The following is a 95,776-nucleotide window of genomic DNA, read 5'->3' as shown; positions in this document are numbered from 1 at the left end:
TCCTGGATAAAAGGAATGTCCTGATGGGTTCTATGGTTGCTTGTTGGCAAATGTTGGCCATGAACTGCTGTCAAGCCCATAAGCAATCCTATAACAACAAGAAGCTTTGACTGTATGTATTTCATTGTAAAATAATATGGTTGATAAAATAAACGGATGAATCATAATTGCCATTCTGGCGGACTCATAATGGTTGTTTTAGCTTTAACCCGAAGTAGCAAAAGACCTCCTATTACGAACTTTCTTGTATACCACAGATTAAGAATGCCAATAAATAAATTTGTCCGCCCCGTTGTAAAAACATGAGCGGACAAAACTTACCTAACCTAACTACTAAAGCCGAATTCATCTTACTCATGACAAGTAAGTGACTCAGTTAATTGTAATACAAATTTTTATTTAAGATGGGCTACTTCAATCAGAAATTTTTTGGATTGATTTTTACATATTTAATTGATTTGCCTCCTTTATCGAGATGATAGGAATAAGTAATGTGAACCATTCCATTCGTATCCTGAATAAGTGAAGGATAGGAAAAGCCCCCAAAATCCTTTTTCTCATCCTCTAAATAAATTTTGCTACTCCAGGTTTTGCCCTCATCTGAAGACAAGTACAAGGAAAGGCGATAGCGGCCATCATCAATGTCATTACCTAGAAAAAGCCATAGCCCATTGTCTAAAACCAAAAGCTCCACACTAGCAGTATTGGGAATACTTGACTTTTCACTTGAAGTCCAGGTCATCCCTTCATCTGTGGAATAGCTTTTATGCAGCCTTGTGGGTGCATCACCACTGTCCCTCATTATTGCCATTATTTCGCCATTTTTTCTTTGGGCCAATGCTGGTTGAATAGGGCCTCGACCCACAATGGGCTTACTGGGAGTCCATGTTTCACCATCATCATCAGAAATGGCTGTCAAAGAAAAGTTAAAGCCATCTGAGTAAAGGGGCAATAATATTCTCCCTGAACTAAGTACAAGTGGCTTAATCCTTGTCATCCACCCGATACTTGATTTTTTACTGTCTTTACTAGCATCTATGATCATATCATCATAAAGTGGGGCATACTCAGACCATCCGGCCTTATTGGATGGCAACTCCTCAAAGCGCTTCACCACTTCTTGGTGAAATTCCTCACCAGGTTTAAGAAGGATATTATCTTGCCAACTCCATATCGGAGCCCCTGCATTGTCATAACTTGTGCTAGTTCTCAAACGTAATATAGACTGCTCCCATCTATTGGCTTGAACGGCTATCCAAACCAGAAAAAGCTTTCCTTCCTGGTTTAAAAAAAGGACAGGGTTACAGTCTGGCAGATTGGGTGTATCCGCTAACAAAAAGGGCTCTCCCCACTGACTGTCATTTTTCCTCAACCTGGCTCCCATTATTCGAACATCATCTGCTTTTCTTTCACCGGAGCCTTCAAACCACGCGGTTAATAAATCGCCATTGGGCAGGGATACAATGCTACTGCCATGAACATGGTTGTTTTGAAGAGGGAAAATAAGGGTTTCAGACTCCACTACTTTATCTTTGGCTATGTATTGACCAAAAGCTGGAAGATTCAGCAAGAACAATCCAATAAATATTATTTTTTTCATTTGATTTTTTTTCTTCTTTCCATGACTTCAGCCCATGTAGTTAATACAATCCCTTCCTTTTCTATGAACTTTTGTAGTTCTGGAGATGTCATGGCCAGCATGTCTGCATACCTTGATTTTCCAGACCCACTAATTCTGTCAAATGTTTTCCTATCACCATTGCTGTGAACAATCACCATGGCCAATCCTGGTTCCATTGCAGTCAAAAGTTCTTTGCATTTCTCCACCTTATAAGCACCCAATCCTTCATCATCAACTTCATGATCCGGGGACCAATTGCCACTTATCGTGTGCAGGTCATCCAATACTGGCAAACCTGCAGCCCATATTTGTTTGCCTATCATCGGGGCCTTATCCATAAGTACATTGCTAGGCAATTCCATTCCTTCTTTGTATTTGCCTTCCTTTTTCAAACGCTTGATCATGTTATTATTCATAGAAAGACCAAGCAACTTATTGTTTCCACCAGGAAACATAACTGGAATACCATATTCCATCCCCACCTTTATATAGCGTTCTAGAAAAGTTCCATGATAGAATAAGGTTCCCATATGGCTATCCATATGGGTTGGATTTAGACCTAATGATAATGCGCGATCAATTTGAGCACGAATTTCTATTTCTACTTCATCGGGTGTAGCATTGGCAATTACCTCTTCCACTGAGGCCCAAAGGGCCCCTTCCTCATCGACAAGACCAGGTACAGCAGCCTTTCCTGCTACAGGAGGCCATCTGTAATGTTTCCATTCCGAGGTTAAGGTCAGGTGCAATCCAGCATCCATGGGTTCATCCAATGCTTTTTTTACAAAACTAGCAGCCCAGGGACAAGGCATCATGATACTACAGGATGTTGCAACACCTTCCTTGATGGACTTAATTGCCCCCTCATTAGACTCAAAAGACATCCCTGCGTCATCTACATGAAAGATGACCACTTTTTTTCCTGCCGGAAAACCTAATCTCTCAGCGTATGTCATTTCCTGTTGGCTAAATAACGGTTGGTAGGATAATGCTAATAGTAACAATACCCAGATAGTAGTTCTCATAATTTGCAAAGAATTAAATCCCTTCAAGTTTACCTTTCCAAAAAGCAACAGTTTGTCGGTTCCAAGTGTAACAGGCGACCAAATGTCCATCTTCATAGAACATGGCTGGATAAGAAAGTTCATCATCTCCAGATCCTTTCTCAATTTCAAATTTCAAAGGCCAGGTCTTACCATTGTCTTCAGAAACGGCAATTGAAATCGGGAATCGGTCTCCCCAGTTTTCAGCCACAGGATTATAAATTAAAGCGATTTTTTCACCTTCAATATGAGCAACATCAATCCCACTGTTGTTATTTGGCAATTCAATCTCTTTAACTTCAGACCAGGTTTTTCCATAATCTTCCGAATCAGAACGACAGATATTTCCCGAACTACTTCGCATCAACATGTGAACATGTCCAGGCTTGGATTCCCACATTGCGGGTTGAATGACACCTTCTTCAGTAATCACTGTTCGATCCATGGCTAATTTCTCGGTAGCATTCCAAGTTTTACCACCATCTTCTGATCTGTCTACAAATACTGTCCAAACTTTATTTTTCTCATCGGAAGCAGGAGCTAACCATGTACCATCAGATAAAACCAACATATGATTTCTAACCGGTCCACGTCCGCCTTTGTCTCCAGGAACCAATTCCTTAGCCTCAGACCATGTCTCTCCACCATCTTCAGTATACTGAACCCAAGTTTCCCAAAAATCTATTTCTTTACCTACCTTAAAATAGAGGTATACTTTACCGTCAGGAGCATTGAATAAAACAGGGTTCCAGTGGGGTTCATTCCTTACCTTTACAAGAAGCTCAGGTTCAGACCAATTTCCAGGTTTTCCTTTTGAAATCCAGATCCCAACATCATTGTGTTTTTCATAAGACCCGGCAAACCAAGCAGAAAGATAAGTACCATCTCCTAGTCCCGTAATCGTAGACGCGTGGCATTGGGCAAATGGTCTATCTTCTCCAAAGATATGCTCATAATCAACTGTGGTAAGTTTAACTTCCTGATTACTATCTGCTTTTTCTGCAACCACTTCTGATTTTCCTCCTCCACAGGAAAAATTGAGTATTATAAGGAACGAGAATAAAGTACTATTAATTAATTTTTGAGAATTTTTCATGGTTTTATCAATGGATTATTTGGATAACTGTCGATGATCTTTCCATCCTCATCTACTGTAATAATGTTATAAGTTGAGCCTTGAAGTGTGACTAAGGTGAATGCCCTCACAGATTGAGAAGTCTCCAAGTACCAGGTACTAGCAGCGTCATGGACCGTTCTAGGCCTTGTTCCCCAAGATCCGTCGCCTATATAAACGATTCCATCTTCATCAACATTGTTATTTTTAATTGGATAAGTACGTTTATAGGCATGGTCATGATTTTCAAACGCCAACTTCATGCTTGACTTTTCAAACAATGGTACCCAATGTTCTCTAATCTTAGTCTGGGTAGTTCCAGTAAACGACCTCGCTGAAGGATAGGCAGGTACATGGTAAACGGCCATTACATGGGCCGTTTCTTTTTCCTTTTGAACCGCAAGTTCTCTTCTTAACCATTCCTTTTGAGGACCGTCAATGGCATTGGTATGGTCTGAATCTAAAAAGAGAAAACTCAAGTATTCACCAAATTCAAGCACTCCATAACCTGGCTGTCCTGGAAAGGCAAAAAGATTAAAGTAAAAAGGTGCACTTTCTTTTCTCTTCTCAACTTTCAAGTGCTCCGGAATTTCTTTCTCATTAAAACCACTTTTCACTTCATGATTACCTATTCCCAACATCATTGGAATTAATCTACCATCTTCTTGAATCAACGTTTTCTTAACGGCATCAAACCATGAATACCATCGATCTACATTTTTCCCATCACCGTTGGCATAAGCTAGATCTCCACCTATAATAATGAAATCTGGATTATAAGGTAAAACCTGTCGGTTGGTTTTTTCCATAACTTCCTGATCATGCATGGTATCTCCTCCTATAGCAAACCGAATAGAGTTTCTGGAAATATCTTTAGGCATGGTCTTAAAATAGTAGACCTTTTCATTACCTCCGAATTTAACTTCATAGGCTTGGTCTGCGCTGAGTCCTGATAAATGCACCCTATGAATTTTTCGATCTGAAAATGGAAAATCCAATACCGTACTAGGGGATTTTTCCCAGTTTTCGCTACCTTTCTTGCGGTAGTGTAATGATTGACTCGCACTATTTTTAAGGTGCCAATCAACTGTAATGGTGCTGGTAGGGTCTTTTTCCCAAGTTAGGTAAATTCCACTAGGCTCTTCTTGGGCCCTTAGTGTTCCTGCTTGTAATCCAAGCAGGAAAAATAAACCAAAAACTACAAGGATTTTTCTTCTTCGTTCTTTCATTATTTAGGATATTATTAATCTTATTATCAGGTTTCTAAAATAAGTATCTTCTTGCTTAAATAGAATAATTGTGTGTTTTATATAAGTTTTATTTACAGGAATCAATTCCTATTTTAATATATCAGGTTAGTTAATTTGAACTATTTTAAAAAAGTACTTTTACCACAAATTGACTGTAATAATATTATTTGGCACTTACTTCTTTCTTTAGAAATCTTCTTTCTATTTAAAATCATTAACTACATTACAAGGATTTCCTATTTTGGACTATTGAAAAAAAACAATAGGGCTCAAATAGCCCTAACGTGGTTTTTCAAGTATAACTCCTGAATCACAGCACAGATACCAACTTATTAAATACTGTATTTCAGTTAGTTAATAAAACCAATGTTAACCTCAAACTTACAGGTAAAGTTGTTAAAAGGTTAAAATTAAAATATCTTTGTCGTTGATTTTTTTTTTAAATACCCGACTTAGTTAAAATGAACATAGGAATAGATTTAGGAGGAACGAAAATCCAGGTAGGTATAGAGCAGGAAGGTAAAATCATTCATAAGACAAAAGCGCTTTTGAAAGAAAAAACCAACCTTCAATCAACACTTGATCAGGTCATTCAATTTATAAAGCCATTAGCCGCTCACAATGTGGATGGAATAGGTATTGGCGTACCTTCCGTTGTAGATGTGGAAAGAGGTATAGTTTATAATGTCACTAATATCCCTTCATGGAAGAAGGTAGCATTGAAAGATATTCTCGAAGAAGAGTTTAATCTCCCCGTTTTTGTAAATAATGATGTCAATTGTTTTGCAATTGGTGAGCATAAATTTGGAATGGGCAAAAAATACCGTAATATGGTAGGTATGTCCATTGGAACTGGACTGGGCTCTGGGATCATCATCGGAAACAAGCTTTATGCTGGCATAAACTGCGGAGCTGGAGAAATAGGGTTACTACCCTACCTCAAACATAATATAGAGTATTATGCAAGTGGGAATTTCTTTAGTGCAGAGTACGGAACGACGGCCTTAGACGCCTTTACTGCAGCCAAAAATGGAGACAAAGAGGCCTTAGTCCAATGGAATGATTTTGGCCGTCACTTTGGTGCTGCTGTCCAAGTGGTCATGTATACTTATGACCCGGAAGCCATAGTAATAGGAGGCTCCGTAGCCAATGCATTTCCCTATTTTGAAAATGCAATGCGAGAAAGTTTTAGCAATTTTATTTATCCTGAATCTTTCAAAAAATTAAAAATTCACTTAACTCAAAATGAGGACATTGCCATTTTAGGGGCAGCAGCTCTTGTAGATGAATCGGTCAAATTCACCAATAAAGTGCTTTAAAGCAAATGGAAGTGCTCATGGTGTAGCCAAAGCTTCCTCTCTAAAATAACCCATCGATTAAAACTGTTACTTTCAATAATTAAATGACATGAAAAAAAACACACTGATTGTTGCCTTGATTTTATTGATTTTTTTCGTCATTTCTTTCCTTACCAATATTCTTGGACCGATCATTCCTGATATCATTGATAGTTTCACGCTAAGCATTGGACTAGCAGGTTTTTTACCATTTGCCTTTTTTGTGGCTTATGCCGTAATGTCCATCCCGTCTGGTATTTTAGTAGAGAAATACAAAGAAAAGAAAATGCTAATATTCGCCTTTACCATGGCATTTATTGGCGCTTTACTTTTTGCCTTTATCCCAGGTTTTTCTGTTGCTTTGATCTCCCTTTTTATTATTGGAATCGGTATGGCCGTACTTCAAGTGGTCATCAACCCCTTATTGAGAACCGCTGGTGGAGAAGAACATTTCGCTTTCAATTCAGTGATGGGGCAATTGGCATTTGGGGCGGCCTCCTTTCTTAGCCCAATGCTTTACAGCTATTTGGTTACAAACATCCATACCACAGACGATTCATTGATTTTTTCTTTCTTGAATCCTATGGTTCCGGAAGACCTTAAATGGGTGTCTTTATACTGGGTTTTTGCTGCCATTGCATTTCTTATGGTTATCATTGTCTATTTTGCTAAATTCCCGAAAGTTGAACTCAAATCCGATGAGAAAATCGATGTTGGGGTAGCTTTTAAGGAATTGTTAGCTAATAAATACGTATTGCTATATTTCCTAGGGATATTTTGTTATGTAGGTACTGAGCAGGGCATTGCCAATTGGATATCAAAATTCCTTCAATCCTATCATGGTATAGATCCCTCGACCACAGGCGCCATAGTTATTTCCTATTTCTGGGGTTTGCTCACAGTTGGTTGCCTGTTGGGTTTATTACTATTGAAGTTTCTAGATAGCCGAACAGTTTTGATAACCTTCACATTGGGAGCTATAATTTCCTTGCTGGCAGGTCTTTTTGGCACTGCAGAAATAGCCTTAATTGCCTTTCCTTTGACTGGTTTTTTTGCTTCTGTTATGTGGTCCATTATTTTCTCTTTGGCACTCAACTCCGTACCTCAACATCACGGTACTTTTTCTGGGATTTTGTGTACAGGAATAGCTGGAGGTGCTATTGTACCTCTGGTAATCGGTGGATTAGCAGAACTTGTAGGACTTAAATTGTCGATGTTATTTCTTTTGCTTACTTTAGGATACATCTTAAGCATTGGTATTTGGGCCAAACCTTTGGTCACCAATGCTACCAAAAGTTTGAAGGATATCTTTAAATAAAAAATGTATAAGATAATTTTGCTCCTGGACTTTGCCGAGGAGTACAGTAAAAGTTTATTAAAAGGAATTTCTAAGTATTCAACAGAACATGGCCCCTGGACCTATTGTCGCATGCCACTGTACTACAGAGAAACCATTGGGATAAAAGGAATTCTCGAATGGGCTAAAGATTGGGGAGCCGATGGAATTATCGGACAATTATACAACGATATAGACCTGGAATTGCTCATCGATGCCAAAATACCTGTGGTCGCTCAGGATTTTAAAGAGCGGTTTACTGAGATCCCAAACATTACAGGTTCCTACCATGAAGCTGGTGAAATCGGTGCTTCCTATTTTCTTAAAAAAGGTTTTAAAAATTTCGCTTTTTACGGTTTCAAAGACATTGTTTGGTCCAGAGAACGTGCCGAAGGTTTTGAGAAAAAAGTCAATGAAATGGGGTACAAAGTAAATTACTTTGAACATAGAAAATCCCGATCTACTGATTTATGGTACTACAAAAGTAACTCCTTAAGTAAATGGTTACTGTCTCTGCCAAAGCCTATCGCATTAATGACATGTGATGACAATCAGGGTTTGCACATTACGGAAGCATGTAAGCAAAATAAAATCCGAATCCCTGAAGAAGTTGCTGTATTAGGTGTTGACAATGATGAAATGCTTTGTGAATTGTCCGACCCTCCCTTGTCAAGTATTGGTTTGGATATAGAAAAAGGTGGTTATGACACAGCTAAGCTAATGGAGCAGATGATCAGAACCAGCGCTACTAATTTTTATGACATTCTTGTAAAACCCACCCAGGTCATCACCAGACAGTCTACCGATATATATGCTACGAATGATGACCATATTGCTTCTTCCTTAAAATTTATACATAAAAATATAGAAAAAAACCTCCAAGTAGATGAAGTGGTAAAGCAAGTGCCCCTTTCCAGAAGAAGCTTGGAAAAACGGTTTCTCCAAATTACCGGATATCCAATTTATAAATATATTTTTAACCTTCGCATTGAAAAATTCACTCAAAAGCTACTGGAAACCGACCAGACTGTTTTCGAAATTGCGATGGATTTAGGATTAAATGACAGCAAGAATATAGCGCGTCAGTTCAAACAGGTGAAAGGATGCAATCCAATCGAATATCGAAAAAGGTACATGGCAGGAAAATAACTTTTCTCAAGCCTTCTACAGTGATATATTTCTATTATATCAGGGCTTACAAAATAATAATTGCAACCATTCATATAAACCTATTCTTAATGAATGGTACTTTTTATAACCTTAGGGTAATACAAATTAATTACTTCTGTAACAATTATCAACCTTTACCCTAATACCTCTTATGAAACATCTAGATAAAAATTCAATCATTTCCATCATTATCGCCGGCATGTCTTTGGCTACAGCCTGGGCTATCCGTGGGCAATTTGGCCATGAACAGGGAGCCGCGTGGGCCGGAGGTATAGGTTGTTTAAGCATCCTACTATTGGCCAAAAAAGAAAATTGGTACAATAAAGCCATTAAAGCAGCCTTTGCAGGAGCCGTAGGCTGGGGATTTGGAGGTATGATGAGTTATGGCATTCTTGTTGGGTACGGTAGAGGGGTAGATTTCATAAACGTATACTATGGGTTAGCTAGTTTGTTAGTCGTAGGAGGTCTTTATGGATTAATCGGTGGTGGATTATTCGGCCTGGTATTGGCAGACCATCCTGAGAAAAAAATCAAATGGCATCAGGTCGTTACGGAAATGACTGTAGGTGGCATAGTCTTTTATTACTTAATTGTTGAGCAACTGGGATTTGAAATGACTCCTCCACGTTCTGAAGCTTGGGGGATATGCGCTGGCTCAGGGATTGCGATGTTGTATTATATGGCGAGAACCAAACAATACAGCGCCATGAGAGTGGCCATTTATGCAGGCTTAGGAGGCGGCTTCGGTTTCGCCTTTGGTAATTTTTTACAAGTGCTCGGAAATGTTGCCGAAATCCCCTTCAATATGTGGAATGTAATGGAATATTCACTTGGGTTCTTTGGAGGAGCAGGAATGGCCTATGGCACTTTCACCTCCAAATGGCCAGAGGAAAAGCCAACAACTCAATTCACTACCAGCAACCTCAGCATACCTATTATCGGGCTGTTGATACTTATTCCTTTCTTCGTATGGCAGCAATCTTTTATTATGAAAGATTTCTCAGATACCTTAGGGGCATTTGTTAGTCAGCCTCAAACCTGGATGATGGTAGTACAAATAATTACACTTCTTGTATTTTTATCCTTGGGTATCTATTGGACAAAGTTATTCTCAAAGAAAAAAGGATTAGGCAATCAACAATTCAGTTACAAGGAAATCTCAATGGTTTTCATAAGTTTATTTGAAACCTACATCTTGTTCACCATTCTGTTAACAGGTTCATTTTTGAGTTTTTACAGAATAGAACAGTTTCTTTATATTGTCAATTTCATTATTATTCTTGTATTAATTCCGAAGTATAAACCTACATTTTCGGAACGACCTGCACTTTCAAAGACTTGGAGAAAAGCCTTTTTACTCATTTTTATCATCTTGGCCATTCTGGCACTTATATTGATAAATAGTCATGGAGAAATGTCCCACATGCAAAAACGATTTGATTGGGTTTAACCCGAAATTGAAAAACTAAGAAACCCCATTGATTGACGGGATATTAAAAAGTCAGGATCGCATGATCCTGACTTTTTTGTTTTACCACTATTCAAATAACATAGGTTTTTTCTGTCCATATTCTGGCGAGTTTGGAATACGAATAATAAGCTTACTACTGTCTGATTTATATTTATGCAAGAAGAAAGCATCATAAAGCTCGCCGGCTACCGTATAATCCTTAAACCCGAAATTTGTTATAGACATTCTATTACGTGCTTCGAATAAAACCTTCTTCAAATTAGCTAAAAAAAAGGTTCTCTGCCGATACGACAGAGAACCTTTAGTTATAAATAATATCTAGTCAATACCTTAAAAAGGTATATTGGTTCCTTGATACAACCAAGGTTTTGACCACTGGCTATCTTGTCCGAAGTTACCTGAATAATCAGTTACTTCAAGATTATTTAGAGCAGCATCAATATTATCTGGATTATTATTGTACTCATCATTACCATACTGGAACCTTAATGCAACTTGGGGCTGAGGAGATAAAGGTCCTGCTGATAAATCAGGGAAACCTGTTCTTCTATAGTCAGCAAAGGCTTCAGTTCCATTAGACCAGTTGGCCACCCATTTCTGGGTAATAACCTGCTCAATGCTATTGTTGAAAGCTACTTCTGGCTGCATGATAAATGCATCATACATGTCACTTTTACCCCAAACTTCAAGAGATTGTTCTATTCCCATATTATAATGCATCTCGGCATCACCAACATTCCAACCTTTCAAAGCAGCCTCCGCGAAGATAAAGCTCACTTCTGCAGCAGAGATAATTCTCGCCTTTAGGATGTCCCCTGCAGATCCAGCTGTACTGTAAACAGGGTCTAGCTGAGAAACATGTAGGTTTTGAGTTCCCTGACCAGGAATAGGGTTTCCATTATATGATTCTGGTGTCAAGATAGATGGTGGCAAGCCTACATATAAATCTGAATTGTAATCTGCCATATTAGGATTAAAATGCCGGGTAAATTTTACATCGGCATACTCTTCCTCGAATTGATCGAAAGTATAAATAGATTCGATTGGTTCTCCATTAGCTCTAATAAAACTTTCAGCGGCAACAGACAGGGTTTCATCCTCTACCCACTGAACCCTTACCGAATCAAACCAAACAGGAAGTCTAGGATCTTCTGTCATTGTCAATTGATCTATGAAAGTCTGACAAGCCTGGTATCTTTGGAAATCATCAGGATTTAACCTTACGTGTCTGGTAATCCAAATGTCATTTGATCCACCTGTATAATCCAAATTGGCATCCTGAGAAGGATCCTGAATATAAATCCCACTGCTATAGATGGCTTCAATCCCAGCTTTGGCTACATCAGGTTTCTTTTCAGACAAACGCATATAGTACCTCAATAATAGGGAGTTGGTAAACCTTCTCCAGCTATCAACATTGGCACCATAGATAAGGTCATTGTTACCAACTACTCCTTCCGACGAAGCAGAAGCAAGCAAAGAAGAAGCTTCTTTCAAATCAGCAATGATTCCATCATAGATCATTTCCTGACTGTCAAATTTAGGGAACTGAAATTGATCACTTCCCTGATCACCTTTTAGGGCATCAGTATAAGGAGCATCTCCCCATAGATCCGCAATATTTCCGTAAACAAAAGACTTCATGGTAAGGCCCATTCCCTGAAAAAAGGCATTGTCCAAATCTTCTCCCCTAGTAATCATCAAATCGTTTGTTCTAAGGATATCATACCATCCTGTCCAGTTTCTGGATACCCATTCATAATTGTTATGACTGCTATACCATCCATTCTTTTGCGTGTATTGCATGGCACCAGCCAAGTCATTGAAGCCTAAACCTAAATAGCTCTGGGCTGAAGAAGTCAGGACCGTTGGCATTAAAAGATTAGGGTTGGCATTTGCCGGGTCAATACCATATGGATTGGTATTGATCTCACTGAGTTGGTCATCACAACCGGTGACCAAGATAAGTCCCAGGAGAAATACGGCTATCTTTCTAAATTCAAATAAATTTTTCATGATATGTAAATTAAGGACCTTTAAAGATTGAAATTAAGCTTGAAACCAATTGGAACACTCCAAGGCATCACATTTTGACGCTCGATACCCTGCTTGAAAGAAGAACCTGAAGCTTGAAATGCTCTTTCCGGATCAATTCCTATATCAGCTTTTGTCCACAACATAATATTTCTAGTATAGATAGAGAATGTAGCATTCGTAAATACGCTAAAATTTGGAATTTTATATCCTAAGGACAATTCTCTTAATTTGATAAAAGAAGCATCAAAAGTAACTTGCTCATTGAAACTCCATGGGTAAGTATTGGTGATAGGATAAATATTGGTTCCAGAACCACCCAAATGCTCTTCGTAAACATCATCTGCATAGTTGTCTGGAGTATCTGCACCAGCAGTTTGAATTACACCAGGAACGAAAGCACCATCGCTACCATTCTCATCGATTGGGAATCCACCAGTTTCAGCAGTATGACCACCTACACGAGGGAAGTTTCCTGGACTTGGGATAATGTATTTTTCAGGATCTGACTTCAACAAAGCAACCAATTCGTCCTCAGATAATAATCCGCCCTGAATTAAATCATCAAGTTGTCTTTGTGATTTCCAATCAGATTCTCCATATCTATAAGTGAATGACATAAACTCTCCACCTTGTCTCCAGTCAAAACTAGCATTCAAAACAAATCTTTTGTAGCTAATTCCAGTCTGCATACCAAGAATGAAATCAGGGTTGAAGTTACCCACTTTTCTTAGCGCTTCATCAGAAGACAGATCTTGCCATTCTCCAGCACTACTCAATACAGGCCATTTGTAATAAGGAGAATTTGGATCTTCTACCTCTACATAACCTCTACTGTACAAGTCACCAACTTGATCACCTAGGAATGTAATGGCTCCACCACCGTTTTCAGACCATAAGGTGATCCTATCAAAGTTCTCAACCAACTCAATAACACTTGTTCTGTTTCTACTCCAGTTAACATCAACGTCTAATTTCCATCCGTTTTTATCAAGCGGTGTACCACCTAGGCTCATTTCCAAACCTTTGCTTCGGATCAAACCGGCATTAATTAACCTGCTGCTGTATCCTGAAGATCTTGGAAGATTTACAGAGAATATTTGGTTCGTGTTTTCAATCATGTAATAGGTTCCGGAAAACCTCAACTTATTGGCGAACATATTTAAATCTAAACCAGCTTCAATAGAAGTGGCCTCTTCAGGTAAGAAATTAGGATTCAATATGCCAGAACTTACTGAAGCAGTATTAATAGAATTGTAAGTACCTGTAGATAGGTTCTGAACCAAACGGTAAGGACCTGTATCATTTCCTACTTTGGCCCAACCTACTCTGGCTTTTAACATGTCAATGCTTTCTGGAAGATTGAGCGTGTAGTTTGCCAACCAGCTTAAAGATGCTGAAGGATAGAAATAAGAATTATTGTCTAGTGGTAATGTAGATGACCAGTCATTTCTAGCTGTCAAATCCAAATACAATTGATCGGCATACCCAAAAGAAGCCAAGCCATAAACACTGTAAATTCTCTTTTCAGAATATCCACTAGAAACAGACCTGTTATCTGCTGGTATATTCTGCGCATTGTAAATACCAGGTACAACAAGCCCATTGTTCCTGTCACCACCAACACCTACATAAGACGAAGTACCAAATCGGCTCATGATATTACCACCAGCTGATGCATTGAAATCCATTTTTCCAAAATCATTATTATAACTTAATAAGATATCAGTATTAGATTCCTGATTCAACATGTCGGTATTGTAATAACCACCTTTGGCCATTCTACTGTAGCTATAAGGAATTTTTGTTTCTCTGTTCTCATCAGATCGATCCAATGAATACTTTACAGCTAAATTTAAATTATCTGAGAATTTGTAATCCAAAGAGACATTTCCATAAACTCTGTCTCTACGGAAAGCATTCTCAATACCATAAGCTATGAAATACGGGTTATCTCCATTTGGAGTTCTGATTTGCTGAATGTCTTCCTGACCAGGAACCCAAATATCACGCATTTGTTCAAAGTCGATGTAGGAAGAAGCATAGATAGCTTCCAGCGCATTTCCTCTTCTATCCCCAGTACTCGGCCTGTCGTTAGAGCTACTATTGGTATAATTAAAGTTTGTATTAAGCGTCAACTTATCCAAAATATCATAAGAAACAGAGGTAGAAATACTATTTCTGTTCAAATCAGAATTAGGGATCATACCTTGGTGAATCATATTTCCATAGGACACCCTATAAGTAGCCTTATCATCTCCTCCACTGATGGCAATGTTATTGTTTGAAGTGATACCGGTTTGAAGGAAGTCCTTCATTGCATTCGGATAGGATTTTAACTCAGTAGGAATTACATTTCCGTTTTCATCAACCGGACTGTTCCATTGTTGCGCTAAGTTACCTGCATCCAACTGTGGGCCACCCCAATAGGCAGATCCATCATTGAATACTCCTTCTCTGTTACCATTGGCATATTTGTAATGAAAATCGAGTAATCTAGAAGCTTGCTCAAATACATTACTTGTAGAGAAAGAAACGCCCATTCCTTTTCCTTTACTACCGGATTTCGTAGTTATAATAACCACACCATTACCAGCACGAGTACCATAAAGTGCTGCTGCACTTGGGCCTTTAAGCACACTGATATTGGCGATATCATCAGGATTAATATCGGAAATCGAATTACCATAATCGACCTGATTACCATCCCCATTTTGAGAATTGTTATTCAGAGAGTTTGACATCGGCACCCCATCTACCACAAATAATGGCTGGTTGTCAGATGTCAATGAACTCGCGCCTCTAATCACCATGCTAATAGATGAACCTGCTCCACTAGTTTGGTTTATCGTTACACCGGGCATTCTACCTGCAAGAGAACTTAATATATTTTCTTGAGATACTTGGGTAACATCTTCAGAAGATACAGTGGACACATCATAACCTAATGATCGTTGATCTCTTTTGATACCAAGAGCAGTTACTACTACTTCGTTCATCGCAGTAGCTGCTTCTTCCAAGCTCACATTGACACTGCTTCGATTTCCCACTGTAATCTCTTGACTTTCAAAGCCTACATAAGAGAACACCAATACAGAATTAGGTCCTGCCACCTCAATACTATAAGTCCCGTCAATATCGGTAACTGCTCCGTTGCTTGTACCTTTTTCCAAAATGGTTACTCCAGGCAAGCCTGAATCATCATTTGTAGCGGTAACTTTTCCTTTGATAGTGATTGCGACCATCTCCTCGACAGTAAACGCAGGTACAAAAGAATTCCCCATTGCAGGATTTCCATTGGCTTCCGCCAGTACTGAACCAGTAGATATAATACCTACCGAGAGAAGTGGCACCATCCACTTCATCATTTTTTTAGTACGATGTTTTTTCATAATTAATTGATTTGCATTTTCAGTTTTGCTTTCGATTTATAAATTGGAATGAACTTCCAAACCCCGTCCTTAAAAGAACACCTATTCCGTAATTGAATTTATTGTTATTTTGAGTGTTTATTTTCCACTTGGCCATTTGATTTTAAACTCTTATTATATTCATTTAAGACTATCTCAAAATGAATCCGCATACTCTCTTCCATCCCATTCACCATTTCGGGGTCTTCAAGACCTCCCAAAAGCTCCTCAAATTCCGGCCGCGAAATCTTATTTTGTACAAGCCTCTGCATTAGAGCCTCTGCTTTTTTCTTTTTCATATAAATGCCCTCCACCGTAAATACCATAGGTTATAAAAAAGAGACTATTTAAATCAATTCTTTTTTGATATGAAAAAATTGTTAACAAACTTAACCTTAGCATAAAATGGCCTGATTCCCTTTTAACCCGTAATATTATTTGATACCAAAATCGGCCTTTGGAGATGATCGGCCACTAATTTTAATTTATTTATGAAAAGTACACCACTATTATTGGTTTGCATTGCATTGATTTTCAGTTCGTGCGGACCTCAGGAAAAACATGACAAAGTTTTGCCTTCCGTTAAAGAAACCATGGACGAGGTGGTTTCCCGTCTTTATAAGGAATTGGATAAAAAGTCGCTAGACACAATCTCTCACAGCTTTGCAGAGCAATACCTTACAGATCAAGAAAAAGAAGCGCTTGCTACTCAATATTGGAAAGTCAAGGTAAATGTCCCAACTACTGTTTCTCTAATGAGAAATAAAGGACAAGAAGTAGTTCCTTTCTGGTTGAAGCCTTCAGGGTTCAGTCTTACAGACCTGGAAGTGAAAAATGAACACGACACTTACGAAGTCTGGCAAAAAGATTTTGATGCAGGTGAAATCCAGTTGGGTATTAATGGCTTTGGCAAACACAGACCGGTTTATTTTATTGGCCTTGCCCCACAAAATCCTGAGGAGAAATTAGAAATCACACCAGTATTCCCAGCAAATCAACACATAGAAAAATTTGATGTGGGTGCTTTCACTTACCACGATTGGAGTGGACTCACACTCACAGACGTTCCTGAGGTCCTCAAAGGACAACAGTTGTTAACAACCATTAGAGGCAGAGCAAGGGAAGCACATATGGTCGATGCTTTTAGAACTACAGCATTCCCTACTAGTGAAAAACCTGATCAGGTACTCCTTACCTGGAGTGAATCGCCTCAAAACTCAATGGACATCCAATGGAGAACAACAGAGACAGTGCCCTCAGGAATAGTTAAGTATTGGAAAGACGGTACTAAAGATACCTTGAAAACTCAGGCAGAAAAATTCCTAATGGAAGACCGTCTCCTTCAAAATGACCGATACATGAATAGGTTTACAGCCAAGCTCCGTTCATTAGAGCCTGATACTAAATATGGCTATATTGTAGGAAATGAAGAAGCCGGATGGTCATCACCTGAAACCTTCAATACCGCACCAGATAAAGACAAACCTTTTTCATTTGTTTGGTCTGGCGATGTTCACCTTGATAAAGTATGGGGTAATAACATTCAAAAAGCGGAAAAAAGATTTCCTGACATTGCCTTCTATTATATAGCAGGAGACCTTGTAAATACCGGATTGTATAGGGATGATTGGGATAAGTTATTTCAATATGCAGGAAGTACAATAGCAAGAAAACCACTTATGGCAGTTCCAGGCAATCACGATAGTCAAGATGGCTTGGGTGCATGGATGTTTGAAGAAATGTTGAGTTACCCCTCAGATAGTCCTTCACTCGAGATGGCTGGGCGGTCTTATGCTTTCAATTATGGAAATGCCCTGTTCTTAATGATTGACTCTACTTTTCCCAACGAAGACCAAACCGAATGGATTGAGAAAAAATTAAAAGAGACTGATGCTACTTGGAAAATCGCAGTCTTTCACTTTCCTCCTTTCAATGAAGTAGAACCCTATGAGGACATACAGGAGGAATGGGGACCACTTTTTGACAAATACCATGTTGACATGGTAATGGGTGGGCATTTTCATTACTATATGCGGTCAAAACCTATGAACAATGGGAAAATTGTAAAAAGCCCTAATGATGGGACCATTTACTGGATTTCTGTGGGTACTACCGGAAAAAACAAAGGTATAGGCAAAGGTTCCTATGCGGAAGTTCAATTTCCAGCGGACCATTTGTACCAATATATTACAATCGATGGGAAAACTATGAAAGCTCAAACCATCAATGTTGATGGAGAAAAGGTCGATCAGTTTTCAATCAACAAATAAAAAATTACGATTTTCAAGCTTTAAAGCCTGTCAACAGTTTATCTGGAGACAGGCTTTTTTTTGCCTTATTTATTTTTCAAGTTTAATTGGCAGAAACCTTTTATAACCTGTATTTTTATCTCGAATTAAACAATAGGATTCGCAATAACCTGCCCCTATCTTTCCCGAAAAACACTGCAATCACAAGATTATTAAAGCTTCGGGATATAAAGACGACGTTTAGTTATGGTAAAGTCAAGGTTGACTGATTTTCTATGACGTTTAGCTGGTTTAAAAATGCCTATTGCCTAATTAGAGTTTAACTTCTATTTTGGATAAACCACATGATCAATCAACGGTAAAAAAAGCTGTGTATTGAATCCTATAGCCAAACATTGATCCTCAAAAGATATATATGTACCTAATATTTGATACTGAGACTACTGGACTTCCGCGCAATTACAATGCGCCCATGTCTGACCTTGACAATTGGCCACGTTTGGTTCAACTGGCCTGGCAACTTCATGACGAAAAAGGCCGACTTGTTTCGAACAATAACTTTATAGTAAAACCTGAAGGATTTACCATTCCCTATAACTCGGAAAAAATACATGGTATTTCCACTCAAAGAGCCATCGATGAAGGACATGAACTAAGTAAGGTTCTAGAAATTTTTGAAGAAGACCTCCGCAAAACAACCTATCTCGTTGGTCATAATATTGGCTTTGATATCTCCATTGTAGGGGCTGAATTATTGAGAACCAACAAGTCTATTAAAGACTTGGAAAAAGAGCCACTTGATACGAAGGATATTTCTACTGAATTCTGTGCCATTCCTGGAGGGAAAGGTGGGAAATTCAAATGGCCTACCCTGCTTGAACTTCACAATAAACTATTTGGAGAAGGTTTTGGCGACGCCCATGATGCTGCTTATGATGTAGATGCTACTGCTAAAAGTTTTTTCGGGCTTATCAAGGAAGGAGTTCAGCCTCCTGTTGAAGGCGTAGAACTGGATGAGATAATTTATGAGGCTCCAAATCTGGAGGCCGCTAATTTTGCTGCCGCAAAAGACGATGTCAAAGCCACAGCCCAAAAGGTCCTTAAGGCCGCCAATCGTGCGGACATTTCAGATCTTAAAGACACGCTTTTTACTCACCTGCATGTCCATACCCAATTTTCTATTCTCCAATCTACCTCAGAAATACCTGCCGCTATCAAAAGAGCAAAAGAATTAGGGATGCCAGCATTGGCCATGACAGATCATGGCAATATGATGGGTGCCTTCAACTTTGTTCGTGAGGCATTTAATAATGACATCAAACCAATAATCGGCTGCGAATTCAACCTTTGTCGAGATCGGAAGAATAAGTCCAATAAAGACGATGGGTACCAAACTGTTTTACTGGCAAAAAACAAAGCAGGTTACCATAACTTGGCTAAACTTTCTTCCTATGCCAATATAGAGGGTTTTTATTATGTGCCTCGGATAGATAGAGAGGTGCTGGTTCAATATAAGGGTGACATCATTGCTACCACGGGTGGACTTTGGGGTGAAATCCCTTACCTCATCCTCAATGTGGGTGAAACCCAGGCTGAAGAGGCTTTTGTATGGTGGTTGGATCAATTTGGAGAAGATTTTTATATAGAGCTTAACCGTCATGGTATTCCCGAGGAGGAAAAAGTGAATGAAGTGCTCCTCCAATGGGCAGAAAAATACAAGGTGAAGTACTTCGCTGCCAATAATACCTATTACAATGCTCAGGAAGATGCTAAATCACATGATATTTTATTGTGTGTGAAGGATGGGGAACTGGTAGAAAAACCTAAGAAATACATAGGAAAGAGAGGCCGGGAATATCGATATGGTTTCCCGAATGATGAGTTTTATCTCAAATCCCCTGAGGAGATGAAGAAGCTTTTTGCTGATTTACCGGAAGCCATCTTATGTACAGAAGAAATTGTAGAAAAGATTGAGCCTTTCAAACTGGCTAGGGAAGTTTTGCTGCCAAAATTTGATATTCCAGAACAATTCATAGACTCTAAAGATGATGAAGATGGGGGAAAAAGGGGAGAAAATGCCTTTTTGCGTCACCTCACTTATGAAGGAGCTAAAAAAAGATATGGAGAAATAACAGATGAGATAAGGGAAAGGTTGGATTTCGAATTGGAGACTATCGAAAGAACCGGCTATCCGGGTTATTTCCTTATTGTACAAGATTTCACCAGTGCTGCTAGAGAAATGGGGGTCTCAGTAGGGCCTGGAAGGGGTTCTGCCGCCGGTTCTGCAGTAGCCTATTGTGTTGGCATTACCAATGTGGATCCAATTGCCTACGACCTACTTTTTGAGAGATTCCTAAACCCTGATAGGGTGTCACTACCCGATATTGATATTGACTTTGATGACGAAGGGAGACAAAGGGTAATCGATTATGTTATAGAGAAATACGGAGCCAATCAGGTAGCCCAAATCATTACTTATGGAACAATGGCAGCCAAATCTGCCATTCGTGATACTGCAAGGGTACTCAACCTTCCCCTTCCTGAAGCAGATAGGCTTGCCAAACTTGTGACGGATATTAAACTTAAGGCCCTTTTTGAATTGGCCAATGACCGTACCAAGCTATCAGCCAAACTTAAAAACAACAATGATAATTTAGAGAAAGCATTGGAGCTTATCCGAATTTCAAAAGGAAATGACGAAAGTTCGAGAACGATTAATCAGGCCAAGGTCCTGGAAGGCTCTGTAAGAAACACAGGTATACACGCCTGTGGGGTTATCATTACACCGGATGACATTACCAATTTTGTCCCTGTAGCACTTGCTAAGGATTCTGAAATGGTATGTACCCAATTTGATAACTCCGTTGTTGAAAGTGCCGGCTTACTTAAAATGGACTTTTTGGGTCTGAAAACCCTAACCCTAATCAAGGACGCGGTAAGGATCATTAAGGAGCGACATGGTATACTATTGGATCCTGAGAACTTCCCTATTGATGATGTAAAGACGTATGAACTTTTCCAAAGAGGTGAAACGGTAGGTATATTCCAGTATGAATCTGCAGGTATGCAAAAATACATGAGGGAGTTAAAACCTACTGTATTTGCTGACCTTATCGCCATGAATGCCTTGTACAGACCAGGTCCATTGGAATACATTCCTAGTTTCATTAAAAGAAAACATGGATTAGAGACCATTACTTATGATCTCGAGGACATGAAAGAATACCTGGAAGAAACTTATGGGATCACAGTCTACCAGGAACAAGTGATGCTTCTGTCGCAGAAGCTGGCTGATTTTACCAAAGGTGAGGCAGATGTACTGCGTAAAGCCATGGGTAAGAAACAGAAGAACGTTCTGGATCAGATGAAGCCAAAGTTCGTCAATCAGGCAGCAGCCAAAGGCCACGACAGTAAAAAATTAGAAAAAATATGGAAAGACTGGGAGGCTTTTGCTTCTTATGCCTTTAACAAGTCCCACTCCACTTGCTACGCTTGGATTGCCTATCAAACGGCCTACCTAAAAGCACATTACCCTGCTGAATACATGGCCTCAGTATTGAGCAATAACATGAATGACATTACGCAGGTCACCTTCTTTATGGAAGAATGTAAGCGTATGGGCATTCAAGTTCTTGGTCCTGATGTTAATGAGTCCAAAAGTGATTTTACAGTAAATATGGAAGGACAGGTAAGGTTTGGTCTGGCAGCAATCAAAGGTGCTGGAAATGCCGCTGTACATGCCATAATTGAAGAAAGGGAAAAAGCAGGCCTTTACAAAGACATCTTTTCCTTTACCAAAAGGGTAAACCTCAAAGCAGTCAATAAAAAAACCATGGAAGTATTGGCCATGGCTGGTGGTTTTGATTGTTTTGTAGACTTTCACCGCAGACAATACCTAGAAGCACCCGAAGGAGAGGCTTCTCTTTTAGAGAAAGCCGTAAAATATGCGCAGAAGGTAATTCAAGAAGAAGAAAGTTCACAGGTCTCAATGTTTGGCGGCGGTGGTGGATTGGACATTCCTGTTCCAACTATTCCTCCTATGGAACCCTTTAGTCAATTGCAACAGTTGAATATTGAAAAGGAAGTCGTAGGGCTTTATATTTCTGGTCATCCTCTGGATCAGTACAAGGTGGAGATTGAAGCATTTACCAATACAGGATTACCAGAACTGGCAGATGTCAATAAGCTGAAATCGAAAGGAGATATTAAAATTGCAGGTGCCGTAACCTCCTTTGCCCACCGAACAACTAAAAATGGAAAACCGTTTGGCACCCTTACCATGGAAGATTATCATGGTGGCCATACCTTTTTCATCTTTGGGGAGGATTATGTGAGATTCAAGGAGTATTTCATGCACAACTGGTTTTTATATATTACAGGTGCTATCCATCCAAAAAAATACAACCCTGAAGAATTTGAATTTAAAATCAGCCAAATCACTTTACTAAATGAAATAAGAGGTAAAATGATTAAAGGTTTAAGGGTGCATATAGACCTGGATGATCTTGGATTGGAATTAATGGAAAAATTAGAGGCCATTACCCAAAAATACCAAGGTGATGCTAAATTATATATAAATATTATAGACAATAAAGAGAATTTGACATTGGATCTTATATCCTCCAAGTACAGGGTAGACCCATCAAATGAACTAATCGAAGCATTGAATCAAATCCCCGAAGTTGCCTACAAAATCATTTGACGTAAAAATTAATTTGATCAGTCTGGAACTTATTGATGGTGAAACTGATTAAGTTATATATTTTAATAAAAACCATAATTACATTAAAATGGCAAAAGCAATAGAAATTACAGATAGCAGTTTTGATGAAGTAATCAAATCTGAACAGCCAGTATTGGTAGATTTTTGGGCAGAATGGTGCGGACCTTGTAAAATGATTGGCCCAATAGTAGAAGAACTTGCGGGAGATTATGATGGTAAGGTCACCATCGGTAAAATAGATGTAGATGCCAACCAAGATATTCCAGGCAGATTCGGAATCAGAAGTATTCCAACTCTCTTGATCTTCAAAGGTGGAGAGGTAGTAGATAAAGTAGTAGGTGCAGTTCCTAAATCTGTACTTGTTGATAAATTGGAAGCTCAGTTATAATATTTTCAAATAGTACTAAAGCAAAAAAAGTCCTTCATAATGAAGGACTTTTTTATTTTATCTCAATTAGGCCTAGTCTAAAGGGCCTTCTATTATTATTTAATGGAACGTCCATTTAAATCATAAACCACTTTACCATCTTTAAGGGTTACTTCACACTCTAATTTATTTTCAGAAGGGACTTTTTGTCCAGTTCTATCCCAAAGTGTAAAATCACCTTTTCTAATATTTAAAATGCTAAGGTCAGCTATGGCTCCTTCAGAAAGGTGTCCCAATTCTGTCCTTTGAATGACTTGAGCAGGTTTCCATGTACTTGCTTCTATAACATCAGGAAGTTCCATTCCCATTGCCAAAAAGGTAGTCATTACATTAAGCATGTCTTTCATAGCAGCATTCATACTTCCTGTATGAAGATCAGTACTGATGGTGTTTGGATAAAATCCAGCAGCCAAAGCAGGAATTGCTTGCTTAAACTCAAAGCTAGCACCACCATATCCTACGTCAAAAATGATTCCTCTTTTCTGTGCATCCAAAATAAATGGCTCCAACTCTCTGCTTTCGCGGTTTATTACTGTTTCCCTTGAACCATTAAGTTCAGCATAAGTATGGGTATAAATATCCCCTGGTCTTAATCGCTCAAAAAACAATTCACGAATAGAAAGAGGTTCGAAAGCGGTAGATCCACCGAAATCAACAATTACAGGCATATTAGCAATTCTACCTGCTTCCACCGCTTTGTCAATTGGAATCCAGTCACGGTTACCATAATGCGCTACCTTAAAGCCTACAATGTATTTACGGTTTTGATTAGCTACCATGCCACTCAATTTGGCATCCATATCGCCCGTATTTTGTTCCCAAGCTCCACCGCGCATGCCTTCACCAACGATATTCATAAAACTCAATACCCTAGTTTTGCTTGCGTCTATTACATTTTTTTTGAAGGTATCAAAGTTCTTCCATCCAACGCCACCACAATCAACAATAGTGGTAACACCTACTCGGAAAGTGAAACCATCAGGTGGTAAAGCCGTAAGGCCGTCACTTAAGTAATGGTTTGGTTTTGTACCGTGAAATACATGGCCATGAATATCAATCAACCCGGGAGTTACAACAAGACCATCAGCTTCAATAACTTTGGCCGCATCTTTACCTGCGATTGACTTAGCCACTTTTGCTACCTTACCATCTTTAATGGCGATGTCCATAGTAGCATCAATATTGTTTTTCGGATCAATTAACCTACCACCTTTGATGAGCATGTCATAGGTCTGGGCACTTACCAAGCTACAGGTAAACACCATCGCAACAAGTAATAATCTATATTTTAATTTCATAAGTTAAACTTTAGCTTTTTGCAATTCTTCAGCAATTCTCTTTGCAACAATTTTTTCTTCTTTTGGTCTCAACATAAATACAGTAAGTTTAACTGCATTATCTCCACCACTTATCACTTCTATAGAAGGACTTCCTTCACGCAATCTTTTGCGTAATTCTCCTTGATCAAGTTTAATTATATTAGGATCCCAACCAATTTGTAAATAAGGTGTATGGTTTGCTACCTCAGGAACGGACACATCTGTACTTACACTTTCAATTCCTGAAACAGCATCGGAAATATGAGCAATTTTATCTTCCCATTCTTTCCATTCTTTGTCATGATCTTTCTTGATATAAGTATCAAGTGCCACATACATGCCAAGGATTTCCTCTTTATTAACTTTCATTCCACGACCAATGGTACCCCCTCTTGGTGGCGCACTTAATCTAGCCGCTTCTATAAGATCTCTTCGTCCCATCAGAATTCCGGCACTTTGTGGTCCTCTAATGGCTTTTCCTCCTGAAACACAAACCAAGTCGAAACCTAAATCATTGTATTTCCATAAATTCTCAACAGGAGGAACATCTGCAGCCATATCAATCATGGTAGGGAGGCCATGCTTTTTAGCCAAAGCAACCCACTCCTCATGCTTAATCTTTCCTGCCGGGCCTTGATAATTTAAGAACCACATCATTGCGGTTTTGTCATTTACTGCTCGATCTACATCAGCGGCAGTTTCTACCTCAACAATCTCAACGCCCGTGTTGGTTAGGGCATGAACATAACCTGTGTTATGCGATTTTTGAACAATTACCTGAGATTTCATTCCTGTTAAATCAGGAAGTTGACTAATTTTTTTTCTGTCTTTTCCAGTAAGCACACCAGCGGTACCCAAAACCATAGCTGACCAGCATCCTGCTGTAACTGTAGCATATTCTGCATGACAAAGCTCAGCAATTTTTTCTCCTACCTTATCCTGAACCTCATCTAGCATTATATAATGATCTGAGGAAAAGTTAATGGTTTGCATCACTTCATCCGGCATCAGTGAAGCTGTCATCGCAGTATAAGTACCTGCAGCATTAACAAAACTTCTAAGCCCTAACTCTTTGATAACATTCCTTTTAGGAGCGGCCGCCAATGTTTCTCCCTGAGCTGAAGATAGTGGAATGCCTGCGCCAAGTGCTCCTCCTACAAGAGGAAGAGTACCCAATCTTTTTAATAATTTTCTTCTACTTAACATATTAATATTTTTTTGAAGACGATCCGTTTCATTTGTAAATAAAACGCAGAACTAGTCTTCGATTTCAACAATCATTTCAATTTCCAAAGCAATGCCCCCTGGCAATGAACCCATACCTACAGCCGACCTGGCATGCCTTCCTTTTTCTCCGAATACTTCGACCATAAAATCAGAAAAACCATTCATTACTTTAGGTTGATCCACAAAATCGGGACTAGCATTCACCATTCCAAGAACCTTTACAATTCTTGTAACTTTACTTAAATCTCCAATTTCAGCTTTAAGGGAGGTAAGTAAATCAATACCTACCAACTTGGCCGCTGCTCTACCTTCTGTAATCGTCAATTCTGTTCCTAGCTTCCCTGTTACCATTCCACCTTCTGGTTTAACTGGACCATGTCCAGAAAGGAATACCAAATTACCAGTCCTTACTGCCTTTACAATACTGCCTGTGAAAGGAGCCGGGGTTTTCAAAGTAATCCCCATTTCTTTTAACTTTTGCTCAGGACTTTGCTGTGCATTGGATATTGAAGGCAAAGCAACGAGACTTATAAGAAATATAAACACTACTGATTTAAGCATAGCAAATTTTATTTTTAGTAATAATTAGGTCAATAATAGATAATTAAAAGGATTTGTTATTCCCATATTTTGGCACCTATTCCATTCAGATCCCAAACAATTCTTCCTGCTCTAAGCGTCAATTCCGTTTCCAATTTCTTTGTGCCTTTATTGGCCGCTCCAGAAGAATCAATAAAACCAAACTGGCCTTCATGCATCCTGAAAATCGCTACATCAGCCTCGGCTCCTACAGAAAGGTTACCCAATTCTTCTCTTTGAATAACCTGTGCAGGTTTCCAAGTAGATGCGGTAATGGCCTCTTGAAGACTCATTCCTAAGTTCATCATTTTAGACACTACATTCAACATGTCTTTCATACCGGCATTCATACTTCCAATATGCAAGTCAGTACTTATGGTATTTGGATAAAAACCTTGTTGTGTTGCAGGTACAGCTACTCTAAATAAGAAAGAACCTCCACCATGACCAACATCAAATATTAATCCTCTCTTTTGAGCTTCAAACCAATGAGGCCATACTTTACCTTCCGCATTCAAGGTGCCTTCTTTAGGTCCATGTCCGGAGTGGTCTCCACCATACATATGGGTAAGAATATCACCAGGTCTCAATACATCAAATAGTAAAGTGGAAAGTGGTAAAGCAGGATCTGCACCACCTAAATCTACCATCACTGGAACTTTGGCCATTTCACCTGCTTGTACAGCTTTTTTGTAAGGTCCCCATTCATGTCCTCTATAATGCGCGATTTTCACCCCTATAATTTCAGGGTTTTGTCTCGCTATCATGGCTGTCATTTTAGGATTCATGTCTGTAGTGTCCTGCTCTCGAGAGCTAACACCACTCATTCCATCTCCGACAATATTGATAAATACCAAGACCCTGGTCTTAGATCGATTAATCACATGTTCTTTGTATTCCTGAAAATTTTTCCATCCAGGACTTCCTGCATCTGCAACAGTGGTAACTCCAGCTCTAAAGGTGAAACCATCAGGAGGCAAAGAAGAAAAGCTATTGCTATAATCTCTATGGGCAACAGTTCCGAAAAAGTGATGGCCATGAATATCAATTAAGCCGGGAGTAACGATTAATCCTTTGGCATCAATTATTTTTTTAGCAGATTTTTCGCTAATGTTTTTGGAAACTTTTGCAATTTTCTGATCCTTAATTGCAACATCCATGACCCCATCAATACTATTCTTAGGGTCGATTACATGACCATTTTTGATCAAAATATCAAAATCCTGGGCATTGACTTGCAAGACAATGGCCATAAAAAGGATAAAGGTAAGCCTTAATAATTTCATAGGTATAGCAGTTTATTGAAAGGTAATTTTTCCGAAATATTTAGGTAAGTGAAAGTCTGGGCGTGGATTAATTACCTCATTCCAGGTATAGTAGTGGGGATTACTGGTTTTGGCTGCAACTTTATAAAAATTGGCCTTCCAGGTCACACCAGGCGCTGGGTTGGTAATATTTCTATGCTTCTTTAACACTGCCAATGGCACCTTGAATTCAATGTACCAGGTAACTGGTTGAGTGATTTCAGGGTCTACCTTATCAGGCATGGTATGCGCAATTTCTATTTGCTTGATTTCTTCAGGTTTCAAAACCTTGAATTCTTTTCTAGGCACTGTAACGTAATGAAACAATGGTACTCCAGAGCAATTGATCTCAAGGTTAAAATATTTCAAAGGTTCATCAGAATCTGGCGCAAAGAAAAATTCCACACAAGAATCTTTAGAAACAGCCCCATTTACTTCCTGAACCAAACACCTCACATAATTGTCCTCCACCTTAAATATGCCATAAATATTGTCCTTATCATACCTTAATTTAACCTGCGTTTTAGGAATGAATTTTTCAGGTTCTGGTCCCATATGAAGTGCGATAGAAGCAGCCTCTACTTCTAGCCATTCAGGTTTATCCCAATTACCATCGATAGTAATTGGTTTATCCACTGATTTCACAATATACTCAGAAACAGGGGAGTTGCTTTCTTTCATGACTTTTGGGTTAGGTCCTTGTATCAGTCCAAATATTACAATTAAAAAGGAGACAATCAATTTCATATTTTAGCTATTTCGTGATAGAGGCGCATAATTGATTATTTTATTTCTTTTCGGGCATTACTTACTTCTACTGCTGAAATACTGGAAGAGTTATTACCAAAGCTTTTTCTTATGTAAGTAAGTACACCAGCTATTTCCGCATCACTTAAGAAGGAATGTGCTGGCATAATGCCATTATACTGAACTCCATCTACTTCGATTTGTCCTTCTAGACCTTGAAGCAAAACATTGATCAGTTCTTTTTTATTTCCTCTTACCCATTTAGTACCGGACAGGGTAGGAAATCTGGTACCATCTCCAAGTCCATTAGACTGATGACATGTAGCACAGTATACATTGTAAGTTTGAGCGCCTACTTCTAACAATCCTTTTTCTAAATTGTCCTTTTCTTCATCCGGCTTCCTAATATTTGTTCTTGATTCTTTTCTTTTAGCAAGCTCTTCTAAATCCCCATCAGAAAAATCTTCTTTATCTCCAGGATACATGATTCTCCAAATTTTCCCTTTTACACTTTCGGTCACATAAAGCGATCCATCAGGTCCCATAGAAAGTCCCATAGGACGAGCGGCTGCATCTCCGGTATTGACAATTGTATCTAATTGTGCAAAACCATCAGCAAATACTTCCCATGGACCAGAAGGTTTACCACCTTCAAAAGGAACGAAACCAACAAAATAACCGGCTTGTGGGTAAGGACCTCTAATGGTACTACCATGGAAAGCAACAAATGCTCCATCTTTATACCGTTCTGGAAATTGATCTCCTGTATAGAAAAAGAGGTCATTTGGTGCATAATGGCCTGGGAATCCCATGATAGGCATTGACACCGTATCAGCCCCTGTGGCTAACTCTTTATCTCCTCCATATTCTGGATTCAACAGTTTTTTACCACGGATTTGGTCATAGTAATAATAAGGCCAACCACCGTTGGTACCATCCTCTACTTTGAAAAACTCTTCTGAAGGAAATACCGCAGACTCCCATCTTGAATAAAGATCCGGCCAAGTTCGGTACAAATTATCACGTCCGTGTTGAACCACATACAGGCTGTTTTCTTTGTCATTCCAATCCATAGCCACCACACTTCTTATTCCAGTAGCATATCGGTAACCATCTTTTTGAGTTTGATTCAGCTTATTTGCATCAAATCTCCAAATACCACCGTGCCACTCAAGTTGAGGACAAGGAAACATGCCTGCCATCCCTGGACGTCTGTTAAATTCCTGGCAAACATCTCCTGGAGAACCAAAGGGAACATACATATTGCCTTCATTGTCAAATGCAAGTGGTTTGGCAATGTGCTCATAACCATGTTCTGCATTTTTGTAATCATCTCTCATGATTAATTCAGCCTCACCTTCAGGTACTAATTTTTCCGGATCTATTCTAATTCGGAAAACATCTCCGGCTGTACTGAAGTACAGGTACCCATTATAGATCTCCATACCTGTACCATAACTTCCAATTTCCGGGTAATCACCGAATACATTGACAATGTCGGCTTTACCATCGTCATCGGTGTCTCTCAAAGCTACTATGCCTTGTCCCTCGTCATTGGCAACTCTAAGCTTAACATAGATATCCCCATTCTCTCTTACAGTAAGATGTCTGGCTCTACCAATACTATCGGCCACTACAACAGCCTCAAATCCTCCAGGTAGCGTTAAACCACCATTATCAGAATCGCCTTTTGGCAACTTCGCCTCGGGTTGACAAGCAACCAGCAAGACAAGCCCAAACATCAACGAGAAATACGCGAAGCGATTTATTGCGCTAAAAGAAATATTTTTCATCATATATAAACTATTATCGATTAATCATTTTAATTAAATGTGGGTGATGCTATTATAAATTAGATAGGTAAGTTAACTTGAAATCGTAAAATTTCCTTAGAATACAATCGTAATAATAAAAAAAAATTACTTAAGTGGAGAAAGTAGCATGGAAATGGTTAACGGCTAGAAATGCGCTGTTAATTTTTTAACTTTTAAGACCATTTTCACAGGTATCGAGGTGATTCAATTTTAACCTGTAGTACTTTATTTGTGGTTTCATGTGCTCGTATGTCTTCTTGTTTAATCTGGCTCTAATGAAAGTCAAAGGCTAGAAATAATTAATTAAGGTTGAATTTATTGGCAAAAGTATAAAAAAAGACATCTTTATCAATCAAACATGTTAAATTTTTAACCAATATTTACAAATTTGTAAAACAAATAGAAATACCAAGTTCAAAATCAAACGGTTGTATTATCGCAAAAAAAGACCTCAATAGCGATTAGGTTGAGGTCGACGGTAGTAGAAGGATGTATTCTTTTATCTCCTTTAAATATTCCATCAATTGAATATTTGAAGGCAGGTTATATTTCTGTCCAAGAATTTGGTACCCCGAAGCGATAATCTTTGCTTTGGGAAATCTTTTCCCTAAAGATTGTAAGTAAGGTTCGACATTTTCGCCAGAAGGATTGGTAGTAATGGCCGTCACCAAAAAGTCAGGATTATGGGCTTTGTACACACTGTTTAGATCCTCGTCGGGCGTATTCTGTCCCAAATAAATCACCTTATGCCCGTATAATTTTAATAAATAAGAAGTGAAAAGTAATGAAATCTCATGCAATTCCTCTTCTGGCAAAAATAATAGAAATTTTTTACCCCCTCCGGTATACACCTGTCCATCAATGGCCACTATCAATTTTTGCCTAACCAGATTAGAAATGAAATGTTCTTGTCCGGGATGAATACTTCCGGTTTGCCAGAGAATACCAATTTTGGATAAAAAGGGATAAATTATATTGAGCATGGTCTGCTCAAAGCCAATTTTGAGGATATTAGTGGATATGATCTTTTCAAACCTTTCTTCATTGAGCTCCACCATGGCTATCACCATGGAATGGATCTGATCGTCATAAGCAAAAGACCGGTCAGTGAGATGAAGCACTTCTGTTTTCATTTCATCCAAGGTCATTTTCGCAATCTTACTAATTTTGAGCCCATTCTCATTGAGCAGCGCAACATTCAAAATTAATTTAAGGTCATCGTCATCATAATACCTGATGTTGGTTTCCGTTCTTTTTGGATTCAGCAATTTATATCGTTGCTCCCAAATTCTGACCGTATGGGCCTTGATACCAGAAAGCTGCTCCAGATCCTTTATGGAATACTTACTCATTTACCTTTTTTTTAAAGTACTTGTTAGGTACTATGAATAACCCGAAAGAAACGGCCTCGTCTCTTTTCTTGCTTGAATGATGCGCTTGATGTGCTTTAAAAATGCCCAGCAAGTAGCCAGTCTTTGGTTTAGTAAGAAGTTTCACCCTTCTATGAATCAATATATCGTGTAGAACAAAATAGCTTAAGCCGTAAATCGTAATTCCCAGCCCTATCCAAAATCTATAATCCAAGGTATCCACCCCCAAAAAAATTAAAACAATAGCAATACTTGCAAAAACAAGGGAGAAAAGGTCATTGAGTTCAAAAAACCCTTTAGAATGACTATGATGTGTTTTGTGAATATTCCACAAAACACCATGCATAATGTATTTATGAATAAACCAGCCGGAGAATTCCATGGTAATAAAACCAATAAAAATATAGAACAAAGCGTAAATCATTGTTATTAAAACCCAAGTTGGACGAATTTGTTTAAAGCGATTTTGTGTCTTTTATAAAATCAACGCTAGTGTTGAAAAAAAGAACAACAAATTGAAAAAGAGCACAAGAATAAGTGCATTCTCTTTCTCAAAAGATGACTTTCTGTATACAATTTGAATTATAAAGGCGACTAAAAACCAGGTAATATAATTTGACAAAGGTATACTTTCTTGATGCCATTCCCAGAAATCCAGGGCAATAGCTACTATTTCAAGACTTAAATCCAACAGAACCATTAAGAAAGCCCCTAAAGCGGATGCAATAAGGTCATTTTTAATCATTTTTTGAAAAATTCCTCCCGTCAGATAAACGAGTAAAAACCAATTTACCCCTATCATCAAAGGGACCCCAAACATTTTTATACCTAAAACATCTCCATAACTGTAATCCCCAAATAGCAAACCGGTATTGACACCAATAATTTCAGTAATCATCCCTACTAAGAATGCAAATAGGGAAAAGCCATAAAAAGCTTTGTTAAAATCACTATGAAAAAAGAGAAGTATACTGGTCACCAACAACAAATGAAAGGGGGTAATCAATTGAAACAATGGTCGACTTTTTTCCCAGTACAAGCCCATCAAACCCACAAGGTGAAGAACAGTAATAAATACTTTGGCTAACTGAGGTTTTTCAAGTTTAAAAAGAGTTGATTTTTCCATATGATTACGCATAGTAAAACAGAAAATTAAATATTGAGCTATAATTTTGTTTTCAATATACTATAAGTGTTTCTTTACATTTTTGTTCGAAAGAATCAAGACGAATTTAATAAAATTGCCTTAAACATGTCATAACTGGTAATCGAATGGTACTTTACAACATAACAATTAATATTGATAATGATAGAGAGGAAGAATTTATCGATTGGATGAAGCAGGAATATTTGTCCAGGATTATGCAAACTGGATTGTTCTACGAAAAACGTTTTTTCCGTCTATTGCACGATGATGGTAGTGGTGGGGTCAATTTTTCTGCTCAATTTTTAGCAGAAAGCATGGAGGATTTAGAGTTTTTCCAAGCAAAGTATGCCCCTCTGCTAAGTGAAATTATAAAAGAAAAGTTTGGAAGCCAATTTGTTTCCTTCCGGTCCGTTTTGGAATCAGTTGACTAATTCAGCATAACAAGGGATTAACTACCTGTTTTCATTAAAAGATCTCCTTTTCTTTTCACAATTAAAATCCCAAAATGCTCGTTCAAAATAGATTTACATCTATTTTCTGCAAACAATGCCCGGGAAGGAGTATCATACAGTAATGTCATTCTCAATAGGTTCTTTACATAGGCTGGATTTTGACCTAAAATTTGAACCCATTTTTGAAGTGTCTCTTTCCAATCATCCTGGTATTTCTCAAAGTGACTTTTTCCATCAAACCTAAGTTCCAATTGATTGGTACCAAATCTGTATCTAAAGATACCCGACAGTTGCTTGTAAATAATGGATAAATGATCTTCTGGAAAAGCCTTTTCAGAAAGAATTTTCAGGTAGGTATCATCCTGTAATTCAAGGGGGTTAAAAAGTAATGTAAAGGCTTTTTTCAATTCATCCACCATCATGCCCATCATCTCCTTTTCGATGGCATCCTGTGCCTGTCGAAGGATATAATTTTTATCTAATGGAAATAATTTTTTGTTCATGATTCACCTTTCAGCCTGCAAATTAAAGAAAAGTAATTGAAAAAATGTGGTCTTTTATCAATTTACAGCTTTTTATATCGATTTTCTACTCAGAAAAATGCATTGGCACAATGACAATAAGCATTTTTCTGAGTGGAAAATTACTTTATCTGGTCGATGCGCTGTTTATAGTTTGACCAAAGAATACAGCGTTTAAAAACAACTTATTCGTACCAAACCAGAAAGCCCTGAAGTTGGGGTTGTCGACAAAACCAATGGTTCTTCCTCTGCCCTTACCCGACACCTGAATTACACCTTTATTTTTTATCATTTCTAGATTGCTTGCATGTACATAACCACTCGCAAGAGGATTATCTGTATAGACCAGCGGATTGGCATAAGGATTTCCTGAAGGCTCAAGAAACTGATTTCCTTGTTTGAAAACATGTATATCAGTTGAATTATATCCATATCCAATCGGATGGGTAATGTCTAATTTGGCTTTAAAAATAGCCCCTCCTGTTACTTTGGCACCTTTGTCGTTTTGTAAGTCGGCATACTTCTTTTGGCCAGTACCCTCATTATATTCTGGACTTTGAAAATTAAACACAGCTATGTCATTATCAGCAAGCCAATTCATAGCAGAACCCCGGCTAATCAATGTCCCTCCATTTTGAACCCAGGATTTTAATTTCCCTGCTTCTTTTTCTCCCAAAACAGAATAATTCCCCGTTGGCAGAATAATAACATTGTACCTGTTAAGATCCGCGCTTGACATCCTATGCGAAGGCATAAGGGTTATAGGAATTTCCATACGTTGATCAAAAAGGTGCCAGATCTCTCCTGCATCAGCACTTCCTACTCCATCATCCACCAAAAGGGCAATAGACGGTTTTTTTAATACTGAAATGCTTGGTGAACCAAGATTTACTCCTGCAGTCAAGCCTGTAGTCAAAGCGTGAATATTCACTCCAGTAGCTGTCGCTACTGTTTTAAGGTCTTCGTAAAAAGCTTCTTCACTCTTTTCAGAATTACCTTTTTCGACTAAAATTGTTCCTCTACCAAACTTTTTATTGTCTTTGGTCTGAAACTCCTTGTGACTTACCCTTACCTGATAACCAAGATCCATCAACTTGTACAAAGCTTTAGGCGCATAATATTCCTCCCATTCGAAGGCATAACTGTATGCTCCTGCATCTCCAAGGATTTTACCCTCCTTAAAGGTGAGCCCCTTACTGACATTTACTACTTTAGCCAAGTTTAAAATCTTGCTGCTCAATGACATAAAATTCAAATTGAATGCCATAGGCATGTTCCAAGTGGAAACATCATAAAATAAACTGTCCTGGAAAGTGGTTCTTGTCTCAAACAAGGAATTGATAAGACGGTATTGGGCCTGATCCAAGGGTACAATAAAAGACTTTCCAGATTTGAAAGGCACCCCGTTCAAGGTTACGTCTTCCTCAAGGCTGTAAAGTTGAATGTCATGTTGAAGCAAGATGTCTGCAAAATGAAAAGTTCTGCCATAATCCTCTAAAGCTCCAAATATAAAAGCCTTATTATCGTCTTCTGTGTATTCTGCCTTAGCTTCTTTGTAAAAGTCAGACATATACGTATTTAACTCAACACGCATATCAGTAGCTGCATCGAAAGAGGAAAGAGCTGTAGTAAACTGATTTCTGATGGTAAAAGGAAAGGTTATTTCTCCAAATGCATTCTCCTGAAGATGCCCTCTCGAAGAGGCTTGCTCGAATAGAATTCCTACAGCGCCTTGAATATCCGGATAGGTAGAACCCTTACCAAAGTAATAATCATCAAAACTCTCTTTGCTATAATAAAGTGAGCCTATTTTATCCAGGTATTTTGCATGGTACTCAGCTATTTTCCCAGTTAATTCAAAGTTTTTGGCTGGAGTAAGTGGGTTGTTTCGACTTGGTATTCCCGGCTGGAAAAAGTAAGTATTGTCTGAACCCATTTCATGAAAATCCAATACGATATTAGGCAACCATTCCTGCAATTGGGCAATTCTCCCTTTAGACTCAGGATGTTGCACAGGTATCCAATCCCTATTTAGGTCAAACCAATAATGATTGGTTCTTCCTCTAGGCCAAGACTCGTTCAATTCTCTGTTGTTACGATCTCCATTGGGGTAGTAGCTTTTGTGACTATTGACCCAAGAAGCGAAACGATTAATCCCATCAGGGTTAATCGCAGGATCAATTAACAATATGATATTGTCCAGATCTTCTTCTATTTCTTTAGCAGCAGTAAAATGGTAAGCCGAAAGGAGTGAAGCATTGACACCAGATGGCTCGTTGCCATGAACCGAATGGCCCATGTACATTACCACTGGCATCCCTTCGAGATCCGATTTAAAATCAGGAAACCTTAGTCCTCCCCTTTGTTCTTTAAGCTTGTCTAATTGCTTGATGTTTTTAGGAGAGGAAACAACCAACATTAACAAAGGACGCTTTTCATAAGTACTTCCGTAATTAATCAAAGTTGCCCTTGAGGATTGTTCCGCTATAGTTTTATAATATTGAACCACCTGAGTGTGATTCGCATGCCACTCTCCTACCTCAAAACCCAGTACAGAAGATGGGGTAGCTATAGATTGGTCATAAGTATATTCGTCAGGCAGGTAATAATCCAGATTAAGATCCTGAGCACTAACCGCAAAATAAGCAAACAGTAATAAATTGCTCAATAGGACTTTTTTCATTTTTATGGAGGGGGTTAAATACGCGTAATTACTGAGGTGTGAATTCAGAGAATAAAATTATGATGTTTTTTAACATATAGAACTATCAATTATCAAAACTTAGGAGAAAATTTCTCCCAAAGCCAGGTTTAGATCTCCATATTCGAATTTAAACCCTGTACCTTCAATTTTCTCATTACTTACCCTGTTTCCACCCAAAACCATATTAGCCATTTCTCCAAGCCCAAGTTTCAAGGCAAAAGAAGGCACTCCAATATTAACAAAAGGTTTGCCTTTGTATTCAGCAGCCCTTTGAGTAAGAACTCTATTGCTTACGGGAACAGGGCCTACCGCATTGTATATTCCTGATAAACCATGGTTCTCAAGGGCATATTCTATCATTCTTGCCAAGTCATCTATAAAAATCCAGCTCAAATATTGCTCTCCTGATCCTAAAGGTGCTGCTACCGGCGGTTTCAACATTTCCTTAAGCGCTCCTCCTTCCTTGGCCAAAACTATTCCAATTCTAAAGGTAACTGTACGGATATTTAATTCCTGAAATTTATCGGTTGCTGCTTCCCATTTCCGTACCACATCCGCTAAAAAATCGTTCCCAGGAGGGTCACCTTCAAAAATTAACCTATCCCCTGTGTCAAAACCATAAAAGCCTATGGCACTTGAACAAACAATGGCCTGAGGTTTTTCCTTGGCTTTTTTTATGGTATTGAAGAGGAGCTCGCTACTATTTAAGCGACTATCCAAAATCACCTTTTTCCGATCTTCTGTCCATCTTTTCTCTGCTACTCCTGCTCCTGCCAGATGGATAATTGCATCTGCCCACTCTATGGCCTCTTCATCTATCCTCCCTTTTTTGGGGTCCCAATAGAAAGACTTTTGTGAATATTTCTTTGGATTCCTACTTAACCAGGCGACCTTTTTTCCTTTTGTTTCAAGATTTTTTGTAACAGAAGTACCAACAAGACCTGATCCGCCGGTAATTAGTATATGTTGCATAATTAATTTACCCCAATTTTCTGAAAATATTAGAAAGTGACTCACCACAAAAATTATTCCACCTGTATAAACATTTAAGAAAAAGTCACTTAGACCTTAATCTATTTACAATTTGTTCGGTAAATCACTTGTAACAAGCAAAATACAACTTGCTATTTTTCAAGACTTTACAAGCATTTTCTTGGTTTTATACAAAAGTTAAAGAAACAGTAGGAATAGGAGCAAAATTGGTTTAACAATACCTAAGCCCCAACTCCATTTATAGCATTATTTTTATCAAATAATATTTAAAATGTTTGCCTATATTTGCTTTGAATTGGTTATTGTATTTTACCAAGAAGTATATTGATAGCTCTTTTTGGGACGTAACCTTCTAACTTTATGGCTGGTATTTCAATAACGTGTATTTTAACCTTTTACAAAATAAACTTGGGTTGATGCTATTTCAAAATGTAAATTATTGGCTACATGTCAAATAGGAATCCTAACCTGCTATTGCTTTCCAAATTCATTTTCCAGGAATTGCTTCCCAATTTGACCTTTACAGCTAGGTGGTTGGTTTTAGCCCTGCTCATAGGCACATTAGTGGGATCTGCATCGGCTTTGTTTCTCCTTTCCTTAAATTGGGTTACAAATTATAGAGAGTCCAATAGGTGGATCATTCTATTTTTACCATTTGGAGGCTTTATTATCGGATGGATTTACCACAGGTATGGCACTTCTGTCGTCAAAGGAAATAACCAATTGTTAGAAGAATTTTATAACCCATTAAAGGTTATCCCTTTAAAAATGGCTCCATTGGTTCTTATAGGCACTTTGCTCACCCACCTTTTCGGTGGTTCTGCTGGCCGAGAAGGTACAGCTGTACAGATGGGAGGTGCAATTGCAGATCAATTCACGAAATGGTTTAAACTTACTGATGGAGATCGCAAGATGGTCATTACTGTAGGAGTTGCGGCAGGGTTTGCTTCTGTGTTTGGCACACCTCTAGCAGGCGCTGTCTTTGCCTTAGAATGGCTAGTAGTTGGCAGACTAAGGTACGAATCCATCCTTCCTGCTTTCATTGCAGCGGTGATCGCTAATTATGCATGCGAAGGCATTTGGCAGGTGCACCATACCGAATACACCGTACCAATCGTGCCTCCTTTGGACCTTATCAATATGCTATGGATCATACCAGCTGGTATTTGTTTTGGCCTGGCTGCCAGGTTATTTTCAAAATCCACACATTTCTGGTCAAAACTCTTTAGTCATAAAATTAAATACCCTCCTTTCAGACCTTTGGTAGGCGGAGTAATTATTGCTGCATCCGTTTTTATCATTGGCGACACCAAATACATAGGTCTAGGTATTCCCACCATAGTTGACTCTTTCTCTCAGGATTTGCCTTGGTATGATTTTTTGGTGAAAATCGCCAAAACTTCCCTAACTCTTGGCTCTGGCTTTAAAGGTGGAGAGGTTACACCTTTATTCTTTACAGGGGCGACACTTGGGAATGCATTGTCAGGCATTATCCCGTTGCCCGTAGCACTTTTAGCGGGAATGGGTTTTGTAGGTGTTTTTTCAGGAGCAACAAACACGCCACTTGCCTGTACTTTGATGGGAATTGAGCTATTCGGAGCAATTCCAGGAGTTTATATTGGCTTGGCCTGTGTCTTGGCCTACCTGTTTAGCGGACATTCTGGCATCTACCATTCACAGATTATCGGCTCTCCAAAGACCACCCGTTTGATCAATAAGAAAGGGAAAAAATTGGGTGACTTATAATTGTCAAATTCCAAACTAAAAGTAAATTTCTAGTAGTTTTAATGTTGCAATAACAAATTTTAATAAAAAGATTTGTTTAAATGCACAACAAACAAGAAGCTTTCACCGTATTGACTTTGGATTGAATTTGATACTATGAACAATATTGCAGCGTTGCGTAAGGCCATTGAAATTTTCCAGTCTTACGGCATTCCTTTGACCGGAAAGAAAAAAGCAGCCAACTTTTACTATGATTTGAGGATGGATAAAATATTTGTGTCCGGTTTAATCTTTGAATTGGAGTCCGAGTTGAAAAAAGAACTTGAAGATGAAAAAGTAGCACGTATTCAAACGCCATCTGAGCTGATTGATACTTTATTAAAGGCTTCTTAATTACTTCCTCCTTATAAAATTTCACCTTCCCAATAGAAGGGTTTTCAGGCACTTTTTTATAGTTAGGATTCTTATAAATTTATACTTTTCCAAGTTTCCTTACTTTGTCCTACACTTTTTCAAATTTAGGAAACTCTATTTGCTATAATCCCTTCCGATCAAATCCATTTTGTCTTTAGAAAACGGGCACAGTGAAATTTACCCACCATATAAAAAGTTGCGTAAAACTTGAAATAAACCGCTTTTTTCTTTTACTTATGCCTTTCATTTCGAAAGAATTATAAACCCAAAGTATGAAAGAAAGAAGAGAGTTTATCAAAAAATCTATATTTGGCGCCAGCGGATTGACCATCGGTGCTATGAGCTTCAGTGCAAAATCTTATGGTTCCATCATTGGTGCCAACGACCGCTTTAGAATGGCTGTATGTGGCGTAAATGGCCGTGGAAAATCACATATCTCAAATTTTTCAGGATTGGACAATGTCGAAATCGCCTATTTAGTAGATCCTGACAAGAATGTTCTCAATCAACGTGTTCAATCTCTCCGCGATGGAGACACCAAAAGCAACCGTGTACAAGGTGAAGCAGATGTGCGCAGGGTACTTGAGAGAAAAGACATTGACGCCATAAGTGTAGCTACACCCAATAGCTGGCATTCCCTAATGGTGGTATGGGCAGCGCAAAATGGCAAACATTGTTACGTAGAGAAGCCGGCAAGTCATGACGTCCATGAAGGAAGAATAGCCTTGGCTGCTGCAGAGAAATATGGAATAGTAGTACAACATGGCGCTCAAAGGCGTAGTAGTGATGAATGGCGTGATCAGGTAAGTGATATCAAGTCAGGAAAATATGGTAAAATGTTGGTTTCACATGGCTTTGCCTGCAAGCCAAGGGAAGGTATAGGCTACAAACCCAATACTGCACCTCCTAGTAATCTAGACTGGAATTTATGGAAAGGCCCGGCAGTAATTGACCAGTACAATGAAAACCTGGTGCATTATAACTGGCATTGGAACTGGCAGGTAGGAAATGGGGAATTGAACAATCAAGGTACCCACCAACTGGATGTGGCTTACTGGGCATTGGATGATGAGGTGGCCAATACACACCCAGTAAGGGTAATGGCCATGGGCGGTAGGTTCAATTGGGATGACCAAGGGGAGACGCCAAATACCATGTTTGCTATAGCAGAATTTGCCAATGGCCAACAAGTCTTTTTCAATGTTAGAAATGCTAACCATGAAGGTTATGTAAAAGAAGTAACGAACCGTTTCTATTTTGAAGATGGCGGCAAATTAATAGATGGTGAATACAAATCACACAATGGAAGTCAGCCACGCAATGTAAATGTGAAGAAAGTGCCTATGACTCCAGGAGGTGCATTTGGAAGTTTTATTAATGCCTGTCGTGCCAATGATCCTAAAATGGCCAACGGAAACATGTTTGATGCCCATTACAGCTGTACTTTAGGTCACTTAATGAACATCTCTTATAGAATGGGAGAAAAAGTCCCTTTCAATGCAAAAGCAGGAAGATTTGGTGACAACAAATTGGCTTTTGAAGAATTTATGAAAATCCACGAAATCGCGAGAGATGGAATGGGTGTTCCGGTAGATCAGGCAGACTATATCGTAGGCCCTTGGTTAGAATTTGATGGAGACACGGAATTTTTCACTGGAGACAGATCTGTAGAAGCAAACCGATTGCTCTTTGATCCTAGAAGGTCTGAGTTTGACCTTCCCTCACCGGATAAAGTTTAAAACAATTGCAAAGGCTGTTTCTGAAAAGAAGCAGCCTTTTTTTATCCAGGTTTCAGCCTATCAATAAATCGGGTCCTCGGGAACCGAAAGGTAACAGTGCTCATGTTTTTTCATCCCTATTTTAGGGTAATAAGCAACCGCTTTTGGAGCTGATAGCAATATTAAATTGGCCAAGGGAAAAGCAGCTTTTGTCAGCTTTACCAACATTTTCCCAATGCCCAGCTTTTGATAATCACTGTGTACCGCTAAATCTGAAAGGTAAGTGCTATAGCAATGGTCAGAGATGGACCTTGCAATGCCTATCAATTCACCATCCTTCCTTGCAGTAAGGATCAAATCGGCATTCACAAGCATCTTTTCCAACCTTTCGAGGTCTTCAACGGGCCTTCGTTCGCCTAAAGTAGAAGCAATAAGTAGCTTTTGAAAATCTTTTGGATCTAATTCAGGCTCGGCCTGATAAGTAAGGGAAGATGACATATACGCTCTTTTTAGGATTACTATTTGGGTAAAGGTAAAAAATATTTTATTTTCCATTTCCAGATAAAAAACAATATCTTGTAATTAAAGAATTTGACCCGAATTAGGCAATGGTACTGGTGATATTAGCACAAAATAGATTTGCCCTTGCTTATTTGAGGTATAACTAAACCTAATCAAACCATGACAAGCAGAAGAAACTTTTTGCAAAAACTGACTCTTTCCGCAGTTTCCCTTCCCCTGATCCCAAATTTCACTCAAAAAGCACAAGCAAATATGAATAGCAATCCGAAAAAAGCAAGCACCTTAAGAGTTGCCATAATGGGATTGGGTAGCTATGGTACGCGTGTGGCCAAAGCAATGCTGGATTCCAAAAATGCCAAATTGGTGGGTTTAATCAGTGGTACTCCCTCCAAGGTCAAGGACTGGCAAGCGACCTACAACATCCCGGATAAAAATTGCTACAACTATGAAAACTTTGATGCCATCAAGGACAATCCGGATATCGATGCCGTTTACATCATCACACCAAATGCCCTCCACCACGATCAAACACTTAGGGTAGCAGCCGCTGGAAAACACGTGATTTGTGAAAAACCAATGGCCCTGAATGCCAAAGAAGGCAGAGAAATGGTGGCCGCTTGTGACAAAGCGGGTGTTAAATTATTGGTAGGATACCGCATGCACTTCGAGCCCAACACCCTTGAAATTATCCGTTTACGCGACAGTGGTGAGTTTGGGGAGATCAAATTCTTTCAGGGATTAAGCGGATTTAGAATCGGTGACCCTACCCAATGGCGACTCAACAAAGAATTGGCAGGTGGCGGCGCCATGATGGACATAGGGATATATTCTATCAATGGCGCCCGGTACATGGTAGGCGAAGAACCAATTTGGGTAACCGCCCAAGAGACCAAAACCGATCCCGTGAAATTTAAAGAAGGTGTAGATGAAACCATTACCTTCCAATTTGGATTTCCTAGCGGAGTTATCTCTTCCTGCTTATCTACCTATAGCACAAGCAACCTTGATAAGTTTTTCTTAAATGGCACCAAAGGCTTTGCAGAGATGCAACCTTCTACAGGCTATGGTCCAATTAAAGCTTGGACCAATAAAGGCCCATTAAGTTTCCCACATGTAACGCACCAAACCGTCCAAATGGATAGAATGGCAGGGATCATATTGGACGGTGAGACTGCCAAAGTTCCTGTGGATGGAAAAGAAGGTTTAAAGGACTTAATCATTATTGACGCCATTTACAAAGCCGTAAAAACGGGTAAAAAAGTAAAGATTGATTTGACCTAAAAGAACATCTAAATATAAAGCCAATAGTCATTTAGCTGTAATTCGAGTGATGTCCCAAAGGAGAAATTCTTTGGGATTTTTTTTTATTGAGGGAAATTTATCGCAAACGACAATAATTCCCTGAAACCATTTTAAGAACTAAGCCTAATCCCAAAGGGATAGCAGCCTAATAAATCAATATGTCACTCCTACGGAGTTTAAATCCTATTCTGGCCCTATTTTCTATAATCTTTACACCCCTTTGGGGTTTAAAATTATCAAACTAGACAAATTGGGAAATAGGATATGTACTTCAAAACAAATCCTGAAGGGATGACAGGATTATAGAATCACAATTCTCCTTAAATCTAAAACCCTAAAGGGGATGAAAGTCATTTTCCAGACCTGGCTATGTCCGAAAAAATAGTTAAATTAAGGTCTCTCTATTCCCTTTTGGAGGATTTTTGTTTAACTAACTAAATAACCCTATCAATCAAATTTCAATTTTTCAAAATCCCATATGGTAACAAAAATAAACATCCTAGGTATATGTGGTAGTGCTAGCCCAGACTCCGCCAACCTTAGCTTATTAAAATACCTCGGGGATTTGGGGAAAGCTGAACTTATCATGGAAATCCTTGATAATTTGACGGAACTACCCCACTTCCAAACTACATTAACGGAAAACAATGTGCCGGAAAAAATCATCTCCTTAAGAAAGAAAATTGACAAAGCAGATGGGGTGATAATTTGTAGCCCGGAATATGTTTTTAGTATACCCAGCGGTTTAAAAAATGTATTGGAATGGTGTGTTTCTACGACCGTTTTTTCAGAAAAGCCTGTTGGTCTGATAACGGCTTCAGCAAGCGGGATAAAAGGACATGAAGAATTGAAACTAATCATGGAAACCATTCAGGCAACTTGCAAAGAGGAAACATCCCTTTTGGTTCAAGGCATCAAGGGAAAGGTAAATTCTGCAGGGGAAATAACAGATCAACCTACGAAAAACCAATTGGCCTTATTCCTTGGAGCTTTTATCCATTCAATTGAAGGAAAAAGAAACATTGAAAATAAAAACTTTTAATTCGATTGCAAGGTCAGTAAAAACGAATCCGTATTTGGTAAATTCAATGGCTCCAGTCCTACCCAATCGCGCAAAGCATTTCTGGTAATTATTGCTTGGGAACAGCCGTCCGTTGTGCCAAATTCATCCTTTAATGAATTCGAAAAGCCTCCATCATTACGTGAGAATCGCAGGACATTTTCTATGGAAATTTTTATAATATCCTTCTTCTCTTTTTCACTAATCATTACATAGGGTTTGACAACAACAAGTAAGTTAAGCGGATTCCTTACCCAGGTTGAATTGCGACATTCCTCTTCACGAATGCATTTTAAGGTGCTTTTTAGAATCTGGTTTGCATTTGGCATTTCTCGCTCATAAAACCTATAAAGGCTACTGACTTTAAAGGCACCTGAAAGTTGAACATACAATGAACTTCCTCCCCAAAAACCATTTTCGTTTTGATTAGTTGCCAGAAAATCAAACATGGCCTCCACTATTTCTTCTTGTAAGGGGCCTTCAAGAGAGCCGATTACGTTGCCCTGCGCAGACAAAGTTCCCCCTGCCTTCCATGGATTTTCTTCCCAACCCAAAGTATGCAACAAATCATTAAAATTATCGACTGATTTCAAATGAATTAGGCCATCCTCTTCAGCGTCCTTGTTGCCTTTGATTGAGGGGTAAGGATATTTGGAACTGGCATCTAATCGCCTAAAGGCACCTTTCACATAACTTAGCGCCCTGCCCCTTCTCTTGTCTATATTGCGGTGTTCGTTAGGATCATCAAAAAACCCTGTCTCCGCATCTTGAAATGCTTGCAGGAAATTTACCCATCGCTGCTTAAGTGAATCGGGGATAGTATTGGTTAAGCCATTGTCATCAATTCTACTTATTACCCTGCAAGTAGACTCAATCTTTGGAGGGGTCTTTTTTTCGGGGTTATTTTAAAATCCGCCCGAAGTTGGATCATACAAATTGGCATAAAAAACGAACAGGTTTTCAAACGATTTGTCCAACTGCTTAACTTCTAATAGTAATTCCTTGCCTTGCTGACTTTTACAACTCAATGAAAGGCCACTTAATGTTAAAACCGCTATAAGTAAATAAATTCTTTGCATTAATTTGAAATGATTTGTGGAGTTGATGATGGTAAATGCATGTTCCTGATGGTTATATTTTCTTAGTCAAATATTCTATGCTTACCTAACATATCATTAATATTTTCAATGTGCTTTTCTTGATTACGTAAATTTTCACCTTTAATAACTGCTTTTTTTAACACTCCAATAACTTCCTTTTTATTAGTATAAGGAGCGACTTCATTGTTTTGCTTAATGAGTCTAAGCACTTCGAATACCCTTGAGGATTTCACAAGAAACGTTCCCTCAGGAACGAAATTGATTTCTTTTAATTCACAATCCCCAAAGAAAACTATTATTGAGAAAAATGGAATATTTTCAAACTGTCTTAATTGCTTACGCAGGATTTCAATATGACGATTATTTTATTTATTGGGTTATAAAATCTATATTTCTTCTTCCCATAAGCTAGAACTTTAGTCCAATGTGAATGATTGGCATTACCAAAAATCCAACCTGTGTAATCCTTCACTTCAAGCACAATAATTCCTTCAGATGTTGCAACCACTACATCAACTTGAGAAAACTCACCATTTTTCTTTTCAATGCATAAGTCATGGAAAATTGTTGGTGCAGGAACACCCCATTTCAGCATTTGCAAAACCAGTTTTCTTTCTGATTTGGTACCACGATTAAGTGAAGTAACGGTCTTTAGAAGATTTCTATCCCTAAATTTTCTAATCACCGAAAAAATCACCTTGAGAAGCACCAGACCAATTACTATCCAAAAATGATATCGTAATTTTTTAATATTAGTTTCCAAACTTCCATTGCTAGCTTTTCAATAACCTTTATACTGTGCATCTTAACTTAAACTCACTACATACTGAATTGGTAATCTTCATGAAACCCATTTTTATGGCATTCCACTGATTTAGCATATGATTTTACACAATAATTCTGATACTCAAATTGTATCAGGAAAGGACAAACACATGGCTTGTGCTAAATTTTAACCATTAATTCACTTTCAATAACTTATCAATTCCTTTTTCTTTACTATGCATTCCGTCATAAAAATACGTTTCATCAAAACCTACTGCATTGGGATCATATGAGCCATAAACTCTAATTCCATTAACTTTTGCAAAATTCACAATACGGTTTTCAGTATTCACTACATTAGGGTAGTCCTTTGAAATTTTCTCATAAACTAAGGGTGGGTATGGACATAAAAAGAAGTCAACTGTAATATTATTTTTTTCCAAGTGAAAAATAAGTGCTTGAAATTCATTCCAAATATCATCTGAAATAGTCACGAAATTTTCAATACTATAAATACTTCCTTGAATGTAATTTTTCATTTTAGAATTGATATCAACCTGCGAGGCATTTCTATAAACCTCTCCATAAACCAAGGAACCATCCGTTAGTTTAGTATTCGTCTTATTGTACTTCTTTTTCGTTTCTATAGGTTTAGAGGGCTGTATTAAACTTTTAATGATCGCTTTAAAGGACGCTTGAAAATAAGACAATGATAATAATTGACTGTATTTATAAGTGTTAATTTTTACGGATTTCTCTTCAGTAATATTGTAGTAATTATTGTAGTAAAATTCAAGTGACTTCCATTTTGATTGCTTATTATTTTCGTTAAATAACCATGGGTCTATTCCAATAATTATCCTATCAGGAAGTAAGTCACATTCAGTATAAATTTGAATCAGGGCGATAAAATCTTTCAAAGATGCTCCACTAACGGAATTGTTAAAAACCACATGTTCTTCAGGGTAATGTGTTGAATTAATTAACATTGTACGACTCGAACCCAACACCACAACTTTTGGCGTCTTGACCATTTTTTCAATACATTCTTTTTGAAATAGTCTATCATCATAATTACTAATATTGGTTACGTAATTGCCATTTAATACAATTTCAGACATTTGCTTTTCATATTCAGTATCAAATATTCTTGCAGCATCTCCAAAGTAATTAATAGTTACAAGTAAAAAAAGTAAAGGAATAGATAGCAGTAGCGTTTTATAAATGAATTTTCCCATCTAACCTAAAATTGAAAATATATAAATTGATTGTCGCTGAAATTACCAAAGAGAAATATTGAAAAAGCAATCCCATAATAGTAGGAGTAACGATAAAAAGGTTTCCAACTAGAGCCTTTATTTTGAATTGCATACTGGCCATCTCTTCCTGACCATTCAATCATGAGAAAAATAACTATTAGAAATATGGTTTTTAAGCCATTCATATCTAAACCGATTTCCGGAAATTTAAATAAAGATGTAGATAGAATTTCTGATAGAATAGATACTGCATGCGCAATATTTTCTGCCCTAAAAAATATCCATGCAAAAACTGTTAACCCAAACGTTAATAGCATAAATGAAAGTTCTTTTAAATTTGGCAGCAATTTACCATGAGCTACAATTTCAAAATTTTTTCTGTTTCTTTTGGTTAATATTAACGGTAAAAAATAAACTGCATTTAGCGCTCCCCATATAATAAAAGTCCAGTTTGCACCGTGCCAAAAACCACTGACTATGAAAATAATAAATGTATTCCTTACTTTCATCCAAATGCCACCACGGCTTCCACCAAGTGGAATATATAAATAATCTCTAAACCATGTTGAAAGTGAAATATGCCACCTTCTCCAAAACTCCGCAATATCTCTTGAAAAATAGGGAAAGTTAAAGTTTTGCTTCAGATCAAATCCAAAAAGCCTAGAAGTGCCAATCGCAATATCAGAATAACCTGAAAAATCTCCATAAATCTGAAAGGTGAAGAATAATGCCCCCAAAACTAAGGTGCTACCAGAATAATCTGACGAATTATTAAATATATGATTTGCGTATTTTGCACAGTTGTCCGCAATTACAATTTTTTTAAACAATCCCCAGAGTATCTGTCGCATCCCATCAACTGCAAGCGGATAGTCAAAAATTCGTTTATTATAAAACTGCGGTAATAATTGGCTTGCTCTTTCAATAGGACCTGCAACCAATTGGGGGAAAAAGCTTACAAATGCAGAGAAAGCAAGGAAATCTTTGCTAGGTTCTAATTTCTTTTTATAAACATCGATTGTGTAGCTCAAAGTTTGAAACGTATAAAAACTAATACCCACAGGTAGAATGATATTAAGGGAGCTTGCTTTAATCTCTGACCCAAAAAATGAAAATGCGGCTATAAAGTTGTCAAGAAAGAAGTTGTAGTATTTAAAGAAACCAAGAAAACCTAAATTCACAAAAATACTTAACCATAAAAGGGCTTTCCTTTTTGTTTGGTTTTCTTCATCCTTCAACCTAAATCCAACTGAAAAGTCAATAAGCGTGCTAAATAAAATCAAAGATAAAAATCTCCAATCCCACCAACCATAAAATACATAACTTGCTGCAACTATTAAGATATTTTGCGTTTTTAAGTTGCTGTTTGTAACAAACCAATAAAGCACAAAAACGATCGGTAAAAAAATAGCAAAATCTATTGAGTTAAAAAGCATTGATATTTATAGGATTTTTTTGCAATAATAGGATTTTCTAGAATCACGAACAACACAAGCCCCCGTCTATATTATCCTTAATCGTACCATAAACATACTATTCTCAAGACTTTATTCTCTTTAGGATGAGAAATCCAGCATTGAGTAAAAACCTAGATTTAAAATCCCTGCTACATGGTTACACACCAAAATAGTAGTAAAACTGATAGAGAAAAATATTGAACCTATTGAATTGAACCCTGTTTGAATTGTTCAACCTAAAATTGCACCCTTCGACAGGCTCAGGGACCGTGCTCAGAGTTAGAGACACTAGCCTTAACTCGGGTCCCATTCCAGCGTATTCAATATAACCTGCAGGAAATTCGGGTTTTGATAATCTAATTCCTCATGGCCTGCCTGATAATAAAACACCATCCCTTTGCCTTTTGGACAATACCAGCCTGAAGTGGGTTGAGCTCTTGCTCCATCCTCTGTCCTAAAACCAAATAAAACGGTCTTTTGGTCGTCGGTAAAACGCTGGTTTAAAAACAACTCAGTATTGAAAAGTTGGAAAGCATCAAACTCCCCATCGTAATATGTTTCGTACTCGGATTTAAATGGGACGACTTTTTCATAGTTGATCCCATTGCAGGTGATAAAATGTCCGGGATTTAGATTTACCATGGAATAGGTCAAATTAGCCAAGACCTTCCATGGATATTCCTGATGATCCCTTGGGAACAATTGGATGCCCAAAAAATCAAGCCACTGGGGATTTTTCATTTTTGAAGAGGAAATACCGTGATGCAACACGATTAATGAACCTCCGTTTATGGTATAATCAATCAATGCCTGTGTCGTTCTGGGTGCATGGGTTACATGGACATACATAAAAACAAAGTCAAAATCGGATAAATCCGATTCAAGTTCTTCTTCGCTCGTCTTACTTACCAAGTAACTCTGTTTCACCAAGCCATCTGCCAAGACATCCATTTCAGGCCAAGTGTCAGCAACAATTAAAACCTTGTTTTGCTGGGCAAAAGCTGAAATTGAAATAGGTATCAGTACGATTAGTACCAACAAAAATTTAAACGATGGTGATTTTAGGTTCATGGTTTTATTTTTTTTTTCTTTTTGTACATTTTTTAAGGCAGATTCTCTTTCCATTTGTACACAAATACAGCATGTTCACGTTACGTGAACAAGAAATAAACGTGAGCATATTGTTTTCTTTGCTCTATTTACTAAGAATAAGTTACTCTAAATAAAGTAGTAAGCAGCACGCTTCTCTTCCTAGTCTGTACTACAACAACTTGGTGGCATTTCAAATTTAACCGAAATGCAAAACTACCACCAATAATCAGGCTCCCATGTAAATAATTGGGCAATGTATTTCTTATTCCTAACCCCCTACTCCTCCCTAGGCATTCTTTCATCCCTTTCTGAAATCTGATAGACAAGGGCAGCAATCACTGTGGCATTGATCATCACATCTCTTTCCGGTACATATTCCATGGCATCCAGGTTGGTATGGTGGGTTACGGTGAAATAGTTGAGCATGTCCTGAATGATCTGAAATCCGGGGATCTTGTAATAATCGAAAACATCGTGATCGGTGTAGTTGGTGTTTTGGATGCTTAGGTTATCTACATCGAGATGATCGTAAGGCGCCAGCATTTCCTCAAAAACAGGTCTAACGCCTTCATTTCCCTGTAGGTAGATGCCTCGCATTTTACCTGCACCGTTGTCCATGTTTAAATAGGCGGAAATTTTTTCAACTTCCCTTTTCCTGCTTGTTTCGCCTACTTTGCCAAAGTGGTCCTCAGCATAAGCCAATGAACCTAAAAAGCCTTGTTCCTCGCCTCCCCAAAGGGCAATTCTTATGGTTCGCTTGGGTTTCAACCCTGTGGCTTTGAGGATACGCATCACTTCCATCATCACACCGGTGCCTGCTCCATTGTCTGTGGCTCCGGAAGCCGGATGCCAGGTGTCAAAATGGGCACCTATCATCACCACCTCATCCTTTAATACGGGATCTGAACCTGTAATCTCTCCGATGATGTTCACATTGTTTTCCGGCTTCAAATAAAGCTCTGAATCCAAATGAAATTTGATTTTTGGTTGGATTTCTCTGTCAACAAGGCGTTTTAATTTCCCGAAACTTTCCGGAGAAATTGCAAAATAAGGCACTGATTTGATGTGACTTTCTCTAAAACTGTAGGTGCCACTTGGGTGAACAATTCCTGGCGATAAAGGGGTAGTTCCTAAAATGCTAAGCGCTCCTTCTTCTTTCAAAAAGGCATAAAAAGCATCGTTCTTCCGCATTCCTTTTTCGAAAACAACATCCTTATTGGCCACCAAGTCCACATTTCCGGAAGTTGGCCCAAGGGGGCTTGGGGAAGCAGGTAGGATATCTTTTTTCGCACCTTCTATTTCTTCTTTGGTAAATCGAGTTGAGAGCGGATCAAATAACATGTTTTGCTTGGGAACGGAACCTATCAAAACAGTCTTGCCTTCCAGTTTGCCTGCCCATTGTTTTTTCACGGCTTCTATGTCGCCATAATTTTCTATCCAAACCATGTCCCCTATTTGCACCCCATTTGAACTTTCGGTCCAGGCATATGGATAGGCATGTATTTTCATATAGGCTGGTTCAATCATTTCCACATTAAATGACTTCACTTCCCAACCCATGCAGTCATCGCAGTAATTCTCAAAGTACACCTTGTCCACGCCCCAGTTTTCCAGGGTTTTCTTCGCCCATTGGGCTGCAGTAAGGTATTGATCTGTTCCGGTCAACCTAGGCCCATAAACATCAGACAAATCTCCAATGAGTTGCATGACCTGCGATCGCTGAAAGCCTTCTGTGTTGATTTTGGAAATCGCTTGGGATGTTGTTTGTCCAAAGGAACTGAATCCAACAAAAAGAAATAGGGCAATAAAAAGTGTTGAAAAGACTTTCATAAGGTGATCGAAAATATACTTGGTTAAAATCGAATGAAATTAAGAAAGAATTATGAAAGCACAAGGCTACAATTATTGATAATGAGAAATATAACTAAGTTGGATAATTTTAAGTATAAAAATTGAATTTGTTAGAGCAAGCCCCCTATTATTAGAAGAAAAAACCCCATTTCAAAGGATTGGGAATTCTTATGGAACCTCTCCAACTAATTGAAAACTTGAACTCAATTTTACATTCGTTCTGAGGAGTTTCCGGGATATATTCCGCCCCTACTGGGCTAGAATTAAGTTAAGGATATAGTTAATTCTATAATGTGGAAGCCTGAAAGACTGATATCTCAAAGCGATGCGTGGAGCCCATCGGTACTTGAATTAATTATTCCATAAATCCTGACATGGCGAAATATTTTCTTTCTCGATTCCGGGTTTAACCAAATTTAACCTAGTAAGGCACACTCTTTGATAATCTGAAAAAATACAGTCCCTTTCTCCGTATAAACAATTGTAAGCTTCCCTTCCCATGAAAAACTTAAAAACCAATATTTACTTTAAAGTAACTACAATCACCATCATCGGATTGTTATTACTCATCCCAACTTTTATGATTGAAAATTTAATTAGTGAAAGGGAGTGGACCCAAGATGAAGCAATCAGGGAAGTCAGTGCCAAATGGGGTGAGGAACAGACAATTTCCGGTCCTTTTATTTCCATTCCTTACCATCGCTATGTAAAGCAATTTTCACCCAAAGATTCCATTGAAAAAATAGTTCAGATAAAGGAGCATCTCCATATATTACCAACAAAGCTTAATATTTCCGGCAATATAAACCCCGAGAAACGCCATAGAGGCATCTACGAAATCGTCGTCTACAATGCTAAACTGGATATTTCTGGAACATTTAACCAATTTGACCTGAAAGCACTTGATATCCAAACTAAAGATATTTTATTTGATCAGGCAGAATTTGTGGTGGGGATAAATGACCTCAGAGGGATCGAAGAACAAGTGAATTTGAATTGGAATAAGGAAAAGGTCTCCTTCAATCCCGGTGTACCTACCAATGATATCGCAGGTAGTGGCATCAATGCTTCTTTAGCGATCGACCCAAATGTTGATAAAATTTACGATTTTGATTTGAGTCTAGACTTAAAAGGAAGCCAAAAACTGTATTTTACCCCGGTTGGCAAAATAACGGATATTGATTTATCTTCAAAATGGCCCAACCCAAGTTTTAATGGAGCATTTCTGCCCGACCATAGAGAAGTAAATGATAAAGGGTTCAATGCGAATTGGAACATCTTGCATTTAAATAGAAACTACCCTCAAATATGGGCCGGAAGCCGACATTCCATTGATCCCTCTTCTTTTGGAATAGACCTACTCCTGCCAGTCGACAATTACCAAAAAACCTACAGATCCATCCGATATGCAATCTTATTTATTGGCTTTACCTTCCTTGTATTTTTCTTTATTGAGGTACTAAATAAAATTTTTATTCACCCAATCCAATACATCCTGGTTGGGGTTTCATTGATTGTTTTTTATACGCTTTTACTTTCCATATCCGAACACCTTAAATTTAATCTCGCCTTTATTGTTTCCGCTATAGCAACTTTGTCCCTTATCGCAGGATACGTGAGGGCCATCTTAAAATCGGGGAAATTAACCATGCTGATCACCGGAATTTTAACGGTGCTTTACAGCTTCATCTTTGTAATAATTCAACTTCAGGACTATGCGCTCCTTATTGGAAGTATCGGTTTATTCATTATTCTGGGGCTGGTTATGTACTTCTCACGTAAGATTGATTGGTACAATATTAACTTGGAAGGAGAAAAATAGTAATCCTACCACATTCAGAGGTAGCCCAAAGGTTTCGCATTTTCTTTCCCGAAAAATGTGAAACCTTTGCCTGAAAGGCTGATATCTCAATGGGATGGGTGGAGCCCATCAGTCCATGGATTAGGAATTACATAAGCCCTTACCAAGCAAAATATATTACCTCTTTAAATTTAATGAATCATTCACTTTAAAGAACCATATCCTATTTTGATGATTTAATTATTTATCGTAATATTGCAATTAAATAGCAAGGAAAAATGGGACTAGCAAAAACAGAGAAATTTACCGACAAACAAAACCAAATCGCTTTGTTTGCAAAGGCTTTCGGGCATCCCGCTAGAGTTTCCATATTACAATATTTGTTCAAAATAGATTCTTGTGTTTGTGGAGATATTGTGAATGAAATCGGACTGGCTCAACCTACCATATCACAACACCTCAAGGAACTAAAACACCTGGGTTTAATTAAAGGTAATGTAGAAGGCACTAGCGTTTGCTATTGTATCAATACGGAGAAATGGGCCGCCATGAAATCGCTTATGTCTGAATTTCTAGACCAGGACATTTCAAATAAACCAAATTGCTGCTAAAAAAATTTTATTTGATTAATCGTATTATAGCAATAAATAGATGAAAACTCCTAATCCAACCAAACTACCAATGCAAGCAACTCAGTCTACATTGTTTCCGGAATTAATAAATACCATCCAAAACTTAAATCCTGAAGAAATCACGGATGAACGCAAATCCGTTTTAAAACCCTTAATTGATTTCATTCAGGTCAAAGTTGACAATCAAAAGGAAATTAGACTTAATTTCATATGTACCCACAATTCGAGGAGAAGCCACTTGTCCCAGATCTGGGCACAAACGATGGCTTATTATTTCGGGGTAAAGAATGTTTTTTGCTGCTCCGCAGGAACAGAAGCCACAGCGCTTTTTCCAATGGTGGCCAAAACCCTAAAAAACTCAGGGTTTCACATTAAAGCTATCTCAGAAGATAATAACCCAATTTACAGCATAAAATATTCTCAAAATCAGCATCCTATCATAGGGTTTTCCAAAAGCTTAGACGATGAATTCAATCCCAAATCTGATTTTGCTGCCATCATGACCTGCTCACAGGCAGATGAAGCTTGCCCCAATATCTCAGGGGCAGAGAAACGGATACCGATAACTTTTGACGATCCTAAAGCATTTGACAACACTCCTAAGCAAGCGGAAAAATACCAGGAAAGAAGCCTACAGATTGCAACTGAATGCTACTACATTTTCTCTCAAATCAAATTATAAAATGGCAGCAAAAAAAATAGGGTTTTTAGACAGAAACTTAACCCTTTGGATTTTTGTGGCCATGGCATTTGGGGTTGCACTTGGCAATTTTTTTCCAAACTTTCCTCAAATCATCAATGCCTTCAATAGTGGAACAACCAATATTCCCATTGCCATAGGGTTAATTTTAATGATGTATCCCCCCTTGGCAAAGGTCAATTATTCTCTTTTACCCAAGGTTTTCAGAAACACAAAAATCCTATCCATATCCCTTGTCTTGAATTGGATTATTGGCCCGGTCTTGATGTTTTTATTGGCCATCACTTTTTTAAGGGATTACCCTGAATACATGGTTGGACTAATCCTTATTGGATTGGCCAGGTGCATTGCCATGGTACTGGTTTGGAATGACCTTGCAGAAGGAAGTGCTGAATATGGGGCCGGTTTGGTGGCCTTAAACAGTATTTTTCAGGTTTTTGCTTACAGCTTTTACGCCTGGATTTTTATAACCGTACTTCCTCCCTATTTTGGTTTTGAAGGTGCCATAGTGGATATTTCGATTGCAACCATAGCTGAAAGCGTTGCCATATATTTGGGCATCCCATTTCTGATGGGGATTTTAAGCAGATTCATTTTAGTTAAACTTAAAGGTGAGGAATGGTACAATAATGTATTTATTCCAAAGATCTCTCCCATGACTTTGATCGCCTTATTGTTTACAATCGTGGTAATGTTTTCCTTAAAGGGCGAATTGATTGTAGAAATTCCGATGGACGTTTTGCTCATTTCAATCCCTTTGCTACTGTATTTCACCTTGATGTTTATCATTGGCTTTTTCTTTACAAAAGCAATGGGCGCAAAGTATGACCAAACGGCAGCTGTTGCATTTACGGCGGCTGGCAATAATTTTGAATTGGCGATAGCTGTTTCCATCGCTGTATTTGGGTTGAATTCCGGACAAGCCTTTGCAGGTGTAATCGGGCCATTGGTAGAAGTACCAGCATTAATTCTATTGGTTAGGGTCTCCTTTTGGCTTAAGAAAAAGTATTTCAGAAATCCTTCAAAAATCTAAATCCCATTCCAAGCTGGTCTGGATTTTATAACACTGCTGAGGATAAACCTAAATCTTCCTAAGCTAAACCAATAAGGAACAATAGGTTTGTCCTTTTTCACTTCATCTAAATTATAATCTATCACATTGCTTGAACAATACCCGACGATTGTCAAAGAATTGCGTTATTTTTGTGGCTGAGAAAAATCCAACGTCGTGTACAAACAAATTATAAAGCCCCTTCTTTTTCTGAAAAATCCGGAATCTGCGCATCATTTCACCTTTTCCTGGATCAAGACCCTGTTCAACTTGCCTCTGCTTAAACAAGCAATAAAGGCGAATTTCGGATTTGAACACAAAGAGCTGGAAAGAGAAGTGTTTGGCTTAAAATTTAAAAACCCAATTGGATTGGCCGCTGGATTTGACAAAGATGCCAAGCTTATTGATGAAATGTCACTACTGGGATTTGGTTTCATTGAAATAGGAACCTTAACCCCAAAACCTCAGGATGGAAATCCAAAACCAAGAATGTTCCGCCTTCCAAAGGACGAAGCATTGATCAACAGAATGGGCTTCAACAATGGTGGCGTGGCCGCTGCTGTGGAAAGACTAAAAAATAAAAATTCTGATGTTTTAGTTGGAGGAAATATTGGTAAAAATAAAGTTACGCCCAATGAAGATGCCATATCGGACTACCTTTTCTGTTTGCATGCCATGCATCCTCATGTAGATTATTTTGTGGTAAATGTTAGTTCCCCCAATACTCCCAATTTGAGGGAATTACAAGAGAAGGAGCCATTAAAGAAATTATTGGCCGTAGTAAATGAGGCCAACCTTACCTATGACAAGCCCAAACCTATATTATTGAAAATAGCTCCGGATCTAACAGATGGGCAGCTTGACGATATCATTTCAATAGTGCAAGAAACAAAGATCGCTGGAGTAATTGCTACCAATACGACCATAGACAGAGACCTATTGTCTACGCCTGCAGATCAAGTAAAAGCGATAGGTGCCGGAGGAATCAGTGGCAAGGTCTTGAACGACAGAAGTAATGAAGTTATCCGTTACCTTACCCAAAACTCTGGCAATGCTTTTCCGGTCATAGGTGTTGGAGGAATTTTTACCGTAGCAGATGCGAAAGCAAAATTAGCAGCTGGGGCTAGTCTGGTTCAGGTCTATACTGGTATGATTTATGAGGGGCCCAGCTTAATTAAGCGCTTGAAAAAAGGCCTGATAAATAATTCAGTGAACTAACAGAACTTTTTTATTACCAAAGCAAGCATTAAATTACATCCCTACAGCGGAGAAAGGAAGCACCATGGCTGCAAATACGTACAAAAAAAACACATTTAAGAAGAAGGAAACACCTGGAAAACCAGCCCCTAAAAGTAAAAGAAAATTTAACTTTGCTTTATTTAACGATAAGCGCTGGAGTTTATCTTTTGGTATCATCTTTATGATGCTTTCCATTTTTATGTTTTTGGCTTTCCTAAGCTACTTATTTGTTGGTCAAGCTGATCAAAGCCTGGTAAACGCTTCAGGAATGCCGCTTCGCACCAAAGCGGGTGAAACCCAAAACCTACTCGGCTATACCGGGTCAGTCATGAGTTATTTCATGATTTACCGTTGGTTTGGGATCGCAGCATTGTTCTTTCCACCATTTTTATTCTTTCTGGGATACAAATTATCCTTCAAGGACTCCTTGGTTTCCCTTACCCGTTACGCAGGTTTCTCGCTTTTCTTTTTGGTTTGGCTTGGTTTGTTGATGGGCTATTTGGTGCACCTGATTGATGGCTTTAACTACCTGGCTTTCCTTAGCGGAGGCTTTGGCTATGAACTTGCCAAGCTATCCGATGCCTTTCTGGGTTGGGGGACATTTATCCTGATCTTTGGCAGCCTATTGATATTTGTGATCGTGTTTTTTAATGTTGATCAAATCAATTGGTTTACCTCAGAGAAAGAAACTTCCCAATCAACCGATGAGGCCCCCATTGAAAATGAATTTAATTCGGAAAGCATAGAAGAAGATTCCTTTGATAGTCAGCCATTGGAGGATGAACCTGAGGAATTGCATGAAGAGGAAGAAGAACCGGACACCAACAGTTGGAAAGTGTCCGATACTGACAAAACAGCCCAAACCAACAAAAAGGACAAGGCTATAGCTCCCGCATTTAAGGTAGAAGATACAACAAAAAAGGATATCCCCAGCTCTGAAGATCCATTGTCGGGAAAAAACTTTGTGGTCAATAACAAAGAAAATGAGGAAAAAACCGCAGACATGGTGGAAAACCTCGACCCATACGACCCTACGCTAGATCTTCCTAGTTATCAGTTCCCCACCTTGAATTTGCTCAACGAATATGACCAACAAAAGGTCACTGTGACAAGACAGGAATTAGAGGAGAATAAAAACAAGATTGTTGAAACGCTTATAAACTTTAAAATAGGTATCCAGGAAATTAAAGCTACCATTGGCCCCACAGTAACACTTTATGAAATAATCCCTGAGCCCGGGGTGAAAATAAGCAAGATTAAAAACTTGGAAGATGATATCGCCCTTAGCCTGGCTGCATTAGGAATTCGTATTATTGCTCCGATCCCAGGAAAAGGAACGATAGGAATAGAAGTACCGAACAAGAACAGGGAATTGGTAGCTGCCCGCTCCGTTTTGGGCACTGAAAAATTCATGAAGAGTGACAAAGAGCTTCCTGTGGCTTTGGGTAAAACCATTTCCAATGAGGTTTTCGTTGTAGACTTGGCCAAAATGCCTCACCTACTTATGGCGGGAGCCACGGGTCAGGGTAAATCGGTAGGGTTAAACATGATCCTTGCCTCTCTTATTTACAAAAAGCATCCTTCTCAGCTTAAACTTATTTTAGTAGATCCTAAAAAAGTAGAGCTAACATTATTTAATAAAATCGAAAGGCATTTCCTCGCAAAACTCCCCAATGCTGAGGAAGCCATAATTACAGATACGAAAAAAGTAATTTATACTTTAAATTCTCTTTGTATTGAAATGGACAACCGCTATGATCTTTTGAAAGATGCTGGTTGTAGGAATTTGAAGGAATACAATACGAAATTCGTTGCCAGAAAGCTTAACCCTGACAAAGGGCATAAATTTATGCCTTATATCGTATTGGTCATCGATGAGTTGGCAGACCTGATGATGACTGCCGGTAAAGAGATCGAAGGACCGATTGCCAGGCTTGCACAACTGGCCAGGGCCATAGGAATACACCTTGTTTTAGCTACCCAAAGACCTTCAGTAAATGTCATCACAGGTATAATTAAAGCCAATTTCCCTGCAAGACTGTCCTTTAGAGTTACCAGTAAAATCGATAGCCGTACCATTCTGGACGCAGGTGGCGCAGAACAATTGATAGGCATGGGTGACATGTTACTTTCCATGGGTTCTGACGTGATCCGCTTGCAGTGTGCCTTTTTAGACACTCCTGAAGTAGAGGCTGTATGCGATTGGATAGGTGATCAGAGAGGCTATACAGACGCTTATTTATTGCCTGAATTTGTGGGAGAAGACGGTGAATCTGGTGTGGGAGAAGTTGACTTATCTGAGCGAGATGCTTTATTCGATGATGCCGCCAGATTGATCGTGATGCATCAGCAGGGAAGCACCTCATTAATCCAAAGGAAATTAAAGCTTGGTTACAATCGTGCTGGAAGGATAATTGACCAATTGGAGGCTGCAGGAATAGTTGGTTCTTTTGAAGGTAGTAAGGCCAGAGAGGTATTGATACAGGACGAAAATACTTTGGAACAATTATTGAACAGTCTCTAATATATATTGATTTATAAAATGTTAAGTAAAAAAATTATCACCATAATTCTTCTTTTCACCAGCTTTTCAAATGTTTTACTTGCTCAAAGTGATGCCTCTGCGGTGAAAATACTATCTAAGGTAAGTGAAAACTATAAAAAATTAAATGGTTTCACAGGTCTTTTTGAATACAGTTACTCCACAGAAGATGAAGGACTTATTCAGACCAATACTGGAAATGTAACAGTAAAGGGTGAGAAGTACAGACTCACATTAAATGACCAGGAAATATTTAACGATGGCAAAACCGTTTGGACACTGATCAAGTCAAGCAAATACAAGGAGGTCACAATTAACAATGTAGAAGATGATGCTGATGAACTTACCCCGTCCAATGTTTATAACATTTACAAAAAAGGGTACATTTCCAAACTCATAGGTAGTAGCGAAATTAATGGAGTACCAGCTCATGAGATTCTATTAACTGCTGAAAAGGAAAATGCGCGGTTCAAAAAAATCAAACTATACATCGATAAAGCAAAAAATGAAATATTGGCCTGGGAAATCAAAGATGATGTAGGCGGTACTTTCAAATATACCTTCAAGGAATTGAATCCAAATGTGAAAATCGTTGACGATTATTTTGTATTTAAAGCAAGTGAAAATCAGGATGTAGAGGTTATTGATTTGAGGTAATGTTAAAGTTTTCAAATAAACCTTTCATTTTTTTATAATTTTACCACATGACTTCCCAAGAAATATTTGCCCAAATAGAGAAAAAATCCTCTTTTTTATGTGTAGGTCTTGATCCTGATCTACAGCGTATACCCAAACATTTATTGAAAGAAGAGGATCCCGTCTTTACTTTCAACAAGGCCATTATTGATAACACCATTGATCAGGCTGTAGCATACAAACCAAATCTGGCCTTTTATGAAGCCATGGGGCCTTCAGGCTTGGAGACATTAGCCAAAACACTGGAATACCTTCCTAAAGAAGTGTTTACCATTGCAGATGCGAAAAGGGGAGACATAGGAAATACCTCAAGATTATACGCCAAAGCTTTCTTTGAGCAAATGAATTTTGACGCCATCACCGTGGCCCCTTATATGGGTGAAGACAGTGTAGGCCCCTTTTTAGAATTTGATGGGAAATGGGTGATTCTACTTGCATTGACCTCTAATCAAGGGAGCCAGGATTTTCAATTGATAGAAAACAATGCGCATCAACCACTATTTGCTTCAGTGCTGGAAAAGAGCCTAAAATGGGGAACAAGCGAGAACATGATGTATGTAGTAGGAGCCACCAGAGGGGAGTCTTTCGCCGAAGTAAGAAAACTTGTACCTGATCATTTTTTGCTGGTTCCAGGAGTTGGTGCTCAAGGTGGAAGTCTGGAAGAAGTGGCCAAATATGGTATGAATAAGCAATGTGGTCTTTTGGTCAATTCCTCTCGAGGTATTATTTATGCTTCTTCTGAAAAGGACTTTGGTGAAGCAGCAAAAAGAGAAGCGTTGGCATTACAGGAATCAATGTCCAAACTACTAGACACTTACTGTAATTAGAATATCCAACCTATTTATTTCGTATTCTTTTTAATTTTAGGTAATTTCATGAGGCAATCATGAAATTGGCTTATGTTTCGTTTTCAGGAGGATTTTCTTCAACTTATATGGAAGTACCAGTATTTCGATAAAAAGGCACTGGAAACAGAAGATGGACTGCCCCTACTTATTCATAAAATCGGCTTCCACAACCATCATGAAGGACCTGATTTTAAAGAGGCAGAAATATCCCTAGCTGGTATTAAACATTTTGGCCATATTGAAATTCACCTTCGTACATCGGATTGGAAAAACCACCAACACCAGACTGATGCTGCCTACAATGCCGTAGTACTGCATGTGGTATGGCAGCATGATGAAGAAGCGAAAAGAAAAGACGGAACCACTATTCCAACCTTAGTTTTAGATGGAAAGGTACCTCTGGACGTAATTAGAAATTACCAAAAACTTCAAAGCTCTCCTAATAAACTTCTCTGTACCGACAGCCTTTCCACAATTCCCTCCATACTGAAATTTTCCATGCTGGAAAAAGCACTTGTGGAACGACTTCAACAAAAAAGTGATATGGTTTTGTTTCTGTTGAAAGAAAATGGAAACGACTGGGAAGAAACAGCCTATCAATGGTTATTTTTTTCTTTTGGCTTTAAGACCAACAGCAAGCCAATGCTAAAATTAGCACAGAGCCTTCCTTACAAGATCATTAAAAAAAATGCAGGGAATTTAATGCAGATTGAAGCGATGATTTTTGGACAAGCGGGAATGTTCACCAATACCTTGGATTTAAATCCTGGATATGAAAAAAACCTTAAATACGAATTTAATTATCTTGAAAAAAAGTACAGCCTAAAAAACAAACTCTTTCCTTCAGAGTGGAAGTTTATGAAAGTCCGACCAAGCAATTTCCCCTCTTTCAGACTTGCCCAACTATCGGCTTTGCTCAATCGTAGTCCCCATCTTTTTGATTCCGTACTCCATGAATTGGATAGTAACCAATCCTTTGGACGAATGTTTGACCTTTCTGTAAGTGAATACTGGAAAAAGCATTACCATTTTGGCAAGCCAAACCTGCGGGCAACAAAAGGTAAACTAACTGAAGGAATAATGAATCTACTGGCAATAAACTTTATAGTACCCCTTTGGTACTCATATGGAAGGTATACCGATCTTTCTATATGGCAAGAAAAGTGCTTTAACCTACTACAAGAAATTTCCGCAGAAAAAAACAGCCTGATAAGTATATTCCAAGAAGTGGATTGGTCAGCAGCCAATGCTTACGATAGTCAGGGTATGCTGGGACTGTACCACCAATATTGTAAAAAGCGGATGTGTTTGCAATGTAAAATTGGCCAGAATCTACTCAGACCTAATTTAAAATGATCTTTTGCATAGATTGGTAATTTCCGTTAATTTTGTGCTTAGAAAAACAAAATTATGGAAAAACCGATTATTATCTTTGGAGCAAAGGGAATTGCCCATCCTGCATTAGAAATATTCAATAGTCACGAAGTTGTAGTCTATGGCTTTTTGGATGATGATGCTACCTTGCACCAAAAAGAAATTAACAATATTTCCATTTTGGGAAAACTTGAGGACGATGGTTTTTTAAAACTAATTGGACAAAAATGCGATGCTTTTGTAGCTGTAGACGATCCCAAGTATAGAGAAACCTTAGTCAAACTACTAAATACCAGGCGAAAGGTACAACCAGTAAATGCAATACATAGGTTGTCTTACATCTCTACCGATGCGGGTATTGGTCATGGCAACTTTATCAATGCCAAGGTGACAATTGGAGCAGGTGCTGAGATTGGAAACCATTGCATATTGCATACCAATGCCACAATAGAACATCAGGCTAAACTTGAAGATTTTGTGCAGGTAGGTGCTGGAGCGGTTATTAATTCCAATGTCACCATAGAAAAAGGAGCATTTATAGGCTCAGGAGTAACCATAGTTGCTGGGGTCACAATTGGAAAAAATGCAAGAGTGGGTGCTGGATCAGTAGTTATTGCTGATGTTGCTTCAAAACAAACTGTTTTTGGTAATCCGGCCCAAGCAATCGAGAAATAGTTTCATATATTTATTTACAAATAACACCCTGCAGGAAACAGGGCTATAGTTATGGATTATAACATATTATTGTATTACTGCTATGCTCAAATCGAGGATTTGGAAGCATACCGAGAAGAACACCACCTGTTCTGTGTTGAGAACAATATCAGAGGACGTATAATAATTTCCTCAGAAGGCTTAAATGGTACTGTTTCAGGATTAAAAGAAGACTGTGAAAAGTACATGGCTTATGTGAAAGCTGATCCGAGATTTGCAGACACAGAATTTAAGATTGATCAACACCACGGACATGCCTTTGCTAAGATCAATGTTAGGGCAAAGGAAGAGATCGTACATTCTGGACTCAGACACCTCAATCCACGTGAAAATACAGGTAAGCATTTGGAACCTAAGGAATTTAAGGCCTTAAAGGATCAAGAGGACGTGGTGGTTCTTGACGTTCGTTCTAATTACGAACATGAATTGGGTCATTTCAAAAATGCCATTCGTCTGGACATCGATAACTTTAGGGATTTCCCAGAAAAAGTAAAAGAGCTAGAACATCTCAAAAACAAAAAGATTCTCACCTATTGTACAGGAGGAATAAAATGCGAAAAGGCATCTGCATTTCTTCTAGAACAAGGTTTCGAAGACGTATACCAGCTTCATGGTGGGATCATCAAATATGGAATGGAAGCTGGAGGAGAAGACTTCGAAGGCAAATGCTATGTTTTTGATAACCGACTGGCTGTAGAAGTAAATAAGGTCAACCCCAAGACGGTTTCTAAGTGCTTTGTTTGCGACACATTGTCCGACCGAATGGTCAACTGTTCTAATCCCGAATGCAATGTTCATGTGCCTATATGTGAATCATGTGGTTGGGAAATGGAAGGTGCCTGCTCCGAAAGCTGTAAAGATGCACCAAACAGAAGACCTTATAATGGTACCGGGTACTACCAGAAAAACACCAATGGTTACAATCCTTATAAAGGCCTGTTTCAAAAGCCCAATGCGGACAAAATAAAAGCTACCCTACATGCCAAATCCGATACCTGAATCGGAACTTATCATCAACCCTGATGGCAGCATTTACCACCTTAGGCTCAAACCTGAGCAGGTGGCAGAAACTGTCATTACTGTAGGTGACCCCAATCGGGTAAGCAAAGTTTCTTCTCGCTTTGACAGGCTGGAATTGCAAACAGCACATAGAGAGTTTGTAAGCCATACAGGCTGGTACAAAGGCAAAAGAATCAGTGTTATCAGTACCGGAATGGGTACTGATAACATTGAGATTTTTATGACAGAGTTGGACGCTTTGTTTAATGTGGACTTTAATACGCGACAACCAAAACCCAGCCATAAGCGAATCAATATCGTTCGGATTGGTACTTCTGGAAGCATGCAAAGCGATCTTCCGGAAGGTAGCTTACTCGCTTCAACTATGGCCGTGGGGCTGGACACATTAATGGCTTTTTATGATATTCCCCAAACGGTTTTGGAGAGTCAGATCAGCAATCATGTCCAAAAATGTCTGGACCTCCCATTTCTGCCTTACTGTGTGGCTGGTTCAGAAAAATTACTGGCGAAAATTGGAGAAGACCTTCCTTCTGGTATTACTGTTACTTGTCCGGGATTCTTTGGTCCACAGGGTAGAGAGGTTAGGTTAAAACCTCGCATTCCTAAAATTTTCAATTTACTTGGAGACAATCCTTTTCAGAAACATGCCTTTACCAATTTCGAAATGGAGACAGCAGGCTATTATGCCATGGGGAAAATGTTAGGGCATGAGGTCCTTAGCATGAATGCCATTGTTGCCAACCGGATCTCAGGAAATTTCTCCAGTTCACCAGACAGGATCATAGATCAATTAATAACTACTGTTCTAGAAAAAATTTAACCCGGATTATGTAACAGGATTTCTCCGTCCTGACAAGGTCAGGGGTGATGCCTGTCCCGTGTTTACGGGAAGTGTTCCAATCGCAAGAAAATCAGGCTGTTTGGAGATTTGAGCATAGCACCGCTATGGTGAAATTGAAAACAGCAACGAAGTGGCTGAATTTAAAGCGATTTCAGCACGTAATAGATTGTCTATTGCATATTTCGGGTTTAAGCTTCAAGATTTAGGAAATATTCCCTAAATCCTGAAGCTTAAATACTTTTTAATTTAGAATGCCAAATGGATCAGGAGATGCCATCAAGCTCACTTAATTCCAGCCACCTCATTTCCAACTCTTCAATTTTCTTATCCAAACCTTCTATCTCCAAAGACCATTTTAACAATTCTTCGTGGTCTTCAGTCCCTTGATTGATTTTTTGAATAAAGGATTCTTTTTTGCTCGTTAACTGCTCCAAGTTCGCTGAAATTTCCTCAAACTCCTTCTTGTCCTTGAACGTAGCTTTTAAGGTGCTCTTTTCAGTTGTCTTTGCAACGGCTGCAGGTTTCTTTTCTGCAACTTGCTTGGGCGTCTCGGCTTTAATTGTTTTTTCCCTCTCCCTAAGGTCAGTATAATTTCCAGGGAAGTCACTGATTTGCCCTTCTCCTTCAAATACAAACAAGTGATCTACCAGTCGATCCATAAAATACCTATCATGGGAAACAATCACCAAACAACCAGGAAAAGCGTCTAAAAATTCTTCAAGGGTATTGAGTGTCACAATATCCAAATCATTGGTTGGTTCATCCAGTATTAGAAAGTTAGGGCTTTTTACCAAAATCATAAGCAACTGCAGTCGCCTTCTTTCCCCCCCACTAAGCTTGGCAATTGGGGTGTGCTGTTGCTTGGGTGGAAAACCAAATTGAGTCAAAAACTGACTGACTGTAATCGTTGCTCCTCCCGCCACAGTCACTACCTCTGCCACTTCTTTTACAATATCAATCAACCGCATGGTCTCATCAAAAGTATCTTCCTCTTGTTTATAATAACCAAATGCAGTCGTTTGCCCTATAGTGACAGCTCCTTTATCAGGGGCATTCTTGCCAATGAGCATGTTCAGGAAAGTGGTTTTCCCAGCCCCGTTAGGGCCTACGATTCCTACCTTATCCCCTTTTTTAAAAGTATAACTAAAATCCTTGACCAGGTTCAGGTCTCCGTATGATTTATGGATTTTCTCTATTTCTACAATTTTCTTCCCTAACCTCTGTGCTGTTACGCCCAGACTAATGTCTCTCTCTTCCGTTTTCTTAAAAGCTTTCTCCTTGGTTTCGTTAAAGGCTTCTATCCTTGACTTGGATTTTGTCCCACGAGCCTTTGGTTGCCTCCTTATCCAATCGAGTTCTTTTTTATAGAGACTTTTGGCTTTCCCCAGTTCTGTAGCTTCGTTGGCTTTTCTTTCTTCCTTCTTTTCTAGGAAATAACTGTAATTACCAGCATAGCGGTACAATTCTCCATTTTCCAATTCAAGAATATTGTTGGTTACTTTATCCAAGAAGTACCTATCGTGCGTCACCATCAAAAGGGAGAGGTTAGCTTTGGACAGGTAGTCTTCCAACCACTCAATGGTTTCTAAATCCAGGTGATTGGTAGGTTCATCCAAAAGAAGTAAATCAGGAAAATGCAAAATGGCTCTGGCAATGGCAACTCTTTTTCGTTGCCCTCCACTAAGCGCAGTTACTTGAAGGTTGGTATCATGTAAACCCAATTTTCCCAGTACTTCTTTGATTTGGTATTCAAAGTCCCAAGCTTGCAGTCTATCCATTTTTTCAAAAATAGGTTGCAAGGCCTCGCTATTGTCAGTACCATTCTCAGCTTCCAACATGGCTTCCTGATAGGAATGAATCACCTGAATAATTTCATTTTCGGGGTCATCAAAAATGGTCTCATATATGGTCTTCCCACCTGTGAAAATAGGATTTTGATTAACATAAGCCATTTTAATCTCCTGATTGATCACGACTTGTCCTGCATCTGCGATTTCTTCCCCCATAATGATTTTCATCAAGGTGGACTTTCCTGCCCCATTTATTCCAACTAAGGCTGTTTTTTGACCTTGTTCTATCCCAAAGGAAATTTCTGAAAACAAGACTCTTTCTCCAAAGGACTTACTAAGTGTATCAACTGAAAGGTAATTCATGGCGCAAAATTACAACGGTATTTCGATAATTCAACACCGATTGTGCAATAGGATTGGAAATAGCCTTCCCATACCTTGCTCAGCAAGTGGCCATTTCTAGAATTCAGGAGAGTTGAAAAAAAAGAATGCTAGGAAAAACTGACTTTTCCATACGGTAGACCTGAGCCTCCTTTATACTTTTAGATAAAAAAAATAATAGGTAGCTTATTCAAAATGCCACTAATTTGTAGGAATGGCTTATTTGAGCATTTCATTGATGGCATGCACCAAAGATTTTACTCCTTGCTTAAAATGAGCCATGGAATCTTCAAGAAAAGGTTTAGCGGTGCTTGATTTGCTTTGGTACTTTTCCTCAAACTTGGCTTTCTTTTCCTTAAACTCTTTTTCTAATTTTTCTTTATTTATATGGAGGTCTTTGATTTTCTTTTCTATTTCTTCACTTGCCTCGCCAGTAGCTTTGGTACCTTTTTGGATTAAGGTTTCAATTTTGTTTCCAACTTCTTGAAGCATCTTTTCAATTTCTTCAAATCCAGTGTTCTTTTTTTCCATTGCTTAACAAAGTTTAACTTTTTTAAAAGTAAGTAAAAAAACGTATAAAACAGCTAAAAAAAAGTATTGTGTATTTGAAAATAGGCCTTAAATAAAAAAAGCCCCAATGTTTAGTGGGGCTATTGAGTTGATGAACTAACCTGCCAATAAAATAAAGTATTTATTTAATATTGGCTCATATGCTTTTGAAAAAGTGCCGTAACACCACTTTCTGAATTCTTCTAGTTCCCCAGGGACTAACATATTCAGACCTTTTCTTAACTCTTTCTCGAAGAGTTTGCCGTCAAAACTTACCTTTACTAAAATAGTCTTAACATATTCCATCATGGTTCACGATATTTTAATTTAGGTTTCATTAAAAAAGATTGGTTTAAATAGTACTAACGGTTTTGGATTAGATTTGTTACGTATAAAATATCCTTGTTTATTTGCAGTTATTAAATTACGAAAACACAATCGTTTTAATATGTCTTTAACGAAAAACCATTTTCTTTTTGTCTGCCTGCTGGGTCTTTTTTCATTAGCTGCTCATGCTCAGGATGTCAAAATCGAATTGGGCGAAAATGAGGTTGCACTGAATGAGACCTTCACCATAAAAGTGATCGTGTCTGGTGACAAAATTAGGTCCAATGACCAACTGCCAGAGATTCCTGGCTTTCAAAAACAAGGTATCTCTCAGAGTTCATCGATGAACATTATCAATGGTCAGATGAGTAGTACCAACAGCATCATTCAATATTACAAACCTTTGAGAAGGGGACAATTTACTCTTCCAGGGTTTAAAGTAGCTGTAAATGGGATCACTGCTTCCTCCCCTGGCACAACCATAACAGTGGTAGATGCCCGGTCAAATGCCAATACTAATCGTGCACTGGATCCATTTGATGATCTTTTTGGAAGAAATAATACTGAACAACCTGAATATGTGGAAGTGGAAGACGATGCATTCTTCTCCCTTTCTGTTAGTAAGGATGAAGTTTACGTCGGTGAAGGTTTTAGCGTTAGTTTTGCCTTCTACATGTCTGAGAGCAATCAGGCTCCTTTTAATTTCCATGAGCCAGGCAAACAGCTTGAAAGGATTATAAATGAAATAAAACCGGGAAATGCCTGGGAAGAAAACTTCAATATCACCAGCATTCAACCCGAGCGGGTAGAGTTTGGGGGCAAAAGATGGACAAAATACAAAGTATATGAAGCCAACTTCTATCCTTTCAATGCCGGGACAGTGGATTTTCCTTCTGTAGGTTGGGAAATGATAAAATACAAGGTGGCTAAAAACCCAAGCTTCTTTGGTAGCAATAGATTACAGGATTTCAAAACCTTCTACTCCCAACCAAAGTCTATAAAAGTAAAAGAACTGCCACCACATCCGCTAAAAAATGAGGTAAGTGTGGGCAATTACAGGCTAAGGGAAAACTTTAGTGAACTGGATGTCAAAACTGGAGAGGGTTTCACTTATGATTTTATCATCACAGGTGAGGGAAATATAAGCTCCATACGTCCTCCAAAAGTAAGGAAGGGACAGAAACTAAATACTTTTGATCCAAATGAGCAAGTTCAAATCAATAGAGGTAGAGGTAAAGTCACTGGAATGAAAGAATACAGTTATTTTATGACTTTAAATGAAGCTGAAGAGGTATCTTTGAAAGACCATTTTGAATGGATCTATTTTGATCCTGAACTAGCTCAGTACGATACCCTCGTCCCACAAGCTGTAGTGAGAGTTACTGGGGAAAGCAGGATGAATCAAGCCATTTCGTCTACCAGGCTAGGTGGTTTATATGACCTAATAGAAGTAGAAGACAATAAACTTTTAAACCAAGGATATAAGTCTTATTTTTCCACCCTAATTAATATTTTGCTGTTGCTAGCACTGATATTATTGGCTTATTTGATTGTTAAGAAAAAATAATTCATGCGTAATACATTCGGAAACCAATTCACAATTACTACATTCGGAGAATCCCACGGGAAGGGCCTCGGAGTGATTATAGACGGCTGTCCAGCAGGTATTAAAATCGATGAGGATTTTATCAGGTTGGAATTACAAAGGAGAAAGCCTGGTCAATCCAAAATCACGACCCAAAGAAAGGAAGAAGATGAGTTTGAAATTCTTTCAGGTGTTTTTGAGGGCCAAAGCACGGGTACTCCCATCGCCATGGTCATCTATAATACAGATCAGAAAAGTAAAGATTACTCTCATATAGCAGAAAAATTCAGGCCTTCTCATGCAGATTATACCTACCATGAAAAATTTGGGGTAAGGGATTATCGAGGAGGAGGAAGAAGTAGCGCAAGGGAAACGGCTGCCAGAGTAGCTGCAGGAGCGGTTGCCAAGCTATTGCTAGCCAATTATGGGGTAGAAATCAATGCCTATGTAAGCCAAGCAGGCGCTGTACGTCTTGAAAAACCATACCAAGAATTAGATTTTAGTCAAACAGAATCCAATATTGTTCGTTGTCCAGATGCTGACACTGCTGATAAGATGATTCAACTGATCGACCAGACCAGAAAAGAAAAGGACACCATAGGTGGAGTTGTTAGCTGCGTAGCCAAAGGTGTTCCAGTTGGCTTGGGCGAGCCTGTTTTCGATAGGCTCCATGCTGTTTTAGGACATGCTATGTTGAGCATCAATGCAGTCAAAGGATTTGAGTTTGGCAGCGGGTTTGAAGGGGTAACAATGAAAGGTTCCGAACACAATGATGCTTTTTACAAAGAAGGTGACAGGGTAAGAACCCGTACTAATCATTCTGGAGGAATCCAAGGAGGAATCTCTAATGGAGAAGACATTTATTTTAAAGTGGCCTTTAAACCTGTAGCTACAATCATGCAGGACCAGGAGAGTGTAGATACAAATGGAGAAGCTGCTACCGTTTCCGGAAAAGGACGTCACGATCCTTGCGTAGTTCCCCGTGCTGTACCCATTGTAGAAGCCATGTGTGCCTTGGTATTGGCAGACCATCTACTTCTTAACCGGTCCAGCAAAATTTAATTTTCGCTAGAATCCTCATCTATGAAAAGAAAAATACCTCTTCACACCCAAATCCTTATAGGGCTGGTTTTGGGATTAGCTGTTGGCCTTGTTGTAGTGAAATTTAGGATATCTCCAGATTTCATCAATGACTATGTACAACCAATAGGGACTATTTTTATTACCTCCCTTAAAATGATAGCGGTGCCATTGGTTCTGGCCTCATTGATAGTCGGGGTTTCAAATTTAGGGGACATTACCAAGCTAAGTAGAATAGGTGGAAAGACCATATTGACCTATATTTTCACAACGGCCCTATCCGTATCGGTTGGATTATTATTGGTAAACCTATTCAATCCGGGTAAAAGTCTCCCTTCTGAAACCAGGGAAAAGTTGATGGAACTGTATGATGAAACAGCAGGCAGCAAATATCAGGAAGCCGAACAACTTCAGAGCCAAAGTCCTTTAAAACCATTGGTAGATATGGTTCCTGAAAACATCTTCCAAGCTGCAGCAGCCAATGAAATGATGCTGCAGGTGGTGTTTTTTGCAATCATCATGGGAATCGCTTTGATTAGGATCCCAAAAGCCAAATCAGCCCCAGTTATTGCTTTCTTTGACGGCATAAACGATGTCATCATAGAAATCGTAGGCTTTATTATGATTTTAGCTCCATATGGAGTTTTTGCTTTGATGGCTTCTCTAATCGTAGACATAACGGGAGACAATCCTGATTCCGCAGTGGAGTTATTATTGGCCTTATTGAAATACAGCCTAGTGGTGATCGGAGGATTATTATTAATGGTCCTGTTTTTTTATCCCATGATCCTGAAGACATTCACAAAGGTCAAATACATGGATTTCTTTAAAGCACTTCGCCCTGCTCAATTGTTGGCTTTTACTACAAGCTCTAGCTCAGCTACCTTGCCGGTAACCATGAAACAAGTAGAGCAAGAAATAGGGGTGTCAGAGGAAATCAGTAGCTTTGTTTTGCCTCTGGGAGCCACAATCAACATGGACGGCACAAGCTTGTATCAGGGAGTTGCCGCGGTTTTCATCGCGCAAGCCATGGGTTTCGACCTTTCCCTTAGCCAACAGCTAATGATTGTAATGACGGCCACGTTAGCCTCTATAGGCACCGCCGGAGTTCCAGGAGCAGGCATTATTATGTTGATCATCGTTTTGGAATCTATAGGCGTACCTTCTGCAGGAATTGCCTTAATCTTGGCTCCAGATAGAATATTGGATATGTTCAGAACTATTGTGAATGTGACAGGAGACGCGATGGTATGTACCGTAGTAGCCTCTACAGAAGGAGAATTGCCAGAAGGACTGATCCGAAAATCAAACCCCATGACCAATACCTGAGGGATAATCCAATTAGAATTGGCAAAGGATCGAACCAAGATTGATTTGCTTTCGTTCTAAATGCATAAAAGGAAAAAATTTAAGAATTATACTCATAAAATAATGCTAGAAGCTCAAAAAAAACCTGTACACCTGTACATGGAGGCCAATCCAAATCCAAATTCTTTAAAATTTGTAGCCAATTTTATGTTGGCAGAAGATGGTGTAAGTTTTGATTTTCCGGACGAGCAAAGTGCGGCCAATTCACCTCTTGCATTAGAGTTATTCAATTTTGCTGCTGTTGAACGGGTTTTCATTGCCTCCAATTTTGTGACGGTTACTAAAAATGCCGATGTACCTTGGGAAAATATTCAAGACCATATCAGAAACCATATCAAAGGCTATCTGGAAACAGGTAAGCAAGCCATAACTACACAGTTTGAGGGTGGTGATCCATTGTTCGATGAAAACGACAGCGAGGTTGTCAAAAAAATCAAAGGCATTCTAGATGAATATATTCGTCCTGCTGTAGAACAAGATGGAGGTGCAATTGTATTCCATAGCTTCCAGGATGGAATAGTAAAGGTACTATTGCAAGGATCCTGCTCTGGATGTCCTTCAAGTACTGTTACCCTTAAAGCGGGTATAGAAAACCTACTGACTAGAATGTTGCCTGAAGTTAAGAGTGTGGAAGCGGAAGGGGTTTAACCTTTCGTTTCGCTGTATTTTTAACTACACTCAAATAGTATATGGGCTTTAGTAGGTGGGTAGGTGGTTACCTCGGGTTGTTGGCTATAGTATTAAGGTTCCTTGCAGAATTGAACCCTAACCTGACGGAAAAATGGTATTCTATCACCATATTCCCTTTGGTCAGGGCAGTGCTTGATTACTCATTTATCCTATTGCCCTTCCCCGCCTTTTACCTGATTTTGCTGCTTTTGCTTTACATGGGGTACCGTTCCATTCAAAGCTATGGCAAAATTAAAATCAGGCGAAAAAAGTTAATGTTTTTACCCAGAGTATTAATCAACTTTTTTGGGTGGATTATTTTTTTATTTCTGATACTTTGGGGATACAATTATTACCGCATCCCATTATATCAACACCTCAGCTTAAATCCTGAGCCATTGCCAATTGAACTATTGATTGAAGAAATGGAAGCCACGCAGGAATCCTTACTTTCAATAAGAAGAGGTTTACAGGCAGATTCATCAGCTATAGCCAAAGTACCAGGGTTTTCATTACAAAACTCCTTGATTCGTCAAGAGATGAAAGATTTGTTAAATAGTTGGGGACATAGTTGGAGAGGAAAACCATTGGTCAAGCAATTTTACCCTGTGGGCAGCCTCCGCAAACTTGGGATTTTCGGTATCTACTTCCCTTTCACTGGAGAAGCTTATTTAGATCCTAGCCTGCATCCATTAGAAAAGAGTTTTACCATGGCCCACGAATTAGCGCATGGTTTCGGTATAACCAATGAAGGAGAAGCCAATTTTATGGCTTGGTTGGTTTGCTCAGAAAGTAAACATCCATACATTCAGTATGCCGCAACAATGAAATTATTTCGGTATCAACTCAATGGTTTATATAAAGTAAACGAAGACAATTATTCGAATTTTGTAGGTAAAATCCCTAAGGCAATTAAAAGAGACATAAAGGAAATTCAAACTAGTAACAGTGCCATTAAACCTTTTTCGCTTGAACTGAGTCGAAGGTCCAATGACCTTTATCTAAAATCTCAAGGGGTAAGAGAAGGTGTAAACAGTTATGCCCAGTTGCCCATGCTAGCCCATGCCTGGAAAACGAAAAATAGACAGGCAGCAAAAGCCAATTAAAGGACCCAACAAAATGGGATAGATTTAACCATTCATTCCTGTAGGAATAATTAGCTTAAAGCTTGAACCAACACCTTCTGTACTTCTTACATTCAAGTGACCACTTAATTTTTGGGCACTTTGAAAGCACAAATGGAGCCCCATACCCGTTCCTTTTTCCTGTTCAGTACCATAGGTCGATTTTATATCTTGCGAAAAAATATTTTTCAATCGATCAGGAGGAATTCCAATACCATTATCTGTAATACTAAGTGTAAGCAATTCTTCTTTACAATTAATATCGATGGTGACAAGCCCCCCTATTGGGGTAAATTTGATTGCATTTTGAACCAAGTTCCTAAAAATGAGCAGAAGTCTATCTGTTTCAATATTGATCATAGGGTTGTTATGGTAATTGATCTGGACCGTGATATCTTTCTGCTTGCCAATCACCTTCAGAATTTCTACCGTATCTTGAATAAGATCTTTCACCAAAATTTTCTTTTCCCGAACAGACTCATTTTTCAATTCGAATGAAGACCATTCCAATATATTCTCCATCATTTGATAGGTACTTCTGGTAGTTTTTAACAGCTCCTTTCGAAGGTATTTGATATCTTCCTCTGAGAGATCTCCAGAGTTTATAAGCTCTAGTGTTTGTATGATGGACTGAAGTGGATTTTTAAGATCATGTGATATGATAGTAATTATTTTATCCTTTTTGTCACTGGTTTGTTTTAGGCTTTTATTTAATTCTATCAACTCCATGGTTTTTTGCTTCACCCGGCCTTTCTGAATACCATAAAACCGTTTCAAACTAACCACCAAAATAGACACACCAATAATGCATGCAAAATAGGTTAAAGTATGGTCTATAAAAATTTCATTTTTTGTGCTATAATTTAGTGGTATCCAATCTTCTTGGTACAGGCCAATATAGTATAGCCCTATAAAAAACACGACATTCAATCCTGACCAAAACAAATAATGCCTACTCTCAACTATACAAAGTATAAGTAAATGTACAAGTAGGAAAACGTAAAAAGTTGGCCCATTAATCCCATCGTTATTTATGAAATTAATAGCTAAAATAGGGTAGGTTGTTAGACTTGCTAGATAAAAGGAAGTTTTATAGGCACGTTTTACTCTTAATAAATACAAGTAACTGAGAATGGTAACACCTACAAATATACAAAGGCCGAATAGTAAATAATTGGAAAGGTATAAGTTCAAGCCTGTTAAAAAAAGGTTGAAAATAAAAATAATGATCAGGGCAGCATTAAGTATTTGAATTTCCATGGAAGGGTTACCCTCCCAGAAAAAAACATTCATGCCCCTCCATTTAATATTTGTCCAAAAATTTACTTTCAAAACTATTATAAATTAAATACCCTTTTCTTGACCAAAAACATTCGTAAACATAAAAAAATCACAATCGAACAATCCTTTATCACTTAATTTGATTTGAGGAATCACTAGCAATGCCATAAAACTCAAGGTCATATAAGGTGAAAGGAGTGTGCAACCTAGCTCTTTTGCCTTTATATCAATGTCAATGTAATCTTTAGCAACCACAAAACCATCAGCATCACTCATTAATCCTGCTATTTTCAGTCCTAATACGAAGCTTTCCCTTGAATTGACCACAGATAATCCTCCTTTATTTTCTATAATCAGGTTGGCTGCCCTTGCCATTTGTTCGTCACTCGTACCCACCAGAATAATATTGTGTGAATCATGAGCGACCGAAGAACCAATGGCTCCATTTTGCAAACCAAAGTTTTTTACCAAAGCTACCGCTGGTTTGCTATTTGGCTGGTACCTATTGATAACGGCAATTTTGAGAATGTCTTTTTCAAGGTCTGGTACTACCTTACCATCCAAAGAAGGTACTTCAGTCATAAGAGTTGAAGTGATCAACTGAGAATCTAGCGCTTGAATTACCTTAGCTTTCCCTCCTTCGTGAATCAATTCAAAATCTTTTGCCTTTACCTTATTTGTATTAAAATTATTTATAGGACTGCAGGTCACAGGTGAAATTTTCGTATTCCCCTCTTTAGCAACCAGTTCTCCAGAAATATAGGTTTCCAAAACATTAAAATTTATCAGGTCTTCTACCACAATAAAATCTGCTGCATCATTGGGTTTTAGTAAACCTACATCAAGATTGTAATGTTTTACTGGAGTTATGCAGCAAGCCCTAAGCACTTGAAAAAGGTCCTTTCCTTTTCTAATAGCCCTTGCAGCCAATTGGTTTATATGTCCTTCCAACAAACTATCAGGATGCTTATCATCAGAGCAGAACATTATTTGATCTGGATACTCATCCAATAGATCTATCAAGGCATCAAAATTTTTGGCCGCACTGCCTTCCCTAATGGCAATTTTCATCCCTAATTTTGCCTTATGTCTAGCCTCCTCTAAATACACGCATTCATGATCTGTAGACATCCCAGCCTTGATGTATTTCTCAGCATTTACTCCTGTCAGGCCTGGTGCATGTCCATCTACAGGCTTATTGAGCTTTTTTGCCCAAGCAATTTTTTTCTTTACTTCTTCATCTCCCGAAAGTACTCCTGGCCAATTCATCATTTCAGCCAAATAATGAATGTCATTCCGTTTAAGTAACGTTGCTATTGCATCACTGTCAATCACCGCACCTGCTGTTTCAAATGAGGTAGCTGGAACACATGATGGAGCGCCAAAGAAAAATTTAAATGGCGTTTGATTTCCATTCTTAATCATGAATTCCACTCCTTCAAGCCCACAAACATTGGCTATTTCATGCGGGTCAGAAACAGTCGCCACTGTTCCATGCAGCGTAGCTAGCCTAGCAAATTCTGAAGGAATAAGTAAGGAGGACTCAATGTGAACATGGGAATCAATAAATCCTGGGAAAATATATCTGTTAGGAGCTGAACTAACCTGATTCAGGTTTACTATTTTACCTTCAGAAACTAAAATTTCTACTGGGAAAATCTTCCTATTTTCTATGTCTACAAATTTCCCTCTAACCATAAAAGCTGATGACATTCCTACCTAAAAGTTAAAATAATTTCTTCGCATTCTAGCCAACAAATTTTTCAATAAGAATAAAAACTCAATTCAAATTAGGCTTACTACCAAGAATAGTCATAAATATACTATATTTGCACCTTAAAAGGAAAGCAGTAAGCAATTTCATTTTTCTTTGATGAAAAAAATTATCGTTGCCATCGATGGGTATTCAGGATGCGGAAAAAGCACTACAGCAAAAGCAGTAGCAAAGGTCTTGCAATACACCTATCTTGATTCTGGTGCCATGTACAGGGCAGTCACCCTGTTTTTTTTAAGAAATAACACAGATCTCACTAATTCACAAGACATTATAAGTAATCTTAAGGAAATAAAAATTACCTTTCATTTCAATGAAGCAAAAGGAATACAGGAAATTTTTATGAATGGAGAAAATGTCGAAAATGAAATCAGAGGAATGGCAGTGTCCTCCTATGTAAGTGAGGTTAGCAAATTGGAAAATGTTCGCACCGAAATGGTAAACATTCAACGAAAAATGGGTATTGATAAAGGAATCGTTATGGATGGTCGCGACATCGGTACTGTAGTTTTTCCAGAGGCAGAACTGAAAATTTTTATGACAGCTGACACCACCATTCGCGCAGAAAGACGACAAAAGGAACTTTTGGAAAATGGGGAAAGAATAAGTCTTGACTCAGTAAAAGAAAACTTGGAATCCCGTGACGCAATAGATACAGGAAGAGCTGTAAGCCCATTAAAAAAAGCATCAGACGCCATAGAGATAGACACCAGTTATCTTGCATTCAAAGATCAGGTGTCAAAAATAATTGAGTTGGCTAAAGAAAGAATGAACTAATTTTATGGAAGTTACAATAGATAAGAATTCCGGTTATTGTTTTGGTGTAGAATATGCCATTAAGATGGCTGAGGATGAAATGGAAAGTAATTCCAAGCTTTATTGCCTGGGAGACATTGTGCACAATGCCATGGAGGTCAATCGCCTAAGCAACAAAGGTCTCGTGGTCATTGACCGAGAAAATTTAGAGGACTTACATGACTGTAAAGTTCTAATTAGAGCTCATGGTGAACCGCCAGAAACCTATAGAACTGCCATAAAAAACAATATAGAATTAATAGATGCATCCTGCCCTGTAGTGTTGAAACTGCAACATCGTGTAAAAAGTGCTTTTGATAAGATGGAAAAGCAGAGCGGTCAAATCGTAATCTACGGGAAAAAAGGACATGCTGAAGTAATTGGCTTAACCGGACAGACGCTTGAGAAAGCTATAGTGGTAATGGATGATGAAGATTTGGATCAAATTGATTTCACCAGACCTGTTACTCTTTTCAGCCAAACGACCAAAAGCACCAAAGGATTTTATGAGCTAAAAGCCAAAATCGAAGAAAAAATAAAAGAGGCCAGAGGCACTTTGGAAGACATGGACTTTAATGCGAACGATTCCATCTGCCGACAAGTATCAAACAGGGAGCCTCAGCTTCAGAAATTTTCTGAAGACAATGATGTGATTGTTTTTGTTGCTGGGAAAAAGAGTTCAAATGGCAAAGCGCTCTACCAGGTATGTAAAAACACCAATGAAAGAAGTTTCTTTGTAGAGAATGAAACGGAAATAAAACTGGAATGGCTAAACCCAGAGGATAAAATTGGTATTTGTGGCGCAACATCCACTCCAATGTGGCTAATGGACCAAGTAAAGGAACATATTTTGTCACTTGATAAAAACAGTATCGAGGCAAACATTTGACAAGAGGACCTATAATTGGGTTTTTTACATAAAAAATAGGTAAATAATCGCCGAATTATCTTCTAATAACTAATGTAATTTATTAGATTTGAGGCGTTTTTCATAGGATCAAAAAGTTTCAAAAATTAAATATGTCAAAACAAGTCAAGCTTAAAAAAGGGTTTGATATACGCCTGATTGGTAAAGCCGAAAAAAAAGTCGGTGATTATCAACCTGTCAAAACCTTTGCCATCAAGCCCACAGATTTCATCGGAATGCAAAGACCTAAGGTCCTTGTAAAAGAAGGTGATACGGTAAAGGCAGGCACTCCTATTTTAATTGATAAAAAGCTGGAAAAGGTAAAGTATGTTGCACCTGTATCTGGAGAAATCGTTGAAATCAAACGAGGAGATAAAAGAAAATTATTGGAAATAAAAATCCTGGCTGACGGCGAAATTAATTTTGAAAACTTTGATAAATTAACTTCCTCAGAAATTAAATCAGCAAGTAGGGAATCAATTATTGACAAACTAACTGTTTCAGGAGTTTGGCCACAGATAATTCAGAGACCTTATGGAATAGTGGCGAATCCTGAAGATTCACCACGTGATATATTTATTTCAGGATTTGACTCACATCCTTTAGCCCCTGATTATGATTACCTGCTCAAAGGGCAGAGCAATTATTTTCAAGCTGGTATAGATGCCTTGAAAAAGCTGACTAAAGGAAAAGTTTATTTAGGTTTATCCTCTGATGAAAAATCGGCAGAATTAGCATCCGTTCAAGGAGTAGAAACAACTGGTTTTTCTGGACCCCACCCGGCAGGTAATGTAGGTGTACAAATTCACCACGTAGCCCCTATTAACAAAGGTGATATTCTTTGGACAATCAATCCTTATGGAGTAGTACAGATTGGTAAACTTTTTATTAATGGAATTTATGACGCTTCAAAATTGGTAGCGATCACAGGTTCTGAAGTAAAAAATCCTTCCTATGCGCAAACCTATATAGGAAGCTGTGTAGATAGCTACGTAGCAGGAAATACCAAATCAAATAATTTAAGAGTTGTCTCTGGTAACGTTCTTACAGGAGAAAAAATCAATAGCGATGGCTATTTGGGTTTTTATCAACACCAACTTACAATAATCCCTGAAGGTGACTATTATGAGTTCCTTGGTTGGATGAAGCCTACAGCAGACAAATTAAGCTTTCACAAAGCATTGGGCCTATTGTCCTTCTTATTTCCTAAAAAGGAATATGCATTGGATTCCAATGAAAGAGGAGAACCTAGAGCTTTTGTGCAAACAGGCGTTTTTGAGAAGGTAACACCAATGGATATATATCCAGTTTACCTCTTGAAAGCAATCATGGCAGAAGATTTTGATGAGATGGAGGAGCTCGGAATTTACGAAGTAGTAGAAGAAGATCTTGCATTGTGTGAATTTGTAGATGTTTCCAAACATCCTGTTCAACAATTAATTAGAAAAGGTATAGAACTTATTCAATACAGTTAGAAATATGAAGTTTTTACGAGATCTGTTGGATAAACAGAAACCCTTATTCCAAAAGGGAGGAAAATTGGAAAACCTTTATTACCTGTACGAAGCGGGAGAAACTTTTATGTTTTCACCAAATCACACTACAGGACCAAAGGGAACCCAGGTAAAGGATGCCATCGACTTGAAAAGGATGATGATAACAGTGGTTATCGCCATGATCCCTTGTTTATTATTTGGTATTTACAATACCGGTCATCTGCACTACCTAGCAGTAGGTGAAGCAGGTACATTTGGCGACAAGTTTGTTTTAGGTCTGACCTTAGTTTTACCTATAGTGTTGGTAGCCTACACTGCTGGGGGTATAGTAGAAGCAGTTTTTGCTGTAGTCCGAAAGCACCCAATCAATGAAGGCTTCCTTGTAACAGGTATGTTAATTCCCCTTGTAGTACCTGCAACAACACCACTTTGGCAAGTAGCCCTGGCTACAATCTTTGCCGTAGTTATTGCAAAGGAAGTTTTCGGAGGTACAGGAATGAATATTCTAAATGTAGCAATGACTGCAAGGGCATTTTTATATTTCGCTTATCCTGCCCAAATATCTGGAGATCAGGTTTGGACTTACTTGGGAGATAAAATGCCAGTAGATGGATTTTCAGGAGCAACTGCACTTGCAGTCGCCTACCAATCCGGACAAGAGGGAGTTAATGCAGTGGCAAATCTAGCCAGCCATAACGCCGCTTTAATGGACAATATGTTTAGCTTCCAAAATATGTTTATGGGCTTCATTCCAGGATCAATTGGTGAAACATCCACATTAATGGTATTAATTGGGGCTGCCATCCTATTGTTTACAGGAGTAGCTAGCTGGAAAATCATCGTTAGTGGTTTCGCTGGTGCTTATCTTATGGCTGCAGTAATGCAATTATTAGCGGTTAATGAATTTATGGCCATGCCAGCACATTATCATTTGGTAATGGGAGGTGTCGCTTTTGGTATAGTATTTATGGCTACAGATCCGGTTTCTGCTTCACAGACTGAATCAGGGAAATGGATTTATGGCTTACTTATAGGTGTCCTCACAATCATTATTCGGGTAACTAACCCGGCATATCCTGAGGGCATCATGCTGGCAGTGTTATTTATGAATGTATTTGCACCGCTTATTGATTATTACGTAGTTAAAGCAAACAAGAAAAGGAGGTTACAACGTGCAACAGTCTAACGCTTATATCATAACATTTTCGGTTATATTAACCGTAGTATTAGGTTTATTACTTTCGGGCACTTCTGAAATTTTAAAACCTATCCAAAAGAAAGCCGAAGAACTAGATACCAAAAAGCAGATTCTTGGAGCGGTATTGCCAGCAGATGAAATCGCTGACATGAAACCTGAAGAAGTCAATGAATACTACGCAAGCAGAATTTCTTCTACTGTAGTTAACATTGAGGGTGAAGAAATCACTGAGCAAGATGGTGTCGCAATCACTGCTGAAACCGTAGATGTAGGTAAAAACTACAAAAAGGCTCCAGAAGAAAGATTATTCCCAGTATTTATTTACTTGGAAGAAGGAAGTGAAGACGCAGCTCTTGCTTACATTCTTCCTGTATACGGAAGTGGTCTTTGGGACAAAATCTGGGGATATGTCGCTTTAAAAACAGACATGGATACCATTGAAGGTGTAACTTTTTCACATGCTGGGGAAACGCCTGGATTGGGAGCGAGAATCACGTCTACTGAAGTTCAACAACGTTACCATAACAAGTCCATCTACAATGAAGCCGGTGAACTGGTTTCTGTGTCTATGCAGAAAGGTGAAGGAAAAGATTATTCAAATGACCCTCACAAAATTGATGGCATGTCAGGTGCTACAATCACTGGAGATGGTGTCAATAAAATGCTTAAAAACTACCTGGAATACTATCAGTCCTACATGGACAAGAAGAAAGAAGGTAGTTCAAAAGTGGCTATGAATTAATTGTAAAAAATTTCAATACAAAGAAATTATGAGTACAGAAACCGCTGAAAAAGCAATAGTAAAGGATTCAGAAGCGTTTCTTTCTAAAAGAAGGAAAAAACTGATTACTGACCCCTTGGTGGACGATAACCCTATCACCATTCAGGTATTGGGTATATGTTCTGCCTTGGCGGTAACAACACAAATGCAACCTACATTGGTAATGGCCCTGTCGGTTATTTTTGTGGTAGTAATGTCCAACCTTACCATTTCCTTATTGAGGAACAAAATACCAGGTAGGGTAAGGATCATTGTTCAGCTAGCAGTAGTTGCAACATTGGTAACTCTTGTAAATGAAGTATTGAAAGCTTTTGCTTACGATATGTACAAAGAATTATCCGTTTTCGTAGGGCTTATCATTACCAACTGTATAGTAATGGGTCGCTTGGAAGCTTTTGCACTAGGTAACAAACCTTACGATTCAATTTTAGATGGATTCGGAAGTGCCTTGGGCTATTCTTGGATTATTCTTACAGTGGCCTTCTTCAGAGAACTTTGGGGATCAGGTGCTGTATTTGGTATTCCAGTTTTTGATTATGTATCAGGTTTGTTCGGAGAGGATTTCAGCCTTGCAACGAACGGGCTAATGGTATCTCCAGTAGGGGCTTTTATTATTTTGGGATTGTTGATTTGGGTCCAAAGATCCAAAACAGGATATGTAGAACATTAATTAATCAGGAACAATGGAATTATTTAGTTTAGCAATTAGGTCAATTTTTATTGACAATATGGTATTTGCCTACTTCCTGGGTATGTGTTCTTTTTTGGCTGTTTCCAAAAAAGTTAGTACGGCCTTAGGTTTGGGAGCTGCTGTTATTTTCGTGTTGACGATTACGGTACCTCTTAACTGGTTATTGAATGAGTTTGTGTTGAAAGAAGGTGCTTTGTCATTCCTTGGTGAGTCTTTCGCTACTATAGACCTTACTTTTCTACGATTCATCATGTTCATTGCAATCATTGCAGCCATGGTACAGCTTGTAGAAATGGTCGTGGAGAAATTTGCTCCTGCCTTGTATGGTGCCTTAGGTATCTTCCTTCCACTTATAGCTGTAAACTGTGCTATTTTGGGTGGATCTTTATTTATGGCCCAAAGAGATTATACCTTGGCTGAAGCAGCCGTATATGGTTTTGGATCGGGTACTGGCTTCTTCCTAGCAATAGTTGCTCTAGCGGCTATTAGAGAAAAGTTGAAATACTCAAATGTTCCAAATGGACTTAAAGGCCTAGGCATTACCATGTTGATAACAGGTCTCATGGGAATCGCATTTATGTCATTTATGGGTATAGACTTATAATATTTAGGTTTATATTCAATTACTGTAATTTATAAAAAACCCTGTTCTCTATTTAGTGAGCAGGGTTTTTTACTTTTAGAATAAATTAACTTTATCCAATTTTGAGATGTCAAGTTTCACTTCAAAACGCATTTTAGGGTACTTCCTTAGAGGCCTTTTATTTGTAGTGCCCTTTTTTTTGACGGCCTATATAATTATCCTTACAGTTCAATTTTTAGACAATATCATACCTGTTAATGTTCCGGGTTTAGGTATATTAGTAATGCTCGTTTTCATTACGCTCGTTGGCTACCTAACAAGCATATTTATCACAAAATCAATTTTTGAGGAGTTAGAAAAACTCGTTTTTAAAATACCTTTGGTCAATATTCTTTACACAAGTATCAAAGACCTCATGTCTGCATTTGTTGGAGACAAGAAAAAATTTAATACGCCAATTATTGTAAAGCTTTCGGACAACATGTCTAGACTGGGTTTTATGACACAAGACGATTTAAATGTAATCGGACAGGAGGAATTGGTTGCCGTATATTTCCCTCATTCTTATAATTTTAGTGGTAACCTGTACCTCGTACCCAGAAAAAATGTGGAGAAATTATACAATGTAAATAGTACAGAAATAATGAAATTCATCGTTTCTGGTGGGGTATCTGATTTACATTATTACAAAAATCCGAAAGTGAATAAAGAAGAGGTAAAGTCCATTACCCCTAAAGACAGTATATAGTATGTCTACCATTTCCATTCCTTTTAACAGCCCATATTCCACAGGGAATGAATGGCATTACATTCAGGATGCATACAAGGAAGGTAAATTGGCTGCTGACGGTAAGTATACTAGCAAGTGCCAGGAGTTTTTTGAAAAGAAATATGGATTTGGAAAAGTTTACCTAACTCATTCTTGTACCCATGCACTTGAAATGGCTGCATTGTTAATGGATCTAAAGCCTGAAGATGAAGTAATAGTCCCAAGCTACACCTATGTAAGTACAGCCAATGCTTTTGCCCTTAGAGGCTGCAAGATAGTGTTTGTAGATAGTCTGCCTGATTATCCCGGAATTGACCCTAACCTCCTACCCCAATTGATCAATGATAAAACCCGAGCCATAATCGCGGTTCATTATGGAGGCCTGGCTTGTGACATGGAACAAATCATGGCAATCACTAGAAAACACAAACTGTTTTTGGTGGAAGATGCTGCAGCAGCTATTAATGGCTTCTATATTGATCCCAATAAAAAGCGCCAACCTTTGGGTACATTTGGTCACTTTGCCACTTTTTCCTTTCATGAAACAAAAAACATAAGTTGTGGGGAAGGTGGGATGCTTGTGATCAATGATCCCGAATTTATAAGCAAGGCAGACGAAGTATGGAATAGAGGAACCAACAGAAAAGCCTTTAATGCTGGTAATAAAAACAAATACGAATGGGTAAGCCTAGGCAGTGCTTTTGCCCCTTCAGAGATAAATGCCGCCTGGCTATGGGCTCAATTGGAACAAATAGAGACTATTCAGCAAAACAGAAAAGTGATATGGCACTGGCTTAAAAATAATTTACCAAACCTATTAGAAGAATATGAGATAGAATGGATGAAAATCCCAAGCCATGCTGAACACAATTACCACCTGTTTTATGGACTGGCAAAAAATTTCAAACAGAGAGATGAACTTATAAAAATCCTTAAACAGAAGGGAATTTTAGCTGTTTTCCACTATCAAGGTTTACATACAAGTCCCTATTATTTATCCTTAGAAAACCCAATTCAAAAATTGGTGCAGGCAGAAAAGTACAGCGACAGACTGATTAGGTTTCCTCTATTCGCAAACCTAAACACGGAAGATTTATCCCAAAGAATGCAATAGGCATCTCTTTTTAATTTGCAATTTAATTGATCAGGTGAGTTCAAAACAAAAAAAATTGGCTGACAGAGTATTGGCGTATCGCAGCAATAAAGCTTAGCTGAAAAAAGGAAAGATTGATAGTTAAAAGATTATACCAACCAATAGAAGGATTGCTAGTAAATAAAGGTTTATACCTCGGAACTTTGGTCGTATTTTTCTTTCATTTTGGCTTCTAAGCTCACCTTATCCGTCTTTTTAACAATATCTCTAATTATCTCATCAAGCTCCACCGCTGAATCCATAATCATTTTGCTGTAATTTTCTTTACCAAAATCTTCTTCCAGGGTATCTACTGCCATTACCAAGCTCATAAGTCTTGCCAAGGGCGCTCTAACGACATGAGATTGCATCCAAGCGATCTCCTGCAAACGTTTATTTTGGTCTTCAATGGCCTTGATGTACTGCATTCTTTCAGTGATATCATTTGCAAGTACTACCTCAGCTTTTACACCTTCATGGTCAATTAAACTGCTTTTAATTTCCACGGTGATGATCTCACCATTTTTCTTTTTATGCGTAAAAATTTTTGGACCTATACCCACTTTCCCGGACCTGATACTATTAATCATTCTTTCGAGTTTGGGAATTTCAGGTTCGGGTCTGATATGTTTTAGGTTCATTTGCAAAAACTCATCCTTAGTATAACCGTAATGATCTATCGCAGCCTTATTCACGTCCATAAACTGCAAGGTCGAAAGATTATATAAATACATTGGCTGGGGACTTAGATGAAATAACTCCCTGTATTTCAACTCAGAATGTTTAAGCTGCTGAGATATTCTAGACCTTCCTATACTGTAAATTATACTTTTATAAAGAGAGGTTGGGGAAAGCTCGTCCTTCAATAAATAATCGGACACACCTAATGACAGTGACTTCATTCCAAACTCTATATTGGAATAACCGGTTAGAACAATTATGCTTACATCTCCTGCTAATTCTTTAACTTTCAAAATCAAAGCCTCACCCTGCAAATCAGGTAAAGTCAAATCTAAAATTATACCGTCAAAACGATGAGTGCCTGCTGTTAACTTTTCTTGGGCTTCTTCAAACGTATTTGTAACAGCGAGCTTTAGGTTAAGAACTTTTTCATGGAGGTATTCCTCAATTAGCAATACATCCCCCAAATTATCCTCAACCAATAATAAATGATACCCTTCCTGATCCATCAATAAATGCTATGTAAAAATTTTTTCAGATAATGTCTTTAAATAATATTTAACTCCATAAAAGTAATTGCCTTATTAATTACGCCAATTCCCTTAATAAATACAATCATTGCGCATCATATCTAACAATAAATATGAAAATGTGCATTCTATTCTCCTATACAGTGGCCCTGAAATTTATCAAAGCAACTTAGGTACAGTAAAATAAAATGTAGTTCCACCCTCCTCATTAGAATGAAAACCTATACTTCCACCTAAGTTTTCGATGATCTTCTTACACATGGCCAAGCCTATACCGGTTCCGGCATACTTGCTTTTTGAATGAAGTCTGGAAAATAAGATGAAAACTTTATCCTTAGCTGATTCAGGAATACCTATCCCATTGTCTTTTACCAAAAACTCCCAAAAATTATCCCTTTCCTTGGCAGTAATACTAACTTTAGGTACTACCCCATCCTCCTGATACTTTAGGGAATTATTAATCAAATTTTGAAAAACCTGATGAATTGGAGCAATGGGAATACTCAATAAAGGCATTGGCCCAACTTCGATTATGGCTTTCTTTTGAGAAATTAAGGTCTGTTGAAGACTCAGCACTTTGGATATTAGCTCTGCGAGATCTGTTTCCTTTATTTTTTCCTCTAGCCTGCCTGCTCTGGAATAAGTCAATAAATCCATGATGATTTCTTTCATCCTTGTAGCCCCATCCACTACAAAATACATATATTGCTTCCCCTTTTCATCCAAAACGGAAGAGTACTTTTTATCTAAAATACCCAAAAAACCCGTTATCATTCGAAGGGGTTCTTGAAGATCATGAGAAGCTATATAGGCAAACTGCTCTAATTCCTGATTAGACTGTTCCAGTTCTTTTGCTTTCTTAATAAGCTCCTGATTTAACTGTTTTAGAATGGCTTCCTCTTTTTTCCTTTCTGTCACATCTTTTGTCATTCCCACCAAACCTACTACTTTACCCGAAGCATCCTTAAGTGCTGCCTTATTGGTAAGAAGCCAATTGATTTCGCCATTCTTATTATGATAACATTCTTCCAGATTCATAACAGAATTGCCCGCTTCCAATATTTGATGGTCAATTGCTGTCATCCTCTCGGCTACTTCTTGTGGAAAATAATCAAAAACCGTTTTACCTAAAGTTTCCTCCTCGGTCGAAGCGCCTAAAAAATCATTGTATTGAGATTTATTGTTTATGATGTGTTTCCCTTTCTTATCTTTGACATAAATTCGTATTGGCAAATTGTCAATGATAGTTCTCAATAAAAATCGTTCTTTAAAAAGAGATTCTTCTGCTTGCTTTTTTTCAGTTATATCATAACCAATCCAAATGAATTGGTAGGTTTTGCCTTTATTGTCCTTGAATGGTGTAATGACTGTATCTACCCAAAAAATACCTCCATCGCTTTTTCTTCCTTTGAGCTCTCCCCTCCAAATTTTCCCTTTACTGACCGCTTTTAAGCAATCTTTTAGGGATTCATTTTCCTCATAAACAGCCTTTGGGGAGTTACCTACTATTTCCTGTGATTGAAAGCCTGTGACCTGTTGAAATTTTAGGTTAAGGTAATCTACTTTCTTATCCTGATTGAGTATCAATACCAAGCAGGATTCATCCAAGGCAAATCTATAATCGGAAAGCTCTTGTAAACTCGCAAGCAACTGCTCCTCAGATTCCACATGATCTGTAAAATCTGTTACTAGTTCTATGATATAATATTTACTATCAATTTTTATGTTTTGCGCGTAGGCCTTAGCATAAAACACTTCCCCTGTTTTGGTATGGTGTTGACACTCTACTTGATGTCCACCATTTTTACCAGGTCCTTTACTTATATAAAAATCCTTAGATGGAACATTGTCAACAGGGCAAATATCTCTAAGACTAAGGTCCAAAAACTCTTCTTTTGTATAGCCATATTTCAATAAAGCTTGCCTATTGCAGTCCACTATTTTTAAAGAATCATACTCCCAGATAAAAATCGGCAATGGATGTAATTCATAAAGTTCTTTGTAGTGAATGTTCGAAATCACTTCATTTATTGGAAGCTGGATTTTCTTTTCTTGAGTATAATTAATGCCCTCAATAGTGCCAAATATTCTTGTCCTGTTTCCTTTAGTTATTGAATTCCCTTTTACCCTTAAACAGGTAGAGTCCTCAAGATAAAAAATGTCAAGAAATGCTATTTTGTCCTTAATCAATCTTTCAAAACAAACGGCAAGAGCTTCTCTAAAAGGCGCCTGCACCATTTCAATAAAAGCTGAAAGGGATATTGACTCTGAATTGTTAGTTTTAATATATTTTAGCCCTGTAGAAGAAAATTTTAACTGTTGACTCTCAGGCTGGAGTTCCCATGCACCGATGCCACAAAGCATCAGTACATCAGACAACTCCTGACTGTTTTCTTCATTTGCCAACATCACATATTAACTCTATTTACAAAAAATCACTTCTAACTTATTTGCCAAAAGCTCTGCCTGGCTTTTCGACTAAAAAAGAATCGATATTTCCATTATCCTGCAATGTTACATAGGCCGTTTTACCATCTGGTCCACCAAAAGCAATATTAGAAGGTTTTTCTCCTGACATTTTGATCTCTTTTAGCAACTCTCCCTCTGGAGATAACTTCGCTACTGTTCCTTTACCATGTCTGGTTACGTAGAGGTCTCCATCTACATCTACCCGCATACCATCCATTCCAAAATCTTCAAATGTATGAATCAATCTTTTATTTGAAATTTCTCCTTTTTCATCCAAATCATAAGCCCAAACAGTCCTTTGAACAGATTCATTGACATAAAGTGTTTTATTATCAGGACTGACTTCGATTCCATTTGTCGTTCCCATATCAGTTTCTAAAAGAACAAACTCCCCGTCAAGACCTACTCTCCAGATTTGACCTTTGCTATTTTTCCAATCCGGGTCACTGGCGAATACAATATCATTGTCCATGATGGCAATGTCATTGGGCTGATTTAAATCATCATGGTGCGCAAGAACACTTATCTCCTTGGTTTGCATGTCCACTTTAAGAACATTATGACCGGTATAATCTGCGATTAACATTTCTCCCTTGCTATTAAAACGAATGCCATTACCGGTACTACCTTCAGGTAAGTTAACAAAAAGTGAAGCTTTTCCATCAGGAGTCACTTGACCTATTGTGCCTTCTTTACCAAAATTAACAACATAAAGGATCCCATCTTTATCTACCGCAGGACCTTCTATGCCTCCAGTAAATTCACTGTTAGATGTAAATGGTTGACTTTTATACAATGGCTCTGTAGTACTACTCATTTCTTTATTTTCAGTTTCAGTTGATTTGGATGAACATGCGCCCACAATGACTAAAGAAAGCACCAATACCCAATGATTAATATAATTTTTTGACATTTTGAAATATAGGTTAAAACTAAAAATATATGTATTATTTTATGAATACAAGAATTCCCTTAAAATTAATTAGATTTCATGATATTATATTTATTTTTTATTGCAAATAAATCTTTTATCAAACTTAATTTTTCACTCTTCTTAAAACGTAAAACACAATATTTATTGAAGATGAAGATTTTTTAAAGTTGAAACACTAAAATGGTCCATTTAAAAATTGAGATTTTATGCTAAAATTCACTGATTCAACGCAAATAAAATTACGATGCAATCAACATAAGCAAGGATTGACTAATTTAGAGAAATTCCCATTGCCCCTTGTCTATACAAGGCATTAGTAGCTCTAGCGATTGCCATCTTTAAGTTAATTACCTCCATTAAAACAGTTATCCCCTCGCTTCATCCAATTACATTTGGAGAAAAAATAATATTCCTATATATTCAATGTACTTAATAAGATTACTAAACCTATATCCACCATCATGGAAAAAATGAAAAGAAGAAATACTATTAAAAAATTATTCGCCTCCCTTGCTGGAGTAGCAGGAATAGGCACCATAGCCAAAGCCAATTCTATTGAAACAAAAAGCGCTGAGAAGGAAGCGTTTAGCATAGTAGAAGAACAAGATGTTCCTTTGTTCTCAGGAGCTACCAAACATGGTAACACAGTTTATATCGCAGGTAAAGGTGCCCACTTTGATGGAGATATTAAAGCCCATACAGATCATGTACTAAAGGAATTGGAAAAAGAGCTTGTTAAAGCCGGTAGTTCCATGGATAAGGTACTTAAAGTCAATGTTTATCTACATGACCTTAATGATTACAAAGGGATGAATGAAATATTTAGAGGTAGATTTGGTAGTAAACCACCAGTTCGAACTACTGTTGCGACTTATGGTGGTGTACCAGGTGACTCTCTAGTGGAAATGGATTGTATTGCTTACATTTAAAGCTCTAACAAGCTAATTACCCATAACCCGATTTATTTTGAATAAAGAAATGATTTTCAAATCTCTTATTGGAGCAGGCCTTTTGTGCCTGCTCTTAGCTTTAATACTTATTATTCCCGGTAATATTGAGCAAGCTTCGATCCCACTCATTCTATTTTTTGTATTGATAGGTATTGGTTTTCGAGGATTCGAAAGACTCAAAGGCTTTACTTACACTACAATGATTTTCGCAGGGGTAACTGCAGCCATGTACTATCCGGAGTATTTTGTAGAATACAAAGGCTATTCCTATAGCAACTTAATTACTCCACTGATCCAAATTATAATGTTTGGCATGGGAACTTCAATGGCTTTTAAGGACTTCGCAGGTGTAATTAAAATGCCAAAAGGAGTATTTATAGGTTTATTGAGCCAATTTACGATCATGCCTATAACAGGGTTTATCCTAGCAAGCTTAAGTAATTTCCCAGCTGAAATTGCCGCAGGTTTGATTCTTATTGGCTGTTCGCCTAGTGGTCTTGCTTCCAATGTAATGAGCTACCTGGCAAAGGCCAATTTGGCATTGTCTATTACCATTACTGCCATTTCTACCCTTCTTGCGCCCTTTCTAACGCCATTATTGATGAAGTTATTGGCAGGACAATTTGTAGAAATTAATGTTTTGGACATGATGTGGAGCATTATAAAAATGGTCATCATACCAATAGGAGCCGGATTAATATTCAACAAGTTATTTACCGGAAAAGCCAAGTGGCTTGATGATACCATGCCTGTAGTTTCTATGGCAGGTATAGGTATAATCATTGTCGTTATTACCGCCGCCGGTAGGGATAGCTTGTTGGACATAGGAGGTTTACTTATTGTATTGGTATTTATCCATAATGTCATGGGTTACAATCTTGGTTTTTGGATCAGCAAGTGGCTTGGACTTAACGAAAGAGATGCTCGTACTGTAGCATTAGAAGTAGGCATGCAAAATGGTGGTTTGGCCTCAGGTTTAGCCAAAGAAATGGGTAAACTAGCTACAATAGGATTGGCTCCAGCCGTTTTTGGACCATTAATGAACATCACAGGATCTGTCCTGGCTTCTTATTGGCACAGAAAGCCACCAAAAGATTAGGGGCTTTTGAAAAAGCAATTTCTGTTTCGTCTCTTATCACTATCAGCAATTCTACTGCTGTTACTCTATTTCTACCTGATCCTAACAGGAAATTATGGACCATCAGGCCCATTCCTGATAGGTTTCATGGTATTATTGGGTCTTGCTTTTAATCTAAATCAAAAGCTAAATGGGTACACCTATACGGTGATGATCTTTGGATCAGCCACTTTAGCCCTATACTATCCACAACCTTTTATTGCTTATAAAGGTTATGCCTTAAGTCAATTGATTACCCCACTTATCCAATTCATCATGTTTGGGATGGGGACAGCCATGGCGATTAAGGATTTTGTACAGATTGGCAAAAATCCTAAGGGAGTCTTTATAGGCTTGGTATGCCAATTGACCTTGATGCCACTATCTGGATGGGCAATTGCTCATTATAGTGGCTTGCCTATAGAAATTGCTGCTGGAATCATTTTAGTAGGCTGTTCCCCAAGTGGAGTGGCCTCTAATGTTATAAGCTACCTGGCCAAAGCCAACCTGGCATTGTCCATTACAATAACTGCACTTTCTACCTTATTGGCCCCCTTTGCTACACCTTTTCTTATGAAATGGTTAGCAGGTTCATTGATAGAAATCGACATCGGTGTAATGATGTGGAGCATCGTTAAAATGGTCATTATCCCCATCGGAGCTGGCTTATTGGTCAACCACCTCTTTAGAAATAAAATAGCAATACTACAAAAGATAATGCCCACCCTTTCCATGGTTGTCGTAGCTATAGTTATCGTGCTTATTACAGCATCAGGAAGGGACAATTTACTTGATATAGGTTTTATTTTACTGGCCCTTGTACTTCTTCATAATATCGTAGGCTACTTACTAGGATATACTGCGAGTAAGGCTTTAGGTCTAGATGAAAGAGATTCCAGAACAATCGCTTTGGAAGTAGGCCTTCAAAATGGAGGTATGGCTGGTGCACTAGCCAAAGAAATGGGCAAATTAGCTACCCTTGGATTGGCCCCTGCAGTCTTTAGCATCATTATGAATATCACTGGGTCAGTACTAGCTTCCTACTGGCACAAACACGATCCAAAACCAAAAAATGCCAACATTGAAGAGACTATTTAAAAAGTATAAAATGAAATAGGCTATAATATTTTATCAACTAAAAGTGGAGAAAGGCTAGGCTTACAAATTTCTAGGCCGAATTAAATGGATTAGTCTATCTTAATTCGTAAAAATAAAAAGGAATGTAATCCAATTCCTCCTCAACCTTAGGCTGATTGAGCTTGCGGTCGGCAAATAACCTTCCACCTTGATTCTTAAATTGTATATCTAGGTGTCCTTCCCATAATTTTTTACCCTCTTTTATTATTTGATAATAGGGAATTTTATATTTTTCCTTAATTATTGTTTTCTCTTCCTGCGTAGCGGTGCTATTGTACTCTTCCATTACATCACTGGGTATGGCACCATAGTATCCTGTTAAAAGGTATTCATTTGAAGAAAACAAACCAAAATAAGCTGAATTTTCGAAAACCATCTCAAATGTCCCTCCTTCATAATTTTCAAATGGAAGAGGTGCTATTTGTGAATAAGTGGATTTACCCGGGTTTAATTCAATTGTTTCCATAAGCTCTAAGTTTGGAAAGCTAAAACGATAAATCTCGGGAGAATTTGCAAAAAGAAGGTACAATTCTTCGTTGTGCAGCAATGAAAAAGGCGCGCTATCCAAGTATTTCCCAGGAGATTTTATCATTTGTACGGATTTGGGAATATAATCCTGACTGATAAATTTTTCTTCCTTGAAATCAAAAACCGTTAAAAATGGATGGCTGGATAAAAATTCATCTCTTTCTGTAGAAGCTTCATTTATATCCTTGCTGTAAGCATGAGTAAACAGTCTTTGCTCTTGAACTAGATTAACATGACCTGGACTAAAGTAAATTGACTTGATGTTAAATGGTATTTCTTTTTTTTCAATCAGATTCAATTCCCTATCATACCAAAAAAAATGACCGCTCCCGACAAAAAGCAGCTGGTTATTAGGAAGGTAATTGATAGAAAAATACTGAGTCCCAAAGTAATCCTTTCCATCTATGGAGAGGTTCTTGGTTTGAAGTATATTTCCTTTGTTATTTACTCTAACAAACTCTTTTCTTTGTCTATCATAAAGTAAATATTCCGATTGGTCTTCTTTGAAATCCACCATACTAAGTTGGCCCAGATAATCGATAAAAAGACTGTCAGTTATGACAAACTCAGGCATAATTTCTCCTTCAGATTCAATCTTGGTTTGGCATTGGCAGAAGAAAAGGATCGAAAGGGGAAAGAAAAATAATGTCTTATTGAAAAATTCTGTCATCAGATAGAATACAGTTTAGTACAAAAGATAAATTCAATAAATTATAATAAAGGGTATACCGATAGGGCTCCCAAATAATCTGAGATAGAAATTTACCTTAGAAAAACCAACTACCTGATTTTAAAGACTTTTATTGCCTCATTATTGAAAGCATAAATATAATAAAATTCTTCTCCTACCCTAATGGTTTTTATATCCCTTACCTCATCTTGGAAAAACAAACCGGATTTTTGTACTGGAATAGCTTTCAAAGCTTTATTTTCCTTGTTAATAGTAAATACAAATCCTGGGTTGGCATCCAATTTTCCAGTACTCACCCGCGTTTTGCTAATATTTCCACCTGTTAGTAAAAGGGACTCCTTACTTTGAGAAGGTACAGCTTTATTCATTGCAAAGAGTGGTGAAAGCTGAAGTTCTACAGGAAGTTTACTTTGAGAAAAATTACCTTTCCCGTCATTTATCAATGCCATAGAAGATAAATTATCCGCAGTAAGCGTATCCGCACCACTGAGATCCAGGCTCTCGAAAATACCTTCAACACTTGTCTGAGCAAAAGATCTATAATCAACAAACTTGTTTTTAAGTTTAGGCAATTGCCCAATAATTTCATCCCTACTAAAAGCAAATGAATTTGTATCGGCTTTGTAATAGGTAAAAATAGGGTCTGTTCTCCCGTTATTGTCAAAGTCTTTGAAGACCACTTTCAAAGGTTGCTCAGCATTGGTTTGGTAAACAAGGTTTTCACCATAATTCCCTGCAAGAAGGTCTATGTCTCCATCATCATCGAGGTCTGTGGCAAATAAGTTTAGCCACCAACCTTTGGTAGACTCTGTCAATTCTTTTTGAATAGCTACAAATTGATTTTCTTGCAAACCATATATTTGAATTCCCATCCACTCTCCAGCTATGACTAATTCCTCTTTACCATCCCCATCAGTGTCTACGAAGCAGGCATCACTTACCATTCCCGGATTCATCAATAAAGGGTTGTAATCCTGAGTTACATCCTTGAAGTTTCCCTTCCCATCATTTTCCAACAGGTAACTTCTTGGAGCCTCCGGGTAATTTCCGGGCAAATAGCGTCCACCTACGAAAAGATCAGGAAAACCATCCCCATTAAAATCAGTACTTGCTACTGCGGCCCCACTAAAAGGCATCTTAGGTAGTGAATTGCTTCTTTGGAACTCACCCTTCCCATCATTAATATAAAGCCTGTCTTGATAAAGTTCACTGTCTCTCGGGTGGTCTATGCCACCACTAACAACATAAAGGTCTAGATTCCCATCGCCATTGGCATCCAGCCAGACAGCATCGGTATCCGTAAAACTACTGTCAGCTTCAAATGCAGCCTGTTTGCTTACTGAGAATTCCCCCTTGGCATTCTGAACATACAAT

78 protein-coding genes (1 of these 78 running past the window's edge) are annotated in these 95,776 nt (G+C 38.2%); 42 read left to right on the top strand and 36 right to left on the bottom strand.

The features are described 5' to 3' along the window. Positions 1-418: 418 nt before the first annotated feature. Genes AC13EX_RS18345 through AC13EX_RS18330 form a run of 4 tightly spaced genes read right to left on the bottom strand, consistent with a single transcriptional unit; the run spans position 419 to position 5,007 of the window. Positions 419-1,600 carry a sialidase family protein gene (locus AC13EX_RS18345; protein WP_482893818.1) on the bottom strand — a complete coding sequence of 394 codons (1,182 nt, stop codon included), beginning with the start codon at positions 1,598-1,600 and terminating at the stop codon, positions 419-421. Continuing rightward, entirely contained in the window at positions 1,597-2,646 is a 1,050-nt protein-coding gene (locus AC13EX_RS18340; RefSeq protein ID WP_482893817.1) for a polysaccharide deacetylase family protein, read from the bottom strand. Before AC13EX_RS18340 ends, AC13EX_RS18345 begins: the two co-directional genes overlap by 4 nt. Before the next feature lie 13 nt (positions 2,647-2,659). After that, positions 2,660-3,760 (bottom strand): sialidase family protein, encoded by a 1,101-nt coding sequence (locus AC13EX_RS18335; protein WP_482893816.1) that lies wholly within the window; start codon positions 3,758-3,760, stop codon positions 2,660-2,662. Continuing rightward, positions 3,757-5,007 carry a fibronectin type III domain-containing protein gene (locus AC13EX_RS18330; protein ID WP_482893815.1) on the bottom strand — a complete coding sequence of 417 codons (1,251 nt, stop codon included), beginning with the start codon at positions 5,005-5,007 and terminating at the stop codon, positions 3,757-3,759. The genes AC13EX_RS18335 and AC13EX_RS18330 overlap by 4 nt, the downstream gene beginning before the upstream one ends. Before the next feature lie 482 nt (positions 5,008-5,489). Between AC13EX_RS18330 and AC13EX_RS18325 the strand changes: the two genes are divergently transcribed. The 4 genes from AC13EX_RS18325 (at position 5,490) to AC13EX_RS18310 (ending at position 10,321) form a co-directional block, all read left to right on the top strand. After that, a complete protein-coding gene (locus AC13EX_RS18325; protein ID WP_048641760.1) occupies positions 5,490-6,347 on the top strand; it encodes an ROK family protein in 858 nt (285 codons plus the stop codon). An 88-nt stretch (positions 6,348-6,435) separates the two neighbouring features. After that, complete coding sequence (locus AC13EX_RS18320; protein WP_482893814.1) at positions 6,436-7,683, top strand: MFS transporter; 1,248 nt, start codon at positions 6,436-6,438, stop codon at positions 7,681-7,683. Between the two features lie 3 nt (positions 7,684-7,686). Further along, positions 7,687-8,850, top strand: coding sequence for a DNA-binding transcriptional regulator (locus tag AC13EX_RS18315; RefSeq protein WP_482893813.1), 1,164 nt, complete (start codon positions 7,687-7,689; stop codon positions 8,848-8,850). Positions 8,851-9,022: 172 nt separating this feature from the next. After that, the gene (locus tag AC13EX_RS18310) at positions 9,023-10,321 is read left to right on the top strand and encodes a hypothetical protein (protein ID WP_482893812.1); all 1,299 of its coding nucleotides are present in this window, start codon (positions 9,023-9,025) and stop codon (positions 10,319-10,321) included. A 351-nt stretch (positions 10,322-10,672) separates the two neighbouring features. Here AC13EX_RS18310 and AC13EX_RS18305 read toward each other — a convergent pair whose 3' ends face one another. The 3 genes from AC13EX_RS18305 to AC13EX_RS18295 all read right to left on the bottom strand — a co-directional run bounded on the left by AC13EX_RS18305 (position 10,673) and on the right by AC13EX_RS18295 (position 16,085). Continuing rightward, positions 10,673-12,358: a SusD/RagB family nutrient-binding outer membrane lipoprotein gene (locus AC13EX_RS18305; protein ID WP_482893811.1), complete on the bottom strand. Its 1,686-nt coding sequence runs from the start codon at positions 12,356-12,358 to the stop codon at positions 10,673-10,675. A 20-nt stretch (positions 12,359-12,378) separates the two neighbouring features. Continuing rightward, positions 12,379-15,768, bottom strand: a complete 3,390-nt coding sequence (locus AC13EX_RS18300; RefSeq protein WP_482893810.1) for a SusC/RagA family TonB-linked outer membrane protein — start codon at positions 15,766-15,768, stop codon at positions 12,379-12,381. Positions 15,769-15,872: 104 nt separating this feature from the next. Continuing rightward, a complete protein-coding gene (locus AC13EX_RS18295; RefSeq protein ID WP_157470408.1) occupies positions 15,873-16,085 on the bottom strand; it encodes a hypothetical protein in 213 nt (70 codons plus the stop codon). Between the two features lie 192 nt (positions 16,086-16,277). Here AC13EX_RS18295 and AC13EX_RS18290 point away from each other — a divergent pair, with 192 nt between their 5' ends. From AC13EX_RS18290 to trxA, 3 genes are all read left to right on the top strand, one after another. Further along, the gene (locus AC13EX_RS18290; protein WP_482893809.1) at positions 16,278-18,056 is read left to right on the top strand and encodes a purple acid phosphatase family protein; all 1,779 of its coding nucleotides are present in this window, start codon (positions 16,278-16,280) and stop codon (positions 18,054-18,056) included. A 394-nt stretch (positions 18,057-18,450) separates the two neighbouring features. Further along, entirely contained in the window at positions 18,451-22,737 is a 4,287-nt protein-coding gene (dnaE, locus tag AC13EX_RS18285) for a DNA polymerase III subunit alpha (RefSeq protein WP_482893808.1), read from the top strand. A gap of 88 nt (positions 22,738-22,825) precedes the next feature. Next, complete coding sequence (trxA, locus tag AC13EX_RS18280) at positions 22,826-23,146, top strand: thioredoxin (protein ID WP_048641751.1); 321 nt, start codon at positions 22,826-22,828, stop codon at positions 23,144-23,146. 95 nt (positions 23,147-23,241) lie between these two features. On the opposite strand, the gene AC13EX_RS18275 is transcribed toward trxA, so the two are convergent. The 9 genes from AC13EX_RS18275 to AC13EX_RS18235 all read right to left on the bottom strand — a co-directional run bounded on the left by AC13EX_RS18275 (position 23,242) and on the right by AC13EX_RS18235 (position 32,671). Next, entirely contained in the window at positions 23,242-24,483 is a 1,242-nt protein-coding gene (locus AC13EX_RS18275; protein ID WP_482893807.1) for an amidohydrolase/deacetylase family metallohydrolase, read from the bottom strand. A gap of 3 nt (positions 24,484-24,486) precedes the next feature. Next, positions 24,487-25,710, bottom strand: a complete 1,224-nt coding sequence (locus tag AC13EX_RS18270) for an aminotransferase class V-fold PLP-dependent enzyme (RefSeq protein WP_048641749.1) — start codon at positions 25,708-25,710, stop codon at positions 24,487-24,489. Between the two features lie 51 nt (positions 25,711-25,761). Further along, the gene (locus AC13EX_RS18265; RefSeq protein WP_048641748.1) at positions 25,762-26,292 is read right to left on the bottom strand and encodes a RidA family protein; all 531 of its coding nucleotides are present in this window, start codon (positions 26,290-26,292) and stop codon (positions 25,762-25,764) included. A 56-nt stretch (positions 26,293-26,348) separates the two neighbouring features. Further along, positions 26,349-27,596, bottom strand: a complete 1,248-nt coding sequence (locus AC13EX_RS18260) for an amidohydrolase/deacetylase family metallohydrolase (RefSeq protein ID WP_048641747.1) — start codon at positions 27,594-27,596, stop codon at positions 26,349-26,351. Between the two features lie 12 nt (positions 27,597-27,608). Beyond that, complete coding sequence (locus tag AC13EX_RS18255; RefSeq protein ID WP_482893806.1) at positions 27,609-28,295, bottom strand: carbohydrate-binding family 9-like protein; 687 nt, start codon at positions 28,293-28,295, stop codon at positions 27,609-27,611. A 101-nt stretch (positions 28,296-28,396) separates the two neighbouring features. Then, positions 28,397-30,157, bottom strand: coding sequence for a PQQ-dependent sugar dehydrogenase (locus tag AC13EX_RS18250; protein ID WP_482893805.1), 1,761 nt, complete (start codon positions 30,155-30,157; stop codon positions 28,397-28,399). Between the two features lie 479 nt (positions 30,158-30,636). After that, positions 30,637-31,527, bottom strand: coding sequence for a MerR family transcriptional regulator (locus AC13EX_RS18245; protein ID WP_482893804.1), 891 nt, complete (start codon positions 31,525-31,527; stop codon positions 30,637-30,639). Beyond that, entirely contained in the window at positions 31,520-31,969 is a 450-nt protein-coding gene (locus tag AC13EX_RS18240) for a sterol desaturase family protein (RefSeq protein WP_482893803.1), read from the bottom strand. The genes AC13EX_RS18245 and AC13EX_RS18240 overlap by 8 nt, the downstream gene beginning before the upstream one ends. Positions 31,970-32,020: 51 nt before the next feature. Next, entirely contained in the window at positions 32,021-32,671 is a 651-nt protein-coding gene (locus tag AC13EX_RS18235) for a carotenoid biosynthesis protein (protein WP_240477956.1), read from the bottom strand. 146 nt (positions 32,672-32,817) lie between these two features. Here AC13EX_RS18235 and AC13EX_RS18230 point away from each other — a divergent pair, with 146 nt between their 5' ends. Next, positions 32,818-33,123: a DUF4286 family protein gene (locus tag AC13EX_RS18230; RefSeq protein ID WP_048641743.1), complete on the top strand. Its 306-nt coding sequence runs from the start codon at positions 32,818-32,820 to the stop codon at positions 33,121-33,123. Positions 33,124-33,140: 17 nt separating this feature from the next. Here AC13EX_RS18230 and AC13EX_RS18225 read toward each other — a convergent pair whose 3' ends face one another. The 3 genes from AC13EX_RS18225 to AC13EX_RS18215 form a co-directional block, all read right to left on the bottom strand. Further along, a complete protein-coding gene (locus AC13EX_RS18225) occupies positions 33,141-33,647 on the bottom strand; it encodes a hypothetical protein (protein ID WP_048641742.1) in 507 nt (168 codons plus the stop codon). Between the two features lie 145 nt (positions 33,648-33,792). After that, positions 33,793-36,348: a M14 family metallopeptidase gene (locus AC13EX_RS18220; protein ID WP_048641741.1), complete on the bottom strand. Its 2,556-nt coding sequence runs from the start codon at positions 36,346-36,348 to the stop codon at positions 33,793-33,795. 99 nt (positions 36,349-36,447) lie between these two features. Next, positions 36,448-37,341: a TIGR01777 family oxidoreductase gene (locus tag AC13EX_RS18215; RefSeq protein WP_482893802.1), complete on the bottom strand. Its 894-nt coding sequence runs from the start codon at positions 37,339-37,341 to the stop codon at positions 36,448-36,450. A gap of 468 nt (positions 37,342-37,809) precedes the next feature. On the opposite strand from AC13EX_RS18215, the gene AC13EX_RS18210 reads away from it, so the two are divergent. The 3 genes from AC13EX_RS18210 (at position 37,810) to AC13EX_RS18200 (ending at position 41,240) form a co-directional block, all read left to right on the top strand. After that, positions 37,810-39,108 carry a voltage-gated chloride channel family protein gene (locus tag AC13EX_RS18210; protein WP_482893801.1) on the top strand — a complete coding sequence of 433 codons (1,299 nt, stop codon included), beginning with the start codon at positions 37,810-37,812 and terminating at the stop codon, positions 39,106-39,108. A gap of 135 nt (positions 39,109-39,243) precedes the next feature. After that, positions 39,244-39,480 (top strand): acyl carrier protein, encoded by a 237-nt coding sequence (locus AC13EX_RS18205; protein ID WP_482893800.1) that lies wholly within the window; start codon positions 39,244-39,246, stop codon positions 39,478-39,480. Positions 39,481-39,773: 293 nt separating this feature from the next. After that, positions 39,774-41,240 carry a Gfo/Idh/MocA family protein gene (locus AC13EX_RS18200; protein ID WP_048641737.1) on the top strand — a complete coding sequence of 489 codons (1,467 nt, stop codon included), beginning with the start codon at positions 39,774-39,776 and terminating at the stop codon, positions 41,238-41,240. Between the two features lie 60 nt (positions 41,241-41,300). On the opposite strand, the gene AC13EX_RS18195 is transcribed toward AC13EX_RS18200, so the two are convergent. Beyond that, the gene (locus AC13EX_RS18195) at positions 41,301-41,717 is read right to left on the bottom strand and encodes a GNAT family N-acetyltransferase (RefSeq protein ID WP_048644460.1); all 417 of its coding nucleotides are present in this window, start codon (positions 41,715-41,717) and stop codon (positions 41,301-41,303) included. A 183-nt stretch (positions 41,718-41,900) separates the two neighbouring features. On the opposite strand from AC13EX_RS18195, the gene AC13EX_RS18190 reads away from it, so the two are divergent. Together AC13EX_RS18190 and AC13EX_RS18185 are read left to right on the top strand one after the other, a co-directional pair. After that, on the top strand, positions 41,901-43,022 hold the full coding sequence (locus AC13EX_RS18190; protein WP_482893799.1) for a Gfo/Idh/MocA family protein: 1,122 nt from the start codon (positions 41,901-41,903) through the stop codon (positions 43,020-43,022). A 499-nt stretch (positions 43,023-43,521) separates the two neighbouring features. After that, on the top strand, positions 43,522-44,085 hold the full coding sequence (locus AC13EX_RS18185; RefSeq protein ID WP_482893798.1) for an NADPH-dependent FMN reductase: 564 nt from the start codon (positions 43,522-43,524) through the stop codon (positions 44,083-44,085). Here the strand turns inward: AC13EX_RS18185 and AC13EX_RS18180 are convergent. The 6 genes from AC13EX_RS18180 to AC13EX_RS18155 all read right to left on the bottom strand — a co-directional run bounded on the left by AC13EX_RS18180 (position 44,082) and on the right by AC13EX_RS18155 (position 51,606). Then, the gene (locus tag AC13EX_RS18180; protein ID WP_482893797.1) at positions 44,082-44,792 is read right to left on the bottom strand and encodes a hypothetical protein; all 711 of its coding nucleotides are present in this window, start codon (positions 44,790-44,792) and stop codon (positions 44,082-44,084) included. The two genes, AC13EX_RS18185 and AC13EX_RS18180, sit on opposite strands and share 4 nt — an antisense overlap. 739 nt (positions 44,793-45,531) lie before the next feature. Continuing rightward, on the bottom strand, positions 45,532-45,888 hold the full coding sequence (locus AC13EX_RS18175) for a nuclease-related domain-containing protein (protein WP_482893796.1): 357 nt from the start codon (positions 45,886-45,888) through the stop codon (positions 45,532-45,534). A gap of 274 nt (positions 45,889-46,162) precedes the next feature. Then, on the bottom strand, positions 46,163-47,206 hold the full coding sequence (locus AC13EX_RS18170) for a hypothetical protein (protein WP_482893795.1): 1,044 nt from the start codon (positions 47,204-47,206) through the stop codon (positions 46,163-46,165). Positions 47,207-47,211: 5 nt separating this feature from the next. Beyond that, a complete protein-coding gene (locus AC13EX_RS18165) occupies positions 47,212-48,663 on the bottom strand; it encodes an MBOAT family O-acyltransferase (protein ID WP_482893794.1) in 1,452 nt (483 codons plus the stop codon). A gap of 315 nt (positions 48,664-48,978) precedes the next feature. Next, positions 48,979-49,755, bottom strand: a complete 777-nt coding sequence (locus AC13EX_RS18160; RefSeq protein ID WP_482893793.1) for a ThuA domain-containing protein — start codon at positions 49,753-49,755, stop codon at positions 48,979-48,981. 297 nt (positions 49,756-50,052) lie between these two features. Next, on the bottom strand, positions 50,053-51,606 hold the full coding sequence (locus AC13EX_RS18155) for a M20/M25/M40 family metallo-hydrolase (RefSeq protein ID WP_482893792.1): 1,554 nt from the start codon (positions 51,604-51,606) through the stop codon (positions 50,053-50,055). 520 nt (positions 51,607-52,126) lie between these two features. On the opposite strand from AC13EX_RS18155, the gene creD reads away from it, so the two are divergent. The 12 genes from creD (at position 52,127) to AC13EX_RS18095 (ending at position 65,064) form a co-directional block, all read left to right on the top strand. Further along, positions 52,127-53,449, top strand: coding sequence for a cell envelope integrity protein CreD (gene creD, locus AC13EX_RS18150; protein ID WP_482893791.1), 1,323 nt, complete (start codon positions 52,127-52,129; stop codon positions 53,447-53,449). 257 nt (positions 53,450-53,706) lie between these two features. Beyond that, entirely contained in the window at positions 53,707-54,039 is a 333-nt protein-coding gene (locus AC13EX_RS18145) for an ArsR/SmtB family transcription factor (protein ID WP_048641723.1), read from the top strand. Positions 54,040-54,079: 40 nt separating this feature from the next. Then, a complete protein-coding gene (locus tag AC13EX_RS18140; protein ID WP_482893790.1) occupies positions 54,080-54,742 on the top strand; it encodes an arsenate-mycothiol transferase ArsC in 663 nt (220 codons plus the stop codon). Between the two features lies 1 nt (position 54,743). Continuing rightward, positions 54,744-55,793, top strand: coding sequence for an ACR3 family arsenite efflux transporter (gene arsB, locus AC13EX_RS18135; protein WP_482893789.1), 1,050 nt, complete (start codon positions 54,744-54,746; stop codon positions 55,791-55,793). 195 nt (positions 55,794-55,988) lie between these two features. Further along, positions 55,989-57,029, top strand: a complete 1,041-nt coding sequence (locus tag AC13EX_RS18130; RefSeq protein ID WP_482893788.1) for a quinone-dependent dihydroorotate dehydrogenase — start codon at positions 55,989-55,991, stop codon at positions 57,027-57,029. 64 nt (positions 57,030-57,093) lie between these two features. Further along, complete coding sequence (locus AC13EX_RS18125) at positions 57,094-59,574, top strand: FtsK/SpoIIIE family DNA translocase (protein ID WP_048641720.1); 2,481 nt, start codon at positions 57,094-57,096, stop codon at positions 59,572-59,574. An 18-nt stretch (positions 59,575-59,592) separates the two neighbouring features. Further along, positions 59,593-60,249 (top strand): outer membrane lipoprotein periplasmic chaperone LolA1, encoded by a 657-nt coding sequence (lolA1, locus tag AC13EX_RS18120; protein WP_048641719.1) that lies wholly within the window; start codon positions 59,593-59,595, stop codon positions 60,247-60,249. A 47-nt stretch (positions 60,250-60,296) separates the two neighbouring features. Then, positions 60,297-61,115 carry an orotidine-5'-phosphate decarboxylase gene (gene pyrF / locus AC13EX_RS18115; RefSeq protein WP_482893787.1) on the top strand — a complete coding sequence of 273 codons (819 nt, stop codon included), beginning with the start codon at positions 60,297-60,299 and terminating at the stop codon, positions 61,113-61,115. A gap of 72 nt (positions 61,116-61,187) precedes the next feature. Continuing rightward, the gene (locus AC13EX_RS18110; RefSeq protein WP_482893786.1) at positions 61,188-62,492 is read left to right on the top strand and encodes a DUF2851 family protein; all 1,305 of its coding nucleotides are present in this window, start codon (positions 61,188-61,190) and stop codon (positions 62,490-62,492) included. A 54-nt stretch (positions 62,493-62,546) separates the two neighbouring features. Further along, positions 62,547-63,185, top strand: a complete 639-nt coding sequence (locus tag AC13EX_RS18105) for an acetyltransferase (RefSeq protein WP_048641716.1) — start codon at positions 62,547-62,549, stop codon at positions 63,183-63,185. A gap of 51 nt (positions 63,186-63,236) precedes the next feature. Beyond that, positions 63,237-64,223, top strand: coding sequence for an oxygen-dependent tRNA uridine(34) hydroxylase TrhO (trhO, locus tag AC13EX_RS18100; protein WP_048641715.1), 987 nt, complete (start codon positions 63,237-63,239; stop codon positions 64,221-64,223). Further along, a complete protein-coding gene (locus tag AC13EX_RS18095; protein WP_482893785.1) occupies positions 64,204-65,064 on the top strand; it encodes a nucleoside phosphorylase in 861 nt (286 codons plus the stop codon). Before trhO ends, AC13EX_RS18095 begins: the two co-directional genes overlap by 20 nt. 284 nt (positions 65,065-65,348) lie before the next feature. On the opposite strand, the gene AC13EX_RS18090 is transcribed toward AC13EX_RS18095, so the two are convergent. The 3 genes from AC13EX_RS18090 to AC13EX_RS18080 all read right to left on the bottom strand — a co-directional run bounded on the left by AC13EX_RS18090 (position 65,349) and on the right by AC13EX_RS18080 (position 68,114). Then, positions 65,349-67,238: an ABC-F family ATP-binding cassette domain-containing protein gene (locus AC13EX_RS18090; protein WP_482893784.1), complete on the bottom strand. Its 1,890-nt coding sequence runs from the start codon at positions 67,236-67,238 to the stop codon at positions 65,349-65,351. Positions 67,239-67,475: 237 nt separating this feature from the next. After that, complete coding sequence (locus AC13EX_RS18085) at positions 67,476-67,787, bottom strand: hypothetical protein (RefSeq protein WP_048641712.1); 312 nt, start codon at positions 67,785-67,787, stop codon at positions 67,476-67,478. Positions 67,788-67,922: 135 nt separating this feature from the next. Next, entirely contained in the window at positions 67,923-68,114 is a 192-nt protein-coding gene (locus tag AC13EX_RS18080) for a hypothetical protein (RefSeq protein ID WP_048641711.1), read from the bottom strand. 139 nt (positions 68,115-68,253) lie between these two features. On the opposite strand from AC13EX_RS18080, the gene AC13EX_RS18075 reads away from it, so the two are divergent. The 5 genes from AC13EX_RS18075 (at position 68,254) to AC13EX_RS18055 (ending at position 73,940) form a co-directional block, all read left to right on the top strand. Continuing rightward, the gene (locus AC13EX_RS18075; protein WP_482893783.1) at positions 68,254-69,699 is read left to right on the top strand and encodes a BatD family protein; all 1,446 of its coding nucleotides are present in this window, start codon (positions 68,254-68,256) and stop codon (positions 69,697-69,699) included. A gap of 3 nt (positions 69,700-69,702) precedes the next feature. Further along, on the top strand, positions 69,703-70,779 hold the full coding sequence (aroC, locus tag AC13EX_RS18070) for a chorismate synthase (RefSeq protein WP_482893782.1): 1,077 nt from the start codon (positions 69,703-69,705) through the stop codon (positions 70,777-70,779). 21 nt (positions 70,780-70,800) lie between these two features. Beyond that, positions 70,801-72,126: a dicarboxylate/amino acid:cation symporter gene (locus AC13EX_RS18065; RefSeq protein ID WP_048641708.1), complete on the top strand. Its 1,326-nt coding sequence runs from the start codon at positions 70,801-70,803 to the stop codon at positions 72,124-72,126. 102 nt (positions 72,127-72,228) lie between these two features. Beyond that, positions 72,229-72,813, top strand: coding sequence for a NifU family protein (locus AC13EX_RS18060; protein WP_339713476.1), 585 nt, complete (start codon positions 72,229-72,231; stop codon positions 72,811-72,813). Between the two features lie 41 nt (positions 72,814-72,854). Continuing rightward, on the top strand, positions 72,855-73,940 hold the full coding sequence (locus tag AC13EX_RS18055) for a DUF3810 domain-containing protein (RefSeq protein WP_482893781.1): 1,086 nt from the start codon (positions 72,855-72,857) through the stop codon (positions 73,938-73,940). Between the two features lie 24 nt (positions 73,941-73,964). On the opposite strand, the gene AC13EX_RS18050 is transcribed toward AC13EX_RS18055, so the two are convergent. Then, a complete protein-coding gene (locus AC13EX_RS18050) occupies positions 73,965-75,251 on the bottom strand; it encodes a sensor histidine kinase (RefSeq protein ID WP_482893780.1) in 1,287 nt (428 codons plus the stop codon). A 51-nt stretch (positions 75,252-75,302) separates the two neighbouring features. Continuing rightward, the gene (gene ade, locus AC13EX_RS18045) at positions 75,303-76,952 is read right to left on the bottom strand and encodes an adenine deaminase (protein ID WP_482893779.1); all 1,650 of its coding nucleotides are present in this window, start codon (positions 76,950-76,952) and stop codon (positions 75,303-75,305) included. Between the two features lie 160 nt (positions 76,953-77,112). On the opposite strand from ade, the gene cmk reads away from it, so the two are divergent. The 9 genes from cmk to rffA all read left to right on the top strand — a co-directional run bounded on the left by cmk (position 77,113) and on the right by rffA (position 85,347). Continuing rightward, entirely contained in the window at positions 77,113-77,790 is a 678-nt protein-coding gene (cmk, locus tag AC13EX_RS18040; protein WP_048641704.1) for a (d)CMP kinase, read from the top strand. A 4-nt stretch (positions 77,791-77,794) separates the two neighbouring features. Further along, the gene (locus AC13EX_RS18035; RefSeq protein ID WP_339713488.1) at positions 77,795-78,697 is read left to right on the top strand and encodes a 4-hydroxy-3-methylbut-2-enyl diphosphate reductase; all 903 of its coding nucleotides are present in this window, start codon (positions 77,795-77,797) and stop codon (positions 78,695-78,697) included. A gap of 131 nt (positions 78,698-78,828) precedes the next feature. Further along, positions 78,829-80,190, top strand: a complete 1,362-nt coding sequence (locus tag AC13EX_RS18030; protein ID WP_482893778.1) for a Na(+)-translocating NADH-quinone reductase subunit A — start codon at positions 78,829-78,831, stop codon at positions 80,188-80,190. Positions 80,191-80,194: 4 nt separating this feature from the next. Next, positions 80,195-81,397: an NADH:ubiquinone reductase (Na(+)-transporting) subunit B gene (locus tag AC13EX_RS18025; RefSeq protein WP_048641701.1), complete on the top strand. Its 1,203-nt coding sequence runs from the start codon at positions 80,195-80,197 to the stop codon at positions 81,395-81,397. Continuing rightward, entirely contained in the window at positions 81,384-82,151 is a 768-nt protein-coding gene (gene nqrC / locus AC13EX_RS18020; RefSeq protein ID WP_482893777.1) for an NADH:ubiquinone reductase (Na(+)-transporting) subunit C, read from the top strand. The genes AC13EX_RS18025 and nqrC overlap by 14 nt, the downstream gene beginning before the upstream one ends. Positions 82,152-82,179: 28 nt before the next feature. After that, complete coding sequence (locus tag AC13EX_RS18015) at positions 82,180-82,860, top strand: NADH:ubiquinone reductase (Na(+)-transporting) subunit D (RefSeq protein WP_048641699.1); 681 nt, start codon at positions 82,180-82,182, stop codon at positions 82,858-82,860. Positions 82,861-82,873: 13 nt separating this feature from the next. Further along, positions 82,874-83,485: an NADH:ubiquinone reductase (Na(+)-transporting) subunit E gene (nqrE, locus tag AC13EX_RS18010; protein WP_048641698.1), complete on the top strand. Its 612-nt coding sequence runs from the start codon at positions 82,874-82,876 to the stop codon at positions 83,483-83,485. Positions 83,486-83,591: 106 nt separating this feature from the next. Further along, positions 83,592-84,212 carry a DUF502 domain-containing protein gene (locus AC13EX_RS18005; protein WP_048641697.1) on the top strand — a complete coding sequence of 207 codons (621 nt, stop codon included), beginning with the start codon at positions 83,592-83,594 and terminating at the stop codon, positions 84,210-84,212. Between the two features lies 1 nt (position 84,213). Then, positions 84,214-85,347, top strand: a complete 1,134-nt coding sequence (rffA, locus tag AC13EX_RS18000) for a dTDP-4-amino-4,6-dideoxygalactose transaminase (RefSeq protein WP_482893776.1) — start codon at positions 84,214-84,216, stop codon at positions 85,345-85,347. A gap of 167 nt (positions 85,348-85,514) precedes the next feature. Here rffA and AC13EX_RS17995 read toward each other — a convergent pair whose 3' ends face one another. From AC13EX_RS17995 to AC13EX_RS17985, 3 genes are all read right to left on the bottom strand, one after another. Then, positions 85,515-86,555, bottom strand: coding sequence for a PAS domain-containing protein (locus tag AC13EX_RS17995; RefSeq protein ID WP_482893775.1), 1,041 nt, complete (start codon positions 86,553-86,555; stop codon positions 85,515-85,517). Between the two features lie 180 nt (positions 86,556-86,735). After that, a complete protein-coding gene (locus AC13EX_RS17990) occupies positions 86,736-88,985 on the bottom strand; it encodes a PAS domain S-box protein (RefSeq protein ID WP_482893774.1) in 2,250 nt (749 codons plus the stop codon). A gap of 37 nt (positions 88,986-89,022) precedes the next feature. Further along, the gene (locus tag AC13EX_RS17985; protein WP_482893773.1) at positions 89,023-89,958 is read right to left on the bottom strand and encodes an SMP-30/gluconolactonase/LRE family protein; all 936 of its coding nucleotides are present in this window, start codon (positions 89,956-89,958) and stop codon (positions 89,023-89,025) included. A 482-nt stretch (positions 89,959-90,440) separates the two neighbouring features. Between AC13EX_RS17985 and AC13EX_RS17980 the strand changes: the two genes are divergently transcribed. The 3 genes from AC13EX_RS17980 to AC13EX_RS17970 are packed head-to-tail and all read left to right on the top strand — an operon-like array spanning position 90,441 to position 93,144. Continuing rightward, complete coding sequence (locus tag AC13EX_RS17980) at positions 90,441-90,908, top strand: RidA family protein (RefSeq protein WP_048641694.1); 468 nt, start codon at positions 90,441-90,443, stop codon at positions 90,906-90,908. A gap of 49 nt (positions 90,909-90,957) precedes the next feature. Beyond that, a complete protein-coding gene (locus tag AC13EX_RS17975) occupies positions 90,958-92,028 on the top strand; it encodes a bile acid:sodium symporter family protein (protein ID WP_482893772.1) in 1,071 nt (356 codons plus the stop codon). Between the two features lie 6 nt (positions 92,029-92,034). Further along, positions 92,035-93,144, top strand: coding sequence for a bile acid:sodium symporter family protein (locus AC13EX_RS17970; protein WP_482893771.1), 1,110 nt, complete (start codon positions 92,035-92,037; stop codon positions 93,142-93,144). Between the two features lie 94 nt (positions 93,145-93,238). On the opposite strand, the gene AC13EX_RS17965 is transcribed toward AC13EX_RS17970, so the two are convergent. Together AC13EX_RS17965 and AC13EX_RS17960 are read right to left on the bottom strand one after the other, a co-directional pair. After that, positions 93,239-94,381 (bottom strand): hypothetical protein, encoded by a 1,143-nt coding sequence (locus AC13EX_RS17965; RefSeq protein ID WP_482893770.1) that lies wholly within the window; start codon positions 94,379-94,381, stop codon positions 93,239-93,241. Between the two features lie 110 nt (positions 94,382-94,491). Then, positions 94,492-95,776, bottom strand: the 3' portion of a protein-coding gene (locus AC13EX_RS17960) for a VCBS repeat-containing protein (RefSeq protein WP_482893769.1). The gene runs 2,012 nt beyond the window's last position; the window shows 1,285 of its 3,297 coding nt (coding positions 2,013-3,297); its start codon lies beyond the right edge, outside the window; the stop codon is at positions 94,492-94,494.

The sequence above is a fragment of the Cyclobacterium sp. L-R genome (genome assembly GCF_056859355.1).
The sequence above is the reverse complement of the archived record's forward strand: the minus strand, read 5'-3'. Positions and strand labels throughout refer to the sequence as shown.

What these genes read in the sequence shown, in the direction of transcription:
- AC13EX_RS18345 (WP_482893818.1), bottom strand. Translation starts at nt 1,600, where the DNA reads ATGAAAAAAATAATATTTATTGGATTGTTCTTGCTGAATCTTCCAGCT.
- AC13EX_RS18340 (WP_482893817.1), bottom strand. Translation starts at nt 2,646, where the DNA reads ATGAGAACTACTATCTGGGTATTGTTACTATTAGCATTATCCTACCAA.
- AC13EX_RS18335 (WP_482893816.1), bottom strand. Translation starts at nt 3,760, where the DNA reads ATGAAAAATTCTCAAAAATTAATTAATAGTACTTTATTCTCGTTCCTT.
- AC13EX_RS18330 (WP_482893815.1), bottom strand. Translation starts at nt 5,007, where the DNA reads ATGAAAGAACGAAGAAGAAAAATCCTTGTAGTTTTTGGTTTATTTTTC.
- AC13EX_RS18325 (WP_048641760.1), top strand. Translation starts at nt 5,490, where the DNA reads ATGAACATAGGAATAGATTTAGGAGGAACGAAAATCCAGGTAGGTATA.
- AC13EX_RS18320 (WP_482893814.1), top strand. Translation starts at nt 6,436, where the DNA reads ATGAAAAAAAACACACTGATTGTTGCCTTGATTTTATTGATTTTTTTC.
- AC13EX_RS18315 (WP_482893813.1), top strand. Translation starts at nt 7,687, where the DNA reads ATGTATAAGATAATTTTGCTCCTGGACTTTGCCGAGGAGTACAGTAAA.
- AC13EX_RS18310 (WP_482893812.1), top strand. Translation starts at nt 9,023, where the DNA reads ATGAAACATCTAGATAAAAATTCAATCATTTCCATCATTATCGCCGGC.
- AC13EX_RS18305 (WP_482893811.1), bottom strand. Translation starts at nt 12,358, where the DNA reads ATGAAAAATTTATTTGAATTTAGAAAGATAGCCGTATTTCTCCTGGGA.
- AC13EX_RS18300 (WP_482893810.1), bottom strand. Translation starts at nt 15,768, where the DNA reads ATGAAAAAACATCGTACTAAAAAAATGATGAAGTGGATGGTGCCACTT.
- AC13EX_RS18295 (WP_157470408.1), bottom strand. Translation starts at nt 16,085, where the DNA reads ATGAAAAAGAAAAAAGCAGAGGCTCTAATGCAGAGGCTTGTACAAAAT.
- AC13EX_RS18290 (WP_482893809.1), top strand. Translation starts at nt 16,278, where the DNA reads ATGAAAAGTACACCACTATTATTGGTTTGCATTGCATTGATTTTCAGT.
- dnaE (WP_482893808.1), top strand. Translation starts at nt 18,451, where the DNA reads ATGTACCTAATATTTGATACTGAGACTACTGGACTTCCGCGCAATTAC.
- trxA (WP_048641751.1), top strand. Translation starts at nt 22,826, where the DNA reads ATGGCAAAAGCAATAGAAATTACAGATAGCAGTTTTGATGAAGTAATC.
- AC13EX_RS18275 (WP_482893807.1), bottom strand. Translation starts at nt 24,483, where the DNA reads ATGAAATTAAAATATAGATTATTACTTGTTGCGATGGTGTTTACCTGT.
- AC13EX_RS18270 (WP_048641749.1), bottom strand. Translation starts at nt 25,710, where the DNA reads ATGTTAAGTAGAAGAAAATTATTAAAAAGATTGGGTACTCTTCCTCTT.
- AC13EX_RS18265 (WP_048641748.1), bottom strand. Translation starts at nt 26,292, where the DNA reads ATGCTTAAATCAGTAGTGTTTATATTTCTTATAAGTCTCGTTGCTTTG.
- AC13EX_RS18260 (WP_048641747.1), bottom strand. Translation starts at nt 27,596, where the DNA reads ATGAAATTATTAAGGCTTACCTTTATCCTTTTTATGGCCATTGTCTTG.
- AC13EX_RS18255 (WP_482893806.1), bottom strand. Translation starts at nt 28,295, where the DNA reads ATGAAAGAAAGCAACTCCCCTGTTTCTGAGTATATTGTGAAATCAGTG.
- AC13EX_RS18250 (WP_482893805.1), bottom strand. Translation starts at nt 30,157, where the DNA reads ATGATGAAAAATATTTCTTTTAGCGCAATAAATCGCTTCGCGTATTTC.
- AC13EX_RS18245 (WP_482893804.1), bottom strand. Translation starts at nt 31,527, where the DNA reads ATGAGTAAGTATTCCATAAAGGATCTGGAGCAGCTTTCTGGTATCAAG.
- AC13EX_RS18240 (WP_482893803.1), bottom strand. Translation starts at nt 31,969, where the DNA reads ATGATTTACGCTTTGTTCTATATTTTTATTGGTTTTATTACCATGGAA.
- AC13EX_RS18235 (WP_240477956.1), bottom strand. Translation starts at nt 32,671, where the DNA reads ATGGAAAAATCAACTCTTTTTAAACTTGAAAAACCTCAGTTAGCCAAA.
- AC13EX_RS18230 (WP_048641743.1), top strand. Translation starts at nt 32,818, where the DNA reads ATGGTACTTTACAACATAACAATTAATATTGATAATGATAGAGAGGAA.
- AC13EX_RS18225 (WP_048641742.1), bottom strand. Translation starts at nt 33,647, where the DNA reads ATGAACAAAAAATTATTTCCATTAGATAAAAATTATATCCTTCGACAG.
- AC13EX_RS18220 (WP_048641741.1), bottom strand. Translation starts at nt 36,348, where the DNA reads ATGAAAAAAGTCCTATTGAGCAATTTATTACTGTTTGCTTATTTTGCG.
- AC13EX_RS18215 (WP_482893802.1), bottom strand. Translation starts at nt 37,341, where the DNA reads ATGCAACATATACTAATTACCGGCGGATCAGGTCTTGTTGGTACTTCT.
- AC13EX_RS18210 (WP_482893801.1), top strand. Translation starts at nt 37,810, where the DNA reads ATGTCAAATAGGAATCCTAACCTGCTATTGCTTTCCAAATTCATTTTC.
- AC13EX_RS18205 (WP_482893800.1), top strand. Translation starts at nt 39,244, where the DNA reads ATGAACAATATTGCAGCGTTGCGTAAGGCCATTGAAATTTTCCAGTCT.
- AC13EX_RS18200 (WP_048641737.1), top strand. Translation starts at nt 39,774, where the DNA reads ATGAAAGAAAGAAGAGAGTTTATCAAAAAATCTATATTTGGCGCCAGC.
- AC13EX_RS18195 (WP_048644460.1), bottom strand. Translation starts at nt 41,717, where the DNA reads ATGTCATCTTCCCTTACTTATCAGGCCGAGCCTGAATTAGATCCAAAA.
- AC13EX_RS18190 (WP_482893799.1), top strand. Translation starts at nt 41,901, where the DNA reads ATGACAAGCAGAAGAAACTTTTTGCAAAAACTGACTCTTTCCGCAGTT.
- AC13EX_RS18185 (WP_482893798.1), top strand. Translation starts at nt 43,522, where the DNA reads ATGGTAACAAAAATAAACATCCTAGGTATATGTGGTAGTGCTAGCCCA.
- AC13EX_RS18170 (WP_482893795.1), bottom strand. Translation starts at nt 47,206, where the DNA reads ATGGGAAAATTCATTTATAAAACGCTACTGCTATCTATTCCTTTACTT.
- AC13EX_RS18165 (WP_482893794.1), bottom strand. Translation starts at nt 48,663, where the DNA reads ATGCTTTTTAACTCAATAGATTTTGCTATTTTTTTACCGATCGTTTTT.
- AC13EX_RS18160 (WP_482893793.1), bottom strand. Translation starts at nt 49,755, where the DNA reads ATGAACCTAAAATCACCATCGTTTAAATTTTTGTTGGTACTAATCGTA.
- AC13EX_RS18155 (WP_482893792.1), bottom strand. Translation starts at nt 51,606, where the DNA reads ATGAAAGTCTTTTCAACACTTTTTATTGCCCTATTTCTTTTTGTTGGA.
- creD (WP_482893791.1), top strand. Translation starts at nt 52,127, where the DNA reads ATGAAAAACTTAAAAACCAATATTTACTTTAAAGTAACTACAATCACC.
- AC13EX_RS18145 (WP_048641723.1), top strand. Translation starts at nt 53,707, where the DNA reads ATGGGACTAGCAAAAACAGAGAAATTTACCGACAAACAAAACCAAATC.
- AC13EX_RS18140 (WP_482893790.1), top strand. Translation starts at nt 54,080, where the DNA reads ATGAAAACTCCTAATCCAACCAAACTACCAATGCAAGCAACTCAGTCT.
- arsB (WP_482893789.1), top strand. Translation starts at nt 54,744, where the DNA reads ATGGCAGCAAAAAAAATAGGGTTTTTAGACAGAAACTTAACCCTTTGG.
- AC13EX_RS18125 (WP_048641720.1), top strand. Translation starts at nt 57,094, where the DNA reads ATGGCTGCAAATACGTACAAAAAAAACACATTTAAGAAGAAGGAAACA.
- lolA1 (WP_048641719.1), top strand. Translation starts at nt 59,593, where the DNA reads ATGTTAAGTAAAAAAATTATCACCATAATTCTTCTTTTCACCAGCTTT.
- pyrF (WP_482893787.1), top strand. Translation starts at nt 60,297, where the DNA reads ATGACTTCCCAAGAAATATTTGCCCAAATAGAGAAAAAATCCTCTTTT.
- AC13EX_RS18110 (WP_482893786.1), top strand. Translation starts at nt 61,188, where the DNA reads ATGTTTCGTTTTCAGGAGGATTTTCTTCAACTTATATGGAAGTACCAG.
- AC13EX_RS18105 (WP_048641716.1), top strand. Translation starts at nt 62,547, where the DNA reads ATGGAAAAACCGATTATTATCTTTGGAGCAAAGGGAATTGCCCATCCT.
- trhO (WP_048641715.1), top strand. Translation starts at nt 63,237, where the DNA reads ATGGATTATAACATATTATTGTATTACTGCTATGCTCAAATCGAGGAT.
- AC13EX_RS18095 (WP_482893785.1), top strand. Translation starts at nt 64,204, where the DNA reads ATGCCAAATCCGATACCTGAATCGGAACTTATCATCAACCCTGATGGC.
- AC13EX_RS18090 (WP_482893784.1), bottom strand. Translation starts at nt 67,238, where the DNA reads ATGAATTACCTTTCAGTTGATACACTTAGTAAGTCCTTTGGAGAAAGA.
- AC13EX_RS18085 (WP_048641712.1), bottom strand. Translation starts at nt 67,787, where the DNA reads ATGGAAAAAAAGAACACTGGATTTGAAGAAATTGAAAAGATGCTTCAA.
- AC13EX_RS18080 (WP_048641711.1), bottom strand. Translation starts at nt 68,114, where the DNA reads ATGATGGAATATGTTAAGACTATTTTAGTAAAGGTAAGTTTTGACGGC.
- AC13EX_RS18075 (WP_482893783.1), top strand. Translation starts at nt 68,254, where the DNA reads ATGTCTTTAACGAAAAACCATTTTCTTTTTGTCTGCCTGCTGGGTCTT.
- aroC (WP_482893782.1), top strand. Translation starts at nt 69,703, where the DNA reads ATGCGTAATACATTCGGAAACCAATTCACAATTACTACATTCGGAGAA.
- AC13EX_RS18065 (WP_048641708.1), top strand. Translation starts at nt 70,801, where the DNA reads ATGAAAAGAAAAATACCTCTTCACACCCAAATCCTTATAGGGCTGGTT.
- AC13EX_RS18060 (WP_339713476.1), top strand. Translation starts at nt 72,229, where the DNA reads ATGCTAGAAGCTCAAAAAAAACCTGTACACCTGTACATGGAGGCCAAT.
- AC13EX_RS18055 (WP_482893781.1), top strand. Translation starts at nt 72,855, where the DNA reads ATGGGCTTTAGTAGGTGGGTAGGTGGTTACCTCGGGTTGTTGGCTATA.
- AC13EX_RS18050 (WP_482893780.1), bottom strand. Translation starts at nt 75,251, where the DNA reads ATGAATGTTTTTTTCTGGGAGGGTAACCCTTCCATGGAAATTCAAATA.
- ade (WP_482893779.1), bottom strand. Translation starts at nt 76,952, where the DNA reads ATGTCATCAGCTTTTATGGTTAGAGGGAAATTTGTAGACATAGAAAAT.
- cmk (WP_048641704.1), top strand. Translation starts at nt 77,113, where the DNA reads ATGAAAAAAATTATCGTTGCCATCGATGGGTATTCAGGATGCGGAAAA.
- AC13EX_RS18035 (WP_339713488.1), top strand. Translation starts at nt 77,795, where the DNA reads ATGGAAGTTACAATAGATAAGAATTCCGGTTATTGTTTTGGTGTAGAA.
- AC13EX_RS18030 (WP_482893778.1), top strand. Translation starts at nt 78,829, where the DNA reads ATGTCAAAACAAGTCAAGCTTAAAAAAGGGTTTGATATACGCCTGATT.
- AC13EX_RS18025 (WP_048641701.1), top strand. Translation starts at nt 80,195, where the DNA reads ATGAAGTTTTTACGAGATCTGTTGGATAAACAGAAACCCTTATTCCAA.
- AC13EX_RS18015 (WP_048641699.1), top strand. Translation starts at nt 82,180, where the DNA reads ATGAGTACAGAAACCGCTGAAAAAGCAATAGTAAAGGATTCAGAAGCG.
- nqrE (WP_048641698.1), top strand. Translation starts at nt 82,874, where the DNA reads ATGGAATTATTTAGTTTAGCAATTAGGTCAATTTTTATTGACAATATG.
- AC13EX_RS18005 (WP_048641697.1), top strand. Translation starts at nt 83,592, where the DNA reads ATGTCAAGTTTCACTTCAAAACGCATTTTAGGGTACTTCCTTAGAGGC.
- rffA (WP_482893776.1), top strand. Translation starts at nt 84,214, where the DNA reads ATGTCTACCATTTCCATTCCTTTTAACAGCCCATATTCCACAGGGAAT.
- AC13EX_RS17995 (WP_482893775.1), bottom strand. Translation starts at nt 86,555, where the DNA reads ATGGATCAGGAAGGGTATCATTTATTATTGGTTGAGGATAATTTGGGG.
- AC13EX_RS17990 (WP_482893774.1), bottom strand. Translation starts at nt 88,985, where the DNA reads ATGTTGGCAAATGAAGAAAACAGTCAGGAGTTGTCTGATGTACTGATG.
- AC13EX_RS17985 (WP_482893773.1), bottom strand. Translation starts at nt 89,958, where the DNA reads ATGTCAAAAAATTATATTAATCATTGGGTATTGGTGCTTTCTTTAGTC.
- AC13EX_RS17980 (WP_048641694.1), top strand. Translation starts at nt 90,441, where the DNA reads ATGGAAAAAATGAAAAGAAGAAATACTATTAAAAAATTATTCGCCTCC.
- AC13EX_RS17975 (WP_482893772.1), top strand. Translation starts at nt 90,958, where the DNA reads ATGATTTTCAAATCTCTTATTGGAGCAGGCCTTTTGTGCCTGCTCTTA.
- AC13EX_RS17965 (WP_482893770.1), bottom strand. Translation starts at nt 94,381, where the DNA reads ATGACAGAATTTTTCAATAAGACATTATTTTTCTTTCCCCTTTCGATC.